The organism is Marinigracilibium pacificum, from assembly GCF_012926615.1.
Taxonomy (GTDB): domain Bacteria; phylum Bacteroidota; class Bacteroidia; order Cytophagales; family Cyclobacteriaceae; genus Mangrovivirga; species Mangrovivirga pacifica.
In genome coordinates, this window is the sequence record NZ_JABBNU010000011.1 from 115,343 (window position 1) to 230,685 (window position 115,343).

General features: G+C 34.9%; 95 protein-coding genes (2 of these 95 running past the window's edge). 57 read left to right on the forward strand and 38 right to left on the reverse strand.

Translation table 11 applies throughout. The features are described 5' to 3' along the window. The 19 genes from HH304_RS17225 to HH304_RS17315 all read left to right on the forward strand — a co-directional run. A protein-coding gene (locus HH304_RS17225; protein ID WP_271711675.1) for a c-type cytochrome crosses the window boundary here: on the forward strand, positions 1 to 589 show its final stretch. It extends 734 nt beyond the left edge of the window; the window shows 589 of its 1,323 coding nt (coding positions 735–1,323); the start codon falls outside the window, past its left edge; its stop codon occupies positions 587 to 589. Between the two features lie 40 nt (positions 590 to 629). Then, the gene (locus HH304_RS17230) at positions 630 to 3,761 is read left to right on the forward strand and encodes a TAT-variant-translocated molybdopterin oxidoreductase (RefSeq protein ID WP_169684462.1); all 3,132 of its coding nucleotides are present in this window, start codon (positions 630 to 632) and stop codon (positions 3,759 to 3,761) included. Positions 3,762 to 3,788: 27 nt separating this feature from the next. Next, positions 3,789 to 5,153 (forward strand): NrfD/PsrC family molybdoenzyme membrane anchor subunit, encoded by a 1,365-nt coding sequence (nrfD, locus tag HH304_RS17235; protein WP_169684466.1) that lies wholly within the window; start codon positions 3,789 to 3,791, stop codon positions 5,151 to 5,153. 5 nt (positions 5,154 to 5,158) lie between these two features. Further along, the gene (locus HH304_RS17240) at positions 5,159 to 5,686 is read left to right on the forward strand and encodes a DUF3341 domain-containing protein (RefSeq protein ID WP_169684468.1); all 528 of its coding nucleotides are present in this window, start codon (positions 5,159 to 5,161) and stop codon (positions 5,684 to 5,686) included. 10 nt (positions 5,687 to 5,696) lie between these two features. Then, positions 5,697 to 6,329, forward strand: coding sequence for a c-type cytochrome (locus HH304_RS17245; protein ID WP_169684471.1), 633 nt, complete (start codon positions 5,697 to 5,699; stop codon positions 6,327 to 6,329). A gap of 9 nt (positions 6,330 to 6,338) precedes the next feature. After that, on the forward strand, positions 6,339 to 7,730 hold the full coding sequence (locus HH304_RS17250; protein ID WP_169684473.1) for a quinol:cytochrome C oxidoreductase: 1,392 nt from the start codon (positions 6,339 to 6,341) through the stop codon (positions 7,728 to 7,730). 22 nt (positions 7,731 to 7,752) lie between these two features. Further along, on the forward strand, positions 7,753 to 8,820 hold the full coding sequence (locus HH304_RS17255; RefSeq protein ID WP_169684475.1) for a cytochrome c oxidase subunit II: 1,068 nt from the start codon (positions 7,753 to 7,755) through the stop codon (positions 8,818 to 8,820). A gap of 17 nt (positions 8,821 to 8,837) precedes the next feature. Next, positions 8,838 to 10,718 (forward strand): cytochrome c oxidase subunit I, encoded by a 1,881-nt coding sequence (locus HH304_RS17260; protein WP_169684477.1) that lies wholly within the window; start codon positions 8,838 to 8,840, stop codon positions 10,716 to 10,718. 34 nt (positions 10,719 to 10,752) lie between these two features. Continuing rightward, positions 10,753 to 11,769, forward strand: a complete 1,017-nt coding sequence (locus HH304_RS17265; protein ID WP_333908766.1) for a COX15/CtaA family protein — start codon at positions 10,753 to 10,755, stop codon at positions 11,767 to 11,769. Beyond that, complete coding sequence (cyoE, locus tag HH304_RS17270; protein ID WP_169684482.1) at positions 11,762 to 12,655, forward strand: heme o synthase; 894 nt, start codon at positions 11,762 to 11,764, stop codon at positions 12,653 to 12,655. Before HH304_RS17265 ends, cyoE begins: the two co-directional genes overlap by 8 nt. 2 nt (positions 12,656 to 12,657) lie before the next feature. Continuing rightward, the gene (locus tag HH304_RS17275) at positions 12,658 to 13,266 is read left to right on the forward strand and encodes a cytochrome c oxidase subunit 3 (RefSeq protein ID WP_271711676.1); all 609 of its coding nucleotides are present in this window, start codon (positions 12,658 to 12,660) and stop codon (positions 13,264 to 13,266) included. Positions 13,267 to 13,282: 16 nt separating this feature from the next. Continuing rightward, on the forward strand, positions 13,283 to 14,038 hold the full coding sequence (locus HH304_RS17280; protein ID WP_169684484.1) for a cytochrome c oxidase subunit 3: 756 nt from the start codon (positions 13,283 to 13,285) through the stop codon (positions 14,036 to 14,038). A 27-nt stretch (positions 14,039 to 14,065) separates the two neighbouring features. Beyond that, complete coding sequence (locus tag HH304_RS17285) at positions 14,066 to 14,437, forward strand: cytochrome C oxidase subunit IV family protein (protein ID WP_169684487.1); 372 nt, start codon at positions 14,066 to 14,068, stop codon at positions 14,435 to 14,437. 11 nt (positions 14,438 to 14,448) lie between these two features. Further along, positions 14,449 to 15,003, forward strand: a complete 555-nt coding sequence (locus HH304_RS17290) for a hypothetical protein (RefSeq protein WP_169684489.1) — start codon at positions 14,449 to 14,451, stop codon at positions 15,001 to 15,003. Beyond that, positions 14,996 to 15,535 (forward strand): DUF420 domain-containing protein, encoded by a 540-nt coding sequence (locus HH304_RS17295; protein ID WP_169684491.1) that lies wholly within the window; start codon positions 14,996 to 14,998, stop codon positions 15,533 to 15,535. Before HH304_RS17290 ends, HH304_RS17295 begins: the two co-directional genes overlap by 8 nt. Before the next feature lie 11 nt (positions 15,536 to 15,546). Continuing rightward, positions 15,547 to 15,795 carry a hypothetical protein gene (locus tag HH304_RS17300; protein WP_169684493.1) on the forward strand — a complete coding sequence of 83 codons (249 nt, stop codon included), beginning with the start codon at positions 15,547 to 15,549 and terminating at the stop codon, positions 15,793 to 15,795. Positions 15,796 to 15,868: 73 nt separating this feature from the next. Then, a complete protein-coding gene (locus HH304_RS17305) occupies positions 15,869 to 16,156 on the forward strand; it encodes a DUF983 domain-containing protein (RefSeq protein WP_169684495.1) in 288 nt (95 codons plus the stop codon). A 19-nt stretch (positions 16,157 to 16,175) separates the two neighbouring features. Further along, positions 16,176 to 19,847: a sensor histidine kinase gene (locus tag HH304_RS17310; RefSeq protein ID WP_169684497.1), complete on the forward strand. Its 3,672-nt coding sequence runs from the start codon at positions 16,176 to 16,178 to the stop codon at positions 19,845 to 19,847. Further along, on the forward strand, positions 19,847 to 23,218 hold the full coding sequence (locus tag HH304_RS17315) for a hypothetical protein (RefSeq protein ID WP_169684499.1): 3,372 nt from the start codon (positions 19,847 to 19,849) through the stop codon (positions 23,216 to 23,218). The genes HH304_RS17310 and HH304_RS17315 overlap by 1 nt, the downstream gene beginning before the upstream one ends. On the opposite strand, the gene HH304_RS17320 is transcribed toward HH304_RS17315, so the two are convergent. The 10 genes from HH304_RS17320 to HH304_RS17365 all read right to left on the reverse strand — a co-directional run bounded on the left by HH304_RS17320 (position 23,215) and on the right by HH304_RS17365 (position 34,693). Beyond that, on the reverse strand, positions 23,215 to 23,967 hold the full coding sequence (locus HH304_RS17320; RefSeq protein ID WP_169684503.1) for an ABC transporter ATP-binding protein: 753 nt from the start codon (positions 23,965 to 23,967) through the stop codon (positions 23,215 to 23,217). The two genes, HH304_RS17315 and HH304_RS17320, sit on opposite strands and share 4 nt — an antisense overlap. Before the next feature lies 1 nt (position 23,968). Next, positions 23,969 to 24,697 (reverse strand): MlaE family ABC transporter permease, encoded by a 729-nt coding sequence (locus tag HH304_RS17325; protein ID WP_169684505.1) that lies wholly within the window; start codon positions 24,695 to 24,697, stop codon positions 23,969 to 23,971. Positions 24,698 to 24,757: 60 nt separating this feature from the next. Beyond that, positions 24,758 to 27,115: a 7TM diverse intracellular signaling domain-containing protein gene (locus HH304_RS17330; protein WP_169684507.1), complete on the reverse strand. Its 2,358-nt coding sequence runs from the start codon at positions 27,113 to 27,115 to the stop codon at positions 24,758 to 24,760. A gap of 35 nt (positions 27,116 to 27,150) precedes the next feature. Then, positions 27,151 to 28,800, reverse strand: coding sequence for a DNA repair protein RecN (recN, locus tag HH304_RS17335; protein WP_169684510.1), 1,650 nt, complete (start codon positions 28,798 to 28,800; stop codon positions 27,151 to 27,153). Between the two features lie 68 nt (positions 28,801 to 28,868). Then, positions 28,869 to 29,780 carry a type IX secretion system protein PorD gene (gene porD / locus HH304_RS17340; RefSeq protein WP_169684513.1) on the reverse strand — a complete coding sequence of 304 codons (912 nt, stop codon included), beginning with the start codon at positions 29,778 to 29,780 and terminating at the stop codon, positions 28,869 to 28,871. Further along, on the reverse strand, positions 29,764 to 30,972 hold the full coding sequence (gene coaBC, locus HH304_RS17345) for a bifunctional phosphopantothenoylcysteine decarboxylase/phosphopantothenate--cysteine ligase CoaBC (RefSeq protein ID WP_169684516.1): 1,209 nt from the start codon (positions 30,970 to 30,972) through the stop codon (positions 29,764 to 29,766). Before coaBC ends, porD begins: the two co-directional genes overlap by 17 nt. Continuing rightward, positions 30,972 to 31,286: a DNA-directed RNA polymerase subunit omega gene (locus HH304_RS17350; RefSeq protein WP_169684519.1), complete on the reverse strand. Its 315-nt coding sequence runs from the start codon at positions 31,284 to 31,286 to the stop codon at positions 30,972 to 30,974. Before HH304_RS17350 ends, coaBC begins: the two co-directional genes overlap by 1 nt. 3 nt (positions 31,287 to 31,289) lie before the next feature. Further along, on the reverse strand, positions 31,290 to 32,105 hold the full coding sequence (locus tag HH304_RS17355; RefSeq protein WP_169684523.1) for an outer membrane protein assembly factor BamD: 816 nt from the start codon (positions 32,103 to 32,105) through the stop codon (positions 31,290 to 31,292). 68 nt (positions 32,106 to 32,173) lie between these two features. Beyond that, positions 32,174 to 32,878 (reverse strand): T9SS type A sorting domain-containing protein, encoded by a 705-nt coding sequence (locus HH304_RS17360; protein WP_169684525.1) that lies wholly within the window; start codon positions 32,876 to 32,878, stop codon positions 32,174 to 32,176. 171 nt (positions 32,879 to 33,049) lie between these two features. Further along, a complete protein-coding gene (locus tag HH304_RS17365; RefSeq protein ID WP_169684527.1) occupies positions 33,050 to 34,693 on the reverse strand; it encodes an OstA-like protein in 1,644 nt (547 codons plus the stop codon). Between the two features lie 51 nt (positions 34,694 to 34,744). Between HH304_RS17365 and tilS the strand changes: the two genes are divergently transcribed. From tilS to HH304_RS17385, 4 genes are all read left to right on the forward strand, one after another. After that, the gene (gene tilS, locus HH304_RS17370; protein ID WP_169684535.1) at positions 34,745 to 36,091 is read left to right on the forward strand and encodes a tRNA lysidine(34) synthetase TilS; all 1,347 of its coding nucleotides are present in this window, start codon (positions 34,745 to 34,747) and stop codon (positions 36,089 to 36,091) included. Beyond that, positions 36,066 to 36,596, forward strand: coding sequence for a cyclic nucleotide-binding domain-containing protein (locus HH304_RS17375; protein ID WP_333908767.1), 531 nt, complete (start codon positions 36,066 to 36,068; stop codon positions 36,594 to 36,596). Before tilS ends, HH304_RS17375 begins: the two co-directional genes overlap by 26 nt. 98 nt (positions 36,597 to 36,694) lie before the next feature. Then, positions 36,695 to 37,627, forward strand: a complete 933-nt coding sequence (mdh, locus tag HH304_RS17380; RefSeq protein ID WP_169684537.1) for a malate dehydrogenase — start codon at positions 36,695 to 36,697, stop codon at positions 37,625 to 37,627. A 222-nt stretch (positions 37,628 to 37,849) separates the two neighbouring features. After that, positions 37,850 to 40,582 carry a hypothetical protein gene (locus tag HH304_RS17385; protein WP_169684540.1) on the forward strand — a complete coding sequence of 911 codons (2,733 nt, stop codon included), beginning with the start codon at positions 37,850 to 37,852 and terminating at the stop codon, positions 40,580 to 40,582. Here HH304_RS17385 and HH304_RS17390 read toward each other — a convergent pair. After that, positions 40,575 to 41,369 (reverse strand): TrmH family RNA methyltransferase, encoded by a 795-nt coding sequence (locus tag HH304_RS17390; protein WP_271711677.1) that lies wholly within the window; start codon positions 41,367 to 41,369, stop codon positions 40,575 to 40,577. The two genes, HH304_RS17385 and HH304_RS17390, sit on opposite strands and share 8 nt — an antisense overlap. Positions 41,370 to 41,607: 238 nt before the next feature. Here HH304_RS17390 and HH304_RS17395 point away from each other — a divergent pair, with 238 nt between their 5' ends. The 4 genes from HH304_RS17395 to HH304_RS17410 are packed head-to-tail and all read left to right on the forward strand — an operon-like array spanning position 41,608 to position 43,837. Next, the gene (locus HH304_RS17395) at positions 41,608 to 42,546 is read left to right on the forward strand and encodes an RluA family pseudouridine synthase (RefSeq protein ID WP_169684543.1); all 939 of its coding nucleotides are present in this window, start codon (positions 41,608 to 41,610) and stop codon (positions 42,544 to 42,546) included. After that, positions 42,530 to 42,784 (forward strand): hypothetical protein, encoded by a 255-nt coding sequence (locus HH304_RS17400; protein ID WP_169684545.1) that lies wholly within the window; start codon positions 42,530 to 42,532, stop codon positions 42,782 to 42,784. The genes HH304_RS17395 and HH304_RS17400 overlap by 17 nt, the downstream gene beginning before the upstream one ends. Beyond that, complete coding sequence (locus tag HH304_RS17405; protein ID WP_169684548.1) at positions 42,778 to 43,278, forward strand: O-acetyl-ADP-ribose deacetylase; 501 nt, start codon at positions 42,778 to 42,780, stop codon at positions 43,276 to 43,278. Before HH304_RS17400 ends, HH304_RS17405 begins: the two co-directional genes overlap by 7 nt. Next, positions 43,271 to 43,837 carry a 2'-5' RNA ligase family protein gene (locus HH304_RS17410; protein WP_169684551.1) on the forward strand — a complete coding sequence of 189 codons (567 nt, stop codon included), beginning with the start codon at positions 43,271 to 43,273 and terminating at the stop codon, positions 43,835 to 43,837. Before HH304_RS17405 ends, HH304_RS17410 begins: the two co-directional genes overlap by 8 nt. On the opposite strand, the gene HH304_RS17415 is transcribed toward HH304_RS17410, so the two are convergent. The 11 genes from HH304_RS17415 to HH304_RS17465 all read right to left on the reverse strand — a co-directional run bounded on the left by HH304_RS17415 (position 43,815) and on the right by HH304_RS17465 (position 58,092). Then, positions 43,815 to 44,228, reverse strand: a complete 414-nt coding sequence (locus tag HH304_RS17415) for an OsmC family protein (RefSeq protein ID WP_169684553.1) — start codon at positions 44,226 to 44,228, stop codon at positions 43,815 to 43,817. The two genes, HH304_RS17410 and HH304_RS17415, sit on opposite strands and share 23 nt — an antisense overlap. A 5-nt stretch (positions 44,229 to 44,233) precedes the next feature. Continuing rightward, the gene (locus HH304_RS17420; RefSeq protein WP_169684554.1) at positions 44,234 to 44,974 is read right to left on the reverse strand and encodes a tRNA threonylcarbamoyladenosine dehydratase; all 741 of its coding nucleotides are present in this window, start codon (positions 44,972 to 44,974) and stop codon (positions 44,234 to 44,236) included. Positions 44,975 to 44,978: 4 nt separating this feature from the next. Then, positions 44,979 to 45,641 carry a TatD family hydrolase gene (locus HH304_RS17425; RefSeq protein WP_169684555.1) on the reverse strand — a complete coding sequence of 221 codons (663 nt, stop codon included), beginning with the start codon at positions 45,639 to 45,641 and terminating at the stop codon, positions 44,979 to 44,981. Between the two features lie 78 nt (positions 45,642 to 45,719). Further along, entirely contained in the window at positions 45,720 to 46,643 is a 924-nt protein-coding gene (locus tag HH304_RS17430; RefSeq protein WP_169684556.1) for a DUF3078 domain-containing protein, read from the reverse strand. Beyond that, positions 46,633 to 47,469, reverse strand: coding sequence for a mechanosensitive ion channel family protein (locus HH304_RS17435; RefSeq protein ID WP_169684557.1), 837 nt, complete (start codon positions 47,467 to 47,469; stop codon positions 46,633 to 46,635). Before HH304_RS17435 ends, HH304_RS17430 begins: the two co-directional genes overlap by 11 nt. 227 nt (positions 47,470 to 47,696) lie before the next feature. Further along, positions 47,697 to 51,086 (reverse strand): methylmalonyl-CoA mutase family protein, encoded by a 3,390-nt coding sequence (locus tag HH304_RS17440; protein WP_271711678.1) that lies wholly within the window; start codon positions 51,084 to 51,086, stop codon positions 47,697 to 47,699. A 100-nt stretch (positions 51,087 to 51,186) separates the two neighbouring features. Next, positions 51,187 to 53,445, reverse strand: a complete 2,259-nt coding sequence (locus tag HH304_RS17445; protein ID WP_169684558.1) for a patatin-like phospholipase domain-containing protein — start codon at positions 53,443 to 53,445, stop codon at positions 51,187 to 51,189. A 35-nt stretch (positions 53,446 to 53,480) separates the two neighbouring features. After that, on the reverse strand, positions 53,481 to 54,632 hold the full coding sequence (locus HH304_RS17450) for a THUMP domain-containing class I SAM-dependent RNA methyltransferase (protein WP_169684559.1): 1,152 nt from the start codon (positions 54,630 to 54,632) through the stop codon (positions 53,481 to 53,483). A gap of 63 nt (positions 54,633 to 54,695) precedes the next feature. Next, positions 54,696 to 55,454, reverse strand: a complete 759-nt coding sequence (locus tag HH304_RS17455; RefSeq protein ID WP_169684560.1) for a succinate dehydrogenase/fumarate reductase iron-sulfur subunit — start codon at positions 55,452 to 55,454, stop codon at positions 54,696 to 54,698. 13 nt (positions 55,455 to 55,467) lie between these two features. Then, complete coding sequence (locus HH304_RS17460; protein ID WP_169684561.1) at positions 55,468 to 57,396, reverse strand: fumarate reductase/succinate dehydrogenase flavoprotein subunit; 1,929 nt, start codon at positions 57,394 to 57,396, stop codon at positions 55,468 to 55,470. Positions 57,397 to 57,414: 18 nt separating this feature from the next. Then, a complete protein-coding gene (locus tag HH304_RS17465) occupies positions 57,415 to 58,092 on the reverse strand; it encodes a succinate dehydrogenase cytochrome b subunit (protein WP_169684562.1) in 678 nt (225 codons plus the stop codon). Between the two features lie 302 nt (positions 58,093 to 58,394). On the opposite strand from HH304_RS17465, the gene HH304_RS17470 reads away from it, so the two are divergent. From HH304_RS17470 to fabD, 3 genes are all read left to right on the forward strand, one after another. Next, positions 58,395 to 61,262, forward strand: coding sequence for a T9SS type B sorting domain-containing protein (locus HH304_RS17470; protein ID WP_169684563.1), 2,868 nt, complete (start codon positions 58,395 to 58,397; stop codon positions 61,260 to 61,262). Beyond that, positions 61,259 to 61,693 (forward strand): thiol-disulfide oxidoreductase DCC family protein, encoded by a 435-nt coding sequence (locus tag HH304_RS17475; protein WP_169684564.1) that lies wholly within the window; start codon positions 61,259 to 61,261, stop codon positions 61,691 to 61,693. The genes HH304_RS17470 and HH304_RS17475 overlap by 4 nt, the downstream gene beginning before the upstream one ends. A 91-nt stretch (positions 61,694 to 61,784) precedes the next feature. Continuing rightward, positions 61,785 to 62,663, forward strand: a complete 879-nt coding sequence (fabD, locus tag HH304_RS17480; RefSeq protein ID WP_169684565.1) for an ACP S-malonyltransferase — start codon at positions 61,785 to 61,787, stop codon at positions 62,661 to 62,663. Between the two features lie 19 nt (positions 62,664 to 62,682). On the opposite strand, the gene folK is transcribed toward fabD, so the two are convergent. Next, positions 62,683 to 63,195 (reverse strand): 2-amino-4-hydroxy-6-hydroxymethyldihydropteridine diphosphokinase, encoded by a 513-nt coding sequence (gene folK / locus HH304_RS17485; protein WP_169684625.1) that lies wholly within the window; start codon positions 63,193 to 63,195, stop codon positions 62,683 to 62,685. A gap of 87 nt (positions 63,196 to 63,282) precedes the next feature. Here folK and sppA point away from each other — a divergent pair, with 87 nt between their 5' ends. The 5 genes from sppA to bioA all read left to right on the forward strand — a co-directional run bounded on the left by sppA (position 63,283) and on the right by bioA (position 69,264). Further along, positions 63,283 to 65,034 (forward strand): signal peptide peptidase SppA, encoded by a 1,752-nt coding sequence (gene sppA / locus HH304_RS17490; protein ID WP_169684566.1) that lies wholly within the window; start codon positions 63,283 to 63,285, stop codon positions 65,032 to 65,034. A 127-nt stretch (positions 65,035 to 65,161) separates the two neighbouring features. Beyond that, the gene (gene bioB / locus HH304_RS17495; RefSeq protein WP_169684567.1) at positions 65,162 to 66,145 is read left to right on the forward strand and encodes a biotin synthase BioB; all 984 of its coding nucleotides are present in this window, start codon (positions 65,162 to 65,164) and stop codon (positions 66,143 to 66,145) included. 68 nt (positions 66,146 to 66,213) lie between these two features. Next, positions 66,214 to 67,365 (forward strand): aminotransferase class I/II-fold pyridoxal phosphate-dependent enzyme, encoded by a 1,152-nt coding sequence (locus HH304_RS17500; protein WP_169684568.1) that lies wholly within the window; start codon positions 66,214 to 66,216, stop codon positions 67,363 to 67,365. 2 nt (positions 67,366 to 67,367) lie between these two features. Beyond that, positions 67,368 to 67,979 carry a dethiobiotin synthase gene (gene bioD / locus HH304_RS17505; protein WP_169684569.1) on the forward strand — a complete coding sequence of 204 codons (612 nt, stop codon included), beginning with the start codon at positions 67,368 to 67,370 and terminating at the stop codon, positions 67,977 to 67,979. A gap of 1 nt (position 67,980) precedes the next feature. After that, entirely contained in the window at positions 67,981 to 69,264 is a 1,284-nt protein-coding gene (gene bioA, locus HH304_RS17510) for an adenosylmethionine--8-amino-7-oxononanoate transaminase (protein ID WP_169684570.1), read from the forward strand. A 2-nt stretch (positions 69,265 to 69,266) separates the two neighbouring features. On the opposite strand, the gene HH304_RS17515 is transcribed toward bioA, so the two are convergent. The 3 genes from HH304_RS17515 to HH304_RS17525 form a co-directional block, all read right to left on the reverse strand. Further along, positions 69,267 to 69,659 (reverse strand): putative signal transducing protein, encoded by a 393-nt coding sequence (locus HH304_RS17515; protein WP_169684571.1) that lies wholly within the window; start codon positions 69,657 to 69,659, stop codon positions 69,267 to 69,269. A gap of 117 nt (positions 69,660 to 69,776) precedes the next feature. Then, a complete protein-coding gene (locus tag HH304_RS17520) occupies positions 69,777 to 70,820 on the reverse strand; it encodes a serine hydrolase domain-containing protein (RefSeq protein WP_169684572.1) in 1,044 nt (347 codons plus the stop codon). 82 nt (positions 70,821 to 70,902) lie between these two features. Next, entirely contained in the window at positions 70,903 to 72,312 is a 1,410-nt protein-coding gene (locus HH304_RS17525) for a tetratricopeptide repeat protein (RefSeq protein ID WP_169684573.1), read from the reverse strand. Between the two features lie 277 nt (positions 72,313 to 72,589). Here HH304_RS17525 and HH304_RS17530 point away from each other — a divergent pair, with 277 nt between their 5' ends. Beyond that, the gene (locus tag HH304_RS17530) at positions 72,590 to 74,242 is read left to right on the forward strand and encodes a GMC family oxidoreductase (protein WP_169684574.1); all 1,653 of its coding nucleotides are present in this window, start codon (positions 72,590 to 72,592) and stop codon (positions 74,240 to 74,242) included. On the opposite strand, the gene HH304_RS17535 is transcribed toward HH304_RS17530, so the two are convergent. After that, positions 74,191 to 75,225 carry a lysophospholipid acyltransferase family protein gene (locus HH304_RS17535; protein WP_169684575.1) on the reverse strand — a complete coding sequence of 345 codons (1,035 nt, stop codon included), beginning with the start codon at positions 75,223 to 75,225 and terminating at the stop codon, positions 74,191 to 74,193. The genes HH304_RS17530 and HH304_RS17535 overlap by 52 nt on opposite strands. Continuing rightward, a complete protein-coding gene (locus HH304_RS17540; RefSeq protein ID WP_169684576.1) occupies positions 75,222 to 76,136 on the reverse strand; it encodes a bile acid:sodium symporter family protein in 915 nt (304 codons plus the stop codon). The genes HH304_RS17535 and HH304_RS17540 overlap by 4 nt, the downstream gene beginning before the upstream one ends. Positions 76,137 to 76,308: 172 nt before the next feature. Between HH304_RS17540 and HH304_RS17545 the strand changes: the two genes are divergently transcribed. After that, positions 76,309 to 76,737, forward strand: coding sequence for a peptidylprolyl isomerase (locus tag HH304_RS17545; protein ID WP_169684577.1), 429 nt, complete (start codon positions 76,309 to 76,311; stop codon positions 76,735 to 76,737). Between the two features lie 22 nt (positions 76,738 to 76,759). Here HH304_RS17545 and HH304_RS17550 read toward each other — a convergent pair whose 3' ends face one another. From HH304_RS17550 to HH304_RS17560, 3 genes are all read right to left on the reverse strand, one after another. After that, positions 76,760 to 77,701 carry a YheT family hydrolase gene (locus HH304_RS17550; RefSeq protein ID WP_169684578.1) on the reverse strand — a complete coding sequence of 314 codons (942 nt, stop codon included), beginning with the start codon at positions 77,699 to 77,701 and terminating at the stop codon, positions 76,760 to 76,762. 120 nt (positions 77,702 to 77,821) lie between these two features. Beyond that, positions 77,822 to 79,126: a dihydrolipoamide acetyltransferase family protein gene (locus HH304_RS17555; RefSeq protein ID WP_169684579.1), complete on the reverse strand. Its 1,305-nt coding sequence runs from the start codon at positions 79,124 to 79,126 to the stop codon at positions 77,822 to 77,824. 163 nt (positions 79,127 to 79,289) lie between these two features. Continuing rightward, positions 79,290 to 80,534, reverse strand: coding sequence for a competence/damage-inducible protein A (locus HH304_RS17560; RefSeq protein WP_169684580.1), 1,245 nt, complete (start codon positions 80,532 to 80,534; stop codon positions 79,290 to 79,292). A gap of 76 nt (positions 80,535 to 80,610) precedes the next feature. Between HH304_RS17560 and HH304_RS17565 the strand changes: the two genes are divergently transcribed. Beyond that, entirely contained in the window at positions 80,611 to 81,336 is a 726-nt protein-coding gene (locus HH304_RS17565; RefSeq protein ID WP_169684581.1) for a DUF4197 domain-containing protein, read from the forward strand. Positions 81,337 to 81,367: 31 nt separating this feature from the next. On the opposite strand, the gene HH304_RS17570 is transcribed toward HH304_RS17565, so the two are convergent. From HH304_RS17570 to fmt, 3 genes are all read right to left on the reverse strand, one after another. Further along, positions 81,368 to 85,546 carry a S8 family serine peptidase gene (locus HH304_RS17570; protein WP_169684582.1) on the reverse strand — a complete coding sequence of 1,393 codons (4,179 nt, stop codon included), beginning with the start codon at positions 85,544 to 85,546 and terminating at the stop codon, positions 81,368 to 81,370. A gap of 76 nt (positions 85,547 to 85,622) precedes the next feature. Then, a complete protein-coding gene (locus HH304_RS17575; protein WP_169684583.1) occupies positions 85,623 to 86,126 on the reverse strand; it encodes a dihydrofolate reductase in 504 nt (167 codons plus the stop codon). Between the two features lie 2 nt (positions 86,127 to 86,128). Beyond that, positions 86,129 to 87,049 (reverse strand): methionyl-tRNA formyltransferase, encoded by a 921-nt coding sequence (fmt, locus tag HH304_RS17580; protein WP_169684584.1) that lies wholly within the window; start codon positions 87,047 to 87,049, stop codon positions 86,129 to 86,131. Between the two features lie 134 nt (positions 87,050 to 87,183). On the opposite strand from fmt, the gene HH304_RS17585 reads away from it, so the two are divergent. Then, entirely contained in the window at positions 87,184 to 92,229 is a 5,046-nt protein-coding gene (locus tag HH304_RS17585; protein WP_169684585.1) for a choice-of-anchor tandem repeat GloVer-containing protein, read from the forward strand. Positions 92,230 to 92,294: 65 nt separating this feature from the next. Beyond that, positions 92,295 to 92,960 carry a pseudouridine synthase gene (locus HH304_RS17590; RefSeq protein ID WP_169684586.1) on the forward strand — a complete coding sequence of 222 codons (666 nt, stop codon included), beginning with the start codon at positions 92,295 to 92,297 and terminating at the stop codon, positions 92,958 to 92,960. Positions 92,961 to 92,965: 5 nt separating this feature from the next. Here the strand turns inward: HH304_RS17590 and HH304_RS17595 are convergent, their stop codons facing one another. Beyond that, the gene (locus HH304_RS17595) at positions 92,966 to 94,150 is read right to left on the reverse strand and encodes an exo-beta-N-acetylmuramidase NamZ family protein (RefSeq protein WP_271711679.1); all 1,185 of its coding nucleotides are present in this window, start codon (positions 94,148 to 94,150) and stop codon (positions 92,966 to 92,968) included. A 40-nt stretch (positions 94,151 to 94,190) separates the two neighbouring features. On the opposite strand from HH304_RS17595, the gene HH304_RS17600 reads away from it, so the two are divergent. Continuing rightward, entirely contained in the window at positions 94,191 to 95,414 is a 1,224-nt protein-coding gene (locus HH304_RS17600; protein WP_169684587.1) for an ABC transporter permease, read from the forward strand. On the opposite strand, the gene HH304_RS17605 is transcribed toward HH304_RS17600, so the two are convergent. Further along, the gene (locus HH304_RS17605; RefSeq protein ID WP_169684588.1) at positions 95,398 to 96,150 is read right to left on the reverse strand and encodes a polyprenol monophosphomannose synthase; all 753 of its coding nucleotides are present in this window, start codon (positions 96,148 to 96,150) and stop codon (positions 95,398 to 95,400) included. The two genes, HH304_RS17600 and HH304_RS17605, sit on opposite strands and share 17 nt — an antisense overlap. Positions 96,151 to 96,243: 93 nt before the next feature. Between HH304_RS17605 and HH304_RS17610 the strand changes: the two genes are divergently transcribed. Together HH304_RS17610 and HH304_RS17615 are read left to right on the forward strand one after the other, a co-directional pair. After that, positions 96,244 to 96,771, forward strand: coding sequence for a D-glycero-alpha-D-manno-heptose-1,7-bisphosphate 7-phosphatase (locus HH304_RS17610; protein WP_169684589.1), 528 nt, complete (start codon positions 96,244 to 96,246; stop codon positions 96,769 to 96,771). An 85-nt stretch (positions 96,772 to 96,856) separates the two neighbouring features. Beyond that, on the forward strand, positions 96,857 to 98,215 hold the full coding sequence (locus HH304_RS17615) for a sensor histidine kinase (protein ID WP_169684590.1): 1,359 nt from the start codon (positions 96,857 to 96,859) through the stop codon (positions 98,213 to 98,215). Positions 98,216 to 98,221: 6 nt separating this feature from the next. Here the strand turns inward: HH304_RS17615 and HH304_RS17620 are convergent, their stop codons facing one another. Further along, a complete protein-coding gene (locus HH304_RS17620; RefSeq protein ID WP_169684591.1) occupies positions 98,222 to 99,613 on the reverse strand; it encodes a type III PLP-dependent enzyme domain-containing protein in 1,392 nt (463 codons plus the stop codon). A gap of 290 nt (positions 99,614 to 99,903) precedes the next feature. On the opposite strand from HH304_RS17620, the gene rocF reads away from it, so the two are divergent. The 12 genes from rocF to HH304_RS17680 all read left to right on the forward strand — a co-directional run bounded on the left by rocF (position 99,904) and on the right by HH304_RS17680 (position 112,569). Next, positions 99,904 to 100,854, forward strand: coding sequence for an arginase (gene rocF, locus HH304_RS17625; RefSeq protein WP_169684592.1), 951 nt, complete (start codon positions 99,904 to 99,906; stop codon positions 100,852 to 100,854). A 22-nt stretch (positions 100,855 to 100,876) separates the two neighbouring features. Further along, entirely contained in the window at positions 100,877 to 102,661 is a 1,785-nt protein-coding gene (argS, locus tag HH304_RS17630) for an arginine--tRNA ligase (protein ID WP_169684593.1), read from the forward strand. A 1-nt stretch (position 102,662) separates the two neighbouring features. After that, positions 102,663 to 103,556, forward strand: a complete 894-nt coding sequence (locus HH304_RS17635; protein WP_169684594.1) for a 1,4-dihydroxy-2-naphthoate polyprenyltransferase — start codon at positions 102,663 to 102,665, stop codon at positions 103,554 to 103,556. A gap of 91 nt (positions 103,557 to 103,647) precedes the next feature. After that, on the forward strand, positions 103,648 to 106,083 hold the full coding sequence (locus tag HH304_RS17640; protein ID WP_169684595.1) for a heavy metal translocating P-type ATPase: 2,436 nt from the start codon (positions 103,648 to 103,650) through the stop codon (positions 106,081 to 106,083). Next, a complete protein-coding gene (gene ccoS, locus HH304_RS17645) occupies positions 106,080 to 106,253 on the forward strand; it encodes a cbb3-type cytochrome oxidase assembly protein CcoS (RefSeq protein WP_169684596.1) in 174 nt (57 codons plus the stop codon). The genes HH304_RS17640 and ccoS overlap by 4 nt, the downstream gene beginning before the upstream one ends. 100 nt (positions 106,254 to 106,353) lie before the next feature. Then, positions 106,354 to 108,495 carry a cytochrome-c oxidase, cbb3-type subunit I gene (gene ccoN / locus HH304_RS17650; RefSeq protein WP_169684597.1) on the forward strand — a complete coding sequence of 714 codons (2,142 nt, stop codon included), beginning with the start codon at positions 106,354 to 106,356 and terminating at the stop codon, positions 108,493 to 108,495. 4 nt (positions 108,496 to 108,499) lie between these two features. Beyond that, positions 108,500 to 108,688, forward strand: coding sequence for a cbb3-type cytochrome c oxidase subunit 3 (locus HH304_RS17655; RefSeq protein WP_169684598.1), 189 nt, complete (start codon positions 108,500 to 108,502; stop codon positions 108,686 to 108,688). Further along, positions 108,685 to 109,566, forward strand: a complete 882-nt coding sequence (locus HH304_RS17660; RefSeq protein ID WP_169684599.1) for a cbb3-type cytochrome c oxidase N-terminal domain-containing protein — start codon at positions 108,685 to 108,687, stop codon at positions 109,564 to 109,566. The genes HH304_RS17655 and HH304_RS17660 overlap by 4 nt, the downstream gene beginning before the upstream one ends. A gap of 9 nt (positions 109,567 to 109,575) precedes the next feature. Then, positions 109,576 to 111,015: a cytochrome c oxidase accessory protein CcoG gene (gene ccoG / locus HH304_RS17665; protein ID WP_169684600.1), complete on the forward strand. Its 1,440-nt coding sequence runs from the start codon at positions 109,576 to 109,578 to the stop codon at positions 111,013 to 111,015. 4 nt (positions 111,016 to 111,019) lie between these two features. After that, a complete protein-coding gene (locus HH304_RS17670; protein WP_169684601.1) occupies positions 111,020 to 111,460 on the forward strand; it encodes a FixH family protein in 441 nt (146 codons plus the stop codon). Further along, complete coding sequence (locus HH304_RS17675) at positions 111,457 to 112,158, forward strand: sulfite exporter TauE/SafE family protein (protein WP_169684602.1); 702 nt, start codon at positions 111,457 to 111,459, stop codon at positions 112,156 to 112,158. Before HH304_RS17670 ends, HH304_RS17675 begins: the two co-directional genes overlap by 4 nt. 57 nt (positions 112,159 to 112,215) lie before the next feature. Continuing rightward, a complete protein-coding gene (locus HH304_RS17680; RefSeq protein ID WP_169684603.1) occupies positions 112,216 to 112,569 on the forward strand; it encodes a translation initiation factor in 354 nt (117 codons plus the stop codon). A gap of 2 nt (positions 112,570 to 112,571) precedes the next feature. On the opposite strand, the gene HH304_RS17685 is transcribed toward HH304_RS17680, so the two are convergent. Then, positions 112,572 to 112,958, reverse strand: coding sequence for a PH domain-containing protein (locus tag HH304_RS17685; RefSeq protein ID WP_169684604.1), 387 nt, complete (start codon positions 112,956 to 112,958; stop codon positions 112,572 to 112,574). 321 nt (positions 112,959 to 113,279) lie between these two features. Between HH304_RS17685 and hisG the strand changes: the two genes are divergently transcribed. Then, positions 113,280 to 114,137, forward strand: coding sequence for an ATP phosphoribosyltransferase (gene hisG / locus HH304_RS17690; protein ID WP_271711680.1), 858 nt, complete (start codon positions 113,280 to 113,282; stop codon positions 114,135 to 114,137). Between the two features lie 21 nt (positions 114,138 to 114,158). Further along, positions 114,159 to 115,343: the 5' portion of a histidinol dehydrogenase gene (gene hisD / locus HH304_RS17695; RefSeq protein ID WP_169684605.1), read on the forward strand. It continues 108 nt past the right edge of the window; the window shows 1,185 of its 1,293 coding nt (coding positions 1–1,185); it begins with the start codon at positions 114,159 to 114,161; the stop codon falls past the right edge of the window.

Genomic DNA, 115,343 nt, shown 5'->3' on the forward strand with positions numbered 1-115,343 from the left:
TGCAATCATTACAGCGGTTTTCGTTGCTGTTGTTGCTAAAACAGGAATCGATGCATTATATACTGTAGGTATTCAGCAGGGATACCAACCAACTCAACCAATTGCATTCTCTCACGCTATCCACGCTGGTCAGTATGAGATTGACTGTAACTACTGCCACACTGGAGTAAGAAAGTCTAAGAATGCTAACATTCCATCTGCAAACATCTGTATGAACTGTCACTCTGTAGTGAAAACTGAATCTCCTGAGATCCAGAAAATCTACAAGGCAGTTGAAGAAAACAGACCAATCGAATGGGTACGTATTCACAACCTTCCTGACCTGGCTTACTTCAATCACCAGCAACACGTAAAAGTGGGTGAGATCGAATGTCAGACTTGCCACGGTCCTATCGAAGAAATGGAAGTTGTTTATCAATATGCTCCATTAACAATGGGATGGTGTATCAATTGCCATAGAGAAACTGCAGTTAACGCAGGTGGTAATGATTACTACAACAAGTTGGTTGAATTACATAATCAAAAGACAGATGAGCCTATGACCGTTGAAGATATCGGTGGTCTTGAGTGTTCAAAATGTCACTATTAATTAAAAGAGAATTTCTTTCCCTATATATAGACAGATAGAAATGAAAAAAGTAAATAAAACATACTGGAAAGGTCTTGAGCAACTGACAAACGATACTGAGTTTGTTGCAAATGCACAGAATGAATTTCCAGAGATCCCTGGTGAAGGTGAGGATGCTCCATCAAGATCACGTCGTGATTTCCTTAAAATGATGGGATTCAGCCTTGCTGCAGCATCACTTGCAGCTTGTGAGGCTCCAATCAGAAAAGCTATTCCTTATTTAAATAAACCGGTAGATGTTGATCCGGGTATTCCTAACTATTATGCATCTACTTATATCAACGGTGGTGATGTATATAGTGTTGTTGTTAAAACTCGTGAAGGTCGCCCTATCAAACTTGATGGTAACAAGCACGGTTTCTCACAAGGAGCAACAACTGGTCAGGTTGAAGCTTCAGTATTAAACCTTTATGATCTTAGCAGATTACAAAATCCTAAGAAAGGTGATGCTGATATCACTTGGGAACAGCTTGATAAAGAAGTAAAAGCTAAGCTTTCTTCTATTCAGGCAAAAGGAGGTAAAATCGCAATAGTTAGCGAAACTGTAAACTCTCCTTCAATCAAAAAGGCAGTAAAACAATTTGCTGATAAATATCAAAAGGTAGAGCATGTGATGTATGACCCAATCTCCGAATATGGAGTTATGGCTGCTCACAAAGCTACTTTCGGAAAGGAAGTTTCTCCTTCTTATGATCTTGAAAAAGCTGATGTTATCGTTTCTGTAGCATCTGATTTCCTTGGATCAAAGAGCAACTCAGCATTATATTCTAAAGCTTACGGTAAAAGAAGAAAAGTAAGCAAGGATAATACTAACATGAACCGTCATTATCAGTTTGAGTCAAACTTATCTCTAACTGGTGCTAACGCTGATTATAGAACTCCAATCAAACCTTCTCAGGAAGGATATGTAGTTGGTCAGCTTTATAATGCAATTGCTAAAAAGGCAGGTGCAGCTCCTCTTTCTGGTATCTCTGGTGCTGAGGTAGCAAACCTTGATAAAGCAGCAAATGACCTTTGGGCTGCAAAAGGAAAAAGCCTTGTATTAGCTGGTTCAAATGATCCTGATGTTCAAACTGTAGTTAATGCAATCAACAATTTGCTTTCTAACTATGGTTCAACAATAAATATTGATAAATCAAGTCAGGCAAGACTTGGTAATGATCAGAAAATGGATGCTTTTGTTAATGGTTTAGCAAAAGGACAGTACAGCGCGGTAATTTTCTACAACGCTAACCCTGTTTATAACCATCCAAAAGGAGCTCAAATTGCTTCTGCAATTGCTAAAGCTGAGCTTTCAGTAGCAACAAACGGAACTGCTGATGAGACTGCTTCTTTAGCTCAATATGTTGCTCCTGATCATCACTTCCTTGAAGCATGGAATGACGCAGAACCAATTAAGGGTCAATTTACTCTTGGCCAGCCGGCGATCAGACCACTATTCAAAACTAGAAATGCTGGTGAATCATTCTTAGTTTGGGCAGGAAACAATACTTCATACTATGATTTCTTAAGAAATAACTGGAAAGAAGGACAGTTTGCAGCTCAGTCTAATACAGGTGATTTCGATCAGTTCTGGAATGAGACACTTTACACTGGTGTATTTGCTGGAAATGTAGCAACTGAAGAAATTGTTGAAGTTGAGTCAACTGATGAAGTTGCTTCAGAAGAAACATCTACTTCTTTCACTGCAGATCTTTCAGCAATTGCTTCAAGAATCAAAAAGAATTACAAAGCAAGTAGCAACGGAGTTGAATTAGCTCTTTATGTAAATGGAACAGGTAATGGTAGCATGGCTAATAACCCATGGTTACAAGAAATGCCAGATCCAATTACTAAAGCTACTTGGGATAACTACCTGACAGTTTCTCAAGCTTATGCTAAAGAAAAAGGTCTGACAATGAAGGAAGGCCAAACTGTTACAGCAAACTTAACAGTTGGAGGTAAGTCTATTGAAGTACCTGTTCTTATCCAGCCAGGACAAGCACAAGGAACTATTGGTTTGGCTCTTGGTTATGGTAGAAAAAATGCTGGTAAAGTAGGAGATGGAGTTGGTGGTGATGCTTATCCTCTAGTTGGATCTGTAAACGGTGCCATTTCATTTAATGTTGTTGATGGTGTTTCTGTAGAGCCAACAGGTAATTCTTACAGAATCGCTCAAACACAAACTCACCAGACTGTAATGGGAAGAGATAGCGTAATTAAAGAAGCTACTCTTAAACAATATAAGAAAGATCCAAATAGTGTAGTTAAGCATCCTGAGTTCCATACTTCAGAAGGTATGAAGAGCCCTGAAGCAATTACATTGTGGAAAGGTCATGAATATACAAACCACCATTGGGGGCTTGCAATTGACCTTAACTCTTGTACTGGATGTTCTGCTTGTCATATTGCCTGCCAGGTTGAAAACAACATTCCTGTAGTAGGTAAAGACGAGGTGTTGAACAGACGTGAAATGCACTGGATCAGAATCGACAGATACTACAGCTCTCCAGAAACAGCATCAAGCTATGGAGAAATGGAAAGTGCTGCAGATAATCCTGAGGTTGTATTCCAACCAATGATGTGTCAGCATTGTAGTAATGCTCCTTGTGAAACTGTATGTCCTGTTGCAGCGACTACTCACAGTTCAGAAGGGCTTAACCAGATGACTTATAACAGATGTATTGGTACTCGTTACTGTGCTAACAACTGTCCTTATAAAGTAAGACGTTTCAACTGGTTCAAGTACCACGATAATAAGCAGTTTGATAAAAACTCTGCTCAGAACAGTGCATTAGGTAAGATGGTTCTTAACCCGGATGTTACAGTTCGTGCAAGAGGTGTGATGGAGAAATGTTCATTGTGTGTACAAAGAATCCAGGCTGGTAAACTTAAGGCAAAAGCTGAAGGTCGCCGTCCAGGTGATGATGATGTAACAACAGCGTGTGCATCAGCATGTCCATCGGAAGCGATTGTATTTGGTGACCTTAAGAACAAGGATTCTAAGATCCACCAGTTATTGAAAATTAGAGAGGCAAATGATGAAGACGGAATGGAAATCGGAGATGAAAGAGCTTATGCAGTTCTAGAAGAACTTCGAGTAGATCCGAATGTATTCTACTTTGCTAAAATTAGAAATAAAGAAGAAGCTTAAGTTTAACCCGGAGATAGTAAATAAATTATGGAGGTTACTTCAACAGTAAGAAAGCCCTTGGTTACGGGTGGTAAGACATACCACGATGTAACGCAGGATATTTGCCAGTATGTGGAAAACAAACCACCGAAAACTTGGTTAGCTGCATTTACTTTTTCTTTCCTTGTATTACTTGTAGGTAGTTATGCCGTGGTAATGACTGTTTGGGAAGGAATCGGAATGTGGGGTCTTAACAAAACAGTAGGTTGGGCATGGGATATCACAAACTTCGTATGGTGGGTTGGTATCGGTCACGCGGGAACTTTGATTTCTGCGATCCTTTTACTCTTCAGACAAAAATGGAGAACATCAATTAACAGAGCTGCAGAAGCAATGACAATTTTTGCCGTTATTTGTGCTGCTATGTTCCCGGTACTTCACATGGGTAGACCATGGTTAGGAGCTTATTGGGCTCTTCCACTACCAAATACGTTTGGTTCTCTTTGGGTTAACTTTAACTCACCACTTCTTTGGGACGTATTTGCGATATCAACGTATTTCTCTGTATCATTAGTTTTCTGGTACATTGGTTTAATTCCTGATTTCGCAACTATTAGAGACAGAGCAACAAATAAAATCAGTAAAGCAATTTACGGTGGTCTTAGCATGGGCTGGGACGGAGGTGCTAAAAACTGGATGCACTATGAAGCAGTTTCATTGATCCTTGCAGGTATTGCAACTCCTCTAGTACTTTCTGTACACACTATCGTATCTTTTGACTTTGCTACTTCAGTAATTCCAGGATGGCACACTACAATTTTCCCTCCTTACTTCGTTGCTGGAGCGATTTTCTCAGGGTTTGCAATGGTATTAACTCTGATGCTCATCACAAGAAAAGTTTACAAACTTGAAGACTATATCACAATCAACCACATTGAGTTGATGAACCTTGTAATTCTAATTACAGGATCTATCGTAGGTATAGCTTATATCACTGAGTTATTCATGGCATGGTACTCTGGAGTTGTATATGAGCAATATGCATTCCTTAACAGAGCAACAGGTCCATACGCATGGGCATACTGGTCAATGATGACTTGTAACGTAATATCACCTCAGTTATTCTGGGTTAAGAAAATAAGAACAAGTTTAGCTGCAACATTCATTTTATCGATTATTGTAAACATCGGTATGTGGTTTGAGCGATTTGTAATTATTGTAACATCTCTGCACAGAGATTACCTTCCTTCAAGTTGGGCAATGTTTACTCCAACTTGGGCTGATATGGGTGTATATCTATTTACTTTCGGATTGTTCTTCACTGCATTCTTCCTATTTGCGAAGTTCTTCCCAGTGATCAACATGGCTGAAGTTAAATCTGTTTTGAAATCTAGTTCTGAACGCAAAGCTTAAGATCTATGAACACTGGAAAAAATTACTTAGTAGGTATTTTCTCTGAAGAGGATGTAGTAATGTCAGGGATACCAAAGATAAGAGAGGCAGGAGTTAAGATTGAAGAGGTTTATACTCCATACCCTGTTCATGGACTTGAGCATGTACTAGGGTACAGTAAATCAAAATTACCTATGATCGCATTCTTCTTCGGTCTGACAGGTACCTGTTTAGCATTAACAATGCAGATTGGTATGATGTATTTTGACTGGCCAATGATCATTGGAGGTAAAGACTTTTTAGCACTACCAGACTTTATACCTGTTACTTTCGAGTTAACAGTATTGCTTACAGCATTTGGTATGGTAGGAACGTTTTTCGTTACCAGAAATCTTAAGCCTTGGGCTGAACCTAAAATATTCGATGTAAGATCAACTGATGATAAGTATGTTATGGCAATCGATCTTGATGTAAATAACAAATCAGCAGATGAGATTCGAACTATTTTAAATGAAGCCGGTGCTTCTGAAGTTAATGAGAAAAGCTTTGAATAAACAATTGAGAATGATGTCATCAATAAAGAAATATTTTTATGCGTTAGTTGCCATTGCTATTCTGGCTTCTTGTGCTGCCGATGGTAATGATCCTGGGGTGGAATATGCTCCTCAGATGTATCACACAATTCCATACGAGCCATTAACGCAGATTCAAGATAAAGAAGCCGGTGCTTGGTTAACAAGTTCCGGTGTTGATTCGGTAGCTGAGTTTTATAACTCTAACCCGTACAATGAGCATAAAATGACTATGCGTCTGCCTGCAGAAAATACGGTAAGATATGCCGGTACTGCACCAATGCCTTATGAAATTCATAAGGATAGCTTTGATCTTGCTGGTCGTACTTTAAAAAATCCGCTTGATTCTACTCAGGCGATTGTTCAGCAAGGAAGAGCTCTTTACGAGCGTTTTTGTCAGCACTGCCACGGACCTGAAGGTAAGGGTGGTGAGACTGGAACTGTCGGTAAAGTTTATCCTGGTATCACTGGTTATTCATCAATTAGTGTAAAAGATAAACCAGCAGGTCATATTTTCCATGTTATTACTCATGGTAAAGGCCGTATGGGCGCTCATGGTTCTCAATTGAACCAGGAAGAGCGTTGGAAAATAGTTCGATACGTACAAATTCTGCAAAAGAAATAATAGATAGAAATGCACGCAGTAAATCACAACCTTGACGAGAAATTCACTTTCACCTCTTCGTTGAAGAGTAAGGTGCTTGCCGTTGGTATTATCGGATTCCTTCTGGTTATCATCGGTATATTCACTACATCTTCCGGAGACCATCATGGTGAAGAATCACACACGGCAGTAGCTGAGGTAGTTGCACAAGATCAGGATCAGCATGGAGACGATCATGCAACTGATGCAGGAGAAGGACATGCAGAAGCTTCTCATGGTGGTGGACACCATGAATTTGGCTGGGCTGACAGACTTAAGACTGATCTTTGGATCAATAATATTTATTTTAGTGGATTAGCGATAATCGGAGTTTTCTTCTTCGCTATTCAATATGTATCACAATCAGGATGGTCAGCAGGTGTGCTTAGAGTACCAATGTCTTTTGGTAACTGGCTTCCAATTGCTTTTGTACTGATGTTGATAGGTTTCTTTTGGGGAGGTAGTACTATCTTCCATTGGACTCATGGATATTTATATGATGAGAACTCTTCAATGTTCGATTCAATAATCAACGGTAAGGCCCCATTTTTCTTCTTCCCGTTTGAGCCAACTGGTGAGCATCCATTCCCTGTTTTCTGGATGATCAGACTTGTAGTATTCTTCGGTGTTTGGTACTGGATGTTTATTACAATGCGTAAAACTGCCTTGAAAGAGGATTTAGATCCGGATACAAAATATTGGCATAAGCTTGTTAAGCAAGGTGCTGTATTCTTAGTATTCTTCGCAGTTTCAAGTTCAGTTTCAGCATGGGACTGGGTACTTTCTATCGATACTCACTGGTTTAGTACTATGTTTGGTTGGTATGTATTTGCCAGCTGGTGGGTAAGTGGCCTTGCAGCTATTACTTTAATAGTATGTCTTCTTAAAGGTGCTGGTTATCTATCAGTAGTTAACAGTAACCACCTACATGACCTTGGAAAATTTGTTTTTGCATTCAGTATTTTCTGGACATATATCTGGTTCTCTCAGTTCTTACTGATCTACTATGCAAACATTCCTGAAGAAACAATTTATTTCATAGAAAGAATGAGCAGTGATCAATACGCACCGTTCTTCTACTTCAATCTTGTAATAAACTTTTTCTTCCCATTCTTGTTCTTAATGACAAGGGAATCAAAACGTCATCTAGCGTTCTTGAAAATTGCTTGTATTGCAGTTTTAGCAGGTCACTGGTTAGACTTTTACATGATGATTACACCAGGTGTGTTAAAAGAAAATGGAACTTTTGGAATCATGGAGATAGGATCCGCAATGTTCTTTGGTGCTGCATTTACTTTCGTAGCATTAACAAACCTTGCTAAATATCCATTGGTTGCAAAGAACCATCCGATGTTGGAGGAAAGTTTACATCATCACATTTAATTAAACTGTAACACTCGAAAAAATGGTAAATACATTAATTATACTCGGTGCTATCCTGATACTTGTAATTTTAGTTACAGTATTCAGAGTGATCACTTTAGTAGATGTTGCGAAGGGTTCGGACAAAAAGAGAGCGTCTGGAAGTAATACGACCAATGCATTATTATGGCCAATTTTCGGAATATTGTTTTTTGGATCAATATTCTACTATTCATTCGCAGCTTATGAGGATTATAAGCTTCCGGTAGCTTCTATTCACGGAGTTGAAACAGATGAACTATTTTGGATTACCATGATAGTAACTGGTATAGTTTTTATTTTAACTCACATTCTTTTATTCTGGTATAGCTGGAAATATAAGTTTGGTGAAAATAAGAAAGCTTTATTCTATCCGGATAACACAAAACTAGAGTTAGCATGGACAGTAGTTCCTGCAATTGCTTTAACAGTTTTGATCTTGAGTGGTCTGTTTGTTTGGAATGATATTACTGATGAAGCTCCTGAAGATGCTATAAACATTGAAGTGATGGGTTATCAATTTGCCTGGGGTGTTAGATACCCTGGCGCTGATGGTGAATTAGGAGACTATAACTATCAATTGATTGATCAGATTAATGCTTTCGGTGTTAATTTTAATGATAAAGCAGCTCTTGATGATTTCACTCCAATCAAGTTAGTAATTCCTAAGGATACTCCTATAAATCTTAATATTAGAGCAAGAGATGTTCTTCATAGTGTTTTTCTTCCTCACTTTAGAGTAAAAATGGACGCTGTTCCTGGTATGCCTACAAACTTTCATTTTGTAGCTACACATACTACTGAAGAAATGAGAAATGAAACTAAAAACCCTGATTTCAAGTATGAGATGGCTTGTACTGAAATTTGTGGAAGAGGTCACTTCTCTATGCGTATGGAAGTTGAAGTACTTACAAAAGAAGAGTACAAGAAGTGGGCAAGTGAGCAAAAGACATGGGTAAATATGAATCAGGATTACTTTACCGAAGGTCAAGGTAAGAAATTCAATTTACCATCACTGGCTGATAAGAGTCAGGAGAAAGAAGAGAAATTATCTGTTAACGCAGCACTTTAAGATTAAAATTAAAGACAATGTCTGAAATTAAAACACAAAACGTGCACATCGATTCTCATGAAGATCATCATGATGATCATGCACATCACGAAACGTTTATTTCAAAGTATATATTCACTACCGACCATAAAATGATCGGTAAGCAATTCCTGATGACAGGTATTTTCTGGGCACTAATAGGTGGTGCACTTTCTCTGATATTCAGGATTCAGCTTGGTTTTCCGGAAGCGGATATCTCATGGTTAAGACCAATGCTTGGTGAATGGATCACTCCTGAAGGAAAGCTTGATCCGGAATTTTATCTTGCATTAGTTACAATGCACGGTACCATCATGGTATTCTTTGTATTGACAGCTGGTTTGAGTGGTACTTTCAGTAACTTCCTGATTCCACTTCAGATTGGTGCAAGAGATATGGCTAGTGGATTTATGAACATGTTATCGTACTGGTTCTTCTTTGCATCTAGTGTGGTAATGTTTTCATCTTTATTTATAGAAACAGGTCCTGCAGCTGGTGGATGGGTAGTATATCCTCCATTAAGTGCACTAGAGCAAGCTATTCCTGGATCTGGTTTAGGTATGACAATGTGGTTGGTTGCAATGGCTTTATTCATTGTTTCAACTCTATTAGGTGGTATCAACTATATTACTACAGTAATCAACCTTAGAACTGAGGGTATGTCTTTCACTAGACTACCATTAACAATCTGGGCATTCTTTATTACTGCTGTAATTGGTTTATTATCATTTCCGGTATTATTTGCTGCTGCATTATTGTTAATTTTTGACAGAAGCTTTGGTACTGCGTTCTATCTTTCAGATATCTATATTGCTGGTGAGGCTCTACCTCAACAAGGTGGATCTCCAGTATTATATCAGCATTTATTCTGGTTCCTAGGTCACCCTGAAGTATATATTGTTATTATGCCTGCATTTGGTATTACTTCTGAAGTAATTTCTACAAATGCCAGAAAGCCAATATTTGGATACAGAGCAATGATTGGATCACTACTTGGTATTGCATTCTTGTCTTTCATTGTATGGGCGCACCACATGTTCGTTTCAGGAATGGATCCTTTCTTAGGAAGTGTATTTATGTTATTGACTCTAGTTATTGCGGTTCCATCAGCAGTAAAAGTTTTCAACTACCTGACTACTCTTTGGAAAGGTAACCTAGTATTTACTCCAGGTATGCTATTCTCAATTGGTTTAGTATCATTGTTTATTTCTGGTGGATTAACAGGTATTTTCCTTGGTAACTCAGCTATTGATATTCAATTGCACGATACATATTTCGTAGTAGCTCACTTCCACCTTGTAATGGGTAGTGCAGCGTTCTTTGGAATGATGGCAGGTGTTTATCACTGGTTCCCTAAGATGTTCGGTAGAATGATAAATGCTAAACTTGGATACTTACATTTCTGGTTAACATTTGCTGGTGTGTATTTAGTATTCTTCCCAATGCACTACATTGGTATTGCCGGATTCCCTAGAAGGTATTACACATGGAGTTCTTTTGAAACTTTCAGTGGAACATTCCAGGATCTGAATGCATTTGTAACTATAGCAGCTATTATTACTTTCGTTGCCCAGTTTATATTCTTATTTAACTTCTTCTACAGCATATATAAAGGTAGAAGAGCACCTCAGAACCCTTGGCATTCTAATACTTTAGAGTGGACTACTCCAGTTGAGCCTGGTCATGGTAACTGGCCTGGAGCAATTCCTAAAGTATATCGTTGGCCTTATGATTACAGTAAGCCAGGTGCTGCTGAAGATTTCATTCCTCAGACAGTTCCTTATTCAGAGACTCCGGAATCTAATACAGATTACGAGAATGAGCTTGCTGCATTAGAGAAAGTTAGTGGAATAGAAGAAGTTGGCGAGTCAAAAGAATAACTCGAGATACATTAATTTATTCAGAAAATGCGGTGTGCTCACCGTATTTTCTGTTTATATACTCATTCTTGTCGGTGGTATCGTAAGATCAACTGGCGCTGGTATGGGATGCCCTGATTGGCCAAAATGCTTTGGCAATTGGGTCCCGCCAACATCAGAATCACAGCTCCCCGAGAATTATGAGCAATATTATACTCAAAAGAGGGTAGAAAAGAATCAAAAGCTTGCTGGTTATTTAAATACTCTTGGATTTACCTCATTAGCTGAGAAAATTACAAATGATCCGCTAGTATTAGAAGAACAACCATTTAATGCAACCAAAACCTGGATTGAATATGTAAACAGGTTGGTAGGTGTAGTGATAGGTCTCTTTATTTTTGCAACTTTGGTGTTTTCAATTCCATTTGCATTTCAAAATAAAATATCCTATTTCATGCTTGCTTTGTTAGCATTTGTTTTGGTTGGGATTGAAGGTTGGATAGGTAGTGTGGTAGTATCTACAAACTTGCTGCCATGGATGATAACCTTGCATATGATTCTTGCTTTATTTATTGTTTTGATCCTTGAAAAATTAATTTTTAAGGTGATAAATCATCAGGAAGTTGATTCTAATGGTACTGTCAAGGTGATATTATGGGTCGGTCTTGTTTTATCTTTATTACAAATTATACTTGGTACACAAGTTAGGGAAAGTATAGATGAGATTGCATTAGCCTTGGGAGGAGATCAAAGAGATCTGTGGATTGGAGAGCTCGGAATGGGCTTTTATATTCACCGCACTTTCTCTTTATTAATCTTTGCTGTTCATGCTTATGTTGCCTGGATATGCTATAAGATGGGTAAGACTTCTGGTGAATTCTGGAAATGGTTAAAGTGGATATTAATCATAATAGCAATTGAAATTGTTTCCGGTGCAATCATGGCTTATTTCGCTATTCCTGCGGTTTTACAGCCAGTACATTTATTTTGTGCTGCTATAATGTTTGGAATACAGTATTGGGTCATTTTATTAATTTCAAATAAGAAAAAAGTTTCAGCTGTTAATGAATAAGTCGGCAGAAATTATAAATACAAATACAACATCCGTGAGGTTAAGGGCTTTCTTTATGCTGCTTAAACCCAGGTTGTCGATGCTAGTTGCTTTCTCCTCTGCATTTGGTTATGTGCTGGCAGTAAATGGAGGGATTGATTGGTTTGTACTTAGTATGTTGTCATTTGGCGGTTTTCTAGTATCCGGTGCTTCAGTAATATTTAATCAGATTATTGAAAAGGATTTAGATGCCAAAATGAATCGTACTAAAAACAGACCATTACCTAGTGGCATACTTTCCAATAATGAAGCGATGATATTTGCTTTACTAGTTGGAGTTGTAGGATTGGTAATATTATTTATCTATACTAATCCTTTAACGGTTCTATTATCTTTCATTTCAATGTTATTGTACAGTTTTGTTTATACTCCATTAAAAAGAGTAGGACCAATTGCTGTATTCGTTGGTGCGATACCAGGTGCTTTACCTCCATTAATTGGCTGGGTAGCATTTTCTGGTGATATAACATTCGAGGCATTGGTAATATTTGGCATTCAGTTTATCTGGCAGTTTCCTCATTTTTGGGCAATTGCATGGGTAGCAGATGATGATTACAGAAGAGCTGGCTTTAAATTATTACCAAACGGAGGTCGGAAAGATTTTAATTCAGCAGTGCAGATAATGACTTATACTCTCTTTTTACTTCCACTGAGTTTATTACCAGCTAAATTTGGAATAACTGGAATAGATTCAGCAATAGTGGCAATAATTTGTGGAGTTTTATTTTTAGCTCAAACATTTAAATTGATGATCGATAACAGTAGAAAATCGGCATTGAAGATTATGTTTGGATCATTTATTTATTTGCCGGTAGTGCAAATTGCATTTATGTTGGACAAAGTTTAGAGATGGAGAAGGAGAGAGAGAACATGGAAAAAGAATTGAAAATAACGAGAGAATCAAAAAGTATACTCAATATGCACCCACAGAAGTTTGCAATGTGGTTGTTCTTATTGACAGTACTAATGATTTTCGCTGCTTACACTAGTGCATATATAGTTCGTAAAGGACAGGGGAACTGGATCCCATTTGAACTACCGGTTACCTTTTTGTATAGCACTGGTATTATAGTATTAAGTAGTGTTTTTATGCAGTTATCATATTTTGCAGCTGCAAAAAACAATGTTAATGGAGTGAGGCTGTATACGCTTTTAACTTTCATAGCAGGAGTTGTATTTTTAATGATGCAATGGACGGGTTATGGCAAGTTAATAGATATGAATCTTTACTTTTCGGATCCAAATAATGTAAGTGGATCATTCATTTATGTAATTACCGGAGTACATGCAGTTCACCTTATAAGTGCACTAATTGTTCTTCTAATTGTCCTGATAACCACTTTCAAAGTTGAAAATATCAAAGATAAACTTGTACGAATGGAAATTTGTACAACTTATTGGCACTTTTTAGGTGGACTTTGGGTTTATTTATATTTATTTTTGCAACTAAATCAATAATCTAAAATAAAGTTAGATGGCTACAACAGCAACAATTAAGTCGCCTTCACAGAGCGTTTGGAACGGTGGAAATGCACCGATGAAGGCTAGTTACGGTAAATTAATGATGTGGTTTTTTCTATTGTCAGATGCATTTACATTCTCGGCATTATTGATCACATATGGAGTAATTCGTTATAGTTACCCTCAATACGACCCGTCGGTACATGGTGAGGTATTTAAATTTTCGACTGAATACTGGCCAATACCTGATTATGTTTTTGATGGTGTTCCTTTTCTTCATGGAGTTCACGCACCATTAATATTTGTGTCGATAATGACTTTCATTTTAATCTTGTCATCTGTGACCATGGTACTTGCTGTTGAAGCCGGTCATAGAAATGATAGAAAGGATGTAGAGAAATGGATGCTTTGGACTATCGTTGGAGGTTTAACTTTCCTTGGATGTCAGGCATGGGAGTGGGCTCACTTTATTACAGGTAAAGAAGAAGGTCTTGCCGGGGTTATTGAAGGAACTAAATTTTTTGGAGCGAACCTGATACAAAACCAATATGGACCACAAGGATTCGCTGATTTGTTCTTCTTTATTACAGGTTTCCACGGAACTCACGTATTTAGTGGTGTTGTTCTTAACTTCATTGTTTTTTATAATGTAGTAGTTGGAACTTATGATAAGAGAGGTCACTACGAAATGGTGGAAAAAGTTGGTCTTTACTGGCACTTTGTAGACCTTGTATGGGTATTCGTATTTACCTTCTTTTACCTTATCTAATTTTACAAAAGCAGAATTTAAAGAATCATGGCTAATATACAGACAGAACACTCAACAACTATACAACCTAGAAGTAAGGAAACTGTTAATAAGATCCTTAAGGTAACATTGATACTTGCCGTTATTACATTAATTGAGGTAGGAGCATCTTATGTGCTAGGTAGAAGTTGGGTACTATATTCATTTTTTATTGGTTTAACATTAGTTAAAGCATTTTATATTGTTTCTGAGTTCATGCACTTGAAGTATGAAGTGAAATCACTAATATGGGCAATTATGTTACCTTTACTATTTGTGATTTGGCTTTTAGTAGCTTTAAGAACCGAAAGTGCTGAGATCTTTAATGTTAAATTCTCTGATGAAACCAAAACCGAGGTTCCGGTAGAAACTCAAGAATAGTTATTCTATATATGAACAAAGCTTTCAAAGTCGGCATACTGCTTGTAATATTAGCTGTGCCGGCTTTTATTTTTGTATTTCTCCATAGTTTTGGAAGAAATTACTTTGATACAGATACATTTTACTCTGAAGGTGTCGATACTTTGCTTGTTGACTGTGAGGTAAAGCACCCAACTAAATACAGGGTAAATGATCCTACTTTTAGTTCTGATTCCATCAATGTTTATTTGTTGAATTCTGATCCTGTAATTAACTCCAGTTTGACCTCATCATGGATTAGCTGGTTCGAAGCATTCGATGAATTACCAGTATCATTTAAGCAGGTTATTGTTGATGAAACTTGTAATCAGAATGAATATTCAATTGATAATATCTTGTGTTTATCTCAATCTCAAATTGATAAACTTTACTGTAATTTAATTGTTAATAAAGAAGCAGTTACTGGTCCTTATGGCGTTCTAATCAACGAAGATAAAGTCATCAAAGGATATTTTAATTTATCTGAAAGTAAGGAGATAGACAGGCTTTTTGCTGAAATTCAAATTTTACTAACTAATTATGAATAGTAGTTCGATAAATAAGCCTACTCAATGGTTTGTTGGAGTTGTATCAGTTGTTGTACCATTATTGGTTGCATATTTATTATTTGCTGACCTTGGATTAGCCTCAGAACAAGGGTGGGTATATTCACTTCCAGGTCTTAACGCAGTTATTAATTCCGCTACAGCAATTTTATTGCTATTAGGGTTATATTTTATTAAAAAGGGTGATATTGTAAAACACAAGACCATGATGCTTGCTGCACTAGCATTAGGGGTTATTTTTCTGGTATCCTATTTAATTTATCATTCTTCTGTTACTAGTACAGTTTTTGGTGGTGAAGGAGCAATCAAATATGTTTATTACTTTCTGTTAATATCACATATCGTATTGTCTGTCGTTGAGGTGCCTTTGGTTTTGTTAGCTTTAATTTTCGCATTTACAAAACGTTATGACAAACATAAACGTATAGTAAGATGGGCATACCCTGTATGGTTATATGTTTCAGTTACAGGAGTCATAGTTTACCTTTTGATTAGCCCTTATTATAGTTTTTAAATTCGATTCAAATGAAGAAGTTATTATTTTCTTTATTGATATTAATCTCAAACATTGCTCTGAATGCACAATGTGCAATGTGCGTAGCTACTCTTGAAACCAATGTTAGTGAGGATGGAGGAAGTTTAGCTTCGAGTTTAAATACTGGAATTTTATATCTGTTTTTAACTCCTTATGTAGCAATTGGGGTTATTGCATTTTTATGGTATCGAACAAGTAAACGAAATGCCCAAAACAAGCTTAACAGCAGCTATTCTTAAAGAAAAATGCCCTCGGTGTAGAAAGGGGCCATTATATTCTTATCCGTTTTATGTATTAACCAGGTTTACCAAAATGCATGATAAATGTTCATGCTGTGGACAATCATTTGAGGTTGAACCAGGTTTTTACTTTGGCGCAATGTATATAAGCTATGCATTTATTGTTGCATTGTTTGTAGCTACTTCATTAATATTAAGGGTGTTGTTTGATCCATCACTAATATACTATCTGATAACTTTGCCTATAGTGTCAGTGATTTTGATGCCACTTATATTCAGATTTTCAAGAACTCTTTATCTTTACCTTGTTGGAGGTATAAAATATGATCCTGATCGTGTAATTCAGCACGAAAATTGCTAAACTGTATTTTAGTTTAGTAATGAAATACTCTAATAAATTTTTAAGCCTTGGTTTAGCGGTCTTTTGTCTGCTGATTTTTACTGTTTTATGGTTTCTATACGATTATCAGAAACAGAATGAATCTTACTATGTAAATAGAATAGAAAACAATGTTAACAGGGAAGTAAAAGAGATTGAAGATCTCTATAGTAAGCTGCCTTCTCCAGGAGATTCCATTGATTTTACTTTTGATAAATTAAATGAGTTAGTTAAACAGCCATTAATAATAATTGATGGAAATGAAGAGGCTATTTATTGGTCTACATCTCATTATTTACCCTTAGATAATGTTAGTTTAAAAACAGGTGTTAATCTAGTATCAAATAAGGATGGAGACTTTCTTACCTATGTTTTTCCGAGAAATGAGTATCAATATATTTTCTATTTACCCCTTTTCGTAAAAAGTGAGATTAATAATGCATACATAAATCCACAGGCGAACACCGGGATATTTGAAAATGATGGGATAAGGATATCTGAACTGATAGAATCTCCGGATCAATTTATCATAAAGGTAAAGGGTGTTCCTGTTTTTAGTGTATCCTTTCAACCTTCTTACCGGATTCACTTTGCCTTTGCAGATTTGTTTATGTTTTTATCAATTCTTGTATTTGCTATATTCTTTACAGTTTTTATAGCAAAGTTAGCAGGCAGTTATCATCGTAGTTATGCAATTCCCGTAGGGATATTGACGGTTCTGATTTTTCGAATACTGGCTTTATTTTTGGAGTTTCCATATGAATTTATAAATCTACGACTTTTTAATCCAAAGTTTTTTTCTGCTTCCTGGCTGGTTCCTACTCTCGGTGACCTGATGTTAAATATTATAGCTTTGTCTGTATTTGCAATCGGAAGCATGTACTATTATCAAAAACCTTCGGTAGTGAAGGCTATACATAAGCTTGGGAGAATTAAAAAGCTTGCTTTATCCACTCTTTTATTTTGTCTTGGGATAAGTTCTTTATCTCTGCAAATGTTTATTTTCAGGACGTTATACCATCACTCATCATGGACTTACGATATAACTTCTAACCTTTCTTTTTCTGGCTTGAAGATGATTTCTGTTTTGATCATATTTTTGAGTCTTGGCATTTTTATTCTATTCGGACATATAGCATATCAGGTTAATATTCATGTCTGGAGAAAGGAACCAAAGGTCTTCTGGATTTTGCTTTCAGCTTCTTCATTGATTTTCGTATTACTGACCTATTTGACAGATAACAACTTTATTCCTATAGTAATCATATATATAGTTTATACGCTTTCCATGTATGGTACACGGGCCGGAAAGCTATTTGTAAGGGTTCGGTATAATACTTTGTTTTATATCATAGGTAGCCTTATTATAACTTCAATAGCTGTAACAATAAGTGTATGGACATTTGAACAGGAAAGAATACGTGAGACTAAAGGAAGGGTTGCGTCAAAGCTTATAGAGAAAAATGATGTTTTGGGAGAATTTTTACTTCATGAAGCTTTAGAACAGATTAAGGAAGATAAGTTTATTCAAGCACGATTATTATCTCCAATAGTTAATAGAAAGTCGGTCGAAGATAAAGTTCAGAAGTATCATTTGGGCTCATATTTTGATAAATATAACATTGATATAACTCTTTTTGGTATAGATAAAGAGCCTGTTGATATTGTAGGTTCTCAGGTGCCATATCAGTTTTTCAAGTTTTATTATGAATCTGAAGAATACAAAACTGAGTATGAGAATATTTATTTTGAGTCAGTCAAAGGGAAACCACTTTTAGGTCATTATATCGCACTCCTTGAAATACCTTATAATGATAAGGTTATTGGTTATATGAAGATTGATCTAAACCTATTAAATAATCAATTGAATACTGTGTTTCCTGAGCTTTTGGTTGATACTGGGGTCAGTTCTGAAGTTGATGAATTTAAGAATGTTAGCTATGCCTTTTATGAAAATCTAAGTTTACTGACATCAGGAGGAGAGTTTAATTATTCATTAAGTTTTCCAAATCTCCGAGATGTATCAGATAGTACAAAGCTATTTACTAAGGGACTTGTAGTAGATAAATACAGACATTATGCTCAACATGGTGAAGAAGATCAAATATTACTTGTGTCGGTTCCCTATTACCCGGTAAGCTTTTTAATTAGTAATTTTTCATTTTACTTCGTATTACCTGTTCTATTCATATTATTATCTTCATTTATATTAACCATATATCATTTTATTAAGTCTACCAGGGTTTCTTTTACTACAAAACTTCAATTATACCTTAACCTGGTTTTTCTAATTCCTTTAATGGCTGTAAGCTATTCGGCCATAAACTTAATATCTACTACATACAGGAATGATATACGTTCAGAATACCTTCAGAAAAGTAAGAATACGAGTGATCAGCTAATAGATGATATTAATAAAGTTTTTACTGGGGACATGACCAGGGAAGAACTTGAAAAAGAATTGAAAGATATTTCAAGGTTTGCTCAGCTTGATATCAATTTGTATGATGTTGATGGGTATTTACTTGCTACTAGTCAACCGAGGATTTTTGAAAAGAAGATATTTTCAAATCAATTGAATCCGGAGGCTTATGCAAAGATTATTGAAAGGGGATATGAAGAAATCATTATCGATGAAAAAGCTGGTGATTTGTCGTTTAAATCTTCTTTTTCAGGTGTTAATGCATTTAATAGTAACCGAAAACTTGGTGTCATTAATATTCCTTATTTTGAATCCGGAGAGGAACTTGAAAACCATATAATTGACGGAATTGTAAATATTCTCAATCTGGCGGCATTTACTTTTCTTATATTTTTGGCTATATCTTATTTTAGTTCATCAATGCTGACTAAACCATTGAGATATATAGCTAATAAAATTGGTAAAACTTCACTTGGGGATAATGAGCCCTTGAACTGGAAGTCAAATGATGAGATAGGATTACTTGTTGAGCAGTATAACCGAATGCTTGGAAAACTTGAAGAGAGCAGGAGGGCTTTATCGGCTTCTGAAAAGGAATCTGCATGGAGAGAAATGGCTAAACAGGTAGCTCATGAGATTAAAAATCCTTTAACCCCTATGAGGTTAAGCCTTCAACACCTACAGAGGTTAAATGATAGTGATGATAAATTAAAGAACCTTTCTGAAAGTTTAATTCGTCAAGTTGATACCCTTAGTGATATTGCAACATCATTTAGTGCTTTTGCCAAGATGCCTATTCCTGAAAGTGCGATTTTTAACCTCACGAAAGTAGTTAGAGATTCAGCAGAGATTTTTAAACGTCAGGAAGGAGCATTTAAAGTTGATATTCCGGATGAAGAAATTATCGTTAAAGGGGATGAAAAGCTGATAGGCAGGATTATTAATAATTTATTGATCAATGCCAAGCAATCTGTAGTAGATGAAGGTACTGCAGAAATCTTTCTTGAATTGTCAGTGCAAGATGACAAGAATGTAATGATCATGGTGAAAGATAACGGAGAGGGGATTCCTGATTCTCTTAGAGAAAAAGTATTTATTCCAAACTTCAGTACTAAATCTACAGGATCAGGTATTGGTCTTGCTATTGCTAAAAGAGGAATTGAGCATGCGCAAGGAAGTATTTGGTTTGAATCTGAGATAGGTAAAGGAACTGTATTTTTTATATCTTTACCTTTGTATAAGGATGCTTGATGAGAATTTTACCACTGATAATATCGTTTCTGTTTGCCTACTCAATTTTAGGGCAAACTAAAGAAGATATATGTTTTCAGGTAAGAATTTTTCAAAATGATACCGTTAAGGTTAGTGCAGATAATCTCATCTCAGGTTCATTATATGTCCTGTCAGCTTCCAAGGATTATTATACTTTTACTTCTGATACTTCCTTTATCTGGCAATCTGAATCATCATTAATTTCTGTCTGTTACCAAAAGGAAAATGCTGCTTATCAAGATCTGTATAAATATTCTGCTGCCACATATGATAGTAATGCGTTATTCAGGCCGGCTCCCTTAATTGTGGAAAATCAAAAATCAAATCTAACATTTGAAAACAGCAGACTTCAGACATCAGGAGTACTTAGCAGGGCGGTAAATACCGGAACAAATAATGATGCAGGTATACAATCAGAGCTTCTATTAAATCTAAATGGTAATCTATCTGATGATATTCGTGTTAATGCCAGAATTTCGGATAGAAATGTTCCTTATCAGCCAGAAGGAAATACTGCTCAGTTACAAGATTTTGACAAGGTCTTTATAAATGTTTTTACTGATAGATATAGCATCGAAGCTGGTGATATTCAGTTTAAGAATTCATCTGATTATTTTTTAAGATATCAAAAGAATGTACAAGGAATAGGTTTGAAAGTAAAACCAAAGGATACTTTAGGAACCTATGTTGAATTAAAAGGGGGAATAAATAAAGGGAAGTTTACAACAGTTTATATAAATCCCATTGAAGGTGTATCCGGCCCTTATAGATTGTCGGAAGGAATAAACGAGTTGTACCCGGTAGTAATTGCCAATAGTGAAAGAGTCTTTTTAGATGGTCGATTGTTACAAAGAGGATTTGATAATGATTATATAATTGATTACAATACTGCCGAGATAACTTTTTCTCCTGATATTTTAATAACAGAATTTAGTCGAATCAGAGTAGATCTGGAATATGCAGTTTTATCTTACCCTCGATCTACATTTAATTCGAAAGTAGAGCATAGATTTAAAAAGGGGAGCATAAGTGTAGAATACTATAACGAGCAAGATAACTACAAGAAGCCATTAAGGTTCAGTAATAGTTCTGAAATTATTGATCAATTGATTGAGGCTGGTGATACATCGCAAGCAGTTATACCAGGTTATTCTATTTTTGAAGGCGATGCTTCACAGACATTAGAAAATCTGTATATCCGAAAAGATTCGTTGATAGATGGCTTGAATTATCAATATTTTGAAATCTACACAAATAGTCAAGATGCCGATACGCTTTACAAAGTCAATTTTGAGTATCTGGGATTAGGTGAAGGTAGTTATTCAAGGAGACAATTGAATGGTCAGGCTATTTATGTTTGGGAAGGTAATGAAAATGCTGGTGAATATGACCCGGTTTCAATTGTTCCTTTGCCTAATAAAAACTCAATGGTATCCTTATCAGGTAAGCTCGATATAACTAAAAATGAGACACTGATTATTAATTCAGCATTAAATATCCATGAATCTAACAGATATTACTCAAAGGCAAATAATCAATCAATAAAAGGATATGCGAATAACATTCAGGTATTGAGTAATCGCAGGGTATCTGGTTTTGAGCTAAAACAACATCTTTCAGTAGATATTATTGGAGAAAATTTTCAGGGAATTGACAGGTTTAGAAATATGGAGTTTGACAGGGATTGGGGACAATTACGAGATACCTTAAGTCAGGAAAATCTTATTTCTTATCGTGTTGGATTTTCTTCTTCAAAATCAAATTATAGTTATCAAATCAAGCATAGAGATAAAGAGAATATATTAAATGGAACTGATCATCAGTTTACAATTTATCAGCAGCTAGGTAAATGGGCTATTAATGGATTATTCAATAGAATGGAGGGTAGTTATTATGGAAATCAAAATAGTTGGGGTAAGGAATATTTTTCAATAGAAAAGAATAAAGGTAGGTGGCAACCTGGATATAAATTTTCATCTGAAAGAAACATTCTTAAAAATGATAATGATGATTTTGTGATCAGATCACTGCAGTATTTTAATAACCATGACCTTTATCTGAATTTTAATGATTCTTCCGGAAGTAATTTTCAAACTGGATTATTTTATCGTGAAGATAAATCTCCTGTTAACGGATCAATGTTGGATTATAGTAAATCAATAAATGGATATCTCAAAGGGAACTTAAGTTTTTTGGGTGATCATAGATTAAGAGGTGCTGTTATTTTGAGATCCATTGATTATGCTTTCGAAAAAGAGGATGAGACTTATGCTCAGGGTAGGATAGGCTTATCCGGGGCAATACAACGTATTGGACTCAACTATAATGTTGACTGGAATCTTCAAAGCAGTAGAGAGTTGAGAAGAAACTTCACATTTATTGAAGTGCCATTAGGGCAAGGTACTCATACATGGATAGATGAAAATAATAATGGAATAAAAGAACTAGGAGAGTTTTTTGAAGCATATAACCCGGATGAAAGGAAATATGCTAAAGTTTTTACTCCTGGAAATGATTATCTGGATGCTTTTTTGAGTAGGCTAAGCTTTAACTACAGATGGTCAATGGCGGGAATCACTAAATCAAGAATATTAAATGGATTTTCATTTAATGGAAATTTGCTATATGAACAAAAAACACAGGCGTCATCATTTTCTGAAAGAGTTAATCCTTTTAAGGAACTTGATAATAGTGTGATTTTTAGCAATGTGATTAATAATTACATTTTTAAATGGCAGTCTATGAATCAAGGATGGTATGTCCAATATGGACATAGAATCAGGTCTAGAAGACAGTTGTTGTTTAGCGGATTTGATACCTATCGAAATACACGTTCAAAAGTATTACTTAACGTACCTATTGGAGATGAATGGCAGTCTGAATTGGGTTTTATTTCAGAATTCAACTATAATGAAGCTGAGAATCTTACTCAAAAAAACTTTAAAATCCAGCAGTATATAGTAAACCCGGCATTAAGTTGGTTACCCTCCAATAAGTTTAAAGCTAAAATAGAATATAGAATAAAATCAAAAGACGATTTGAATTCTGATGTTCAGAGTAATGCTACCTGGCAAGAAGGGGTGATTTCAATAACAGGTAATAGCAATAATAACTTTGTAGCAACTCTAAACTTAGAATATAAAAACATTAATTATGATGGTGAAGTGAATTCAGCATCAGGATATCAAATGCTTGAAGGGTTCAGATCAGGTAATAACTTTTTATGGAGCTCTTCTTTAAGAAAAGAAATTATTAAGGGTCTTGTTCTAAACTTATATTATCAGGGTCGCAAACCTTCAGGAACCAGAGTGTTTCATTTTGCATCCTTACAAGGCAGTATCCTTTTTTAAGATTGTTCTTTCAGCCTTCTCAAAATATGATTTGCAAAAATAAATTCTTGTAACTCCGGAACATCATTATAAAGAATGTTGTCTTTTGTGCCATCCCATAATTTTTGGCCCTGATAGATAAACATGATATAATCTCCAATTTCGATTACAGAGTTCATATCATGAGTAACAACAACAGTTGTAATGTTATATTCAAAAGTGATTTCTTTAATTAGTTCGTCAATAAGTATCGAGGTTTGTGGGTCAAGTCCTGAGTTTGGTTCATCACAGAATAGAAACTTAGAGTTGTTAACTATTGCTCTGGCAATACCTACTCTTTTTTTCATTCCCCCACTGATTTCAGAAGGCATTTTTTTATTGACATTTTCAAGTCCCACTCTTTCAAGACAAAAATTTACCCGGTCAAGTTTTTCAGAGTGCGACATGTTTGTCAATATATTTAATGGAAACATCACATTCTGTTCGACGGTCATCGAATCAAAAAGTGCACCTCCTTGAAAAAGCATACCAATCTCCTGTCTTATTTGCCTTTGAATTTCCTTGTCAGAATTAAAGAAATCCCGACCTTTATAAAAGATATTGCCTTCATTTGGCGTAATAAGTCCCACAATACACTTTAATAGTACACTTTTACCTGTTCCACTTGCACCAATAATCATATTAACCTGTCCTTCCTGAAACTGACCGGAAATTCCTTTTATGACTTCAGTGCCTTTAAATGATTTTCTTATATCTTTTATTTCAATCATTTTATAAAAGTAATTGAGCGAGTAGATAATCTGCTAAAAGAATGGCAATAACACTATTTGTAACCGCACTTGTACTGGCTAACCCAACCTCTAATGCACCACCTTTTGTGAAAAATCCTTTATAAGCAGAAATACTGCTAACTAAAAATGCAAATACAACAGATTTAATAAGTGCAAATGTGACTGTATATTGATTAAAATCAAGTCTTATACCATAAATGTATTCTTGTTCTGTAATTATGTTAGTCATAATACCAGCCAGGTATCCTCCAAATATCGAAAGAAATGCGGCCATAATTACTAATAAAGGATACATAAAAACAGAAGCTAGGATTTTAGGTAATATAAGATAGGAAGCACCATTGATTCCCATTACTTCTAATGCATCTATTTGTTCCGTTATACGCATTGTACCCAGCTCTCCTGCTATGTTTGAGCCAACTTTTCCGGCGAATACAATAGCCATAATAGTTGGAGCTAACTCCAGAACTGTCATATCTCTAACTATTAATCCAATAACATTGTTAGGTATAAGTGGGCTTACAAGGTTATATGCTGTTTGAACAGCGGTAACCGCACCCATAAACGAACTTACAATGACAACGATCACGATGGAATTAAACCCAATTAAAACGCATTCGTTGATGGTGAGTTTTAAATATGTTCTAAAAGACTCCCGATTCTTAAAAAGTGAACCAAGAAGCATGAAATATTTGCCTATACTATTCAAAATATCCTGGCGATTTAGGTGACAAGCCAAAAATAACCAAAATTCTCACAAATAAAACGTTTACTTGAGGTTAGGTAATTCGATCTTGAATTCTGATCCTTCTCCGGGTTTTGATTTGAGAGAAAGGTCACCTCCCAGCTTTTCTGTGGTTTCCTTTACTATAAATAACCCAAGACCTGTTCCATCTGAAGTTTCATGGGCTCTATAAAACATTTCGAAGATTTTATCCTTGTGAATTTCATCAATGCCCAGACCATTATCTTTTACAATTATTGATAAGCTACCATCTTTGGTTTCATTTACACATACTTTCACATAGGGAGCGGACTCTTCTCTATTATGGTATTTTAAACCATTGCTTATTAAGTTTGAAAGTATTATCGATATTCTGTTTACATCGGAGTAAAAGTTATCATATGGTAAGTTGAAATTTGTTTCGATTTTAACTCTCTTGAATTCTTCGTTATACTTAAGGTTTTCAATTATTTCATTTACCAACTTTTCAGGATCTATTTTTTCTATTACTAACTCTGCTCTGCTATTTCTTGAAAAGTTTACCAGATCAGTAATGAAGTTTTCCATACGCTCAACGCTGCCATCCATTCTATCCAGATATTCTTCAATTACTTCTTGCTCACTTTCATTTCTTAATAAGAAAATCAATCCTTTTAAGCTGCCTAATGGAGCTTTTAAATCATGAGAAGCGCCATAAACGAATTTATCCAGCTCACTGTTGAGCTTACTTAATTCATTGTTTGTCCTTTCAAGTACATTTTCTTTATTCTTATGATCTGTAATGTCATTGATAAAAGTAGCTACTCCGGAAACAGAGCCTGCTGTTAAAATCGGGAAGAAGTGTACTTCTAAAAAGCGGATGTTATCCTTGGCTAAATATGAATATTCAAATGTCAATTCTTTACCCTGGAGTGATTCATTATACTTGGGTAACCATGAAGAAAGGTCAGGGATATTATTTAAAACATCTCTCAGGTTACTGTCCTTACCAAAATTCTCGTATTTATTAGAATGAAAGAAGAATTCTTTAGCCTTATGGTTACATTCTATGATTCTTAAATCTTTATCTGTAAGCCATATACCTATATCATTATTTTCAAGAATGGTTCTTAAATTGATCTCTTTAAGTGCTAAATCTTCAGTTCTGATTCTAACTGTATCTTCTAGTTCCAGATTAAATTTTTCGTACATTTTACGCTCATTAAGAGCATTGATAATTTTTTGTTGATCAACTTCCTTTCTGAAATTTCTAACCTTGCTTATTAATACTGTTGATAAAAACAGTAGATGAATTAAATAACCAATGTGCAAAGAATAATAGGTGAATTTATTCGAAGGTATTGCTCTAAATAAGTAAAGAGCTGAAATAAAGATGAAAATCGTGAATATTAAATAAGCAAGTGTGAAAAAGAATAGTGATCGGTCTCCTTTTTTATAGTAATAAATGCTTGTAAATGCAATTAATGGAGTTCCTACAATAGCATTTACGATAACTATATAAAATCCTGCTGTAGGAATAAAGAAGTAAAGAATAAAGCTTAGGATATTTAATCCAATTAAAAATAAGTATAATCTGTAAAAATTATTACTGATCTTATTAATCGCCAGAAAAGAACTGGCAAAAAGTAACGTGAAAATATTTGATACGCCCCCACAGAAAAGGTCATGGTACCCATTAAACAGGTCAACAACTTCGGGGATCAGATAACCAGTAAAACCGTCATAATCTCCGGTGATTATTGAAAAGAAGAAAGTTGAAATGGAAAAATATAAAAACCATTTTAAACCCGAACTTAGGTAAAACAATACCGCATAAATGATTATCGCTAAAACAATTCCATAATAAATTCCGAAAATCAAAAAGTGAACAGTAGACTCTCTTGTATATCTCTTGACAGAGTATAATTCAGAATTTAGAGATGTGAAATTTTTAGTTTCGATTCTGCAAACGAGAGTATATCGATGTCCATGTTTTAGAATGAATTGAAAGGCATTGTCAGTACTCTTAATATTTTTATCAATAATTGATATTCCGGTATGAAATTCCTGTTCACCATTTGTGTTATGGTCGATTAATATACTTTCTACTTCATATATGCTGGGATCGTCAAGATCAAATACAACTTCTTTATCAACATCAGTATCATTACTAAATGAAATTAAAAGATAGGTATATAGATCTGTAGGAGGTGATTGAAATATTGAGTCCACATCCTGCCATGGCTGCTTGATATAGTTTTCCAAATGAAGATCAATCTTTTCTTTACTTTGAAAGTAATCAAGTTTATCGGCAACCATCAGTTTTTCATCAAGAGATGAAATATAAATAGTATCTGTTTGCGCAGCCGATAAAAGCCCGTTAATGAAAAGGATAGTTATAAAAAATAAGACTCTTTTCACCATCAAAATTTTGAACTAATATAATAAAAAAGAAGGTATCAGCCTATTAATTCCCTGGCACTTCTATATGCTGATTCTGAAGGATCTTTACCACCAATCATTTCTGCTATGATAGTAACCCTTTCTTCTTCGTTGACTTCCTTAATTTTGCTCTCCGAAATATCGGAAGAATGATCCTTAAATACAAAGAAGTGTTTATTTCCTTTTGCAGCAATTTGTGGTAAGTGTGATATTGCAATTAATTGATGATGCTCAGACATTTTTTTCATCATATCAACCATTTGCAATGCTATTTCACCAGAAATCCCGGTATCTATTTCATCAAAAATTAGAGTTGGCATGGCTGTTTTGTTTGCCAAAATATATTTTATAGCAAACATAAGTCGTGAAAATTCACCTCCTGAAGCAGCCTTTTTCAATAGTTGAGGAGCTACTCCTTTATTAGCACTGAAGTGTAGAGAAATTTCGTCTATACCCACAGTAGTAAGTTCAGTTTTATTAACTTCTATCTTAAGGTCTGCATTAGGTATACCTAACCTGATAAGTAATTCGTTAACTTTATTTGTGAAGTCAGAATAATGAGAACCTCGAGCTTTAGACAGTTCTTTTGCCTTATTTAGGCAATTTTTATATAGTTCTTCTTTCTTAATTTTAAGATCTTCTATATCAAACTGAACATTTGCAGATCTGGTAATTTTATCTTCCAGATCATTTTTCACAGAAATTAATTCTTCTATTGTTGTTACTCTGTGTTTGGTTAATAATTGATAAATAAGATCAATTCTTGCTCTAACATTTTCAGTTTCGGCAGGGTCATATACTATGTCTTCAGCCTTTTTGTTTAGTTCATCTGAAATATCCTTAATTTCAATCCAGGTGCTTTCAAGACGAGTAGCCAGATTTTCGAGTGATGAAGAGAATTTTGAAGCTTGTTGAATTGAATTTGTTGCATTTTTTAATCCATCTTCAACCGAGAATTCATTTTCTTCCAGAAGATTAATTGCTTCATGGATTTTAATTTTTATTTCTTCCGCATGTTCTAATAACTTCAATCGCTCTTCAAGGTCTTCTTTTTCATCAGGTTTTAACCTCGCGTTTTCAAGCTCCTCAAATTGGAATTGGTTGAATTCTTTTTCTTGTTGTAGATGAGAAGCATCAGATTCTATTTGCTCTAATTGACGGACAGTCTTTTTATATTCATTGAAGATATTTTGATATGCTTTAAGACTGTCATAAGTACCTGAGTAATGATCAATCATTTGTAGTTGATAGGCATTACTAGCAAGCAGGAGTGTGTCATGTTGTGAATGTACATCTACCAGGTATGAGCCTATTTCAGACACAATATCCAATGTGGTAGGTGTATCATTTATAAATGCTCTGCTTTTTCCCGATGGACTAATCTCTCTTCGAATTATACATTCCTTATCGTAGTCTAAATCATTTTCTTCAAAGACAGTCTTAAGGTCATACTGTTGTATATCAAAAATCCCTTCTACAATACATTTAACCTCAGGATCTAATAATGCTTTTGTATCGGCTCGTTTCCCTAATAAAAGCCCCATCGCTCCAAGGATAATGGATTTACCGGCACCTGTTTCACCTGTAATCGTGTTGAACGATTCAGATGGTGAAATTTTGAGTGATTTTATTAGAGCGTAATTCTGTATAAAGAGACTTTTAAGCATAAACTAGAGATACTTTTTTGCAAAATAACTTATTGATCCTGAAATAAAATATCAAAAAACAATATAGTTTAATTTCTTATGATCTCAGTGTAATCTGAACTCTTACTAGGCTCAAGTCTAAGCATAATATTATAGACTTGTCTTCTTTGTTCCATGCTTCCTTCAGAAAAAATATTTATTATCTCATCTCTTTTCGAGTCCAGAAATGAAGTAATGAGTACAGAATTAGGGCTAACATTATTTACATCTCTTATTTTTTCTAGAGCTTCAATAATATTTCTTCTTGCTTCATCAGGATTTTCCGCAAATACATCCAGTCCGAGCCTATGATATTGATAAGTGGCTTCACGATAAGGCAAAAACTGAGGGCTAATCATATTATTAACAAGCCAGTACCTATTTCTGTTGTCAGAAAATTGATCCCATCCACCTCCTTGTTGAGAGGCGTTGTTAACTATTCTATTTGCAATTTCAAAATATTGAGACCCTCCTGATGGACTATAAGAGTCATAATCTAAGCCTATTACCATGTATGCATAATATGCCAGTAGTGAACTTAGATTATCGGTAAACGAGTTCTGATTAAAAATAATAGGCTGAGAAATAGTGTATGCAAAATTCCAGTCCCTGTCACCAAAGTTTAATAATCTTGTTTCATAAGATGCATTAAATACAGGCCTGAATGATTGGATCTGAACAGTCGCATTATAATTACCTATGGAAGGACTGTTTGTAATAGTAATTAAAAATGTACAAAAGATTCTTTCATATTGTTCATATGAATCGTTTGTCCATTTAGTTTCATTAAGAAATCTTGAAAGAGATTGTTCCAGGTCATTGAATACCGATTTGTCAGTCAGTTCAATTTGCTGGTCATCAACTACAACTCTGCAGTTCAGTTCTTGCCCAAAAACAGATTGAATTTGAATGGTGAATAGTAAAACAAAAAAACTTTTTAATAAACTATTTGTAAAAGTCATCGATGACATAATTAACTATATCTATTGCAAGGTGTTTCTTATCCTTTAACGGAAACTCTGATCGTTTCTTATTTTTTCCAATAATAGTAATCTTATTGGTATTATGACCAAAACCAGCACCTTGATCATTCAACGAATTTAAAACAATAGCATTAAAATTCTTCTTTTCAAGTTTTTTTTCTGCATTAATCAATTCATTTTCTGTTTCAAGGGCGAAACCTAATGAATATTGACTTTCTTTTTTGTTAGCACCAGCTGATAAAGCGATATCAGGGTTTTGTATTAACTCAATTTTGGGAGGATCCGAATCTTCTTTTTTGATTTTCTGATTAGCAGGAGAGGAGGGGCGGTAATCAGCCACTGCAGCAGCAAATATTAATATTTCTGAATTGTCTGCATTTTTTGTGACAGCATCCATCATTTCAACTGCTGTCATAATACTGGTAACTGTTATGTTTTTATGCTCTACCTTTATGTTAACAGGTCCTGAAACCAGAGTAACTTGAGCACCTCTATTTGCAAATTCTTCTGCTATGGCATACCCCATTTTGCCACTACTGTGATTGCCAATAAATCTAACCGGATCTATTTTTTCGTAGGTGGGACCAGCTGTAATTAATATCTTTTTACCCTTTAATAATAGATTGTCGTTAAAAAAGGTTTTTACCTCTTCTACAATTTCTTCTGGTTCAGCCATACGGCCTTCTCCTTCAAGACCACTTGCTAATTCGCCAGTTCCTGCAGGGATAATGATATTTCCAAAAGATTTTAAGGTCTCTAAATTTTTTGTAGTGCTAGGATGTTTATACATGTCAAGATCCATTGCCGGAGAAAACATTACCGGACATCTGGAGCTTAGATAAGTTGCTATAAGGAGGTTGTCGCAAATTCCATTAGCACACTTTGAAAGTGTATTAGCACTTGCCGGAGCAATAATGAATAGATCGCCCCATAATCCAAGTTCTACATGGTTATTCCATTCGCCTGCATCATTTTTTTCAAAATTGATAAGCACAGGGTTTTTAGAAAGGGTAGCCAGTGTTAATGGGGTAATAAATGAAGAAGCAGAGGGAGTCATAACTATCTTCACCTCTGCACCTTCTTTAATAAGTAACCTGGTTAGCAATGCACTTTTATATGCTGCAATGCTTCCGGTAACTCCTAAAATGATTTTTTTCCCTTTTAGAGACATTAAATATCTAATTGAGGATCTTCAGGATCTCTCCAGTAAACGTTATCTTCTAAAAACTCTTCTAATGCTATTTTAGAAGGCTTTGGCTGTCTTTCATAAAACTTTGAAATCTCAATCTGCTCTCTGTTTTCAAAGATTTCTTCAAGATTGTCAACACTACTAGCGAACTCTACAAGTTTAGAATTTAATTCTTCTTTAATCTCAGTAGAGATCTGACGAGCTCTTTTTGCGATAACATTTATCGACTTATATACATTACCAGTTGGTTCTGCAATTTTATCTAGGTCTCTGGTTATAATTTCAGCTCTGGACATATATCAGGAATTTTGTGTTTTCAATTTATTAATTTCTTGTAAGGCATCCTCTTGTATTTTTTCAGCCTCTTTTAAATAGCTACTGCTAGGGAATTTACTCACGAATTTTTCGTAAGCTTCAACAGTTTCTTTGTAACGTTCAACCTGCTTTGATCTTATACTCAATTTAGCATGATTATAAGTAGCTTGCAATTTTAAGAACTCAGTTTCTTCAAGATGTTTCGAATCAGGATATTCTTGTCTGAAATTATCAAGAGCTGTCATCGCTGATTTGTAATATCTTAATTGATAATATGTTTTGGCGTTTTCATACGCTTTCTTTTCAAGCTTAACTCTTAACTCCTGGATTATTTCTTCTGCTCTTGGAGCATATTCACTTTCAGGATATTTGTTAAGGAAATTTTGCATTAGGTCGATTGCCTCAATTGTATATGTCTGATCAAGATTATATTGAGGGCTTTGTTTATACAAACAATATGCCTGCATAAATCTTGCTTCAGTAGCTTTTTCAGATCGTGCATAAGTTGTATAAAAAGATTCAAATAATGAGGCTGCATAAATATACTGATCCTTATAGTGATAGTATGAGTACGCATATTTGAAAAGTAGATCTTCACCTTCTTTTCGAACTTTTACAAATGGTTGTACCTCTTCGAATAAGAAGATTGCTTTATAATAATCACCTTTTTCATAATATTTTAAGGCTGTCTGGTATTTATATTCCCAGTCATCAGATTTCTGAGCCTTGCGAAATTCTGAACAAGATGATAATGTAATAGTAATTGCCAAGAAGGCTATAATTATTGAAGATTTCCTCATAAGGGTGCAAATATACATGGTAATTAATAAATAACCAATGTGTTAAAACGACTAAAAGATGTTAAAAGTTATTGGATGATGAACTTTTTGGTTGCGATATTTTGATCGTCAATTACTAAAGTGTAAAAGTAAACTCCTGGATTCAAGCCCTCTGTGGCAAGTTTTAGGGTGTTTTCATAAGGGCTTAGAGGTATTTCTTCTATAGTACTACCTAAGACATTTTGTAGTAATACTTTAGCCTTAATGTTTTGAGCTTTAAGGTTGTATTTCAGATAACCAAAGTTTACAACGGGGTTAGGATAGATATTGCCAACAGATAATTTACTGTCTGCATATAATACATCAGGATTATTACTGTTATTAAAAGTCATTGTTTTTTCAACGTAAACATTTGGGCTATTAACATTGAAAAAACGTAATGTGATATCACTTAATCCCTTTTCGCCATTACCAGGGATATACTTACCAGTAACTTTTAATAAGTCCGATGGATTTTTTATTTCAAGAAAAGAAGCAGGTATTTTTTCAAATACGCTGATGCATCTACCATTGTAGCAAATTTTCAGGTCTTCATCAAAATCCATACTGTGAGATTCAATCTCTACACCAATTTGAATAGGTTTATTAAATTTTGATGCGGTAATTGTAATTGGGAATGATTTTTCAGAATCAGAGGCAGTAAAAGCTATTTTTTCTTCAGTATTGATTTCCAATTGCTGAGCATTACACAACAATGTGAAAAAGATAAATGTCGAAAGAAAAAATATACGCATCCTAAACCTACTTTTTAATGATACATTTACTGAACCTTAATATAATATATTGAACGCTCTAAAACATTTTTATGGATAACTTTTTTTTATAAAAATGCAATTTTTTTAAAAATTTAACGTTCACAATAGTTGGACTCAAAAATCTTGCCGAATTAGGCTTAATTGAAATTTTTAATTTCCTCTGGATCTTCTTTCCTGAATCCGATCCTTTAGTTCTCTGGAGTTTATAGTATTAGAATTTTCATCATCATTTTTAATTGGAGCCTTTTCTTTAATAAATTCTCTGTTTGGGGTTGAGGAATAAATGTCCATTTTGGCCGGTCTTTCCCCACTTCTCCACGAAAAGCCTTCCAATGAAGTTTGAGAATTGTTTACATCTTTTGATGGTATAAAATTCCCTTCTGGTTTGCCGAGAAAAGATAGTTTTCTTAATTTTTGATCAATAAAGGTCATGTTGATATCTGACGAAACAATCTTGTTTAGTCCTTCGAATTGAAGTTCTTCATTTACTCTGAAATAGATGCTTTGACCATTTCCTCTAACTTTTACGTCATTGAGCTTACCTTCTTTAAAATCTACAGTTATATCTTTGCCTTTTATTTGATTATAATTCATTAATGTATCTTCTTGTATTACAAATGAATTATTTGATAGATACATTTTGTCAAGTGTCTTATTAGTGATTCTGGCTGTAATAGTATCTGCAGTCATTTGATTATCACCAGTCCACAAAATGGGGTCTTTATAGAAGGTCAGGAGGCTGTCAAATGTGTAATAAACAAGTGAGTCAGCAAGTCCTTGTAGATCTGATTTATAGAGTCTAATGTTGTTGAAAGCAAGTATTCTGCGATCTTTTTGTAATCCACCCTCAAGGGAAATTAGTGTATCCGACCTCATTAATAAAGTGTCTTGGTCTACAGGTTTTTTCATCACTACCGAACCATAGATCAAAGTTTTTTTAATTTCATCCCAGTATCGTGCATGTTTACCAGTTATAATCAAATCATTTTCTTTGCTCACCATCACTACATTTTGATCGGCTTCAGCAGTACTTTGTTTTTCGTTAAACCTTAAAATGTCACCTGTTAAAATGTAATCAGGAGTGCTAATTGTTCCTCTTTCAAGTACGGTTTGACCTGTCACTGTGCTATACTCTCCTTTGTATGCGTTTACTGTATCGCCTTTGTTTCCTACGAGAGTCATAAAGCTTTCTGAACGGGCTACTTTAGATACAGTACTGTAAATTAATGTATCGGTATAAAGTGTGTAATCAGGGTTTTTAAGAACTACATCATTTTTAAAACTCATTACCTTTGAAAGTGTATTGTAATACCCTTTATCAGATGTTAGTATGTTGGTAGTGTCTATTAACTTTCCTTCATTGAAATAGTATGCCAAATTATCCGGTCTGACATAATCCAGATAGTCTGTATAGAGTTTTCTTGTTCCATCTTCAAATTTGACATCCCCTCTAAGTTCAGCTCTTTTTTCATTACCATAATACGTTGCCTTCTTTGAAAATATTCGAATGGTGTCTCCATCAAAGATTTTTACATGACCAAAAACAATGATTTTGTTATCATTTTTGAATTGATAAACACTGTCTCCAAAGATTCTGGTATCTTTTTGGTGGAACTGAACCTGATTTCGAGGTGAGCCAACGAACTTTCCAATACGGGCTGAATCAGTCTCAATATATTCAAAATAATCACCTCCGTTTTTCAGCAAGACCCTTTCTTTGGATTCCTCCTGAGAAAAAGACGGCAATGCAATTATAGATATCAATAAGAAAAATAGGCTTATACGAAGCATCATTAAGTATTTTTTGCAATATTACAACGAATATAAGAGAATCTCTTTATTTCAATGGAATCGGATAGTATATCTGTTAATTTTATAAAGATCTTATCTTACGATCTGCCCCTCAAAAATAATGCCGTGTGCTATGTTGCTTGCAGCGGTGGGTTAGATTCTACTGTTCTAGCTCATTTAACAGCTCATGCCGGTATAAAATCTGTATTGTTACATTGTAATTTTAATTTGCGAGGAAAAGAATCTGATGAAGATGAGAAGTTTGTTCTTCAATTAGCAGATGAATTAGGTGTTAAATGTTTGGTTAAATCATTTGACACGAAACGAATTGCAGAAGAAAATGGAGAAAGCACTCAAATTACTGCCAGAAAGTTAAGGTATGAGTGGTTTGAAGAGATTATGGGAAATGATGACCACCTTTTAACTGCCCACCATCATAATGATAATGTCGAAACATCATTATTTAATTTGATTAAAGGGACTGGTGTAAAAGGGCTCCGTGGTATTCCCGAAAGAAGAGGGCGAATTTTAAGACCTTTATTGAAATTTACAAGGCAGGATTTAAAAGAATACGCTTTAAAGAATAATCTGTTGTGGCGTGAAGATAGCAGTAACTTTACAAATAAGTATAGCCGTAATTACCTGAGAAACAAAGTTATTCCTTCATTTAAAGAGATTAACCCTTCTTTTATTGATACGATGAAGGGGCAAATGGAATATTTTAGAAGGTTAGAATCCTTTTATGAAAGGGGATACCAAGAGTTCATGAGGAAATCTCTGGGAGAATATAAAGGATTTAAGGCTATTGAAATTTCCAGAGTAACATATCAGCCTGATTATAAGTTGTTTCTGTCAGATTTTTTTAAGCGAAACGGATTTAATGATAGCCAGATTCACGATATTTTTTATTCAATAAACGGAGAGTCGGGAAGAATATTTGAATCAAACGAAGTCAGAATAATCCACGATAGAAATCATTGGCTACTTGATTATTCCTTTGAGGATTCAAAAGTTGAGAACGCTAGATTGATTGTTCCTGGAGAAACTTTAGTGCGTGATCTTGTTTTTACAACTAAAATACATCTATCGGAAAATTATAAGATTGACCCGAATCCCAATATTGCAGCAATTGATATGAATAAGTTAAAAGGAGATGTTGTAATCAGGTCCTGGCATGAAGGAGATTGGTTTAATCCTTTAGGAATGAAAGGCAAAAAAAAATTAAGCGATTTTATGATTGATGCCAAAATTCCGCTATCATTGAAGGAGAAGATTCTGGTGGTTGAATCAGGCGATGAGATAGTGTGGGTGGTAGGAATGCGTATAGACGATCGTTTCAAAATAACTTCAAAAACTAAAAATATACTTCACATAAGTGTTAAAGATCAAAAATCCATTTAAAAGGAAATATTCAGAAAAGGAACTCGAAATGTATGAGTTTCTAAATAAGCTTACCTTATTTGAAGGGTTAAGCCTTGAAGAACTTTCGAATTTTGTTCCTTATATGTTTTTGAGAAGATACAAGCACAACGAAGCGGTGTTTTTTAAAGACGATCCCAGTCATGCATTATATATTTTAAGGTCAGGAAAGGTGAGTCTTAACCTTGATTTAAAAGGTAAATTTGAGAGGCTGGCAGTTATTCATGCCTCAGATACATTTGGCGAAAACTCTATTTTAATTAATAAGAAAAGGTTATATCATGCCCTGGTAATGACTGATAACGCAGAGATTTTTGCTATTCCACAAATTAATATCCATGAGATATTTAATAATCAGCCATTAATTAAAGCTAAGATGATGGAGAATCTTTCAGGTATGAATAACAAATTCATGGAAGATTTATTCTTTGCCTACCAGTCATCTTTTGGATTCTTCTCAATGTCGCTTGCATACAAAAACAAGTAAAATTTTTGTTTCATTCGATTTAGACTGTATTTCTGAGACTTTCTTTATAAATTTGTCAGCGATAAAATTTGACAAGTTATCTTAAACCGAACACAAATATGAAAGTTACTGTAGTAGGAGCCGGAAACGTAGGTGCAACTTGTGCCGATGTATTGGCTTACAGAGAAATTGCTAACGAAGTAGTGTTGTTGGATATTAAAGAAGGTGTTGCTGAAGGTAAGGCCCTTGATATCTGGCAAAAATCTCCAATAAACCTATACGATACCAGAACAGTAGGTTCTACTAATGATTATGCTAAAACTGCTGGAAGTGATGTTGTAGTTATTACGTCTGGTCTTCCAAGAAAACCAGGTATGAGTCGTGATGACTTGATAGAAACTAATGCTGGAATTGTTAAGCAGGTTACTGAAAATGTTGTTAAGCATTCACCTGATGCTATCATCATTGTGGTTTCTAACCCTCTTGATGTAATGACTTATCAGGCGCATATCACATCAAAATTCCCAAGAACTAAGGTTATGGGTATGGCTGGTATCCTTGATACAGCAAGATACAGAGCTTTCCTTGCAGAGGAATTAAATGTTTCTCCTAAAGATATCCAGGCAGTATTAATGGGTGGTCATGGTGATACAATGGTTCCACTTCCTAGATATACAACAGTTGGAGGTATTCCTGTAACAGAATTAATTGAAGAGGATAAACTAAACGCAATCATCGAGCGTACAAAAGTTGGTGGTGGTGAGTTAGTTAAACTTATGGGTACTTCAGCTTGGTATGCTCCGGGTTCTGCTGCTGCTCAAATGGTTGAGGCTATAGTTAGAGATCAGAAAAGAGTATTCCCTGTTTGTATCAAACTTGAAGGTGAGTATGGTATAGATGGTGTTTACCTTGGCGTTCCTGTAATTTTAGGTAAAAATGGTGTTGAGAAAGTTATCGAGCTTGATCTTAACGAAGAAGAAATGAAGCTTCTTGAAACTTCAAGAGATCACGTTAAAGAAGTGATGGAAGTTTTAGATAGCAAAGTGAAATAATTACATTAATGTAATAATAAAAACCGCCCCAACAGGCGGTTTTTTTTTGCTCAAATTTTTATTCGAGAATTAAATTTATTTGAATTCTTTATATCAATAATGAAATATTGGCAGTTATCATTATAATTTTTTCGTATTCGAATAAGTTTTTGTGCCTGATTTGTTTTCGGTCTTTAATAAGTATTATTTTGCGAAAGATTTAAAAAATTAAAATACCACACTGTGTTTAAAAGACTGCTACTTATTTTGCTTGCACTGATCATTGTTTCAGGTGTTTTGTATTTTTTCTTTTATGAAAAGGAGGCTGTTCATAAATGGGATGTCATACCAGGTAATACAATGGCTATAGTTGAGGAGCCGGATATTAGTGATTATAGGGATTCTATTTATTCAAGAAATGATTTTTATGCATTCTTCTTTGGAGATAATCCAATTCTGGATTTAAAAGATTCGTTAGTTGCCTCATTAAATTTCCAACCTGATGCAGATTTGTTTAACAAGGGAGTTTCATACAGTGTTCATTTAACCGGAAAGAATGAAGTCAGCACAATGTTTCTTTTTGATAAGAAAGTATCTGGTATAAATAAGGTTTTGAACAAAGTCCATGGTTCTCTTTTGGAAAGATATTCATTAGGAAAGGAACCCTATGATGTAGAGGGTGTTGAAATTAAGACTTTTTCATCTAAAGGTAAACCAAAGATATACTATGTTGAATTAGGGCAGTTTGGATTGTTTTCTGTTAATAATTTACTAATTGAAGATGCTATAAGGAGTTATTCCGGGATTTCACCATCATTTTATCAAAAGTTTTCTGAAGCAGAGAAAATTAGAGGAGCGGTTAATGACGAAGGTAATTTAATTATTAATGGAGATCAGTTCCAACAATTTCTGGAACAGACAGTTGATTTGAAATTTAAAGATGAATTTTTAGGTTATAAATCATTCTTTAAAGCGGCAGTACTTGATGTTCAAACTAAAGGTAATACAATAGACTTGAATGGTTTTGCTTTGAAATCGACAGATCCTGATAGTTACCTCAATATTTACGGAAAGCAAGAAGGGAAGAAATTCAGAAGTCCTCAATATATTCCAATTCAAGCAATTGAAGCAACTTTTTTTTCAATATCAGATCATGTAGTATGGCAAAATGAGTTAAGGAATTATCTCCGGGAAATTCAGGGTGATGAATTAAGAAAGCAATCTGTAATTAATAATAAGTATAATGTTGATGTAACTCAATGGTATAAATCTGTTGGTTCTGAATTAACACTGGTTAAGCTTCCGACCGGTGATTACCAGAATACTACAACAGCCTTGATTCAGGAGTTATCTGATATTGGAGAAGGTCTCAACATATTGAATAAAATGGCGGAGGCTTCAATAGAGTCTGATTCGGTTTATGTTGAAGAGTATGCAGGAATAGAAATAAGGGAAATTACTATTAAAGAAGTTCCTGAAGCAGTTTTCGGACCGTATTTTAGAGGATTCTCATCACTTTATTATTCAGTTTTAGATAACTATCTGATAATTACTGAAAGTGTGCCGGTATTAAAAAATATGATTAGGAGTGTGCAGGAAGAAAGTACATGGGGTAAAAACCTGAAAGTAGCGTCGAGAATTGGCAAGTATATTGAAGATGCTACTGTAGCAAAATTGATTAATCTTAATCGTGCATGGGAGTTTTATCCGCAGGTAGCTTCTGAAAAATATAAAAAGCTTCTGGGTGAAACGCCATCTCCTCTGAGATCATTTGAATGGATGTCAATGCATTTTAGTGAGCTTGACAATAAATGGTATATCGCAGCCAACATTGAAAAAGCACGACAAATTCAACTAGCAAAGAGAGAAACCTATGAAGGTTTAATGAGAACGGAGTTTAAAAATCCGATTAGAACTAAACCATTTGTTGTAAGAAATCATAATACATTTGAGAATGAAGTTTTACTTCAGGATACTTCAAATATTTTATACCTGGTGAATGGTGATGGTCAAATATTATGGCAAGATTCACTGGGTGAAAAATTAAAAGGAGAGATAAGTCAAGTCGATTTTTACCAGAATAATAAACTTCAATATTTTTTATATACTGATTCCAGAATTCATATTATAGACAGGTTAGGCAATGAAGTTGACGATTTTCCATTATTTGCAGAGCCTACAACAAATATAAAAGCGGCTAATATTATAGATTATGATAATTCGAAACGCTATCGGATTACTTATTCAGATTATTCCGGAAATGTATACCTGTATAATAATGAAAAACAATTATTAAAAGGTTGGGATCCGAAATCGTTTAATCATCGGTTGATAGACCCTATGAAACATTTAAGGGTAAGGAAGAAAGATGTAATGGTAAATCTTACTGAGAATGGGCTGGTTCAAATTACAAACAGGAGGGGTGAGTATTATGATAATTTCCCGCTTCAATTGAGTGACCAAATTAATAATAGCCTTTTTATCAGACAAGGAGCTTCCTTTAGAGAGACTTTAATGGCAACTATATCTGCCGGAGGAAAACTTTATGAGTTTAACCTGGAAGGGAAAATCACAAGAGAAAAACAACTAGTAAAAATAGGCCCAAATACTAAATTTGAACTTATACCTGATGCACTTGATAAGACCTACCTGATTGCAGCAATTGATGGAACAAGAGTTAGGATTATGTCTAAAGACCTTGAAATATTATTTGAAAAGGATTTTTTACAAACTGATAAATTAAACTTCCAATACTATCAATTTTCAGCAACAGAGCAGATTATCATAATTACTGATGCAGTGCAGGAAATGTCTTATCTATATAGCAGAAAAGGTGATCTTATAAACGGTAGGCCGTTTCAAAGCTCCCATGATATTGCTTTACTTTATTTTGAGAATGACAAAAAGTATAAGGCATATTGTGTTTTCGGTGATGCCCTACAGGTTTATGAGTTTGATGCATTACCACCTATTTAAATCCTCGTTGCCTCTTTGCTTCAAATGTGATTATTGCAGCAGATACAGAAATATTTAGTGAATCGATCATCCCTTGCATTGGTATGATAATGTTTTGAGTTGAAATATTTAACCATGAGTCAGTTAGTCCGGTGCTTTCTGTACCAAAGACAATAGCCGAAGGTTTTTGATAATCAATTTTATCATATCGTTCACTAGCAGTCAGGGCAGCACAATATACATTTGTTTCCGATTTTTTGAAGTATTCTTGTGCTTCATCAGATGTACATGAAATGATTCTGGTTGTAAATACGCATCCCAGACTACTTCTTATAACATTAGGATTGAAAAAATCAGTTTTAGGATCACAGATGATTAATGCATCAACTTTTGCAGCATCTGCTGTCCTTAATAAGGCTCCAATATTACCTGGCTTTTCGATAGATTCTGCAACTAGGTATAGTGGGTTAGAAATATTATCCAGATCTTGTAAACTATACTCTTTTGAATAGGCTGTAGAGACAATGCCGCCGGTTGTATTTCGATAGGCAATTTTCTCAAATACAGCTTTGGTTACTTCAAAAATGCTATTTGAATCAAAATTTGCTTTAACAAAGTTAACAGTTTCATTATCAATTATATCATTACAAATATAAGCTTCATGAAGTTGGTAGTCTGATTTAAAGAGTAGTTCATGCTCTTTTATGCCCTCAATAACAAATAGCCCTTGTTCCTTTCTGGCTTTGCTTTTTGTTTGAAGTAAATTAAGATTCTTAACTCGTGGATTTTTTGTTGAACTGATTTCCAAAATAGTATTGTTTTAAATTGGATGTAAATTCTTAAAATTTGAGCATTTTTGCATTACAAAATACTAGGGTATTTCAATTTTCATCTATAAAGGTAGTTTTAAATATAAAATAGATGAAAACTTAGGTGCGTCATTACTATAAGTCCGGATAAATTTCCGGTGATTCCCCCGAGAAATTTGTTATTTTAACATTAGAGTCTAAAACAGACAGATTTTATGTCTGGAAAAATAATTATAAATGGAACAATCAAAATTAACATTTGAAGCTGCTGCCGATGGTAAGATTGCAGATCTTTTGAAGCAAGAATATCCTCACATGGCTGTTAGTCAGAGAAAAAAATGGCTTAGCGGCGATATATATATTAATCAAAAACAAGTCAGATCAGCAGGTCAAGTAGTCAAAAAGGGTGATTTGATTGAGTTTGGGCAAAAGAAAATTGTTAAGAGTGATGTCGTTAAGCAAATGAAGTTGCCATTTAAAGTGCATTATCACGATGATACTTTAATGATTATTCATAAGCCTGCAGGATTGTTAACGGCAATGCAAAAGGCGAAGGAAGGAATTAGTTGTGAGGAGGTAATCAATCAAGCTTTTGCGAAGAATAATATCAAAAAGAGGGTTAATGTTATTCATAGACTAGATAGAGAGGTTGAAGGTCTTGTAGCTTTCGCTTTTAATAGAAAGGACCGTGAAGCAGTGATGGAATATTGGCCTTCATCTGATAAGAGATATTTAGCCTTAGTTGAAGGGCATATTAAAAATGAATCTGGTGAAATTGTTACCGAACTTGTTGAGGGGCAACGAGGAACTATGAAGGTTTCGAAGAATAAGAAGGAGGAGGGTAAAACTGCCATAACCAGTTACAGGTTGTTAGAAAGATTTGAAAGTCATGATCTTGTTGAACTTTCTTTGGTTACAGGAAGGAAAAATCAGCTACGGGTTCATATGCAATATTTAGGTACTCCGATTGTTGGTGATTATAAATATGGTGCCGATGATACTTATGAAAGACAGATCAGGCTTCTTGCTTATCAATTAAAAATTTGGCATCCTAAAAAAAGCGGGTGGGTTTCAGTAAATATTGAACCTCCAAAATGGTTTACTCGTTTAAATCCAGAAGACGAAAAGTACAAAAAGAACTGGACCAAATTCTTCAAAAGTGGAAAAGCCATATAAACCCATTTCTTGTTCATTTTATGATTATCTGGAGGCTTATATAATAAAAGGAAAGCCTGTTGATTTGAAATTCTATGAAGATAATGGAGCTCTAACAGACATAAATGTGAAGCTTAAAAATCTTAAGACAGTATCCGGTGAGGAGTTTTTGATTTTCGAAGGAGGAAAAGAAATAAGACTGGATCAACTAATTTCGATTGAAAATATTCAACTAGACCAATTTGGTAGGACATGTTGAAAATAACCTTAATAAAGGATGATATAACAACTCTTGATGTTGATGCAATCGTCAATGCTGCTAACAATTCTCTTTTGGGAGGTGGGGGCGTTGACGGTGCGATTCATCGTGCGGCTGGACCTGAATTACTCAAAGCTACCAAGAGATTAAAGGGATGTGAGACTGGGCATTCTAAGGCTACTCCGGGGTTTCAGTTACCTGCTGAATTTATAATTCATACTGTAGGACCTGTTTGGCAAGGAGGTAATCATAATGAAGAAAATCTCCTAAGAAGCGCTTATTTAAGTAGTCTTGAAATTGCAGATAAAAATAATTGCAGTGTAATCGCTTTCCCTAATATATCAACAGGAGTCTATGGCTTTCCTAAACAAAGAGCTGCCGAAATAGCCTTGACATCGGTAGGAGAGTTTGATCCGGTTAATCTCAAAGAGGTAATCTTTTGCTGCTTTGATGATGAAAATCTCAAAATTTATTCAGAACTCTTGAATGTCTGACTCTAAGTCACTTTCTCTTTATTATGTTGCTTGTTTGGTTTCTTCACCAGTAAAAGAGGAAATAATGGCATTCATGAAAGAAATTGAACGAATGACTGGAGCCAAACATGCACAAAAGTCTCCACCACATATTACCTTGTTTCCTCCATTTAAAATGAAATCTGATAACGAGAATCAGGTAATAAAACATCTTAAAGAAATTTGTAAAGATATTTCTCCATTTGAAGTTAGGGTAAACGGGGTTTCAGGTTTTGCACCCAGAGTGGTTTATGTTAATCCGGTTAAAAATATGGAGTTATCGGATCTTAGAGACAGTATTTTAACCGGATTAGAAGAATCTTTAGGTATTATAGCTGACCGCAATACCAAAAAGCCATTTAATCCACACATTACAATTGCTAATAGAGATCTTAAGAAAGAAGATTACAGTTTTGTAATTGATTATTTTAAGAAAATTCAATTTGAAAGAACATATTCCCAGAATAATTTATCATTACTGAAGCATAATGGGAAATTCTGGGATGTTTATGATACAATCAGTTTTGGACCTCACTTGTAAAGGTCACTTCAGCTCTACCTTTTAAAGAATCAGTTACAGAACAGTATTTTTCCACCGCTAGTTTTACAAGCTTTGAAAATTCTTCTTCGGTACAATCCGGAGATTTAAGTATGAAATGCAAGTTTATAGATTCATAGCTTTTTGGAATACTATCTCTCCTTTTTCCTGTAGATTCAATTTTCAGGTCGTTGATTGTTTTTCTTCTTTTCTTAACCATTTCAACTAAATCTACTGCTGCACAAGCACCAGCTGCACCTAATAAAAGTTCCATAGGGGCTAACGCTTTCTTCTCATCAGCCGGATACATATCAATTGAAACTTTATTACCTGATTCATTTACGATTTCGTATTCCTTATCGGCCAAATAGTGTGTGGTGACTTTTTTAATCATGAATCTTATTTTTTAATGCTATAAACTCCAGTTAATCCTCTGATAACTTCTGCTGCACAATGTAATCCAAATAACGCAGGCATATATGAAATGGTTCCATAAAAAGATTTTTTGTATCTGGTTCCGTCAGTCATTTTAAGAGAGTCACGCTTAAGTTCTTCGTACGAATATACAACTCTGACATTTTTCCAGATATCATCTCTTTTGAGACGTTTTTTAATTTGACGGGCAAAGTTACACTGCCTTGTTTTCCAGATGCTTGCGGCTATTACTTTTGAAGGGTCAAGTTTACCACCTGCTCCCATTGAACTTACAATTTTAGTCTTGCTAAATATTGCAGCTTTGATAAGATTAATTTTGGGACTTATTGAATCTATACAATCAACGATATAATCAAATCGTTCATTTCTGACTATTGCATTTGTTTCTTCAGGTTCAAGGAATTTTTCAATTACATTCAATTTCAAATCCTTGTTAATATCTAATAATCTTTGTCCTAAGACTTGAGCTTTAGATTTGTCAATGGTGCTATCAAGGGCTGGAAGTTGTCTGTTTTTATTTGTAGGATCAAACTTATCCCCATCAACTATGGTGATATCTCCAATTCCTGCTCTGACAAGAAATTCTGCAGCAAATGAGCCAACACCACCCAGGCCAACGACAAGGACTCTTGAATTTTTTAGTTTTTCAATGCTCTCTTCACCTATTAGTAATTCTGTTCTTTCTAGCCAATTATTGTATTCCATTTCGCTAAATATCAAAAATTTCTTCGCAAAGATATTTTATTTCCAGTGTTAATTGATCGATATTTTTATTCAATATTCTAGAAGCTGTAGAATAAATCTCATTTATAGTTTCATTTTTAGAGTCGTCAGTTTCAAATAAATAGCTTCCGGGTCCTAGTTCTCTGATTATTTTTCTGGCATTAGACTTTTCTATTAACATAGCTTGGCCAAAAGATAGTATAATATCTCTTTCAATTAGAGGGATTAATGAGTTTAGCTTTTGATTGACTCCATGAATTATCCATTGTTGTTTAGCCTTTGTTTTTTTGCGAATTCTGATAAGTTCATTATGAGCTTTTACACAATGGATAATCAATGGTTTTTTTAATTTCTCACTTAACTCAATATGTTTAATGAAAATTTCTTCCTGTACTGTCTTATCTGTTTCAATATTGTAGTCGAGGCCTGATTCTCCAATTGCCTTTACAGTGGGAGAGTTAGCCCATTCTTCTACTTTTAACCATTGTTTTTCTACATCTTGTTCATTTATGTACCAGGGATGAATTCCTACACTTACCAATGGTAGATCAGGTAAAGAGTCATATTCATGGGCCATAACCTGATAGATAACTTTATTTTGATACTCCTGGTCAGGATAATCATGTGAATGAATATTAAATGAATTCATATTGCAGCCTTTTATAAACAAAACGCATGTTACTTATAAAAAGCAACATGCGCATTAAACCAAAAACAAAATTTTTAATTATTCCTTTTTACGATAATTCTGGAATTTATATGTGACACCCAGGTTAAATGCCTGAGCGATTTGTAGTCCGTCTATTTGATCAACATCATAAAGCATGTTAGTACTAAGCGAAGTTGCTAACCAATTATTCACTTTCGCAGAAAGTATGATATCCAGCCTGTGATCTGTTTCTCTTAGTGGATTTTTCATGTTCCAGTAAGCTGCGTATCTCCATTGAAGATTTACATTTTCAAATATGTCTTTTTTGAAATCAGCTATTAATTGCGCAGCTACCCATTCTGTTCTAACTGTCTCCCCAATAGGAACTCCATAATTTGTGCCTGCTGTAAGGTATAAATCTTTGTCAGAAACAACTGTCCATCTTGGAGAAATCGGGGAAAAGCGAATGAAGAAATAGTCTGTAGGAGTATATTCTATACCAAACGAGGTAGTGATATATCCCGGAGCCATAAATTTAGATATCAAGGTTTCAGTTTCATCTCCTGTATTAGGATCCTCACCATACTCAAATCCTTTTGCGAATTGAGTTTGAAAGTTTACAGCAGTAAATAAGCTCCATTTTTCAGTTAAATTGTGTCCATACTTTGAGTCAATGAATAATCTATCATTAGCTTTTCTAAAACCAATTCCTTCAGTGTCAGTGAAACCATATAAAAATTCAATATTGGTATCCCAGGTATTTTTTCCCTTTTTATACTTGGCAGTGTAATAGAAGAATGTACCTAACCCCAAAGAATTCACTCCACCACCTGTCCATCGTGAATTAAATGATGCCTGATTAAAAAGAAAGCCTGTATTCATTTTGACTCTCCATTGAATAGAATCAAAATGAGGTTTTAATGAATCTGGCTTCTGAGCAAATGCGTCAAAAGAAATGATAAAAAAGCATGCAAAGAAAATTGCTGGTATTTTAATTTTCATTATTCTTAGTTTCAGTTTGATAAACATGTATGTCTCGTTGAGGGTAAGGAATATTAATTCCCTTTTCATCAAATTTGACTTTTATTTTTTCCATAATACTCCAGTAAACATCCCAGTAATCAGCTGTTTTTACCCATGCTCTGGCAGCAAAGTTTACGCTGCTATCTCCAAGTTCATGAAGTTGAATTACGGATGCAGGGGTGTTTAGGATTCTATCTTCGCTTTTGAAAACCTCACTGATTGTATCTTTTACAAGTTTAATATCATCATCATAACCTACTCCAAACATAAAATCAACTCTACGTGTATTTTCAGCAGAATAGTTGATCATGGAGTTATTTGATAGGTTTCCATTTGGAATTACTACTCTTTTGTTATCAGGAGTATTTAATACTGTGTATAAAATTGATATTTCTTTAACAACACCTGAGTGACCTTGACCTTCGATGAAATCTCCTACCTTAAATGGTTTAAATAATAGGATTAGAACACCTCCGGCAAAATTGGACAGACTTCCTTGTAGTGCAAGACCAATGGCAAGACCTGCAGCACCGAGAACAGCAATAAATGAAGTGGTTTCTACACCGAGCATTCCTGCAACTGCAATGAAAAGCATGATCTTTAGAATGGCACCGACCAATCCGGTAAGAAATGGTATTACAGTTGGCTCAACATTACGTTTATTTAGGGTGTTTCTCGTTAAGTTAACTACAGGGCTTATAAGCATAAGTCCTACTATCAAAACAATAATCGCTAGGATTATTTTAGGACCATATACCATTACGACCTCTATAGCTTGATCGCTATAATTTTCAATACTATCCATGTTAAAGAATTGGTTTTGTGACTGATTAAAATATTAGTTTATAAACTGTATTATCAAAAGTTTGTTTATATATCAATCGGTTATTATCGAATAAAAATATTCAACTATAAATAAAATATGGTGTTCGGGATAAAATCTTACTTTATATAAAAATATTCATAATTACGAAAATAAAAAATAAAAGTCCGGTTAATTGACCGGACTTTCAGATTTGGCAATAGTTATTTTTACATATTTCTTCTGTACTGACCACCAACCTCAAATAATGCATGTGTGATCTGTCCTAGTGTACAGTATTTAGTTACTTCCATTAGTTTTTCGAAAAGATTATCATTTGTAATCGCTGCTTGTTGAAGATCTTTCAATATTGCGTGTCCGGTTTCATCATATTTTGACTTAATCGCTTCACAGGCTTTGATTTGACTTTCCTTTTCTTCTTTTGTTGCCCGAATAACCTCTTTAGGGATTATTGTAGGTGAACCTTTACTAGATAAGAATGTGTTTACTCCGATTATAGGAAACTCTCCTGTATGTTTTAATGTCTCATAATAAAGACTTTCCTCCTGGATTTTACCACGTTGGTACATTGTTTCCATGGCACCAAGAACTCCGCCTCGTTCTGTAATTCTGTCAAATTCAGTGAGTACTGCTTCCTCTACCAGGTCAGTTAACTCTTCAATTATAAATGATCCTTGAATTGGATTTTGGTTTTTAGCTAGTCCTAATTCTTTGTTAATGATCAATTGAATAGCTACCGCACGACGGACTGATTCTTCAGTTGGAGTTGTAATTGCTTCATCATAAGCATTAGTATGCAATGAATTACAATTGTCATATATAGCATATAAAGCCTGAAGTGTAGTTCTGATGTCGTTGAAATCAATCTCCTGAGCATGTAAAGAACGTCCGGAAGTTTGAATATGATATTTCAGTTTTTGAGCTCTCTCATTTGCACCATACTTAATCTTTAAAGCTTTAGCCCAAATTCTTCTGGCAACACGACCAATTACACTATACTCCGGATCAACTCCGTTAGAGAAGAAGAATGAGAAGTTTGGCGCAAATTGGTTGATATCCATACCTCTTGCTAAATAGTACTCTACAAATGTAAACCCATTTGCCAGAGTAAATGCCAGCTGAGAAATTGGATTAGCTCCCGCTTCTGCGATATGGTATCCGGAAATTGATACTGAGTAGAAGTTCTGTACAACATTATCAATAAAATATTGCTGTACATCACCCATTAGTCTCAAACTAAACTCGGTACTGAAAATACAAGTGTTCTGTGCCTGATCCTCTTTTAAAATATCAGCTTGCACTGTACCTCTAACTCTGGAAATAGTTTCAGCCTTGATTTTGTTATAAACATCAGCAGGAAGTACTTGGTCACCGGTAACACCTAAAAGCATCAATCCAAGACCATTATTTCCTTCAGGTAACTCACCTTCGTATCGAGGTCTTTCTACACCAAGATCTTTGTATATCTTGTTTATTTTATTTTCAACTTCTTTTTCAAGACCATTTTCTTTTATGTATTTCTCACAAGACTGATCAATAGCAGCATTCATGAAAAATGCAGTCATTGTAGATGCAGGGCCATTGATTGTCATCGAAACTGATGTCATCGGATCAGATAAATCAAATCCTGAATATAGTTTCTTGGCATCATCAAGTGAGCAAATACTAACTCCACTATTACCTATTTTTCCATAAATATCGGGACGGTAATCAGGGTCTTCACCATAAAGTGTTACCGAATCAAAGGCAGTACTTAACCTTTTTGCCGGCATATCCTTAGAAAGATAATGGAATCGCTTATTAGTTCTTTCAGGACCACCTTCACCCGCAAACATTCTTGTTGGATCTTCGCCTTCACGCTTGAAAGGGAAAACTCCAGCCGTGTAAGGGAAATCTCCAGGTACATTTTCCTTAAGTAACCACTTTAATAGATCTCCCCATGCTTCATATTTTGGTAATGAGACCTTAGGTATTTTTGAGTGAGATAAAGATTCGGTATAGGTCTGAACCTTAATTTCTTTACCTCTAACTTTATATACATACTCATCATTCTGGTAGTTGTTTTTTACTTCCGGCCAGCTTTCGATAAGTATTTTGTTTCTCGGATCAAGGTCTAGAGAAACATTGTGATAAGTTTCTTCAAGCTGTTTTATAAGCCTGTCCTTGTCTTCTATATCTGAATTTTTAAGGAGCTCAATACTGTTTTGCAGACTATAAAGATTTTGAGCTACAGTCTTTTGCTCTTCGGTCCAGCTGTCATACTGACGGCAGGTTTCAGAGATTTCAGACAGATATCTTACCCTGTTTGGCGGGATAATATGAATCTTCTCAGATGGAACATTGTCAATATTGAATGTAGAATTCAGGTTGTCAACACCTGTTTTCTCAATAATGACATCCATTAATTTTCTATATAGGCGATTAGTTCCCGGATCATTAAACTGAGAAGCAATTGTGCCAAAGACAGGGATTTCTGAATCATCAGTATGCCATAATCCATGGTTTCTCTGGTATTGTTTTTTCACATCCCTGAGTGCATCAAGAGCCCCTTTCTTATCGAATTTATTTAATGCGATAACATCAGCAAAATCCAGCATGTCAATTTTTTCAAGCTGGGTAGCAGCACCGTATTCCGGTGTCATTACATACAATGAAAGGTCAGAATGTTCTATAATCTCTGTGTCAGACTGTCCAATACCTGAAGTTTCAAGTATGATAAAGTCAAACCCTGCAGCTTTTACAATATGAATTGCCTCTTTTACATATTTAGAAAGAGCTAGGTTACTCTGACGGGTAGCCAGGGATCTCATATAAACCCTGTCACTATTTATAGCATTCATTCTGATTCTATCTCCAAGAAGGGCACCGCCTGTTTTTCTTTTTGATGGATCGACAGAAATAATTGCTATTTTTTTATCTTCAAAATCAATTAAAAATCTTCTGACAAGCTCATCAACAAGGGAAGATTTACCTGCTCCTCCAGTTCCGGTTATTCCAAGAACAGGAACAGATCTCTCATCGGAGATTTCATGAATTTTATTAATAATTTTTGCACTTTCATCCGGGAAATTTTCAGCAGCAGAAATCAATCTGGCTATACTTTTTTCATTTTCGGGACTCAAGCTTGCCAGTTCCCCATTAAGGTTTCCTCCAACAGGGAAATCACATTTTTCAACCAGGTCATTAATCATACCCTGTAGACCCATGTGACGACCGTCGTCAGGAGAATATATACGTGTTATGCCATAGTCATGAAGTTCTTCTATCTCCTCAGGAAGTATTGTTCCACCACCACCACCGAAGATTTTGATATGTGAGCATCCTTTCTCTTTGAGAAGGTCAAACATGTATTTGAAAAACTCTACGTGACCACCTTGATATGAAGTGATTGCAATAGCCTGAGCATCTTCTTGAATAGCAGTATTGACTATTTCTTGAACTGATCTGTTGTGACCCAGGTGAATAACCTCACAGCCGGTAGACTGGATTATTCTTCTCATAATATTGATTGCAGCATCGTGACCATCAAATAATGATGCAGCCGTTACAATACGAATATGATTTTTGGGTTTATATGGAGCAGTAATTTGTGCTGACATAATAATTGATTTATTTTAATTGGGTTAATGTCATTAGCCCATAAAATTACTATTATTCAGCCGAAAATCGATGAAAATTACTAACAAGTGTAAGGATCCTCTATTTATCCTTGCAATTAACTAATTCCTTTATTTTCTGGATTGCCAGAATATTATGAACCTCTTTTATATTAGAAATAATATTTTCTTTTTCTCTATTGGTAAGTCTCCAATTTAATGTTGCTCTTTTTGATTCAAATTCTCCTTTATTTCGTTCAGGAATATATTCAATCGGAACAAGATTTACAGGAACTGTCATCAATGCTTTCAATAATTCCATTTCCTTATCATTACTGTAATCTTGTAGGTTGGGTAAATTGTTATAAACACCAGTTATAGGAATTGTGAATTTTTGAAGAAGAGTCTGGCTAATTTCAGAATCAGGTGGAGAATGAACTGCTGAATCACGAACTGTAACAATAACAATTCCTGAAGTATTCTTTGAAATCCAATTTCTGAAGCTTAAAAGAAATCTAATAGCATCACTTATTCCAAAATTATCTACCAATCCCGCATCTAAAATCTCAATTTCCGGATTTGATGGGAGTACCAGGTTAGGTAGAATATATGGGTAAGTAGCATTCATTCTAAGGGCAGTAAGAATAGATAAATCTTTTGCGTCATGATCTTTGAATGCTCTCATGAATTCAAAGCCCTTCACTTTTTGTTCTCCTGTAAATGGAACTGCAATTGTAGCTCGTGACATATAGCTAATGTCTTGAGCACTAATGAATAGTTTTCGTCCATCATTAAGAATTGTTGGCGAAATAATCAATTGAGGTATCAACCCTTGTTGTTCTGCTTCCCTGTATTCGGAAACCGGAATATTTAAGATGTCATTTGTGTTAGAGAGAATTTGTCTTTCAAAAGCAACACCCCGATCTGCCATATATTCTTTACCCTTATAGTCATATTTTTGTAATCTAACTAAGAGGTCATTTACCAACATCGTGAATATTACATGATTCAATGCATCTTTGCTGATATTAGTTCTGTATATGGAATCATTTGGATTTTCAATGTTACCTAGAGTCTTTTGGCGATAAAGCTCCCTGTAATATGATGCACCGATTAAGCCTCCCGAGGCACCGGTGATAAGAGCAGTCTGGTTCATTAGTTTACCATTAAGTGCACTATCCAAAGATTGCATCGCCGTTAAACTCCAAAGAGAAGCTCTCTGTCCACCACCACTATGGGTAATTACCATTAATACAGGTTTTTCTTCACCAGTATTCTTTTTCCAGTTTTCAAGAATCTGAATTCCGTTAAGTATGTCGTTTTTAACAGTGTCAGTGTGAGTTAATTCCCTGAGTTTAGTAAGGGAATAGTCTACTTTTTCAGTATCATATTTTAATCCTGGCACTTGATATTCGGTTTTGAAAAAATCAAATGTCGGAAGGAAGTTTAAAAAAGTAAGAAGGAGAAGTATTGCCAATACTGACCACCTTTTAAACCAATAGGAAAATGCACCTGCAAACATCATCAGAATGGTTAACAGGAGAATACAACTTGCTGCTGCCGGAATTTGAAAATAAGGATTTTCTCTAAATATACCGATTAAAATAATTGCTCCAAACGCAGTAAATTCTAATGAAACTGCATTAAAGCTATTTTGTCCAAATACTTTAAGAATAGCAAATTTAGTCACATAAGAAGGAGGTTCCTGTACCTCATGAAAGGTAAAATCTGTACCTAGAAATGTTCGAACTTCTATATCAGGTTTGTTATACTCACTTTTATACCGGTTTAACATATTTTTCCTGGCAAGTGGTACCTTCTTGATTTTCTTTTCTACATTTTCACGAATTATCTGAAATACATCCTGATTAGTAAATATAAAGTAGGTATACATACTTGCCTGCATAGTTACATAACCAAGAATTAAGCCACTTAACCGAATAAATATGTCAGCATTTGAAGCAAGCTCATAGTTTCTTTGGAAGCCAATGATTTTCAGTATGTAAAATGCCAGAAATATCATCGGGATAATACTATTGTTTATAGCATAATGAGTAAAGGGTCTTCTTAATTGGCCAAGAAACGGGTATCTGTGCCCATCCATTAGGTAGCAGGTAATGTGAAAAGTCATTGCAAAACCACCTAAAATAATTCCAACAACAGCAAAGCTGGAAAAGGAAACCTCATTTAGATATTCCGGAGAAAGAAATAAGTAGGGAATACCAAATGTATTACCAAATAGTTCTCCAGCGGCTGCAAAAAGCCATACCCATGCTAATAATAATAATATTTTACCCTGAAGATGATGTAAAATCAACTTTATAGGAAAAGAATAATAAAGCTTGTCAAAGAATTTCTTCATACTTAAAAAAAATGCTATCTAAAGGCAAGATGCAGTTAGTTCTTTTTACTACCCTTATAAAGTGGGTATTCAGCAAGTCTGCATTCTAATTTACCATTAAAATAAGTCTTTCTTGATGAAGTTCGTAATCCTACGCGTTTTAATAATGATAAATTTCCTGTGAAAACATAACCGGTATATCCAGTTGCCTCATTTTTGAAGAAATCACCAATATTTTGATATAATAATTCAAGATTTTCTGTTTCACCTTCACTTAATCTGATGCCATAATCCGGGTTTAATACGATCACTCCCGAACTATCCCGTAGGGGAGTGGTTTTAAAATCTCCTGTATGAAAATCTATCAGATGATCTACCCCGGCAGCATTAGCATTCTTTTTGGCAATTGATACAGCTTTCGGGTCAATATCCCCGGCAACTATACGGACATCGTCTCCTGGCAATATAGCATTTTTAAGGTTGTGCATTTCCTCCTTATAATATTCAGGATCAAATAAATGTGTATGCATAAATCCATAGTTTGATCGTATCAAACCTGGTCTTTTATTAATTGCCATTAATGCTGCTTCAATTGCAAGAGTACCACTACCACACATAGGGTTAACAAAAAGCTGATCAGGAGTCCATTCGGTACCCATAATTATTGAGGTAGCGAGTGCTTCCATCAGAGGTGCTTTCCATGGATGAAGTCTGTATCCATGTTTTGCTATAGTCTGGCCGCTAGTATCCAGGTATATAACTGCTTTGTTTTCACTCCAATGAAGATAAACTGCAGCATCATCTCTTTCAGGACCTGTATCAGGACGGACATTTTTCTCCTTGCGTATTCTATCAACAATTGCATCTTTTAATTTTACCTGAGCAAATCTTTTGTCATTGATAGAATCATTTTTAACATAAGAGTCAACAGTAAAATATCCATCTTCAATTAATACTTCGTGCCAAGGATAATTGTAAACCTCACGGTATAATTTTTCAGCATTGGGAGCATGAAATGATTTCAACTCAAATAGAACTTTGTTGGCTGTTCTTAACCATAAATTGAGTTTGACGCAGTCATTAAATGACCCTCGAATATTTATTCCGAAAAATGATTTTTTAGTGACATCATATCCTAAATCGATTATCTCTTTCTCAAGATAATCTGCTTGTCCCGGAAGTGAACTAACGAAAATGTTGTGATTCATGTGGCAAAGGTATAAAAAAAAAGGAGCTCGAAAGCTCCTTTTGATATTATGATTAGCAAGAAATTACAAATCAGTATTCTCAGAAGTAAGTTTAGCTGAGAAAAACTCTCTGTTCATTCGAGCTATATTTTCAAGGCTAATTCCTTTAGGACATTCTGCAGAACAAGCACCAGTATTTGTACATGCACCAAAACCTTCAGCATCCATTTGAGCTATCATTTTTTCAGCTCTGGTTTTTGCTTCGGTTTGTCCTTGAGGAAGCATTGCTAATTGAGAAATTTTAGCAGACGTGAAAAGCATCGCAGATGCATTTTTACATGCAGCTACACAAGCCCCACAACCAATACAAGTTGCTGAGTTAAATGCTTCATCAGCGATTGATTTAGGAATTGGGATTTCGTTAGCATCTGGCACACCACCAGTGTTTACACTAACATATCCTCCGGATTGAATAATTCTATCAAACGATGATCTGTCAACTACAAGGTCTTTAACCACTGGGAAAGCAGCTGCTCTCCAAGGTTCAATTGTGATAGTATCACCATCTTTAAAAGATCTCATATGAAGCTGGCAGGTAGTGATACCTTGCTGAGGTCCGTGAGGTCTTCCGTTGATGTGCATACTACACATACCACAAATACCTTCACGGCAGTCATGGTCGAAGTGAACAGGCTCAATGTCCTCCTTTATCAATTGCTCATTAAGCACGTCCATCATTTCAAGGAAGGACATGTCAGGGGAAATATCCGAAACCTGGTAGGTTTCCATTTTTCCCTTATCGTTTTGATTTTTTTGTCTCCAAACTTTAAGTGTAAGGTTCATAAAATGGTCCTCCTTATTTATAACTTCTTTGTGTCAGTTTAACATTTTCAAATTTAAGCTCTTCTTTGTGAAGCTTTTCATCCTTGTTGTCACCGGTGTATTCCCATGCAGCAACATAAGAAAATGCATCATCATTTCTTAATGCTTCACCTTCCTCAGTTTGGTATTCTTCACGGAAGTGACCACCACAAGACTCTTCACGGTTAAATGCATCATCGACCATTAACTCACCAAGTTCTAAGAAGTCAGCTACTCTGTTAGCTTTCTCAAGTGACTGGTTAAGCTCATCGTTAGTACCAAATACCTTAACATTTTTCCAGAATTCAGCACGTAGTTCCTTAATCATGCCTTTAGCTTTCTTAAGACCTTCGGCAGTACGAGACATACCGCAGTAATCCCACATGATCTTTCCTAATTCTCTATGGAACTCATCAACAGTTTTGCTTCCTTTAATGCTAAGAAGATTGTTGATTTTATCTTTTACAGCTTTTTCTGCTTCATCAAATGCAGGATGATCAGCGCTTACCTTTTGCATAGGCTGTGTAGCCAGGTAATCTCCAATTACATATGGTAAAACAAAGTAACCATCTGCTAATCCTTGCATCAGTGCAGAAGCTCCAAGTCTGTTTGCTCCGTGATCTGAGAAGTTAGATTCGCCAGTAGCGTAAAGTCCAGGAATAGAAGTTTGAAGGTTGTAGTCAACCCAAAGACCACCCATAGTGTAGTGTACAGCAGGGTAGATCATCATCGGCATTTCATATGGATTGTCACCTGTGATCTGCATATACATATCAAAAAGGTTACCATATTTAGCTTCAATAACATCTTTACCATCACGCTTGATTGCATCGGCAAAGTCTAGGAATACTGCAAGTCCGGTTTTTCCAACGCCACGACCTTCATCGCAAACATATTTAGCGTTTCTAGACGCCACATCTCTAGGGACCAGGTTTCCGAAACTAGGGTATTTTCTTTCTAAGTAGTAATCTCTTTCTTCTTCAGGGATATTTACAGCATCTTTTGCGGAAAGTCCTTTTGCTTTTTCCTGAGTTTTAGGTACCCAAACTCGACCATCGTTTCTTAGAGACTCAGACATCAAAGTAAGTTTTGACTGATGATCTCCTGAAACAGGAATACAAGTAGGGTGGATTTGAGTAAAGCAAGGGTTAGCAAATAAAGCACCTTTTTTATGTGCTCTCCATGCTGCTGTTGCATTTGAACCCATTGCATTTGTAGAAAGGTAGAATACGTTGCCATATCCTCCTGACGCAAGAACAACAGCATTTGCAGCATGTTTTTCAATTTTACCAGTGATAAGATCTCTGGTAATGATACCTTTCGCTTCTCCATCTACAAGAACAAGGTCAAGCATTTCAGTTCTAGCATAAAGTTTAACTTTACCTGTAGATACCTGTCTGCTTAATGCCTGATAAGCACCTAAAAGAAGCTGCTGTCCAGTTTGACCTCTTGCATAGAAAGTACGGGATACCTGAGCACCTCCGAATGATCTGTTATCAAGTAGTCCACCATATTCACGTGCAAACGGAACACCTTGAGCAACGCATTGATCAATAATATTTACAGAAACCTCCGCAAGACGGTAAACATTACCTTCTCTTGAACGGTAGTCTCCACCTTTAATAGTATCATAGAATAGTCGGTAAACGCTATCACCATCATTTTGATAGTTTTTGGCAGCGTTAATACCTCCTTGAGCAGCAATTGAGTGTGCTCTGCGAGGGCTATCCTGAAAACAGAATGCCTTAACATTATATCCGAGCTCGGCAAGAGTTGCAGCCGCAGATGCACCTGCTAGTCCTGTACCAACTACGATTATTTCAAATTTTCTTTTATTGGCAGGATTAACCAGTTTCACATTGAACTTATGTCTGGTCCATTTTTCTGCTAATGGTCCTTCCGGTATTTTAGAATCTAATTTCATAATGTCTCCTTACCTAGATTAATTAAAGTACATGTAGATTGGAATAATGGCAAATCCTAATGGAATCAGGATAGCAAACCATTTTCCGATTGCTTTAATAGCCGGGGTGTATTTTTTATGGTTTAAGCCTAAAGTCTGAAAAGCACTTTGGAAACCGTGAGTTAGGTGAAAAGCAAGAAAGATCATGCTTATTACATAAAGACCTACGATCCAAATCTGACTGAAGCCTTCGTTAACAACTGTATAATAGTTGTTCATTGTTGCTCCATCGATAGTTATCGTCGGGACTTCACCATACTTGAATACCCACCAGAAATTACTCAAGTGAACTGCAATAAAAATAAAAATAACAGTTCCTAATATTCCCATGTTACGTGAAGACCAGGCACTATTGGCATTACCATCAAAATTCTGGTACCCAACAGGTCTTGCTTTTTTGTTATGAGAGGTAAGAATGATTGCAACAATGATATGCGTCAGGATCAAAATGAAATTGACTTTTGATACTACCTGGATAAACATATTGTTACCCATAGTCTCAGCATAAATGTTGAAAGACTCACCTCCATCGGATATTAGTAACTGCAGGTTCCCGATCAAGTGAACGACCAGAAACAAGATTAAGAATATACCTGTCAGGGCCATTAATAGCTTCCTTCCCAGGGTACTTCCAAAAGTTCTTACAAACCAGCTCATGTGTTAAGTTTTATTATTCAACCGTTTTAAATGCGACAAATTTACATCTGAGCAATTTAGTATCCAATTACTTGTGTTATTTTGAAACTTTCTAAATAACAGCTTGTTTATTTTTATGATTTTATTGTCATAACAATGTCAAAAGATTATTGTTTGGACTAATTTTATTTGGAATATGCCTATATTATGGTAATATTAGGTAAGGCTAATATTCGGCTTAATTTTTGCTTTAATCATAACTAATCAGGTTATCAAAAATCGATTTGATTCGTATATTAATTAAATGTGATTCTCAAAACATAATGAATTTTAATAGCGATAAATTTTTCAGTATAGCATCAGTGTTGACCATATTGGTCTTGAGTTTAACTATTAGCTTCTCAACTTATGCTACTCATATCCGTGCCGGCCAAATTACTGTTCAACGGATTTCCCCGTCTTCATTGACATATAGAATTGTATTTGTGGGATTTCGTGATTCAGAATCAGGTGTGGAATTTGGTAATGGATTTTTAAATTTTGGAGATGGTAATGTTATCGAAACTTCACCAAGTCAATTTACCATAGAGGAATTACCTCAAATTCGTTTTCTTCAAAGAGTAACATTCACAATAGAGCATACTTATCAGGCTCCGGGCTATTATAAAATTTCCTATACAGAACAAAATAGAAATAATTTTATTCTAAATATTAACAATGGGAATTCAGTTGATATTCCTTTTCATGTAGAAACGCAAATATTAATCGACCCATTTTTAGGAGTTAATAGCACCCCGCAATTATTAATTGATCCGCTTGATTTTGCAATTGGAGATAGGTTTTATATCCATAATCCTGGAGCTTTTGATGCAGAAGGAGATAGTATAGCATACAAATTTGTTACTCCAAAGCAGGGTGTAGGGGCAGAAGTGCCAAACTTTGTTCCTTTAGATGATCCTGATTTATATTTTGGTCAACCTGTAGATAAAGAAGATGGCACTACTCCACCTGATTTTTCACTAGATCCAATTACTGGAGATTTAATTTGGGATGCGCCACCAAATTTAGATGAAGTTGAGTTTAATGTCGCATTTATAATTGAAGAATGGAGAAAGGTTAATGGTCAATATATCCGAATAGGTTTTGTGACGAGGGATATGCAAATAATTGTGATTGAATCTGATAATGAGCGTCCAGAACTGATTATTCCTGAGGACACTTGTATCACAGCGGGTACAACCTTATCATTAAATCCTGCAGCTACAGCAACAGATCCGGATGGTGATGAAGTGAAAATTGAAGCCTTTGGAGGACCATTTGTAATTACTAATTCACCTGCAACTTATTCTCCAAAGCCAGCTACCTGGCAATTTCCTGAAGCGGAACTTGATTTTGATTGGAATACTAATTGTTTCCACATCAGACAATCCCCATGGGAAATTGTATTTAAGGTATCAGATAGGCATACAATAAATGGAGATACTTCAAATGTTGTTTCTTTAGTTGATTTTAAAACATGGCAGATAACAGTAGTGGGTCCTCCTCCAAATATTACTGATGTATTTCCTATGTCAGCTAGGAGTATCCAGTTAAACTGGGATGAATATGAATGCGATAGTAGAATTGTTTCCGGTTTTCAAATATGGCGTAGAGTAGATAGTAATCCGTTTGAACCTGGCAATTGCGATGTTGGGATGCCTGAAGGTACGGGTTATGAACTTGTTGATATAGTAGGAAATGAACAAACAGGATACCTTGATGATGATAATGGGTTTGGTTTAAGCCCCGGAGCTCAGTATTGCTATCGAATAGTTGCCGTATTCAGAGATCCTCAAGGAGGTGAAAGCTATGTATCGAATGAAGTATGTGCTACTGTTGTAGCCGAAGCACCGGTAATAACAAAAGTTTCTGTATTAGAAACTGATCAATCAAATGGAGAAATTGAAGTGGAATGGTTACCTCCGTTTGATTTAACTGATCCTTCTTTTCCACCTCCTTACAATTATAAAGTTTACCGCTTTACAGGATTTAATGGAGGTGCAAATAAAACTTTGGTCTATGAAGGAAGCCAGACTTCTTTTGTAGATGCGGGATTTGATACTGAAAATCAACCATATCATTATCAGATTGAGTTATTTGATTCAAATAATAATTTTGTTGATACATCAGCTTTTGCCAGTTCCGTTTATCTCGATATAGCTTCAGGCTTAGAAAGTCAAACGTTATCTTGGAGTGCCGATGTTCCATGGACAAATGTTTCAGATGAGTATCCTTATCATAGAATTTATAGAAATAACGTAAATCAAAATGATCCTGATCAATTGGTTTTGATTGATTCTGTAAATGTTATTCAATCTGGCTTAAACTATATAGATGATGGAAGTTTCAATAATACTCCATTGGTCGATTCTATAGAATATTGTTACGTTGTTAGAACATCAGGTACCTATGGAAATCCTGATATTCCTGAACCGTTATTTAACTTTTCACAACGCGCTTGTGCATTTCTTTCAGATTCGATACCTCCATGTCCACCTTTGGATTTAACTATCAATAATCTGGATGTTGGTTCTTGTGAAGACTTCCTTTTCAACCAGCCATGTGATTTTGACGATTATTTTAATGAATTGTCATGGGACATTAATTTGGATGATGAGTGTGAAGAAGACGTTAGATTGTATAATATTTATTATAGTTCAACCGGTGAAGATGGAACCTTTTCTTTAGTTGGTACAACCAGGGAACCTAGGTTTAATCATGTTGACCTTAATGAATATGCAGGTTGTTACTATATAACAGCTATTGATAGGTCAGGTAATGAAAGTGAACCATCAAATATAGTTTGTAGAGATAATTGTCCTTATTATGAATTACCGAATGTCTTTACTCCAAATGGTGATGGCTTTAATGATACATTTGAAGCCTATAGTAATCAGCAAAGTGATTTTACTAAGTGTCCGAGATTTGTAGAAAGTGTGGAGTTTAAGGTGTTCAATAGTCATGGAAAAGAAGTGTATTCATATACTTCCGGAAATGAAAAATCAATTCTAATAAACTGGAATGGAGAGGGTAGTAACGGACAGGTTTTGAATCCTGGTGTTTATTATTATATCGCAAAGGTTAGATTCAGAGTTTTAGATCCAAGTAAAAAAGAAAGAGAATATAAGGGTTGGGTTCATCTGTTAGAATGATGGAAAGAGATGTGATATTATTTGATGGTGTCTGTAATTTATGCAATAGCTGGGTTCAATTTGTTGTCAAAAGAGATAATAACAAAAGGTTTGCTTTTGCTTCCTTGCAAAGTGAATTAGGGCAAAAAGTTTTAAGTCAGGTTGGAATGCCAACCGATCAATTTATTTCAGTGTTATTAGTAAGGAATGGTAAGGTGTATTCAAAAAGTAGGGCTGCTCTAGAGATTTTCAGATATTTAGATGGAGGCTGGTCATATTTATATTCATTTAGAATTATCCCTTCTTTTATTCGTGATTTCATCTATGATATAATTGCTAAAAAAAGATATTCCTGGTTTGGTAAGAGTGATATTTGTGAACTGCCATTATCTAAAGATGATATACCTGTTTTTAAGTCTGATATGGAGACCTCTAATTTGAAGCCTGCCTAATGTAGAATAAAAATCATATCTTTGCATTCGAATATCATGATAACATAAGTCATGATGGTAATTAATCCAGTTAGAAAATAAAGAATAAACCATGAAAAAAGCATATGTTTTTCCCGGACAGGGGGCACAGTTTCCGGGGATGGGTAAAAGTTTATTTGATTCATACGAACTTGCGAAAAAAAGATTTCAGGAAGCCAATGATATTCTTGGTTTTGATATCTCTAAAATTATGTTTGAAGGATCTGCAGAGGAGCTTCAGCAAACTAAAGTAACTCAGCCTGCGGTATTTTTACATTCTGTTATCGCTGCAGAGGTAGCCGAAAACTTTTCTCCGGATATGGTTGCAGGGCATTCGCTGGGAGAATTTTCTGCTTTGGTTGCAAATAAAACATTAAGCTTTGCAGATGGATTGTCACTAGTTTCTAAAAGAGCTCTGGCAATGCAAAAAGCTTGTGAAAAAAATCCATCAACAATGGCAGCAATATTAGGATTGGAAGATGCTGTGGTCGAACAGATTTGTGGGGAAATTGATGATGTCGTAGTAGCGGCAAATTACAATTGTCCTGGTCAGTTGGTAATTTCCGGCTCAAATTCAGGGATAGAGATTGCCTGTGAAAAAATGAAAGAGGCAGGTGCAAAAAGAGCGTTACCGTTAAAGGTAGGAGGTGCTTTTCATAGTCCGTTGATGTCGCCTGCACAAGAAGAATTAGAAGAAGCAATTAAAAATACAGAGTTCAAACAACCTATCTGTCCTGTTTATCAGAATTATGATGCAAGCCCTAGTTCTGATATTATGGTAATAAAAGATAAGCTAATCAAGCAATTAACCTCTCCGGTAAGGTGGACTCAGACTGTACAAAATATGGTAGCCGATGGTGCTTCTGAATTTGTAGAATTTGGGCCTGGTAAAGTGCTTCAGGGACTAGTAAAGAAAATTCATCGTGAAGCGGAAGTTTCCGGTATGGAATAAATATCTTTTAAAGAATTGATCAAGCCCGAAGGTTGCCTTCGGGCTTTTTTTTATCGATTTTTTTAACTTCCAGAGTATCGCTACATTCTGAAAGCAGACTTTTCTGAGATTTTAATAATACTGGATGAATAAATTCAGATGCAATTTCAGTTAATGGAAAAAGTGTAAAAGCCCTGTCTTGAATCCTAGGGTGAGGAATTGTAAGACTGTCATATTTTACTATCCAGTCATCCATATAAAGAATATCAATGTCAATTAAGCGTTCTGCCCATTTTTCTATTCTTATTCTGCCCATTTCTTTTTCTATTTCTAAACACTTATTTATAAGGTCCATTGGAGAAATATCAGCTTCAATTTCTAAAACTGTATTGTAAAAGTCAGGTTGGTCGGTTTTTCCCCATGCTGCAGTTTCATATATAGATGAATAGTTTAAGATTTTACCAATTTGATCTTCTATCTTTTCAGCCGCAGTTTTAAGGTTTGACTGTCTGTCACCCATATTGGTTCCCAGTAATAAGTATATTCCTTTCATCATTTAAAATTACCAACATTAAAAAACCTATTGTATTAAATAAAAATAATTTTAATTTTTGGGGTTGAACTTAATAATAAAAAGTATATGAATTTCTTAAAAGGAGTATTAGCAACACTAGTTGGATTAATAATATTCTGTGCTTTGATTTTTTTTATTACCGTTGGTATAGGATCAGCAATTGCATCAGGAGACAAAATTGTTGTTAAAGATAACTCAGTATTACACATCAGATTGGATAAACCAATTACTGAAAGAGAAATAACAGATCCATTTTTAATTCTAACTGGTCAGGGAGAGGGGTCATATTCACTGCACAAGTTAAAAAGTGCGATAAGAAAGGCTGCCAAAGACCCTAGCATAAAAGGTATATTATTAGAGCCTGCTTCATCTGCAGGGGGTTATGCATCGCTTAGGGAACTAAGAAAAACCTTATTAGAATTTAAGGAGACTGATAAGTTTATTATTGCATACGATGAAATATTAACTGAGAGAGGTTATTATCTGGCTTCGGTTGCTGATGAGATCTATTTAAGTCCTGAAGGAATGATGGAGTTAGATGGGTTTAGTGCTACTGTTACATTTTTCCAAGGTACACTTGAGAAACTTAATGTTAAGCCATATGTATTTAAAGTAGGGGAGTTTAAAAGCGCTGTTGAGCCATATTTGAGAAAAGATATGAGCCCGGCAAGCAGACTTCAAACAGAGATTTTCCTGAATGGAATGTTTGATACTTATGTGAGCGATGTAAGTGAATCAAGAGGGATCGAAAAGGAAAAGATTTATAATATCGCTGATTCAATGATGGTAAGAAATGGTGCAGATGCCGTTGAATTTGGATTGATAAGTTCTATTAAGTATCATGATGAAGTGATGGCTGAATTACGTTCAAGATTGGGAGAGGATGAAGATGATGATATTAATTCCATAGGAATAAGTGATTATCAGAAATTATCGTCTGATTTTAAAATGTCAGATAATAAAGTAGCTGTTCTTATTGCAAATGGTGCTATTATGTCTGGTAATGACGATAACCCGGAGATTATTACTAGTGGTGCATTAGTGAAAGAGATAAAGAAATTGAGAGAAGATGATAATGTTAAAGCAGTAGTATTAAGAGTAAATTCTCCTGGTGGAAGCGCTTTGGCTTCGGATGTGATTTGGCGTGAAATTGAGATGTTAAAGAAAAAGAAGCCTGTTATTGCTTCAATGGGGGATGTTGCTGCATCAGGAGGTTATTATATATCAACCGGATGTGATACTATAGTTGCAGAACCAAATACAATCACCGGAAGTATAGGTATTTTCGGGTTATGGTTGTATGCCGGAGAAGGTCTTGAGAAGCACTTAGGTATTACAACAGACAATGTTACAACTGGTAAATTCTCTGATCTATTTTCAAGAAATAAGGAACTTACTCCGTATGAGGAAAGTATTTTTCAGGATATGGTAGAAGAAGGGTATGATACTTTTACATCAAAAGTAGCTGAGGGCAGAGGATTAAGCCAGGATTCAGTTAAAGCAATTGGAAGTGGAAGAGTGTGGATTGGTACCGATGCAAAAGAAATCGGGCTTGTTGATGTATTAGGTGGTGTTGATACTGCTATTGAAATTGCAGCTGAAAAAGCTGGTATTTCAGATGACTACAAAGTGAGCATCTATCCATATAAAAAGAAAAAGTTTATTGAGGAGTTAATGACAGGGTTAGCTGATGAGGCTTCTGTTAAAGCCAGGAAGGAAGAACTTGGGGTGTTAGCACCGTTTATGGATGCGATAGAACAACTGCAAACTAGAAGTGGTATCCAGGCAAGAGCACCTTTTGATATAGAGATTAATTAATCAATAACCATGATTATAAACTAAAAGCAGTCAATTGACTGCTTTTTTTATTTTGTATTTCCTTAATGTGCTGTAGGAAATTTAAGCTGATAACTTTAGTTTTGTTATACTGACAAAACAATTTGCTATGAGTGAAATCAGAAATGACTGGACGCGACAAGAAATAGAAGAAATATACAATTCACCCATCCTTGATTTAATTTACAGAGCAGCAACTGTTCACAGAGAGAACAATGATGCTCAGGAAGTACAGGTTTGTACTTTATTATCAGTTAAAACCGGAGGATGTCCTGAGGATTGCTCTTATTGTCCACAAGCTGCAAGGTACCATACAGATGTCAAAGTCCATAAGCTTCTTGAAGTTGATGAAGTGTTGGAGAAAGCATCTAATGCCAAGCAAAATGGTAGTACAAGATTTTGTATGGGGGCTGCCTGGAGAGAGGTAAGAGATAATAAAGATTTTGATAAAGTTCTTGAAATGGTAAAAGGTGTTAACAGCATGGGAATGGAAGTATGCTGTACCCTAGGGATGTTGACAGAAGAACAAGCAAAAAAACTTCATGAAGCTGGTTTATATGCTTACAATCATAATCTTGATACCAGTGAAGAGCATTATGGCGATATAATCACCACAAGAAACTATAGTGATCGTCTTGATACATTAGAAAATGTAAGAAAGGCAAAGATATCTGTTTGCTCTGGAGGGATAATCGGATTAGGTGAAACTGAAAATGACAGGGTAGCAATGTTACATACATTGTCTAATCTTCCTGAACATCCTGAATCTGTTCCTGTTAATGCTCTTGTCCCTGTAGAAGGTACACCTCTTGAAGATCAACCAAAGGTACCTGTTTGGGACATGATTAGAATGATTGCTACAGCCAGGATAATTATGCCTAAGGCTATGGTTAGACTTTCTGCCGGAAGGGTACGAATGACTCAGGAAGAACAAGCATTGTGTTTTATGGCTGGAGCAAATTCAATATTTGCGGGTGATAAGCTGTTAACTACTCCAAATCCTGAAGTTAATGAGGATGAAGAACTGTTTCAGGTTCTGAATTTAAAACCTCGTAAAGCGTTTAAGAATCAAGAACAAAGTGAGGCAGTTTAACTCCTACTTAAATGATATTTTGAAAGCTGCCTGAATAGGCAGCTTTTTTTATCTTGATCAACCTTACCATGAAATCAATTCAATCGTATTTTGAATCTCAGTTGAGATTAAGAAAAACTAATGGAACTTTTAGGCAACCGATTGGCTCAGGGTCTGGTATAGACTTCTTGTCAAATGATTATCTTGGTATAAGTCGTAGTCATGAGTTAAAGGAAATTGTCGAAGAAGAATTGAGCTCTTTACCATTTAGAGGAGGCACTGCCGGCAGTAGACTTCTTGGAGGTGATAATGAATATATCAGAGTAACAGAAGATTATCTGGCAAAGTTTTATAATGGTGATGCTGCATTGGTATTTTCTTCGGGATATCAGGCGAATATGGCTGTACTATCATCTGTGCCTCAAAGAGGAGATACAGTTTTTTATGATGAACTGAGTCATGCATGTATGAAAGATGGTATTCGTTTAAGTTTTGCGAAATCATACTCCTTTAAGCATAATGATTTAGATGATCTGGAAAAGAAAGTAGAGAGGTTTGGGAAGGGGAGAATCTTCTTTGTTGTAGAGTCAGTTTATAGCATGGATGGTGATTTTGTTGATCTAAACTCTCTTGTTAAGCTATCAGAAAAATATGACGCAGGAATTATTTTAGATGAAGCACATACTACTGCTTGGTATGGAGATCATGGTAAAGGTTTAGCGGTTGACGAAAGTGTAGACAATAAAATATTGGCCAGAATATATACCTATGGCAAAGGACCAGGGGTTCACGGTGCTGTTGTTGTTGGTACAGAACTTTTGAAATCATTTATTATTAATAATTCAAGACCATTTATTTATACAACAGCACCACCTGATCATCATGTAGTATTAATGAAATCTTCTACAAAGCTTTTTAGTGGCGATTTTGGTGATAATCAAAGGTTGATATTGAAAAATAATATCAAATGCTTTGGTGAGGTCTCCAGCCAGTTACCTAGTAAAAATGATTTATTTAACGTATCGGCTACAAATACACCGATTCAGTCAATTATTATTCCGGGAAATGAGGAGGTGAGCAAAGTTGCCGGATACCTTAGGCAGGAAGGGTTTGAGGTAAGACCGGTTAGATCACCAACAGTAAAAGTCGGACAGGAGCGTATAAGAGTATGTTTACACTCATCAAATACATCTGCAGAGATAACTGAATTGTTTAATATTTTTAAAACATTAATTGATTAAAGATGGCTTTAAGATTTTTTGTAACTGCAATAGGAACTGATAGCGGTAAAACAATATTCTCATCAATATTATGTGAGGCATTGGGTGCAGATTACTGGAAACCAGTACAAGCCGGATTGCCTGGCGATACAGATACTGTCAGGTCTTTGGTTTCAAATAAAAAAACCTTTTTTCATGAAGAGGGTATAAAATTAAAAACCCCGGCTTCACCACATGCTGCGGGAAAAAAGGAGGAAGTGGAAGTGTCAACTCAAAGAATAGAAATTCCACAATCGACAAATCATATGGTTATTGAAGGGGCAGGAGGAGTTTTAGTACCTTTGAATGATAATGAGAATGTCATTGATCTTGCAGTAAAATATAATGCAGAGGTTATCGTTGTTTCAAATTTATACCTGGGTTCAATTAATCATACACTATTGACATTAGATTGGTTGAATAAAAACAATATTCCGGTGAGAGGGATAGTTTTTAACGGTGACCCTAACCCTGAGAGTCAGGAAATAATATTAAAAAGAAGTGGTCTGGAAGAATTGCTTCACATTTATAAGGAAGAAGAAATTACAAAAAAAGTAATAAAAAAATACGCTGAGAGGTTAAGAGAGAAATTATAATATGGCTGAGAATCTGGTATCAAGAGATAAGGACGTAATATGGCATCCGTTTACAAGTTTAGGAAGTAAAGAGGAACCATTACCTGCTTTAAAAGGTGATGGAGTTTATATTGAACTTGAAGATGGAAGAAGAATTATTGATGGAGTATCAAGTTGGTGGGTAAATCTTCATGGTCATGGTAATAAGCATATTGCCAAAGCAGTTGCTGAGCAAGCGGCATCTCTAGAGCATGTTATTTTTGCCGGTTTCACCCATGAACCAGCAGTGAAATTGGCAGAGGAGGTTTTATCAATCTTACCTAAAAATCAAAAGAAGGTATTTTATTCGGACAATGGAAGTACAGCGGTTGAAGTAGCCTTAAAAATGGCATTTCAATATTGGCATAATCAACGCATTGAAAAAAAGAAGGTGATAGCCATTAATGGAAGTTATCATGGTGATACTTTTGGAGCCATGTCAGTTGGTGATAGGGATGTTTTTGTAAAGCCTTTTGTACCTTATTTATTTGATGTTGAGTTTATTGATTTTCCTGGGGGAGATAATCAACAAGCTGTATTAGGTCAGTTAGCTGATATTATTGATACTGATGATGTTGCCGCATTTATATATGAGCCTCTGGTGCAAGGGTCTGCAGGAATGAGAATGTATGATAGTGAAGTCCTTGATACAATGTTGAGTATGGCTAAAGGAGCAGGTGTTGTATGTATTGCTGATGAAGTATTTACAGGGTTCGGTCGAACCGGGAAAATGTTTGCAAGTGATCATATGCGACATAAGCCAGATATTATGTGCTTGTCAAAAGGGCTTACTGGTGGAACAATGGCTCTTGGAGCGACGACTTGCACTTTGGAAATACAGAAACCATTTATGACAAGTGATTTAATTAAGACATTTTTTCATGGTCATAGTTATACCGGAAATCCTATAGCTTGTGCAGCTGGTGTTGCAAGTATGGAATTATTAAAGACTCCTGAGTGTCAAGAGCAAATTTCGCAAATCGGTAAATGGCATAAATCCTCTGCTGTCAGGCTGGGGGGAAGCAGAGCTATAAAAAATGTAAGGCATTTAGGGACAATTCTGGCTTTTGAAATCAAAACATTAAAAGATACTGGTTATTTTAATGAAGTTAGACATAAGTTGTATCCAACATTTTTGAAGTATGATGTCTTGTTGCGACCTCTAGGAAATGTTGTGTATTTCCTGCCTCCTTATTGCATTACTAAAGAAGAATATGATAAAGTGATTGAAGTGATTGAAAAGGTTCTTGTTGAAATAAATAGCTAAGGTTAATTGTTAAATGTATTTCCACAATTATGACATAAATATTTGTCTTTTTTTGAAGTTGCAATGTTTTCAGGAGAGAAAATATTTATAATTCGATTTAATACCTGATGAAATGATTTTTCTTCAACAGGAAAGGCATTAATTGAATTACAGTGAGGGCATGCAATTATAGGCGTTGGTTCTTTATGTTCTAAGCCTAAAATATTTCTAGCCATTTCGTAATCGTCTTCTAATACCATTAATCCTATTCCACCAATTAAAGTTTTTAGATGTGGTAAGGTAACTGAAGTTTCTTCATCAATTAGAATTACAGGAACTCCATGTCTTTGAAGTTTACTTCTCATTATATGAGCATTGCTATAATCGTATTCTCTTAATAAAAGTACTAACCCCATTTAGTTGTGTTATACTATAAATAACGATTTTTTGATCTTCAGGATTTAATATACAAAAAAATGCGATTTGTTATAGCAATTTATTTTTATTCCGGAACGTGATGAAATTTTGAAGGTCTAATTTAATTCCAATAAGTTTAGAATTTCTGGCAACTGGCTATTTATACTGCTAAATCCATAATTACATAAAATGATCAAGGAGATTTCTGAATCTGGAATATAATAGACGATAGAATTATAGCCTTCACTATTACCTTCAAAACCAAAACAGGTTGTGGTTTGACCTATAACTTTATCGAAAATGAAGGGAGTTTGATCATTATTGAATAGTCTTTCATAGGTTCCTTTAGAAATGTATTCACTATTGAATAGAAAATCAATCATTTTCAGTATGTCATTTCCACTAGAGAATAATGCCCCTTCGGGATAGTGATAGCTTTCTTTTTCGGGTAGTAATTCTATGATTTCTTCCCCTTTAGTTTTTACATAAGCATGAGCATACTTACTATCATTTTTATCATACTTTAGTATTTGATCAAGGACTGTAAACTCAGATCTAGGAAGATCTATTTTTTGACCAACACTTTTGTAAAAATAATCTGGAAATTTCTCATTGCTTATACTTTCAATAATTGCACCTATCAAAATGCTATTTGTATAGCTATAACTTATTTTACCTTGGACTACTGAGTCTGATTTTTCAGCTATTTCTTTTACTAATGATCTGTAGTCAACATATTCTGTTACATCATTATTGAATTTAATATCTGTTAGTCCGGAAGTATGCGTTAGTAAGTGATATACTTTTAATTCGGGGAATTTATTCAGTTCAGGTAAATAATTTGCTACTTGATTATCGGGGTCAATTTTTTTCTCTTCAAGAAGCAGTGCTATTGATAATAATTTGGCAATATCTGATCCACTATTTAAGTTAAATTCGGTATCACTTGTTAATAATTCCTCATCTTGAAATTCAGCATAACCAAAAGCTTTATCATATTTAACTTTGCCTTTTTGGCTAATTAATGCAATGCCTGAAAAATCACCTATCCGGTAACTTTCTTCTAAAAATGAATTGAAATTTTTAATGCTGGATTTACTCTGACCAAAGAATGTTAAAGTTGAGGCCTGAATTAATAATAAAAATAATACTAATCTCATTTTTTAAAAAATCTTATACCTGACTCTTAATATGAATAATCAGTAATATAATAGTATTATTTTTATTTTCTAAAGGTGAGGTTTATTTTTCTAAGGTTATCGTAATTTGTTTGATAACCTTATCAAGTTCTTTTAAAGCCTTCTTTAATCTGCAGTTATACTCTTTCTCTTCAAAGGCATTAATCATGTTATTTTCAAGTAGCTGAATCAAGCCAAGGATAGTAGCAACTGGAGCTCTTAATTTATGAGAATTAATGAATGCATATTCTTTAAGCTGTTCATTCTTTAACTCTAGTTCCTGAGTTCTTTCTGATACACGATTTTCAAGGTTTTGATTTAAAGAATTAAGCTCTTTTGCCTGCTTCTGAATCAGGTTATTTTTCTTTTTAAGTTGATTTATATATTTGACTTTAGTGTCATATCTCTTTTTTGCTGTATAAAAAAGGTATCCTGTCAAGATAAGAATTATTAACCCTAGGATAATAATGAAAGACTGAAGTCTTACTTGTTTTTTGCTATAATTAAGTGCTTTGTTATTCAATTCATTTTGCTTTTCAAGCAGTTTAATTTCATTTCTTTTTTGTTTAAGTTCATAGTCCTTTTGAAGTACTTCTATTCCTGTTGCAAGTTCACTTTGTTTTATACTATGTCTTAATTCATCTGCTTGTTTATAAAAATCAAGAGATTTTTGGAAATCACCTAAAACATAGTAACATTCATGAAGAATGAAAAGTGCATCAATTTCTTCTTTATAACTATTCCCTTTTTTTGCATTTTCTTTTGTCTTAAGTGCCCATTCAATTGCATTATTTATTTGACCATCTTTTAAATAGTAATCAGCATATATTCTGTAATTATTAGACCGTAGCCTCAGATTATTTAATTGCTTATTAATATTCATTGACTGTTTTATGAAGTTTCCAGCCTCTTCATAATTACCGGATTTTAAATTTACTTCTCCAAGATTGGATAGGTTAAAAGCGACACCGGTTAAATTGTTTATTTTTCGATTTACATCTAATGCATTATTTAAATGATAAGAAGCTGAATCAAATTTTTCAATCTGGATATAATTGTTTGCCAGGTTATTATATGCTCTACTAACTTTTGTTAAACTATTTGATTTTAATGCTACCTCTAAACTCTTTGTATAATATTCTGTAGCTGCATTATGATCCTTGGTGTTGTTATAGATCATTCCTATTAGGTTGTAGCAATCAGATTGATCTGCTTCACTATCTGTCCTTGATAAACTGTAGTTTAATGCCTGAAAAGCTTTTTCAAGAGCTGTATAGTGAATTCCCAGGTTCATGTAATACAACCCAATTACTACAGCATTTTTTTCAAGGCAATATGGATTTTGAATCTTTTCGGCAATTGTATAACCTATATTACCGTAGTAATACCCACTATCAGGATTTAAATCAAAGAATAAATAACCGATTTTGGCATAGATAGCTGACCTGGAACTGTCGTTTGTGACATTTTCCAATTGATGTTGTAGATGTTTGATTTCATCCGATTTTTTATTGACTTGACTTATGGAATTGTACAATGAAAAAACCGAAAATATAATAAAAAAAATAATTGACCTCATACCATCAGCTACACAATAAAAACTTTGCTTCCTTACAGGAGAAGCAGTATATTTTCTATATTGGATCAAGGAATATAAAATATTTCCTTGTTAATAGTTTTATTTTTTCTGTAAAGATTGACAGTTAGTGTCAATTTATTTGATATGTTAAATTTAATCAAAAAATAATTCAATGAGTTTCGATTATATCATTATAGGTGCCGGATCTTCAGGGAGTGTTTTGGCTAATAGGCTAAGTGCAATTGAGCAAGTTAAAGTATTACTTCTAGAAGCTGGAAGCAGAGATTCAAAACCTGAAATACATATTCCCGGAGCATATACGAAACTCAATAATTCTGAAGTAGATTGGGCATTTTGGACTGAGGAACAACCTAACGTATTGAATAGAAAAATTTTTGTGCCCAGGGGCAAAACGCTCGGAGGATGCAGCAGTACAAATGCAATGGCATATGTAAGAGGGAGTAAATACGATTTCGATGAATGGAATCAATTGGGTAATAATGGTTGGGGATATCAATCGGTCTTGCCTTATTTTAAAAAGTCTGAACACAATGAAAATTTGAATGATGAATATCATGGTCAGAATGGTGAACTGAACGTAACTTTTTCAAAACAACCGACAGAATTGGGAAGTGCTTTTATAGATGGATGTGAGGAAATGGGAATTCCATATAATCCAGACTATAATGGTGAAGAGCAAATTGGAGCTAGTATGCTTCAGTTTAATATAAAAAACAATCAACGACATAGTGCGGCTAAAGCCTTTTTAAAGCCTATTTTGAATAGAAAGAATCTAACTATTATTACGAAAGCTTTTGTTCAGAAGGTAATAATTGAGAATGGTACTGCCATTGGTGTTGAAGTTGATGTCAAGGGTGAACGAAAATATTTTTCTTGTAATAAAGAGATTATTTTATCTGCCGGAGCTATCCAGTCTCCTCAATTACTTATGATTTCAGGAATTGGACCGGCTAAAAAATTAAATGAGTTTGGAATTAAATTACATGCAGATCTACCAGGTGTTGGTCAGAATTTAATTGACCATATCTGGAGTGGTATTTCAGGGAAAGTTGTAATTCCGACAGGGAATTCATTAATTAAACCTTTTAATATGTTCAAAGCTCTTTTTGAACATATCATATTTAAAAAAGGTCCATTAGGGAACAGTCCCTTAGAGGCAAATGCTTTTTTTAAGTCATCTTCTGATTTGTTAAGGCCAGACTTACAGTTTCATATGGCACCAATTGGGATTGCAAATGATTATTCGACTGACATATATAATTTGAATACATTTCCTAAAGAAAATGGTTTTGGATTAATGGTAATATTAATTAGGCCAGAAAGCAGGGGATATGTATCAATCAGGAGTAATTCTGCTTATGATGCTCCGGTAATCCAGCCAAAATTTCTAAGTGTTGAAAAAGATCTTGATGTATTAATTCATGGAATTAAGAAGGCAATTGATGTTGTTGAAAGTGATGCAATGAAAAAGTACTGTCCAAATGGAGTAGATTTTCCTGTCGATATATCAAATGATGACGTACTTAAAGAGCATATATTGAAATCCTTAGAAACTTTATATCACCCGGTAGGAACCTGTAAAATGGGTATTGATGAAATGGCTGTTACTGATGATAGACTAAAAGTAAGAGGTGTTAAGGGGTTAAGGGTAGTAGATGCATCTATAATGCCAACTATTATTTCAGGAAATACCAATGCTGCTGCAATAATGATCGCCGAAAAAGCTTCGGATATGATTCTTGAAGATAGTTCTCAGAGTATTTTTACTAGTGCAAGTGCAATGCCAACTAATAGTGATGCGTAGATAGGGTAAATGAAAATCTTACTTGTGAATGCAGCAGTAGCATAAAAGTGAGGGTCTTTTACTTTACTCAGAATTTGCTTTTTAATGATTGTTCTTGGAAGAAAGAATAATAAACCAGATAATTTATAAAGTACATTTTTTAATTGTGTAATTAAGATCAGTTTTTCATCTTTATGAATAGCGGTGCTCTTTTGAGTATTTAAATTTATTTGTCCAAGGTTTGAAATGTCATTATCCAATTGAGCTTGAATATCTTTTTTAACAACTCTTATATTATCCAGCTGTTCTTTAAGATCCTCATATTTCTCTTCAGGACTAATATGAAGGACTAATTTTTTTAGTGCTTTACTCAATTTATTAAGTAACGAATCATAAGCATTTCTCTCGTTTTCCTTATATTCTGTAAGGTGGTCTTGAACACTAATAGGATCTCCTATGATTATTAGCACTCTACTACGACTATTGAAATGGTCTTCATAATGGATTCCTATAGGAACGATTTTAATATTTTTTTGATATTGATTTCTTTCTTCAGTTTGAAAAACAATTCTTGCTATACCTTTTTGAAGAGGTCTTATCCTATACTTTAAATCATGATTTCCTTCAGGGAAAATTCCTAATACATTATTTTTTTCAAGAACAGAATAGGCTTCTTCAAAACTATCATTGTTTTTTCTGACATTACCAATTCCATCTCGAAATCTATAGATGGGAATCATCTTTAATGATCTTAAAACATTGTTTATGATTCCTTTTTTAAAAACACTGGCTCGGGTCAAAAAATGTGGGCTTCGCTTAGAAATAACACTTAGGATCAATGCATCAAGCAATGCGTTTTGATGGTTTGCAGCAAAAATAATTGGGCCTTTTGATGGTATTTTATCAAGTCCATTGACTTTAAATTCGCTGAAGTATAAACTACATGCGATTCTTACCCATAATTTTAATGGGTAGTATAATAAGTTGCCCAGGAATAATTTCATGCAGATGCAATGTTTTTATTTACACGTGCTTTATATGCAAAGATTTGAGAGATCAACAGACCCGAAATAATGTGCCAGATTCCCCACCAGGCAGCTATTAAGGCCATTCCTCCTTGACCACTGAAATAATTAAAAATAATTACCAGCCCCAGTCCGGAGTTTTGGATTCCTGTTTCAATCATGATAGCGGTGGCATCCGCATTTGAATTTCCTGTAATTTTACCCATTACATATCCTAACAAAAGAGCAGATAGATTATGGATTAAAACAAGGAAGAATACGTAATGCCAATATTGAAGGAACAGGTCGAAATTCTTTGAGAAGGCAACTACAATTATTGCTATAAGTACTAGTAAAGAAAGTGATTTAATTATCTTTTTAGCTTTTTCGCTAAAAACCGGAAATAATTTTCTCGTTAACATTCCAGACACCAATGGAATACCGATAATGATACTTATGGTTTTCATCATTTTCCAGAAATCAACTTCTACATCAATATTCTTTTTATTCCCCAATAATTCTCCCCAAATTTCGAGGTTTAATGGGGTAAAAATGATTGCCAGAAATGAAGCGGCAATTGTAAGTGTTACTGAGAGCGCAACGTTTCCTTTACTTAATGAAGTGAAAAAGTTAGATACGTTTCCACCGGGACAGGCAGCTACTAAAATCATACCCATTGCAAGACCTGGTAAAGGATTCATTAAAAGCACTAACACAAATGTTAGAGCTGGTAATAAAATGAATTGTGAAACAATACCGCCAATGGCTGGTTTTGGGTTCTTTATTATGTCTTTGAAAGAGTTTAAGTTAAGATCTAACGAAACCCCATACATAATAAATGCGATACTAAGATTTAATAAAAACAGACTTTCTTCGTTAAAGTCAATTTGTACATTTTCAAGTTCTGACATCCTGGAAAATATTTTCAACCCGCAAAATTATCCAAAATATCATTAAATGACTTTAAAAAAAAGACCTTAGGTAGATTAATTCTTACACGTGATAAGTTACATTAATGAAAATTAGTCCTATGAGAAAAAATGAGCTAATTTTGTAAAGAATTAAATTTCAATTTTAACATATATGAAAGCAGAAATAATAACCGAAAAAGGGACTATGAAAGTGGAGTTCTATGAAAAAGATGCTCCAAATACAGTTAAGAATTTTGTGGATCTTTCAAAGAAAGGCTTTTATAATGGATTGACTTTTCACAGAGTTATTCCTGATTTTGTAATTCAGGGTGGATGTCCGGATGGTACCGGTGCAGGTGGTCCTGGTTATTCTATTGATTGTGAGTTAGATGGAGAAAACCAATATCACGACAGAGGAGTGCTTTCAATGGCTCATGCTGGTCGAAATACTGGTGGCTCTCAATTTTTCATTTGTCATAGCAGAGAGAATACTGCTCACCTGGATAGAAATCATACTTGCTTTGGCAAAGTGGTAGAAGGGTTAGATGTTATAGATGATATTCGTCAGGGAGATAAAATTCTTGAGATTAATATTTTCTAAATTCGAATAAGGGCATTGGATTTTATTCCTTTATAAATTTCAATGCCCGTTTTTCAGACCAGTATATTCTTTCTTTATTGAATTCTGTGAATCCTACATGTCCGCCTTTCTCAGGAAATTCAAAAACTATATTTTCATTTCTTTCTAATAATTCTTTAGGGTAGCATTCCTCTGGTAAAAATGGATCGTTTTTAGCGTTAACTATTAATGCAGGAATGTTGATCGAGGATACATAATTTATTGAACTGCACTTTTGATAGTAGTCTTTTGCATTTTTAAACCCGTGAATCGGTGCAGTATAGTGATCATCAAAATCATATAATGTCTTTATTTTCTGAAAGTGATCAGTAGTTAATTTATCTGGCATAAGCCTTGACTTTTCTGCAACCTTCAATTCCAGATTATTTAAAAATCGTCTTTCATATATGAAATTTGATGATTCTGAGATTTTTTTTGATCCGGCAGCAAGGTCTAGCGGTACGGAAAAAGCAATAACTTTTTTAACTTTTGAGTTAATTTCACTTCCATTTTCTCCACAATATTTCAATACAAGGTTTCCTCCAAGACTAAAACCTATCAAAATAACCGATTCATAACCAAGTTTAAGTCCATGATTTATTACTAAATCCAGATCGTCAGTTGCTCCGCTATGATAAAATCGCAGGTTTCTATTCATTTCACCACTACAACCACGGTAATTCCAGGCTAGAATATCCAGGCCATTCATGTGGAGTGCACGTGCCATTCCTTTTACGTAAGGTCTGTCGGAGCTTCCTTCAAGTCCATGACATATTACAACAAGATTGTTATTTTCTGCTCTTAACCAATCTAAATCAAGGAAATCATTATCCGGAGTTTCGATTCTTTCCCTTTGATAATTTACGTCCTTAACCTTTCTTAATAAGGATGGAAGAATGGTTTCTATGTGTGATGAAAAATAGATTTTTGGAGCTTTATATTGCATTGCCGTTTAATTATATCCGGAAAAGATTATCAATGATTAAACTGAATTTTGAATGTTCAGGTTTTGTAAAAATAAAAAAGTCCGGAGTTACCGGACTTTTTTAATGATGAATATTTTTTATTACAAATCCTGATTAATGTCAAATTTCTCAAGATAATCTGCTACTCTTCTTACAAACATACCTCCTAAAGCACCATCAACAACTCTGTGGTCATAGCTATGAGAAAGGAACATTTTATATCTGATTGCAATAGCATCTCCAGTTGGGGTTTCTATTACAGCAGGTTTTTTCTGTATCGCTCCAAGAGCAAGAATTCCAACTTGTGGTTGCATGATAATAGGAGTTCCCATTACATTTCCAAAGCTTCCAACGTTAGAAACAGTATAAGTTCCACCTTGAAGATCATCAGGTTTTAACTTATTGTCTCTGGCTCGTTTAGCTAAGTCATTTACTTTAAGAGTAATACCTGTAATGTTTAGTTGATCAGCATTGTGAATAACCGGAACAATCAGATTTCCTGTCGGTAAAGCTACAGCCATACCAATATTGATATCTTTTTTCTTAACGATCTTTGTGCCATCAACCTGGATGTTGATCATTGGATAATCTTTGATTGCTTTAACAACAGCTTCAATCATAATAGGAGTGAAGGTTAAGCTTCCACCATATCTGTTTTTGAAGTCGTTCTTATGTTTGTTTCTCCAGGTAACAAGATTAGTTACGTCAGCCTCAACAAAAGAAGTTACGTGAGGTGAAATTCGCTTAGAATCAACCATTCTTTCAGCGATCATTTTCCTCATTCGGTCCATCTCAATGATTTCATCTTCACCACCAATTGATACTGGTACTGATGGTTTAGGCTGAGGAGATGCAACACCATTATTTGAAACAACAGGAGCAGGGGTAGATGTTTTCCTTGTTTCAAGATAATTTAAAATATCTTTTTTAGTAACTCGGTTATCCTTACCTGTTCCAGGTATTCTTTCTAATTCTTCATTAGAAACATTTTCTTCTTTGGCAATATTTTTTACCAATGGAGAGTAAAAACGATCACTTTCAAATCGTGATTTATCGTCAGCTGCCATAGGGGTAGCAGCAACTACTTGTTTTTCTTCTTTTATTACCGGAGCAGCTTCTTCTTTTGATTCTGTGCCAGATGTATCAGTACTGCCTGATCCTTCACCTTCAGTTTCTATAACACATATCGGACTTCCAACTTGTACAACGTCACCTTCCTGAACCAATATTTCTTTTAAAACTCCGGCGTGCGTGGCAGGAACCTCTGTATCAACTTTGTCTGTCGCTACTTCTAAGACAGATTCGTCTTGTTCAATAGTGTCTCCTACCTGTTTTAGCCAAGTGAGAATAGTGCCTTCCATAACACTTTCTCCCATCTTGGGCATTACCATTTTTTCTAATGCCATGATTCGAGTGTTTTCAATGTTGTTTATTGAGTTCTTCAAAAGTAACAACAATTTTATAGATATTCAATAATGTTTACTTGAAATAATCATCTGCAAATCATTATTAATGATAGCTATTTTAGTATATTATTTCGTTTATAAACCTAACTGTAGAATATAATTCTTAAACTAAATGTCTTTTTAGTAAGTTTAGGGCTGCAATTGTACTATATTCGATATTAAGCAACCTGTTTTTGCCGAGGTTAATTTTCTTTGCAACGACCTGGTTTTCATCAGCATAACCTATCCATACAGTGCCGACTGGCTTTTCTGGGGTCCCACCGCCAGGACCTGCAATACCACTGGTAGATATTGCAATATCAGCATTTAGTAATTTCTTGGCTCCAATGGCCATCTGTTTAACAGTTTCTTCACTAACCGCACCTACCGAATCTAGGGTTTCTTCTTTAACACCTAAGACTTTCTTTTTTACATCATTACTATAACTGACAACAGACCCTAAAAAATACTCTGAACTACCAGGTACTTTGGTAATTGTTCTCGCTACATTACCACCGGTACAACTTTCTGCCGTGACTATTGTCTTACCTTTGGCTTTAAGCATTCTACCTATAGCTTCTTCTAGAGTTTCATCATCGTAACCAAAAATATAATCATTAATTAGTGGTTTGAATTCTTCAATTGTCTTTTCTAAATCAACAGTTAATTGTTCTTTATTACTTCCTTTCGCTGTAAATCTAAGCTTAACGATTCCAGGAGAAGGTAAATAAGCAAGTGCTATGTGTTTGGGAAGTTGCTTTTCTTTTTCACCAATTAGCTCGCTTAACCACGATTCTCCAATTCCAATTGTATTAATACGTTTATGTACAATTGCCGAAGGTTTGAATTTTGTTAGTATTTGAGGTAAAACTCTTTCTTTCATTAGAAATTTCATCTCATAAGGTACACCTGGCATTGATACAAAAACAGTATTATTTCTTTCCATCCACATTCCCGGAGCAGTGCCCATATCATTTTTCAGATACAGTGCTTTGGTGGGTAACTCAGCCTGTTTCTTGTTAATAGGAGTTAATTCTCTGTCAATTTTTTTAAATAAGTCAGAAAGGTCCTCTAAAGCTTCCTTTCTCATTTCTAATTTATCATTGAAGTATTCTGTGATACACGGTTTTGTAAGATCATCAGGAGTAGGGCCTAAACCACCAGTGATTAATACTATGTCGGCGCTTTTTTCAGCTTCAGCAAAAGCACTTAAAATATCTTCTTTATTATCACCAATTGTTAGTCTTTTGATAGTATTGATACCGGCTTCATCTAAAAAGGCGCTCATCCACTGAGCGTTTGTATCTACGATCTGACCATATAATATTTCATCACCTATTGTGATGATAAATGCGCTAATTTCTTGCATGGTATGGTTGTTGATATGTTTTATAAGTATTTTCGAATTTAATTACTTCTAACGAATTGAGTTTAATTTTTTTTATATGAAAAAGAACCAGATTTTTATTCTACTTGTTTTTTTATTTGCTGCCTGTACGACATCTCAGATTCAACAATCCATGGATATAGTAAATGGGGCTATTGGAGGAACTACCGGCACAGCTTTATCATCTGCTGATGTAGCAAATGCACTTAAGCAAGCTCTTGAGCAGGGAACTATTAAAGGAACAGAAAATGCCTCAAAGGTGGATGGTTATTTTGGAAACCCTCTTTTAAAAATTCCATTCCCGGAGGAAATTAGCAAAGCAGAAACCAGACTTAGAAGCGTTGGCTTAAATAAACCTGTTGATGATTTTATCTTATCAATGAACAGAGCTGCTGAAAAAGCTGCAATTGAGGCAAAGCCCATTTTTATAAGCGCTATTAAATCTATGACTATCCAGGATGCCTGGAATATATTGAAAGGTAACGATGATGCTGCGACTCAATATTTGAGAAAAACTACTTATAGCCAACTGGTTAATAAATTTCAGCCACCAATTCATAATTCATTAAAAGCTGTAAATGCAACTAAATATTATGGTGATGTAGCTTCTACTTATAACAAGATTCCTTTAGTAGAACCTATTGAGGTGAATTTGGATAAGTATGTTACTGAAAAAGCTGTTGATGGACTGTTTGAGTTAATCAAAAAGGAAGAAGCTAACATAAGAGAAAATCCGGTAGCAAGAACTACTGATTTGATGAAAAGAGTTTTCTCTCAGCAATAAAATACTTTTAAAAAAATATTTTCGGGCATTGCTATTCTTTGATGAATGGCAATGCTTTTTTATTGCCTGAATTATCAAAATAAACAAAGTAATAAACCCCCGGTGTAAGCAACCTAAGGTCTGCCTGTCCTTCATTTCCTGAAGAAAATAATCTTCCGTTAGCATTGTAAATAGACCATTTACTTATTTTATGGTAGTTACGAATCAGTAAATTATCCTGAGCTGGACTAGGGTAAACAGAAATTTGAGCTAAATCATTACCTTCTATTCCGGTTATAATTGGTTCGTTCATAGCTACAATGGTTTTGAAATTTTGGTGAGTACAACCAAATTGATCCGTAGCTATTAGTGAAAATGTATAATTTCCCGTATTGTTAATGTAAAAGTCTACAGAATCACCTTCATAAGAGGCCCCTCCAGGTAATGTCCAATTATATGTTTCATAAAATTGATTTTCCGCCCACAGTTGGATATTATTTTCGATTTCCAGATTAAGAGAATCTGTGCTTGATAAAATAACTGGTTCTTCATTTGGAATTATATCTATTTTAACTGCTTTGGAATTGCCAAAATAGTAACCAGTATAGTTTACGATATACAATGAATCTAATAACTCCGGATTATTTATTGTGAACTGATCTCCTTTGTATATAAGGTTGGAAAGCTCTTTATCAGAATAGAAAAGATATATATAATCTTCAGGGGAATCAATTGTTATTTGAGAGTTAGTACATGAGTAAATGGTATTCGGAATAGTTACTGGAAAAGGTTTAGGGGTGATGATTTGTGTTTCACTATTAGAGCAACCCAATGAATCGGTAACTGATAGAGTGACTGTATTAGTCTCATTATTTGTAAGCTCATAATAGGTAATTGATTCATTTGAAAGTAAATCTCCCTGAAAGTACCACGTATAATTTTTATGCTCGTCAAAATTTGGTTTGAAAATCAAAGATCTTTCAGAATCAAGATCATGAAAAATAGAAAATGTTGCGTCAGGTTTTATAATCGAAATTATGATTTCGGTAGGCTCAGTAAAAATTTCATTTTCTTTTCCAGAAACAAATATTGAAGTATCTGAACTGATTTTATTTAAGGTAAAATTGTAGCCGGAATCAAGAAGGTTATTCATATAACCATCTGAAAAGAAGTATAAAGTTTCATTTGATTCAAAGGTGATATGAAGGCTATCTCCTTTACATACTTCGAAAAAGTCTTGTTGTATAATTGGTTTCCGAGGCCTGTTGATAACATTCAGATTTTTAGAAATTGAACTAAAACAGCCAAATTTACTAACTATTGAAAGTTCAATGTTAAAGGTTCCTTCCTCAGTAAACTTTATCCTTGGAATATTATTTGAAGACATAATCCCATTTCCAAAGTCCCATGAATATGAAATAGAGTTTAAGTTAACAGGTGTAAATACTGCTGCACTATCTGAGCTTTCGCTTAAAAATAATGGGCTTTCGGATATGTTGAATTCAGCATTGGTCTCATCAATATTTATACTGATGCCTTTTAAAATTCCTAAGTCTGCTTCTGAATATCCTCGATAATATATTACTGTATCCTGATTCACATTAATCAATGATAAGGTCTCACCAGAGTAAATTATACTGTTACCTCTTGGATCACTATAAAATTGGAATGTACCGTTTCCCGGAGAGATATTAATATCCTCACCTTTACAGATGGTGTAATTCTGTTCAATTACCGGATTATCAATTATTTTTTGATATGCTGATTTAGCTTTATCAATATTATTTTTTAGATCATTAATTGTATTGCCCGCTGTAATTACAAAAACAACCTTTTTTAAGGAATCAGGATCAATTTTATCTATTAATAATCCAGTGAAACCACCAACGTCGTTGCCATTGCCTTCCTGTCCGGCAACTTTTTTGTCTGAGTTTATTAAAAGATCAGCTTTTTGCGATATCGATATGGGATTTGGAATATCTGTTTGATTTGAATTGAAATTATTAAGGTCCAGTCCGACACTTATAAATTTTTCATTTGTATTTATTATTCCAATTCCACTTATCATTTCTGAATCCTGAGAAGTAGAATATCCTAAAAAGGATGAGTCATCTGTGAAGAATCTATTTAATGAATCATTTCCTATGGCATAATCTGCCAGGAGACTAAAATATAATTGTTCAATAGCTGAATTAGAGCGATTGTATATATTGTATTCAATTATTATAAAATCTCCATCCGAATTATCTGCAATCAAATGTTCTTCAACCAAAATTTTACTACCTGGTTTTTCAAATCTTCCTATTAACTCTGGATATTGAACTCCATTTCTCTTTGTAAACTTTATGGGCTTTAATGATATAAAGTCTTTATTGTGTTCAGGAGTTAAATGATTTATAAAACTATTATCGGCAGTATCTGATTGAGAAAAATAAAATACTCCCAGGCTCCTGGCCAACAATTGTTCATTATACTTCAGTCCGATACCTCGTTGTAGTGAATCTGCATCAAATGCAAGATTCCCACTAGACCCAACTGTCATTTGAAGGTTTTTACCACTTATTTCCAGGTATGAATTTTCTGTGAAGATGTCAAAAGTTTGATCAGCAGAATAGTCTAAATCAGTAAAATGGATACTAAACCTCAGTTGTTGATTAGCTGGTGTGTTTTCATCAATGTAAATTTTAAATGGTGAAGCATTGTTAGATTTCCATTGGTTTATATTAAGATTTCCAATTTCAAAAACTGAATCTACAATAGTAACAAATGGACTTTCGCTACGAAGAATAGCTTTTGCATTAGATGAAGCACTTAATAAATTTGAAACAGAAATTTCTATTGAAAGAGAATCCCCGAAAAAAGCAAATTTCCCCAGCTTTGAATAATAGTTAAAATCAATCATTCTCAAAGAGGGAGTAGTATAATCTAAAAGAGCTCTTCCGATATTTAGTCTACCTGAACCTAATTTACCATTATAGTCATTATTTTTCCCGATGTTTTCGATATTATCAGCAGTTACCCGGATTCTTTCCATTACTTGAAGTGCGCTCAGGTCAGGGTATCTTGCTCTGATAAGAGCAGCAGTAGCAGAAACCATTGGAGTTGAAAGGCTTGATCCTTGAGAGTAAAACTTCCTTTCATTATTAGAAGTGATATATATTGATTTGCCAGGTGCCATTATATCTATGAATGGACTATATGATGCGAAATCTGCTTTTTCGTCATTGTAATTTGTTGATCCTACTGATAAAACATTGTTATATGAAGCAGGATAAAAATCAAATTCACCGTGGGTATTTCCTGCTGCAGCAACTACCACAACATCTAATTCTAAAACAATGTAGTCAATGAGCTCCTCAACATATTTACTTCTGGCATTTGGAGCGCCCCAGCTCAGATTTAACACCTTACACCCATTTTCAGCGGCAAAAACCATTGCTTCGTACCCTCGGTAAAAAAAGTTACCCTCGGAAGTGAATATTTTATAGGGAACAAATTTTGTATTAAAACCAACGCCAGCAAAACCAACACCATTATCAGTATCTGAAAACCCAACGGCAGTTACCGAAGTACCATGACCACTTTTGTCTGCAGTGGGATCATTATCATCATTTGCAAAATCATATCCTTTATAATTATCAACCAGACCATCTCCATCATCATCTATTCCATTTACAGGGTCGTTATAGTTAATGTAAATGTTCTTTTGAAGATCGGAATGTTCAGGATCGTATCCAGTATCTAATACTCCTACATACACATTATTATTTCCTTGTTCATGGCTCCATGCTTGATAGGCATTGATCGTTTTCAGATATGTTAATTTACCAGTTCCAGGAGCAGCATCAGGATCATCCGGAGTATATAGTGGCTTCATCAAATAGAATGGCTCGGCATATTCAATGTTTTCCATTGAATTTAGTTTATTAATGAGCTTTCTAATATCATGATTGCCGTCTGTACGAAGATAGATAAACCTGGATAGAAAAGGGTTTTCTACAATTCTGGCATTACCATTCTTGTTTCGGTTGAAGGGCTTTTCAAAGCCTTTGATACCATCAATTTGAAGAAATTCTTCAGGTGAAAATGCTGTTGTTCTAGATTTATTTGAAGTAGAATTAGTTTCTTTTATTTTAACAACTATTAAATCCTGAGCAATTTCCGGACTTAAGCTTTGCCCAAAAACAAAACCAGGCAAGAATATAAACAATATGACTAATACCTTCTGCAAATTATTATAGTTAACCTCAAAAATAGCAAATTTGGCAAAAAGCTGATAATAAGAATATTATGAAAGTTTTCAAAAATTAATTTTCCTTCTCTAAAACCGTGAAGTGATAATCATACGGATTTTTGCTATCTCTGGCCATTTTTATCCTGGAAACCTCTTTAAAATTTAAATTACTTATCTCCGGGAAAAAGGCATCTCCTTCGAAAGTTTCTTTTATTTCTGTTAGGTAAATTTTATCTGCATTAGGTAAAAAGAGCTCATAAATATGCTCTCCTCCAATAACAAAAACTTCTGACTCATTAGTGTTTGCAGCCGCCTCTAATGCAGCTTCAGCAGAATTTACAACAATACATCCCGGAGCTTCATAATTTTCATTTCTTGTCATTACTATATTTGTCCTTCCGGGAAGTGGCCTGAAATTTTCGGGTAAAGACTCATAATTCTTTCGCCCCATTATAACTGCTCTTTTTCGAGTAACGACCTTAAAGTAATTCATATCAGAAGGCATATGCCAGATCAGATCATTATCTTTTCCAATAACTCTGTTATCAGACATTGCAGCAATCATACTTATTCTCATAATCAGAAATTAAATCCTCTTAATAATTCTTCAGTAGTCATTCTTTTCTTTCCTGCAGCTTGTAATTCGTCTATTTGTAAAAGTTCATCACCACAGTTAATATATAGAAAGCTTTTATTGTCAGTTTCTATATCACCTGGAACACCAGAAGCTTTTTTTCCGGTTTTGGACGTTTTAAATAATTTGAAATTCTTATCATTTATAGTTGTCCATGCTGCCGGATAAGGAGATAATCCTCTAATAAAATTATATATATCTTCAGCTTTATTTCCCCAATTAACCTCACAAGTTTCTTTAAAGATTTTAGGAGCATGCTTTATTTCTGTACCTGACGTATCTTGAGGAACTGGTTTCTCGTTTTCATTTTGAATTTCTTCCGTAGTTTTAACTACCAGTTTAGCCCCTTTGTTCATAAGTCGGGCATAAAGGTCTCCAACGGTGTCTTCATCAGATATAGATTCCTTCTCTTGAAATAAAATGTTTCCGGTATCTATTTCATGCTTTAATAAGAAGGTTGTTACGCCAGTTTCTTTTTCTCCATTAATTATTGCCCAGTTTATAGGTGCGGCTCCTCTATATTGTGGTAATAAAGAAGCATGAAGATTGAATGTTCCATACTCTGGCATCGACCATACTGATTCGGGAAGCATCCTGAAAGCAACGACAATTTGAAGATTCGCATTATAAGATTTTAGTGTTTCCAGAAATTCAGGATCTTTCAAGTTTGTAGGCTGAAGTATATCCAGACCATGTTTTTGAGCACATTCCTTTACTGGTGAAGGAGCAGGCTTTCTTCCACGTCCTTGAGGTTTGTCCGGAGCAGTGATTACAGCAACTATGTTAAAGTTATTTTTAACTAATTCTTCAAGAGAGGCCACCGCAAATTCAGGTGTACCCATAAACACAATTCTAAGGTCTCTCATATTTTCGTTCAGTTATTATATGCAATATTAGTGAAGCTAAGTTTATACCTGAAATTTTTACATTATTCTGTTTACCTTTTTTAAATAAAAAGAATAAACGTATAACCAATGGAATCTTTTTAACCTATTTTTTCATGATGAGGAAATTATCGATTAGTTTTTTACTTGCAATACTGACAATTTTTATAACGTCGGCACAGAATATTAAGTTGGTTGGAACCACCTCTACCTCTGGTAGTAAAGGGGGAGGTACTGTAATCAGATACTCTAGTGCGGATAGTAAATTGGTGTCAATCAAAAATTTTCAATCTACTCCAAGAGGGCTAAAGCATGGTCTTGCTTTTGGAAAGGATGGTTATTACTACGGGGTAACAACCGAAGGTGGTAATAATGACAAAGGTATAGTCTTTAAAGTTTCTACAGACTGGACTCAATACGAAATTCTTCATCATTTTAATGTAGGGAATGGACCTTCGGGAAAATTAGTCCTCAATGACGCCGGTGACAGACTATATGGATTAACAACCAATGGAGGCGATAATAATTCAGGAACTTTGTTTTCTTTGGATACCGATGGTACAGATTTCTCTGTTTTACATAACTTTTCAAATTCTAATGGTAGTAATCCTACTGGTGAACTGCTACTATCTGGAGGGGTATTGTATGGAGTATCAAAGTCAGGAGGTACGAATGGTGATGGTGTGATTTTTAAAATAAATACTGATGGGACATCCTATTTGGTAATACATAATTTTAATCAAAGCTTAACTGGTGCAGTTCCTTCCGCGGGCCTTATCGAAGTTTCGGGGGTATTATATGGAACTACTTACAATGGTGGGGCCAATGGATCCGGAACTATATTTAAAATAGAAAAAGACGGCAGCATGATGTCGGTTATTGCTGACCTGCCTTCAGATGCTAAAAATCCTTCAACTTCTTTGACATATACCAGTGACGGATACCTTTTTGGAACCACTGACAACGGAGGATCAAATGATGCAGGTAGCTTCTTCAAGGTGCAACCTAATGGTGCGAACTTTGAAGTATTTAAAATATTTAGCGAAACTAATGGAGCAGATCCTTCTTCTGCAATTATTGAGTTAAACTCAACAGAGATACTTGGTACGACTTTGACAGGAGGTGCAAATGATGCCGGGGTACTTTATAAAGTAAAGAAGGATGGAACTGGATATACTAAATTATTAGAGTTTGATCCTTCTTCAGGTTACGCTTCTCCTAATGGTAATATCTATAAGACCAGTTTAAATACACTGGTTATATCTCTATCACAAAATTCTTCATCACTAATCCAGAACCCATATGGTGGTGTACTTCAAGTGAATTTGTCTGGATTAATTAGTACTGAATATTATTTACCTTCAACTGGAGGTTTTGATTTGCAATCAGGGATAATAAAAGCTGCTAACGGAAAATACTATGGAGTAACAACCCGAGGAGGTGAATATGATCTGGGAGTTATTTTTAGTATGGATACTGATGGAAGTAATTATCAGGAAATTATTGAATTAAATACTACTACCGGAGGAAATGCATTAACTGGAATACTTGAGCATTCAAATGGTAAGATGTATGTAGTTACCTCTGAAAGTAATGATGGTTTATCCAGATTACTCTCATTTTCAAATGATGGCTCGGGATTAACAGTCGAAAAAGTATTCTCTTCGTCAGAAGGTGGTGAAATGACTGGTGATCTTTTTGAAGACAAAGATGGTTTTATCATTGGTGTGAATCGGCTAGGTGGAGCAAACAGTGTTGGTACAGCATGGTCATTTTATCCTGCAACATCGGGGTTTCAATTGATGTTTAGTTTTGATTCTTCCCTTGGTTCTAATCCGGTTGGTGGAGTTGTTCAATCGTCTGATGGATCTTTGTATGTTGCTACTAAAAATGGTGGACAAAATGGCAATGGTGCAATAATTAAGTTTGCGTCACCGGCAGCAAGTAGTGCTGCAAATCCTCAGAGAGTTTATAGTTTTTCATCTTCAGATGGAAGTAGCCCTACAGGTTTGATGATTGACACCGATGTATTGTATGGTACATGTGAGAGTGGTGGTAATATTGAACAAGGTTCAATATTTAAATATGAAATTTCAAGTGGGACATTTTCAACGATTAAAAAGTTTAATGGAACTGATGGTAAGAACCCTAAAGGAAGGTTAACATTAACTCAGCAAGGGTTTCTTTATGGTACTACCTCAGCAGGAGGAAGTAATGAATATGGAGTTATTTTCAAATTAAACACAGATGGTACTAGCTATAATGTTGAAAGTGAATTTTCTGATGCGTCAGGAGGAGTACCTGGTAATATAAAGCTACTGGAAGATGATTTTGATGGGGCGCCTATTTCTGAACAGGAACTGTCTGTGACTGTAGAAGAGGATCAGGATCTTGTGATTTCATTATATGATTACTTTGTTGATGAAGATGCTGATGCTAACCTTATTTATACCAGAGTTGGAGGTTTTGACGCTAATTTATTTGATAACCTTGCCATACTAAATGGTCAAATGACAATTAATACTCGAGCAAATGCATATGGTGTTGGGATTGTTAATATTCAGGTTGAAGATACCAAAGGGCAAAAAAATACATTTGAGTTCACAGTAAACATTTCTCCTGTAGCTGACACACCATTTTTGTCTAACAGTGAAACTACCTATGGACAGGTTACAACTGACGGATTAATAGCTGATCGTTCTTCAGTTGATGGTGATGAAATCAAATATTTTAAAGTGACATCTATAAATGGAGGTGTCTTATACCTTAACGATGGTACAACCCAAGTTACTGAAGGTACTTTTATTTCTTCCACAGAAGCAAATAAAGGGTTTAAATTTGATCCGTCTGCAGCAGGTACTGGTTCAGTAAGTATCATGGCTTCCTTAGCCGATAATGATTCAGGTATTGGAGGAAATGAGGTTACGGCTGAGATAAATATTATGAAGGCGGACGTATCAATCACAGCAAAAAATGTTACTCGAGCATACGGAGATGAAAATCCAGCTATTTCAAGGTCTGAATCTTATGTGATTACTGGTTTTGTGAACGGAGATGATTATACGGATATTGATGCCTATCCAAACTTAAACTATGGAGCAACAAAATTTTCAAATGTAGGAACATACCCTATTTTGTTATCCGGGGGTAGTGATAATAACTATAATATCAAAACTACGGATGGAATTTTAACCATAACCAAAGCTGATTTAATTGTTACTGCAACGGATAAACAAAAAGTTTATGGTGAAGTAAATCCTGCTTTTACTTATTCATTTGAAGGTTTTAAAGTGTCAGATAATGAATCTGAACTAAATGGATCGGTATCATTACTAACTACAGCAGGTCAATATAGTGATGTAGGTACCTACGAAATTATAATTAGTGGTTTTTCATCTCAAAATTATAATTTGATTTACCAGAATGGAACTCTTTCCATAACCAAAAGGGATTTAATTATTTCTGTTAATAATGCAGTGAAGACATATGGCCAGCCAAACCCATCGTTTTTGTTATCATACAATGGTTTTGTAGGAAATGACTCTGGTGCTGATATTGACGAAAAGCCTGTTGCTTCGACAACTGCCCTACAAACATCTGATGCCGGTGTATATCCTATAACTTTAACTGGAGGGAATGATAATAACTACACTTTTACGCTAAGTGGTAGTGCTGAGCTTACAATTAATAAGGCATTACTTACTGCTTCAGTTCTTGATGCATCAAGAGAATATGGTGAGCCGGATCCAGCTTTTTCGGCAGTTTATTCTGGTTTTGTATTAAATCAAAACTCTTCAGTTATAGATCAATTGGCTGAAATTACATCTAATGCTGATATCACTTCTGATGTTGGTGAATATGTGATTAGTGGCGCTAATGCTTCTGATAATAATTATGAATTCGAATATGTTGAAGGGAAACTAACAATTACTAAAGCTCCATTGTCAGTTTCTGTACAGAATGCTTCTAAAGAATATGGAGATGCTAACCCTGCATGGGTGATTGATTACCAGGGATTTAAAAATTCTGATGATAGAACTGTTATTGATAATGCTCCTCAGGTTACTGTTGAACAAGCAGGTTCGAATGGTTATATCCCGGGAACCTACAGATTATTGGTTTATGGTGGTAGTGATAATAACTATTATTTTAATCAATATCAGTCTGGGGAATTAACTATTGTTAAGGCAACTCTTAATGTTTCCGCACCTACAATTACGAAAGTTTATGGCGCAACAGTACCTTCACTTGCATTGGTTTATGATGGGTTTAAAAATAATGACAGTCCTTCAATTCTAGACTTAAAACCATCACTTAGCACCTCAATAAGTACCAATTCAGATGCAGGTGTTTATGATGTGACTATAGTTCCTGGTAATGATAGAAGGTATAACCTGGTTTACACAAATGGTCAGGTTACAGTTGAAAAGGCTGAGTTAACTTTCAAAGCTGATAATAAGTCGAGGGGATACAATCAGGTAAATCCAACTTTAACGTATACAGTTAGTGGATTTGTGTTGGGACAAGATAAATCGGTAATAGACCAGTTGCCTCAGATTTCGACTTCAGCAACTCAGTCATCAAATTCAGGAACCTATCCAATAACTTTTACTGGTGGAAGCGATAACAACTATACGTTTAAATTTATAAATGGAACCTTAACTATCGCTGGCCAGACTGCTTCAATTCAATTCGCAGACCTTGTTCAAGATTATGATGGAACAGCTAAAACAGTGAGAGTATTTACAAATCCTTCAGGGCTGTCATATGATTTGAAATATAGCTTTAAAGGAGATGTGGTGGCTGAAGCAGTTTACCCTGGAACATATACTGTTTCTGTAACTATTACAGAGCCTAATTATCAAGGGTTTGCTACTGCTCAGCTAGTAATTAATGATGTCCTTAGTGTTGAAGATGATCTTTTTGTAAATAATGTGGTATGGCCAAATCCAACTACGGGACAATTAAATATCGGATTAACGGATGTTTCCTTAGATGCTATACAAGTTTTTGGAATCGATGGTAGAGAATATTCTATTGGATCATATTCAGTTTTCAATGATAAAGTGATGATGGATCTTTCAGGACTTCAAAAAGGAACTTATCTGGTTAGAATTATTAGTGACGATAAAACGTTAGATTTTAAAGTTGTCAAGCAGTAAGAAAGCAAAGATTATAAAATCAATAGGCCGGCAAATTGTCGGCCTATTTTTTTTAGATTTGTACCATGAAAGGTGGACGACAAAAAGGTTATAGACCTAAAAGGTATAAAAGTTTAAAGCCCAAGCCAGAAAAATTATATTATTTTCTAGCCTGGAAACCATTTGGTATGCTAAGCCAATTTTCAAAAGAAGGTAACCGTCAAACGCTTGCAGATTTAGGTCCACTTCCTTCTGATGATATCTATTCAATCGGACGTCTTGATGGTGATAGCGAGGGTCTATTGATACTAACAAATGACGGGACTTTTAAAGCTGAGCTTCAAGATCCTAAAAAGGAACATTGGAAAGAGTATTGGGTTCAGGTTGAAGGAGATATAACTGAAGAAGATCTTTATAAACTTTCGTTAGGGGTAGAAATAAGCATCAAAGGAGAGAAGTATAATACTTTACCCGGAGAGGCCTCTTTCCTTACAGAAACGGAAGTTGCATTGATTCCTGAACGACATCCTCCTGTCAGACAACATCATTCTACACCATGGATTAAATTAAGAATCCAGGAAGGTAAAAACAGGCAGGTTAGAAGGATGACTGCCGCAATTGGATTTCCTACACTTAGATTACTAAGATACAGGATTGAAGAAGTCTCGTTAGAAGGACTAACCCCGGGTGACCTTAGAGAAGTATCTAAAGAGTGGATTTTTAAAAATACGCATGTAAAGATTAAATCATAGTGGCTTTAATCTTTGTATAGAAGGTATCTTGATCTCATGATTTTATAAGAGTCCAGATCATTTTTCCATGATTCCTTTATTTGTTCTGCTGATTGGCCAGTCTTAATTTGATTTAGAAGTAAGTCAGTACCAGAAAGCTTAATGAAAAAATCCTCACTAGTAAAGAATGAATTTTTATCAGGATACTTATTATAGGCATTAATTATCAATGAAATATTTATTTCTGTAGGCAATGCTTCACTTCTAAGGTCATATCCATAGCATTCGGCATTTTCATGTTTTGGATATTTAGACATTCCATCAATAGAAACAGGAGTAAAAGTAAAAGGACCAAAGTCCTTAACGGGAGCACCATAGATCTGAAAAGGCTCATAAGTTCCTCTTCCAATACTTATCATAGTTGGCTCAAACAGGCACAAAGTAGGGTACCATGCAATTGAAATACTATTTGGTAAGTTAGGGCTTGGTTTTACAGGTAAACTGTATTTCATTTTATGATTATATCCACTCATCTGGATGATCTGAAGAGCACATTGATCACTATTATTTAGCCAGCCTTCTCCATTAATCATTCTTGCTAATTCAGCTACAGTTAATCCATGAACAACTGGTATGGGATGCATTCCAACAAATGATTTGAATTTGGGGTCAAGCACAGGTCCATCAACATAATGACCATTAGGGTTTGGTCTGTCGAGAATCATCAAAGGAATATTAGCTTCCGCACAGGCTTCCATAATGTAGTGCATGGTGCTGATATAAGTATAAAATCGTACACCAACATCCTGGATATCAAAAATAATTACATCAAGGTCTTTGAGTAGGTCTTGAGAAGGTTTTTTGTTCTTTCCGTAAAGAGAAAATACAGGAAGCCCGGATTTCAGGTCCTTACCATCTTTTACAATTTCCCCAGCATCAGCTGTGCCTCTGAGGCCATGTTCGGGAGCAAAAATCTTTTTAACTTTTATTCCTGAAGCTAGTAATGTATCAATCAAATGGGTGCTGCCAATCAAGGATGATGCATTGACAACCAGTCCCACAGACTTGTTTTTAAGAAGAGGAAAGTATTCGGTAGTTCTTTCAGCTCCTGTTTGAAATTTTTCCTGTGAATTAACTGTACAGGAAAAAACGCAAAAAAGTATTGCGCTAAAAATAATATTCCTTAATAAAAACATTAGTTTTGAATTCATTATTTTCAAATTATTCAAAGCAAAGCAATTAATTGCAAATATGCCCTTTAATGTTGCCTATTTTATAGCACAAAAGACAAGCCAAACTGAAAATGGCACTTTTTCATCCACTGCAACTAAGGTGGCTTCAATAAGTGTAGCTATTGGTATAGCCATTTTAATCATTTCATTTGCAATTTTAGGAGGCTTTCAAAAAACTATTAAAAACAAAGCCTATAGTCTTAGTGGCCATGTTGTTGTATCACGATTTAGTTTGAATAATTCTGTGGAATTACCTCCAATTCCCGGTGAAAATGAATTTATTAAAAATTATAAGTCTTACGATGGGATTGATCATTTGCAAAAGTTCGCTTTAAAAGGCGGTATTCTGAAGACTGAAGAAGAAGTGCAGGGGATTGTTCTTAAAGGTGTGGATGATAATTATGACTGGAATCGCTTTAAAGTTAATATGATTGCTGGTGAAGCACCAGATTATTCAGGGGAGGAGGATAGTAAGGAAGTTGTAATATCCAAAAGATTACTGGATCTCATGAAGCTGTCGCTGAATGATACTGTCATGGTATTTTTTATTCAGGATCCGGTACGATTTCGAAAGCTAATTATCAAAGGTGTTTATGAGACCGGACTGGAAGACTTTGATGATAAGGTTGTATTAGGAGATCTGGCTTTGGTGCAAAATTTAAATAACTGGACTGCAGGTCAGATTGGTGGATACGAAATATTTTTAAATGATCTTGAAAATATAGACCAGATTCAGGCTACTATTAATGATAATACACCTGCAGGTCAATATGCTGATAAAACAAGTGATAAATACAGACAAATTTTTGATTGGATGGGTCTAATCGATATGAATGTCTGGATATTATTGGTGATAACATTATTTGTTGCAGGAGTAAATATGATTGCTCCTTCACTTTTACTTATGATGGAAAGAACTCAGATGATCGGCATGTTGAAAGCTCTGGGAGCAAGGCAGCGCCTGATAATCCGGATATTTACAATACGATTGTTGAAAATAGTAGTAAAAGGGCTGGTAATAGGTAATCTTATTGCATTAGGCCTTTGCTATTTACAGTATGAATTTAAGCTTATTCCTCTTGATCCTGTAAATTATTATATGAGTTATGTTCCTATTGATTGGAACTGGAAAGCATTTATTCTAGTAAACCTGCTTACCTTTGTTCTCATTGGAATTATTATTTTATTACCGGCATATATAATTAGTAGAGTTAAGCCAGTAAATGCTATTCGCTTTGACTGACATGTTTTGGAGGGTATTTTTTAAATAAGCTATTTACTTTCATACTAATAACTCCAAAAATTGCTTCTTTAAAAATGTTAACCGACATTTTAGATTGACCTTTCGCACGATCAGTGAAAATTATAGGAATTTCCTTAATCTTAAAGCCATACTTCCAGGTTTTGAATTTCATTTCAATTTGGAAGGCATATCCAATGAATTTTATGTTATCTATATTAATCCATTCAAGAACTTTACGATTATAACATTTAAATCCGGCTGTAGCATCAAAAATCGGCATGCCAGTAATGAATTGAACGTATTTTGAAGCAAAGTATGACATCAGTACCCTGCCCATTGGCCAGTTAACCACATTTACCCCTGTAATATATCTTGAGCCTACTGCGAGGTCAGCCCCATCGTCTTTACAGGCATGATACAGTTTTACGAGGTCTTTCGGGTTATGAGAAAAGTCAGCATCCATTTCGAAAATGTATTCATAATCATTTTCAAGAGCGAACTTAAATCCAGTAATATATGCAGTGCCAAGACCTAGCTTACCTTTTCGTTCAATAAGGTGAAGTCTGTTATCAAATTCTTCCTGAAGGTTTTTAATGATTTGTGCTGTGCCATCAGGAGAACCATCATCAACAATAAGTAAATCAAATGGTACCGGAAGAGAAAAAACTTCCCACACCATTTCTTCAATGTTTTCCTTCTCGTTGTAGGTTGGTATTATTACAAGGGCTTTACTCATAATATTAATTCGAAGAGACAAATATATAATCTTTATTGAGAGATATACAGCTAAAAGTGATGCAATTTTTTTAAAAACTTGTTAATTAGTGTTATGAAAAAGGGATTTGGTTCATATCAAAATAAGGCTGTTTTTCTGGATAGAGATGGGGTAATTAACAGAGAAAGAGGAGAGTATACTTTTAAAATAGAGGATTTTGAAATTATGCCAGGAGTAATTGAAGGATTAAAAAAGTTAAAGGGCTTCAACTATAAACTTATCATAATAACAAATCAGGCAGGAATTTCCAGGGGGTTATACACAAGAGAAGAAATGAATTCTTGTCATCAATTTTTTAATGATCAAGCACAAGGTATAATTGATGCAATTTATTATTGTCCATGGCACCCTACCAAATCAAGGTCAATAGCTCGAAAGCCTGAAAAACTAATGTTTGAAAGAGCAATCCATCAATATGAAATTGATCCTTCTAAATCATATATGATTGGAGATAAGGATAGAGATCTATTGCCAGCTAAAAAACTTGGAATTACCACTTGTGGAATTACCAATGAATTTGATTATGCTGATATTGTAGTAGGCAATTTTGAACAGTTCGTTGAAAAAATTCTAAAGTCATAGTAGTTAATGATTTACTTTTTAAAATTTTATTTTGTATAATGGCATTTAGTTAATTGAGCCAGATATTTTTATTGTTAACCCCTGAATGTTTCCAGAGAGAAAAATATTTTTAAGGGTACTTTTACTAAGTATTATTGCCTCCGTGCTATTGATGATTAATAATTTATTTATTGTCGTTGATCACTACCTGGTAGCATTTGAATTAGGAACCCTTATTGTATCTTCAGTTTTTTATTTTTTATCAGTCAAGTCTGATAAGACGCTTAGGTATGCAAGATTATATGGAGCTCTAATTTTACTTATTTTGAATGTTTCCTGGTTTCAATCTGGTGGGTTTAAAGGAAATAATTCTGTTGTTATCATATTACTTCTATTGTTTTTTTTGGTGATCTATGATAATTCGAAAAGACATGTCATTCTCTTTTTCTTCATTACCAATGTTATAATTCTTTTCATAATTGAATATTCGTTTAACGAAGAAGTAAGGAAGTTCGAATATCCAAATCATTTGATCAGTCATGCCTTAATGCTAGTTATCGTTCTGGTATTGACATCCTTCATTTTGTTTAAATATAAAAAGCATTATCTCAGAATACATGATGAAAACCAAGATATGATATCTCTTCTGAAGGAAAAAAATAATAAAATTGAAGGCCAGAATAAGATCATATCCAATCAGAATATACAACTTCAACAACACTCAATCGGATTAGAAATTGATTTGGTTAAGCAAAATCAAAAGTTAAAAGAGAAGAATGCTGAGCTAAAAAGAAAGAATAAGAATCTTGAGAAATTTGCTTCAATTATTGCCCATGATTTAAAACTACCTATTGCTCAGATTTCAGGTCTTCTTCAAATTATTCCAGTTGATTTTACCGATGATTTTAACGTGCAAGAAATAATTTATAGACTAAGGGCGTCAACTAGTGATCTGAAGGAAATTGCAGATGATTTGTCTCAAGTAGTCAATGTAGAGATCAGTGATGATATAAGTTTAGTACCGGTTGATTTGTCTGAAATTCTTGATGTTCAATTAGTTAAGCTTAATTCTTATATAAAACAGGTAAATGCTAAAGTTGATGTAACGAAAGAAAAAGAGTTATATATTAATGCTCTTGAGGGTTACTTTGATAACATATTTTTTAATATTATCCATAATGCTATTAAATTTTCATCTCAAGAAGAGTCTCCTTTTATAGATATTAGACTTAAAAAGGAAGGAGATAATGTGTTGTTTGAAGTAAAAGATAACGGTATAGGATTTGAAATAGGTAGTAAGAAGCTAGAAATTGGGATGTATAATAAAAATGAACATTCCTTTGAGGGAAAAGGATATGGATTATATCTGGTTAAAGCTCAATTAGATAAAGTAGGAGGGGAAATTGATATTGTTGGAGAAAATAAAAAAGGGACAGAAGTTAAAGTTTCTATCCCTATAAATTAATTTATCTTAATCGTATCCTAGAATTTTAAGCATTCCTTCACTTTTTTGTTCCTCTCTAAATAAATACGATGTTATTTCTCCATTTTCGTCTCTGTCAATCACTACATGTTTAGGTGCTGGAATTAAACAATGTTGAATTCCTCCGTAACCACCTAATGTTTCCTGATATGCCCCAGTATGGAAGAATCCGATATAAAGTGGGTTTTTATCTTCAATTTTTGGTAAGAATACTTCCGAACTATGCATTTCAGAATTGTAGTAATCCATACTATCGCATGTTAACCCACCCAGGTTGACCTTATGAAAATTATCATCCCATTTATTGATAGATAATAGAATCCACTTTTGATTTAGTCCCCAGCTGTCAGGTAAGTTGGTAATGAAAGATGAATCAATCATATACCATAACTCCTTATCGTTTTGTAGCTTCTGATCAAGAATGTTGTAGATGAATGCTCCGGCTTCACCAACAGTAAAGCTTCCAAATTCTGTGAAAATATTAGGTACAGGAACATGGTTCTTGTTGCAAATCCATTTAATATTTTCAATTATTTGGTCAACTATTGCCTCATAATCATATTCAAAACCCAATGAGGTTTTAATTGGAAAGCCACCTCCGATATCAATAGTATCTAGTTCAGGACAGATCTTTTTTAATTCACAGTATTTATAAATGAATCGGCTTAGCTCACTCCAGTAATAGGCAGTATCTCTGATGCCAGTATTAATAAAGAAGTGAAGCATTTTAAGCTTTCCTTTTGATTTTCCTTTGATTTTATCCTTATAGAAATCTACAATTTCATTATATCTGATTCCCAATCTGGAGGTATAAAACTCAAACTTAGGTTCTTCATCAGCAGCTACTCTAATTCCTAATTTATATTCTCCTTTTACATGGGTTTCATAATAATCGAGTTCCTTCATATTATCCAAAATCGGAACACAATTATGAAATCCATCATTAAGTAGATTAGAAATATATTCTGTATAAGTTGGTCTTTTGAAACCATTACATACTATATAATGGTCTTTCGTTATTTTGCCATTTTTGAATAAAGACTCAACAATCTTTATGTCAAAAGCTGAAGACGTTTCGATGTGGACATTGTTTTTTAATGCTTCATCGATGACAAATTTAAAATGAGAAGATTTTGTACAATAGCAATATGTATAAGAACCATCATAATTATGTTTCTTGATTGCCTTATTAAACCATTCTCTGGCAGCATTAATGTTTTGCCCAATCTTTGGCAGGTAAGTAAGCCTTAATGGGGTGCCATATTGTTTAATGATATCCATAAGAGGAATATCATTGAATAAGAGTTCATTGTTTTGGACTTTAAATTCATCTTGCGGAAAATAAAAAGTCTGTTCAATAAGATCGAAATAACTTTTCATTAAATAAAGGTTATTTTGTAAACCAATTAACTACATGCAATTATCAATTATTTTATTTGAATTCCTATCATAAAACTGTGTGAAAAAATCCAAATATTTATCCGTTCTTGCGATAGTAATATGAATACCTGGATTTTAAATTACTGAAAATATTGTAATAAAGCTTTATTGAGAAAAAGTTTGAACGAACTAAACTACAATTCAAAGTGGTTTTATATTTCAATCGTCTTATTTTTGCGATTTCTGTTTAGTATTTTTGAATATTAAAAAATCATTAACCAATAGCCCAAATGAATAAGGTAAAATTAATCGAAGTGCGTTCGGAGATAGCTGCCGGTACCAGAGGAGCGAGTCTGGGAATCGAAGCTCTGAAGGTTGCCAGCCTGGATATGAATTCCGAGTATTTCGGTACTTTTGAATCTGTTAACGTAGATGACGAAAATAACCTGCTTTTTGTAAAAAATGCTTATCCACATGCCAAGCATATTGATGGAGTGCATACAATGGTAAGAAGAGTATGTTCTACCGTTAACGAAGTAATGAACGAAAAACGTTTCCCGATTGTATTGGCCGGTGATCATTCAACTGCTGCGGGCACAATCTGTGGAATAAAGAAAAATAGACCTAAGCAGCGTCTTGGAGTAATTTGGATAGACGCCCACGCTGATTTGCATTCACCTTACACTACTCCTTCCGGAAATATGCATGGTATGCCACTTGCTATGGTTACCGGAGAAGATAATCTAGACATGCAGATCAACAACATTACTGAAGGAACCAGGGAAATCTGGGAAGATATAAAGAATGTTGGAATAAAGGGGCCAAAGATTGACCCTAAAGATATTGTTTTCATTTCAGTAAGGGACACAGAAGCACCTGAAAAGCATCTGATGGATAAATACGGAATTAAGAATTTTACTCCAGAAGAAATAAGCCGGAAAGGTATTATGCAGGTAGCTAAAGAAGCCACTGAATTGCTGAGCCATTGTGAGAATATTTATGTTTCGTTTGATGTAGATAGCATTGATTCTCGCGTATCCAAAGGTACCGGTACCCCGGTTCCTGGTGGTTTGTCTGCTGAGGAAGCTAAAATCCTTAACCAGGAAATAATAAAAGATAAAAAAGTCTGTTGCTGGGAAATTGTTGAAGTTAACCCAACTCTTGATACAGAGAATCTAATGGCAGAAATTGCATTCGATATTCTTGAAAATACTACAAAATCATTAATAGAAAATTTCTAATTAATTCACACACACGAAGAAAATGAGTTTAGAAGGAAAGATCATTGATCATATTAAAGATGCCTTTAAAAAAGAGTTTGATCATGAAATTACTGAAGATATATCACTTCAGCCAACCAGGAAGGAGTTTGAAGGTACTTATACATTTGTTGTATTCCCATTTCTTCGTGTAACCAAAAAAGGCCCGGAGCAATCCGGAGCAGTTATTGGAGAATATTTAAAAGAAAACTGTGATGTAGTTAAAGATTTTAATACTGTCAAGGGGTTTTTGAATATTTCATTGACTGATAGTGCCTTTCTTGAAAATATAAATTCTATTATTTCAGATGAGAGTTTCGGAACGTTGCCTCAAAAAGACCAGCGTTATTGTATAGAGTATTCATCACCAAATACAAATAAGCCTCTACACCTTGGACACCTGAGAAACAATTTCTTAGGGTATTCTACAGCTAACATCCTGAAAGCAAATGGATACTCTGTCGATAAGGTACAGATCATCAATGACAGAGGGATACACATTTGTAAGTCAATGGTAGCCTATGTCAAATTTGGAAATGGTGAGACGCCTGAATCTTCTGGAATTAAAGGCGATCATCTTGCCGGGAAATACTATGTTGCTTTCGATAAGGCATATAAACAGGAAATAGCTGATCTGGTATCAACCGGAATGGATGAAGAGCAAGCAAAAAAAGAAGCTCCAATTCTTTTAGAAGCACAAAGTATGCTCAAAAAATGGGAAGAAGGGGATGAAGAAACAGTTGCTCTTTGGAAAAAGATGAATGGCTGGGTGTATGAAGGGTTTGAACAGACTTACCACCGAATGGGGGTTGACTTTGATAAGTATTATTACGAGTCTGACACTTATCTTTTAGGGAAAGATCTTGTAAATGAGGGTCTTGAAAAGGAAGTTTTTTATAAAAAGGATGACGGCTCTGTCTGGGCTGACCTCACAGCTGAGAAACTGGATGAGAAATTACTTCTCCGTAAGGATGGTACTGCAGTTTATATGACTCAGGATCTTGGTACTGCCGATCAACGATATAAAGATTTAAAATTTGATAAATCAATTTATGTTGTTGGTAATGAGCAGGATTACCATTTTACTGTACTTTTTACCTTGCTTAAGAAATTAGGTAAACCATATTCAAATGGATTATACCACCTTTCATATGGGATGGTTGACCTTCCTTCAGGGAAAATGAAATCGCGAGAAGGTACAGTTGTTGATGCTGATGATCTGATGAGCGAAATGATTGATACAGCAAGAGAACATACTGAAGAACTTGGTAAGATTGATGGGTTTACTCCTGAGCAGGCTGCAGAACTTTATGAAATTCTAGGATTAGGTGCCTTAAAATACTTTTTGCTAAAAGTTGATCCAAAGAAGAGAATGTTGTTCGATCCAAAGGAATCAATTGAATTTCAAGGTAACACAGGTCCGTTTATTCAATATACCCATGCAAGGATTTCTGCAATTTTAAGAAAGGCAGACCAACTGGAAATTCCTTATAAAGAGGAGTTGAAAGGGAATATAACACTTTCGAATACCGAAAAAGACTTGATATATCACATTGCTGATTATCACAATAAATTAGCTTTAGCCGCTGATGAGCTAAGCCCTGCTGTTATTGCAAATTATATCTATGACCTTGCTAAAGAATATAACAGGTTTTATGCCGAGTTGATGATTTTAGGAGAGGAGGATAAAGGGTTAAGAACTTTCAGAGTTGCATTAAGTGCACAGGTAGCTCGAGTAATCAAACTCGCTATGGGACTTCTTGGTATCAACGTACCTGAAAGAATGTAATATGAAGGCATGGATTGAAGCTTTCAGGTTAAGAACCCTTCCATTGGCTATTGCCTGCGTTGGAATGGGTGCTGTTTTGGCGAGAGATAACGGGCATTGGTCTTTAACGATATTTGTACTTACAATCGCTACTACCATACTTCTCCAAATATTGTCAAATCTGGCAAATGATTATGGTGATAGTATCCATGGAGCCGATTCTGTTGACAGGCAAGGTCCATCCAGAGCTGTCCAGTCTGGTGTAATTTCAAAAGAACATATGAAAAAGGCAATGTATATCTGCGGTGTACTTGCCTTTACTAGTGGAGTAGGATTACTGTTGGCCTCTTTTGGCGATAACCTGAAACTACTATTTATTTTTCTTGGACTTGGGGTTGCTGCAATATTTGCAGCTGTAAATTATACTGCTGGAAGCAATCCTTATGGATATAAAGGTTTTGGAGATGTATTCGTTTTACTCTTTTTTGGATACGTTGGTGTAGCCGGAACTTACTTTTTATTTGCAGAGAATATTCCATTTGATATTTTATTACCAGCAACAAGTTGTGGTTTATTAGCTACCGGTGTATTAAATGTAAATAACATCAGAGATATAGACTCTGACCTTAAAGCTGGTAAGTATAGTATCCCTGTTCGAATCGGAAGAAAGAAAAGTATCATTTACCATTCCTTTTTGTTGTTTGGAGCTATTATTTGTGCAGCATTGTATACTTTTTTGAATTATCAGGGGCCTTGGCAATGGCTATTTGTCCTTGTTATACCTCTGTTAGGAAGGAATTTATATGCCGTTTCTACAATAACTGACCCGAAGCATTTAGATCCTTATTTAAAGCAATTAGCTGCCTCTACACTGGTTTTTGTGATTCTTTTTGGAGTCGGTTTACTCTATTCTTGATATATATCATTAGCACTCGTGATAATTAGCATGCGACTGTCTGCTTTGTCCTTATATTTTTACTTCGTAAATTATATAAGGATAGATAAAAATGCAGTCGGAAGTTTTTCAAGATATACCTTCTAATGTAAGTCGTCACACAAAGTGCAGACACTGTGATGATTACCTGCCAGACCATGAGGATGATGTTATTCATTTTGATGGTGAGTCTTTTTGTTGTACAGGGTGCAAAACTGCTTATGAAATTTTATCTGCAAATGGATTAACTGATTATTATAACATTGAAGATAAACCAGGTGTAAAGGTTACCGATAGTGATGAGATATTTGATTTTCTTGAAAATGAAGAAGTACAATCCTCACTCATCAAGTATTCATCAGAGAATTTTAATAAAGTAATTTTTCATATTCCTGCAATTCATTGTAGTTCATGTCTCTGGTTACTCGAAAATCTTTACCGGTTAAATAATGGTGTTCTTCGATCGACTGTTGATTTTGGCAAGAAGAAGGTTACTATTGATTATGATCCTGAGGTATTATCATTAAAACATCTTGCCACTCTACTCAAAAACATTGGTTATCCTCCCCATATTTCTCTTGAAAATGAAGAATCTGAAAGACTCGAGAAAAACTCCCGAAGCCTGATGATTAGAATAGGTGTTGCCGGATTTTCATTTGGTAACATCATGCTAATGAGTTTTCCGGAGTATCTGGGGTTGGAAGGAGATCTGAGTTTTTTTGCTCCTTATTTTGGTCTGGTAAATTTTGTGCTGGCCCTGCCTGTCTTCTTTTATTGCAGTACCATCTATTTTAAATCTGCATGGAGCGGAATCAAACAAAAGTATTTGAATATCGATGTACCTGTTTCAATAGGTATTATCACTTTGTTTTTTTATAGTTCATATGAGGTGTTTACCGGTACCGGACCCGGATATTTTGATTCACTTTCCGGATTGCTATTCTTTTTATTAACAGGTAGATGGTTTCAAAATCGAACTTATCAAAACCTCTCATTTGATAGAAGTTTTACTTCGTATTTCCCTCTTGCTGTGCATCGATTAAAAGGAGATATGGCTAAAGAGGTGGTGACAGTAAGAGAGCTAAAGGAAGGAGATACAATACTTATCAGAAATAATGAGGTTATTCCTGTTGATTCCATTCTTACGCAAGAATCAGTTTTAATAGATTATAGTTTTGTAACTGGAGAATCAAGACCTGTACGAAAAGAGCGTGGGGATCTTGTCTATGCCGGAGGAAAGTTAATAGGTCAGTCGGCTACTTTTAATGTAAAGAAAGTATTATCACAAAGCTATCTGACTTCACTGTGGAATAACGAAATCTTCAGTAAAAATGATCAATTCATTTCCGACAGGATTATGAATAAGGTAGCTCGATATTTTACAGCAGTGATACTTGTTCTGGCTTTTGGATTCGGGATTTACTGGTATTTCACAGAACCTTCAATGACAGTGAGAGTGTTCACAGCAATTTTAATTGTGGCATGTCCTTGTGCATTATCACTCACTGTTCCTTATACATTTGGTACAGCTCAAAGTGTATTAGGACAATTTGGTTTTTATTTGAGAAATGCAGATGTAATTGAAAAACTTCTCAAAATTAGAAAAGTTGTATTTGATAAAACCGGAACCCTCACTACAAAAGATAATTCCAAAGTTAATTATAAAGGCAAGCCATTAACCAAAGCTCAAAAAAGCAATATAGCATTGATTACAAGTCAGTCAATTCACCCATTAAGTGTTGCGATTTCAGAAGCTTTAATAGGAAATAATACCGGAAGACATGTTGATGTCCTGGATTATAAAGAGTCTGTTGGGAAAGGTATTTCAGGAGTAATCGGAATGAGTGAGTACAAGCTGGGTTCAAGAGAATTTATTGGAACAGATGATACCATTCCCAAATCATCTGTTTGTATATCAATAGATGGTGAATACTATGGTTTTTTTGAGGTTCACCCTGAATATAGAAATGGTATTGATAGGTTATTTGATCAACTGAATGAAGCAGGTTATGAATTATCAATTCTAAGTGGTGATAATAATTCCGAAGAGGAGAACTTGAAATCAATTTCAGGTCAAAAAACTACCATGCTTTTTAACAAAAAGCCTGATGAAAAGCTGGAGTACATTGAAGAGCTTAAGTCCTTAAATCACAAAGTATTAATGGTAGGTGATGGTCTGAATGATTCTGGTGCTTTAAAAGCAGCAGATTTTGGGCTGGCAGTTACTGACAGGACAACTTCATTTACACCTTCGAGTGATGCTATTGTTGTTGGTCAGACTTTGATTAAGCTTCCTGCTATTCTAAGGTTTTCCCGATCAGCTGGTAAAATCTTGTGGGCTGGAATATGCATTTCGCTGCTATATAATGTGGTAGGATTGACTTTTGCAGCATTGGGTTTACTCACACCTGTATTTGCAGCGATACTTATGCCTTTGAGCTCTATAACAGTAGTAGCTTTTTCTACCTTGATGATTCGATATGTTGGTAATAAAATTTTAGGAACATGAAAATAATTTTAATACTCATCGGGACCAGCCTTGTGGTCGCATTAGTTTTTTTAGTCTTGTTTATCAGGGCTGTCAGATCTGGTCAATACGATGATATTGAGTCACCTGCAAGGCGAATGCTGTTTGATTCAAATACCAGAAAAAGTAAAGAATCCGGCAATATGACATAAATCAGTAGCCAGACTGAAACCTGTCAGCTGAGTCATGTCAGCTGGCAAATACCTTAGTAACCAAATTTGAGAAAATTGAATTCAGAAACCTAATAAGATTATGACACTAGAAAAGTTTGAGTATGATAACCGGATAGTCAGGGCTTTCATAATAGCCACTGTGGTATTTGGGTTGGTGGGGATGCTCGTGGGGCTGACCATCGCTATTCAGTTATTTTATCCGGATTTGAATCTGGGTATCCCTTACACAAGTTTTGGAAGGCTTAGACCGCTCCATACAAACGCAATTATTTTTGCCTTCGTTGGAAACAGTGTTTTTGCCGGAGTTTATTATTCACTGCAAAGGCTTTTAAAGGCCAGGATGTTTAGCGACATGCTGTCGTGGATAAACTTCTGGGGCTGGCAGCTTATTATTGTTGCAGCAGCAATTACACTACCTTTGGGAATCACGACAAGTAAAGAATATGCTGAGCTTGAGTGGCCTATTGATATCGCAATTACATTGATATGGGTAGTTTTTGGTATCAACATGATCGGAACCATCCTGAAAAGAAGGGAAAGACACATGTATGTAGCAATCTGGTTTTACATCGCTACATTTATTACCGTTGCTGTTTTACATGTTGTGAACTCATTTGAAATGCCAGTTACTTTCCTGAAAAGTTATTCATGGTATGCAGGTGTTCAGGATGCTTTGGTTCAGTGGTGGTATGGACATAATGCAGTTGCATTCTTCCTTACTACTCCAGTTTTAGGTTTGATGTATTACTTCCTGCCTAAAGCTGCTAACAGACCGGTTTACTCTTACCGACTTTCGATTATTCACTTCTGGTCTTTAATATTCATTTATATCTGGGCCGGACCTCACCACTTGCTTTATACTTCTTTACCAGACTGGGCTCAGTCTTTGGGGACAGTTTTCTCAATAATGCTTATTGCACCAAGTTGGGGAGGTATGCTTAATGGTTTACTAACACTTAGAGGTGCCTGGGACAAAGTACGTGAAGAACCAGTACTTAAGTTTATGGTAGTTGCTGTTACCGCTTATGGTATGGCTACTCTCGAAGGCCCTTTGTTATCATTGAAAAATATTAATGCCATAGCCCACTTTAGTGACTGGATTATTGCTCACGTACACATTGGTGGACTAGGATGGAATGGATTCATGGCTTTCGGTATCATGTATTACCTGATTCCTAAAATGTATCAAACAAAGCTTTACTCTACTAAACTTGCTAATACACACTTCTGGATTGGCACTTTGGGTATCGTGATCTATGCATTGCCAATGTATGTGGCTGGTGTAGTTCAAAGTTTGATGTGGAAGCAGTTTACTCCTGACGGGCTTCTTGTTTATGGTAACTTCCTTGAAACTGTAAATGCTATTAAGCCAATGTATGTAATGCGTGCCATTGGAGGTGCATTATATCTTACTGGTGCGATAATGATGTCTTACAACCTTGTTAAGACTGCCAAGCAAGGAAGCTTCCTTGGGAATGAAGCTGATGAAGCTCCGACACTTGAAAAGAAAAAGATTGTTGGTGGTCACTGGCACAGTGTGTTGGAAAGAAAGCCTGTAGTATTTACCACTTTAGCATTTGTGGCCATCCTTATCGGTGGTGTAATTGAAATGGTTCCAACATTCCTAATTGAATCAAATGTACCTACGATCAGTAGTGTGAAACCTTATACACCGCTTGAATTGCAAGGTCGTGATATTTATATCAGAGAAGGCTGTAATTCATGCCATTCACAGATGATCAGACCTTTCAGAAGTGAAACTGTAAGGTATGGTGAATATTCAAAAGCTGGTGAGTTTGTTTATGATCACCCATTCCTTTGGGGATCAAAAAGAACTGGTCCGGACTTACACAGGGTAGGAGATAAACTTACAGAAAGCTGGCACTATAGTCACATGTATGAGCCGACGAGTACATCTCCGGGCTCAATAATGCCTCCTTATCCGTGGCTATTTGAAAATATTATTGATCCGAACGAGGTGTTACCTAAAATATCGGCTATGAGATCACTGGGAGTGCCTTATGAGGAAGGTTATGAAGAAATAGCAGTTCAAGACTATATGGCTCAGGCTAATAAAGTGGTGAATGAAATTAAGTCACAAAATGCCGAGCTTAAAGATCAGGTCATTGTTCCTGAATCTGAAATTGTTGCACTGATCGCTTATTTGGAGCGACTAGGTAAAGACATTAAAGGAAATTCTGAAGAAACCGCAAATAAATAAAGTCATGTTTAAACACTATTTCGAACAGATAGATAATGTGGCCGTCTGGCCGATAATTAGCCTGATCATATTTGTGGTGTTCTTCGTGGGATTAACCATTTATGTGATGACTCAGGATAAAGCTGAGATTGAGGAAATTGCTTCAATACCTCTTAATGATAATGTTTCACCTCAAGCTGAAAGTAAATCATGAAATACATTAACCATATATCATTGAAAGGCATATTGGCACCTGCTTTAGCCTTTATTTCTGCAGGTAATATAAGTGCTCAGGACAAAGGACTCTACGAAACGATAAATAGTCTTTCTGAGACTGAAATTATTATCGGATTGCTTACTCTTGGTCTGCTTATGGTTGCTCTGTTAGTGTTAGTTGCTGCAGTTTATACCTTGAGTGTGATCAGAATGATCGTAAGAGAAAAGAAAATTAAAGAGGGAGCAACCGCTGAAGAGCTTTCAGAAACAACTTGGAGTAGCTGGTTAACGGATATAAATAATGCTGTTCCAATTGAGCAGGAAGAATCGATCGAGCTTGATCATGATTATGATGGTATAAAAGAGCTTGATAACCACCTGCCACCGTGGTGGAAGGCACTATTCTACATATGTATCGTCTGGGGTGTCATCTATATGATGGTTTACCATGTATTTGATGCAGCTCCTTTACAAGCTGAGGAATATGAAATTGCAATGGCTGAGGCTAAAGAGGAAGCAGCGAAGTTTGCCAATGTTGTAGATGAATCTAATTTGGCATTCTCAGAAGATCCAGCTCAACTTGAAAGCGGTAAGCTGGTCTTTGAAGCAAACTGTGCTGTGTGTCATAGAAATGATATGGGTGGCCAGGTTGGTCCTAACCTTACTGATAAATATTGGTTGCATGGAGGATCGCCAACTGATATTTACATGACCATTAAAAATGGTGTTCCGGAGAAAGGGATGATCTCCTGGGAGGCACAGTTAACTAAAGTTCAAATCAGAAATGTAACATCTTATATTCATAGTATGTATGGTTCCGAACCGGCAAACCCAAAAGAACCACAAGGAGAAGAGTTTACATACGAAGAAAACTAGATAGAGATAATGAGTGGAGGCAAAAGTAATCTTCAGGAAGATTTATATTCTTATGATGAGGAATTTCGAGATTCTATTTCAACAGTTGATAGTGAAGGAAAAAGGGTATGGGTATATCCTAAAAAGCCTAAAGGAAATTATTATTACTTAAGAAATGTTGTATCGATCTTTTTGCTGATCCTGTTTTTCGCAACACCTTTTATTAAGATTAACGGGAATCCATTCTTGCTGATGAATTTCTTTGAAAGAAAGTTTTATGTTCTGGGGCAGGCGTTCTGGCCCCAGGACTTCTTTCTTCTGGCATTGATCCTGATCATTTTCTTTGTTTCTGTTATTCTCTTTACAACTGCTTTTGGACGACTATGGTGTGGATGGGCTTGTCCACAGACCATTTTTATGGAAATGGTTTTCCGAAAGATTGAATACTGGATCGATGGTGACGCAAATCAGCAAAGAAAGCTGGCTAAAGAATCTTGGACATCAAAAAAGATATTTAAGAGGGGATTAAAGTATACTATTTTCTTGATTATTTCAATCATTATCGGCCATACAGCAATGGCTTACCTGGTAGGGATTGAAACTGTTAAGGATCTGGTTACCTCTCCACCAACTGAAAACTGGAGTGGCTTTTTAGGTCTTGTTTTCTTTACAGGAATATTTTTTTGGGTGTTCTCGTATTTCAGGGAGCAAGCCTGTACCGTGGTTTGTCCTTATGGCAGACTGCAGGGTGTTCTTCTGGATAAAGACAGTATTGTTGTTGCCTACGATTGGGTTAGAGGTGAACCAAGAGGAAAACTTAGAAAAGGAGAAGTACAGTCAGATAAAGGAGATTGTATAGATTGTAAATTATGTGTCCACGTTTGTCCTACGGGAATTGATATCAGAAACGGAACACAACTTGAGTGCGTAAATTGTACTGCTTGTATTGATGCATGTGATGATGTGATGACTAAAATTGGAAAGCCTAAAGGGCTGATTCGATATGCGTCATATAACAGTATCAAAGATGGTATTAAAAAACTGGTAACTACAAGAAGAGTTGCTTATTCAGGGGTTCTTGTGGTATTAATGACTCTTTTCGGGTTCTTATTATTTACAAGAAGTGATATAAGTCTGACAATACAGAAAAAACCAGGCTTTACTTATCAGAAGGAAGAAAGCACCGGATTATATATTAACCTATATGACGTTCAGCTAACAAATAAAACAGAAAAGGAACAGAATATCCATCTTAAAGTAATCGATAATCAAGCTGCAATTCTTACTGTTGGAAGTTCCAATTCTTTAACGTTGAAAGCCTCTGAGCGTTTTGAAGGAAGCTTACTTCTTAAGTTTGCAAATGAAGACCTGGAAAGTACTAAAACGACAGTAAAGATAGGTATTTATGATAGTAATGATAAATTGATTGATAGACAAAAGATCAATTTTCTGGGGCCAATAAAATATTAATAATATGAACTGGGGACATAAAATAATATTAGCATTTGTGTTTTTCATTCTCATCATGGGGACACTTGTGACTGTAGCGATGAAACAGGATTTTCATCTTGTTGAAGAGGAATACTATAAAGAAGAACTTGCTTATCAGGGTGTGATTGATAAAGTAGAAAACTACAATTCATTATCGGTTAAGCCTGAAATAAGTGTCAATGATGAGGAAGGAGTTCTGGTGGTAGAGTTTGATGAAAATAATATTCCCGAGGAAGGATTGGTACATTTCTTCAGAGCCGATAATCCTGCTCATGACAGAAAAATCAACCTTGTTAAAAATGAACGGGGGTCGTCATATGTTTTCGATATCAGCCTAATGGAAAAGGGAAAATATTTATTAAAGCTGAATTGGAAAGATAGTTCGAAGGAATATTATACTGAAAAACCAATCTATTTACAATGATACTTCCGGCGTTACTTTTGGGATTAACAGGGAGTTGGCACTGTGTGCTGATGTGTGGGCCGCTGGATATGCTGGTGACTTCTAAAAGTTCCGGGTTTGGTCTGATTGCCAGGAAGTTAACCTATCATTCAGGTAGGTTGCTGACATACATACTATTAGGGATGACTATAGGCTTAGCTGGCTTTGGACTTAAACTAACCGGGTTCCAGCATTATTTTGCTCTTATCATTGGAGTCATGCTAATGGTATTAGCTATGTTTAATGGTATCAGAAAATTTGAAAAAGTAGTTTCAAAACCTGTCACAGCACTCATAAATAAATACAAAGCATTAATTTTGAGAAAGTATAATACCCAAAGTCTTCCTGGTATTTTTATGTTGGGTATGTTTAATGGTTTCCTGCCATGTGGTTTAGTTTATGTTGCATTAGCAACAGCATTGGTCCAACCTGATATTACTGATTCTATTATATTTATGTTGATTTTTGGGCTTGGCACCTGGCCCGCTTTATTATTCATTTCTATTTTCCCTATAGTTAGATCAGGTTTACTTCGGTTACTTAGTTCCGGAAGGGCAGCAATCTTTGTATTTATTATCGGACTACTTGTGGTTGCTCGATCATTCTATGTTATTAGCCCAAATTTTCAGGAGATTGTAAAAAAAGGAGGAGATGCAGCCATTACCATCTGTGGCGGTTGATTTAAAAAATCTTTTGTCAACATAAATATCTTGTCTAATTTTACCAAAAACATAGCTATGGCACGGCAAAAGAAAAATAAGTTTAAAGACAGGGATGGAATTGTATTTTCAACCAGTGATGACTTTGAATATTCTTACAATGATGATTCAGAGGAAGAAACACTTGATCCCCAAGACCAGGATTTAAGAATTTGGCTAGATCGCAAAGGAGGAGGGAAAATCGCAACTGTGATTAAAGGGTTTATTGGTTCTGATGACGATTTAAAAACTTTAGGTAAAGAATTGAAGTCTAAATGTGGAGTTGGTGGAACTGCTAAATCCGGTGAGATAATTATTCAGGGAGATAACAGGGACAAAGTTTTAGATTACCTGACAAGTAAAGGGTATAGAGCCAAAAAGGCAGGAGGGTGATATTATCCTTGCGATGCCTTTTTTAATTCATCAATAAATGTTCCTTCGAGTTCTTCATTCATTGAAAGATCAATTGTATTACCATTGATGAAAAAAAGCCTGATTCTATCATTAGATAGTGCTGGTGCCAGTCCATAAGAATTAACTTTTTCTACTTTTGAGAGCTCTTTTAAATCAACTTTTTTGTTGTATAACATTCCACACATGATATAAAGAAATCCATTGTGAATGCGGTAATATGTTTTGATAAAAGTTAATATTAACAAGAATACTGAGCCACTCACCGCAGCAAATGCCCACCATTTACTTACTACACCATAAGTGGTGATAATTAATAATATCAATAATATTGAAATATAGAGTCCTCCGGGTTTGCTTTTTACTACCATAACCATAATTTACTAATATTATTTGAAGCTTTTTAGTGGAAGTCAGATACATACTGCCATTTTTTATGAGCTTCTCTTTCATAATTAGAAATAGAGTTATACATTTGCCATAGATGTATAATTCAGAACAACATATCAACAATATGGTAAAGGCTGTTGCCCAGACAGTTCCTTGTGTTCATGTACATCATCATTTCCATCATTCCTCTTAACGAGGAATAATTACACTATATCGCCCATATTAGGGGTATGCACCCCGTTTAAAAATTCTGAAAACAATTTTCAGTATTTCTATTTTATTCAATCAGAAGAAAATTTATCATGACCAAACTAAAAATAGCAGTTCAGAAGTCAGGAAGACTTAGTGAAGAGTCGTTAAGACTTATCAAAGAATGCGGAATAAAATTTAATAATGGGAAAGGAACTCTGAAGGCAGAGGCATCAAATTTTCCAATTGAATTTCTTTTTTTAAGAGATGATGATATTCCGGGGTATGTAGAAGATGGAGTGGCAGATTTGGGAATAGTTGGTGAAAACGTTTTAGTCGAAAAATCCAAAGGACTTGAAATCAACAAAAGATTAGGATTTTCAAAATGCAGATTATCTCTAGCAATTCCAAAAGGAGAAAAATATGAAGGTATTTCATACTTTGAGGGTAAAAACATTGCTACTTCATATCCGAAATTATTGGGTGACTACCTCTCAAAACAAGGGATTAATGCAGATATACATGAGATTTCAGGTTCTGTTGAAATAGCTCCTGGTATTGGTCTTGCTGAAGGTATTTGTGATATCGTAAGTTCGGGTAGTACCTTATTTATGAATGGGCTAAAGGAGGTAGATGTTATTTTTAATTCAGAAGCAGTTCTTGTTTCTTCTCCTGATATGGATCCGGCTAAAAAGGATATTTTAAATAAGCTAATTTTTAGAATTGATGCTGTTTTAAACAGTAAAAACAATAAATATATTTTACTTAACGCTCCAAATGACAAAGTAGAAGAAATAATTGGTATTCTTCCTGGAATGAGGAGCCCTACTGTTTTACCATTAGCACAAGAGGGTTGGAGTAGTCTTCACTCTGTAATAAATGAAGATGAATTCTGGGAGAGAATAGAAAAGCTTAAAGAAGCAGGAGCAGAAGGCATACTTGTGGTTCCGATTGAAAAAATGATTAAGTAAAAAATTCAGCCAGAGACGATTATGAAAATAATTAAAAATCCTTCAAAGAGTATTTGGAAAGATATTCTTGTTCGCCCCACAGCTGATATATCTGAAATGGCGAAAGTTGTTGGTCCTATACTTAATGATATAAAGAATTCAGGTGATGAAGCTTTAAATACTTATTGCCAGAAATTTGACGACATCAGTATTCCCGAAGTGAAAATCTCTTCTGAGGAAATAAATAATTGCGATAACCTTGTTGCAGAAGATTTGAGGAAAGCTATTGATCAAGCTGCAGAAAATATAAAAGCATTTCACTCGGCACAGCTTATTCAGGAAGAGGTTATTGAGACTATGCCAGGGGTAACATGTTACCGAAAGTCAGTGGCTATTGAGAAAGTAGGGTTGTACATCCCGGGAGGAACAGCACCACTATTTTCAACGATATTGATGCTAGCTTTGCCAGCAAAAATTGCCGGATGTAAAGAAATTGTTCTTTGTACTCCACCAGATAAACAGCAACAGGTAAATCCAGCTATGTTATATGCTGCAAAAGTAGCTGGTGTATCATCGATTTATAAAATTGGTGGCGCTCAGGCTATTGCTGCAATGGCTTATGGTACGGAAACTGTACCTAAGGTTTTTAAAATTTTCGGGCCTGGAAATCAATATGTTACAGCTGCAAAGCAATTACTTAATAGTGAAGGGATTGCAATCGATATGCCTGCCGGCCCGTCTGAAGTATTAGTTTATGCCGGTGAAGGTGCAAATCCTGCATTTATAGCATCTGACCTTCTATCTCAGGCTGAACATGGTGTTGATAGTCAGGTTGTTTTTGTAACTACTGAGGAAGATTTAATACAAAAGGTTCAAAATGAACTTACAATTCAGATTGAATATCTACCTAGAAAAGATTTTGCCGCAAAAGCATTAGAAAATTCGTTGTCAATTTTGATTGAAAATGAAAGTAAGGCTATTGATTTGATCAATGAATATGCTCCTGAACACCTTATTTTATGTGGTAGAAGTGCAGATTCGATGGCAGATGGAGTAGTGAATGCTGGTTCTGTATTTATTGGAGACCTGACTCCTGAGTCGGCTGGTGATTATGCCAGTGGTACCAATCACACTTTACCCACAAATGGGTTTGCTAAAGCTTATAGTGGGGTCTCTGTAGATAGTTTCTTAAAGAAAATTACCTTCCAGAAAATTACTGAAACCGGA

Coding starts and splice junctions, on each gene's coding strand:
- HH304_RS17560 (WP_169684580.1), bottom strand. CDS start 80,534: ATGCAAGAAATTAGCGCATTTATCATCACAATAGGTGATGAAATATTA.
- HH304_RS17575 (WP_169684583.1), bottom strand. CDS start 86,126: ATGAGAATAAGTATGATTGCTGCAATGTCTGATAACAGAGTTATTGGA.
- HH304_RS17680 (WP_169684603.1), top strand. CDS start 112,216: ATGGCACGGCAAAAGAAAAATAAGTTTAAAGACAGGGATGGAATTGTA.
- HH304_RS17350 (WP_169684519.1), bottom strand. CDS start 31,286: ATGTCCAGAGCTGAAATTATAACCAGAGACCTAGATAAAATTGCAGAA.
- hisG (WP_271711680.1), top strand. CDS start 113,280: ATGACCAAACTAAAAATAGCAGTTCAGAAGTCAGGAAGACTTAGTGAA.
- HH304_RS17430 (WP_169684556.1), bottom strand. CDS start 46,643: ATGAAAATTAAAATACCAGCAATTTTCTTTGCATGCTTTTTTATCATT.
- fmt (WP_169684584.1), bottom strand. CDS start 87,049: ATGAGAGACCTTAGAATTGTGTTTATGGGTACACCTGAATTTGCGGTG.
- HH304_RS17450 (WP_169684559.1), bottom strand. CDS start 54,632: ATGAATCACAACATTTTCGTTAGTTCACTTCCGGGACAAGCAGATTAT.
- recN (WP_169684510.1), bottom strand. CDS start 28,800: ATGCTTAAAAGTCTCTTTATACAGAATTACGCTCTAATAAAATCACTC.
- HH304_RS17360 (WP_169684525.1), bottom strand. CDS start 32,878: ATGCGTATATTTTTTCTTTCGACATTTATCTTTTTCACATTGTTGTGT.
- ccoS (WP_169684596.1), top strand. CDS start 106,080: ATGAAAATAATTTTAATACTCATCGGGACCAGCCTTGTGGTCGCATTA.
- HH304_RS17520 (WP_169684572.1), bottom strand. CDS start 70,820: ATGAGATTAGTATTATTTTTATTATTAATTCAGGCCTCAACTTTAACA.
- HH304_RS17640 (WP_169684595.1), top strand. CDS start 103,648: ATGCAGTCGGAAGTTTTTCAAGATATACCTTCTAATGTAAGTCGTCAC.
- rocF (WP_169684592.1), top strand. CDS start 99,904: ATGAATAAGGTAAAATTAATCGAAGTGCGTTCGGAGATAGCTGCCGGT.
- HH304_RS17590 (WP_169684586.1), top strand. CDS start 92,295: ATGAAAGGTGGACGACAAAAAGGTTATAGACCTAAAAGGTATAAAAGT.
- bioA (WP_169684570.1), top strand. CDS start 67,981: ATGGCTGAGAATCTGGTATCAAGAGATAAGGACGTAATATGGCATCCG.
- mdh (WP_169684537.1), top strand. CDS start 36,695: ATGAAAGTTACTGTAGTAGGAGCCGGAAACGTAGGTGCAACTTGTGCC.
- HH304_RS17475 (WP_169684564.1), top strand. CDS start 61,259: ATGATGGAAAGAGATGTGATATTATTTGATGGTGTCTGTAATTTATGC.
- HH304_RS17310 (WP_169684497.1), top strand. CDS start 16,176: ATGAAATACTCTAATAAATTTTTAAGCCTTGGTTTAGCGGTCTTTTGT.
- HH304_RS17330 (WP_169684507.1), bottom strand. CDS start 27,115: ATGGTGAAAAGAGTCTTATTTTTTATAACTATCCTTTTCATTAACGGG.
- nrfD (WP_169684466.1), top strand. CDS start 3,789: ATGGAGGTTACTTCAACAGTAAGAAAGCCCTTGGTTACGGGTGGTAAG.
- HH304_RS17245 (WP_169684471.1), top strand. CDS start 5,697: ATGATGTCATCAATAAAGAAATATTTTTATGCGTTAGTTGCCATTGCT.
- HH304_RS17285 (WP_169684487.1), top strand. CDS start 14,066: ATGGCTAATATACAGACAGAACACTCAACAACTATACAACCTAGAAGT.
- HH304_RS17500 (WP_169684568.1), top strand. CDS start 66,214: ATGAAATCAATTCAATCGTATTTTGAATCTCAGTTGAGATTAAGAAAA.
- coaBC (WP_169684516.1), bottom strand. CDS start 30,972: ATGTCTCTAAAAGGGAAAAAAATCATTTTAGGAGTTACCGGAAGCATT.
- HH304_RS17670 (WP_169684601.1), top strand. CDS start 111,020: ATGAACTGGGGACATAAAATAATATTAGCATTTGTGTTTTTCATTCTC.
- bioD (WP_169684569.1), top strand. CDS start 67,368: ATGGCTTTAAGATTTTTTGTAACTGCAATAGGAACTGATAGCGGTAAA.
- HH304_RS17275 (WP_271711676.1), top strand. CDS start 12,658: ATGGAGAAGGAGAGAGAGAACATGGAAAAAGAATTGAAAATAACGAGA.
- HH304_RS17530 (WP_169684574.1), top strand. CDS start 72,590: ATGAGTTTCGATTATATCATTATAGGTGCCGGATCTTCAGGGAGTGTT.
- HH304_RS17255 (WP_169684475.1), top strand. CDS start 7,753: ATGGTAAATACATTAATTATACTCGGTGCTATCCTGATACTTGTAATT.
- HH304_RS17355 (WP_169684523.1), bottom strand. CDS start 32,105: ATGAGGAAATCTTCAATAATTATAGCCTTCTTGGCAATTACTATTACA.
- HH304_RS17395 (WP_169684543.1), top strand. CDS start 41,608: ATGGAACAATCAAAATTAACATTTGAAGCTGCTGCCGATGGTAAGATT.
- ccoG (WP_169684600.1), top strand. CDS start 109,576: ATGAGTGGAGGCAAAAGTAATCTTCAGGAAGATTTATATTCTTATGAT.
- HH304_RS17320 (WP_169684503.1), bottom strand. CDS start 23,967: ATGATTGAAATAAAAGATATAAGAAAATCATTTAAAGGCACTGAAGTC.
- HH304_RS17545 (WP_169684577.1), top strand. CDS start 76,309: ATGAAAGCAGAAATAATAACCGAAAAAGGGACTATGAAAGTGGAGTTC.
- sppA (WP_169684566.1), top strand. CDS start 63,283: ATGAATTTCTTAAAAGGAGTATTAGCAACACTAGTTGGATTAATAATA.
- bioB (WP_169684567.1), top strand. CDS start 65,162: ATGAGTGAAATCAGAAATGACTGGACGCGACAAGAAATAGAAGAAATA.
- HH304_RS17515 (WP_169684571.1), bottom strand. CDS start 69,659: ATGGGGTTAGTACTTTTATTAAGAGAATACGATTATAGCAATGCTCAT.
- HH304_RS17240 (WP_169684468.1), top strand. CDS start 5,159: ATGAACACTGGAAAAAATTACTTAGTAGGTATTTTCTCTGAAGAGGAT.
- HH304_RS17605 (WP_169684588.1), bottom strand. CDS start 96,150: ATGAGTAAAGCCCTTGTAATAATACCAACCTACAACGAGAAGGAAAAC.
- HH304_RS17615 (WP_169684590.1), top strand. CDS start 96,857: ATGTTTCCAGAGAGAAAAATATTTTTAAGGGTACTTTTACTAAGTATT.
- HH304_RS17435 (WP_169684557.1), bottom strand. CDS start 47,469: ATGGATAGTATTGAAAATTATAGCGATCAAGCTATAGAGGTCGTAATG.
- HH304_RS17420 (WP_169684554.1), bottom strand. CDS start 44,974: ATGGAATACAATAATTGGCTAGAAAGAACAGAATTACTAATAGGTGAA.
- folK (WP_169684625.1), bottom strand. CDS start 63,195: ATGAAAGGAATATACTTATTACTGGGAACCAATATGGGTGACAGACAG.
- HH304_RS17620 (WP_169684591.1), bottom strand. CDS start 99,613: ATGAAAAGTTATTTCGATCTTATTGAACAGACTTTTTATTTTCCGCAA.
- HH304_RS17600 (WP_169684587.1), top strand. CDS start 94,191: ATGCCCTTTAATGTTGCCTATTTTATAGCACAAAAGACAAGCCAAACT.
- cyoE (WP_169684482.1), top strand. CDS start 11,762: ATGAATAAGTCGGCAGAAATTATAAATACAAATACAACATCCGTGAGG.
- ccoN (WP_169684597.1), top strand. CDS start 106,354: ATGACACTAGAAAAGTTTGAGTATGATAACCGGATAGTCAGGGCTTTC.
- HH304_RS17415 (WP_169684553.1), bottom strand. CDS start 44,228: ATGATTAAAAAAGTCACCACACACTATTTGGCCGATAAGGAATACGAA.
- argS (WP_169684593.1), top strand. CDS start 100,877: ATGAGTTTAGAAGGAAAGATCATTGATCATATTAAAGATGCCTTTAAA.
- HH304_RS17535 (WP_169684575.1), bottom strand. CDS start 75,225: ATGAAATTATTCCTGGGCAACTTATTATACTACCCATTAAAATTATGG.
- tilS (WP_169684535.1), top strand. CDS start 34,745: ATGGAATCGGATAGTATATCTGTTAATTTTATAAAGATCTTATCTTAC.
- HH304_RS17300 (WP_169684493.1), top strand. CDS start 15,547: ATGAAGAAGTTATTATTTTCTTTATTGATATTAATCTCAAACATTGCT.
- HH304_RS17260 (WP_169684477.1), top strand. CDS start 8,838: ATGTCTGAAATTAAAACACAAAACGTGCACATCGATTCTCATGAAGAT.
- HH304_RS17280 (WP_169684484.1), top strand. CDS start 13,283: ATGGCTACAACAGCAACAATTAAGTCGCCTTCACAGAGCGTTTGGAAC.
- HH304_RS17660 (WP_169684599.1), top strand. CDS start 108,685: ATGAAATACATTAACCATATATCATTGAAAGGCATATTGGCACCTGCT.
- fabD (WP_169684565.1), top strand. CDS start 61,785: ATGAAAAAAGCATATGTTTTTCCCGGACAGGGGGCACAGTTTCCGGGG.
- HH304_RS17365 (WP_169684527.1), bottom strand. CDS start 34,693: ATGATGCTTCGTATAAGCCTATTTTTCTTATTGATATCTATAATTGCA.
- HH304_RS17410 (WP_169684551.1), top strand. CDS start 43,271: ATGTCTGACTCTAAGTCACTTTCTCTTTATTATGTTGCTTGTTTGGTT.
- HH304_RS17685 (WP_169684604.1), bottom strand. CDS start 112,958: ATGGTAGTAAAAAGCAAACCCGGAGGACTCTATATTTCAATATTATTG.
- HH304_RS17470 (WP_169684563.1), top strand. CDS start 58,395: ATGAATTTTAATAGCGATAAATTTTTCAGTATAGCATCAGTGTTGACC.
- HH304_RS17540 (WP_169684576.1), bottom strand. CDS start 76,136: ATGTCAGAACTTGAAAATGTACAAATTGACTTTAACGAAGAAAGTCTG.
- HH304_RS17555 (WP_169684579.1), bottom strand. CDS start 79,126: ATGGCATTAGAAAAAATGGTAATGCCCAAGATGGGAGAAAGTGTTATG.
- HH304_RS17295 (WP_169684491.1), top strand. CDS start 14,996: ATGAATAGTAGTTCGATAAATAAGCCTACTCAATGGTTTGTTGGAGTT.
- HH304_RS17440 (WP_271711678.1), bottom strand. CDS start 51,086: ATGTCAGCACAAATTACTGCTCCATATAAACCCAAAAATCATATTCGT.
- HH304_RS17305 (WP_169684495.1), top strand. CDS start 15,869: ATGCATGATAAATGTTCATGCTGTGGACAATCATTTGAGGTTGAACCA.
- porD (WP_169684513.1), bottom strand. CDS start 29,780: ATGACTTTTACAAATAGTTTATTAAAAAGTTTTTTTGTTTTACTATTC.
- HH304_RS17585 (WP_169684585.1), top strand. CDS start 87,184: ATGATGAGGAAATTATCGATTAGTTTTTTACTTGCAATACTGACAATT.
- HH304_RS17550 (WP_169684578.1), bottom strand. CDS start 77,701: ATGCAATATAAAGCTCCAAAAATCTATTTTTCATCACACATAGAAACC.
- HH304_RS17610 (WP_169684589.1), top strand. CDS start 96,244: ATGAAAAAGGGATTTGGTTCATATCAAAATAAGGCTGTTTTTCTGGAT.
- HH304_RS17425 (WP_169684555.1), bottom strand. CDS start 45,641: ATGAATTCATTTAATATTCATTCACATGATTATCCTGACCAGGAGTAT.
- HH304_RS17460 (WP_169684561.1), bottom strand. CDS start 57,396: ATGAAATTAGATTCTAAAATACCGGAAGGACCATTAGCAGAAAAATGG.
- HH304_RS17290 (WP_169684489.1), top strand. CDS start 14,449: ATGAACAAAGCTTTCAAAGTCGGCATACTGCTTGTAATATTAGCTGTG.
- HH304_RS17455 (WP_169684560.1), bottom strand. CDS start 55,454: ATGAACCTTACACTTAAAGTTTGGAGACAAAAAAATCAAAACGATAAG.
- HH304_RS17315 (WP_169684499.1), top strand. CDS start 19,847: ATGAGAATTTTACCACTGATAATATCGTTTCTGTTTGCCTACTCAATT.
- HH304_RS17445 (WP_169684558.1), bottom strand. CDS start 53,445: ATGAAGAAATTCTTTGACAAGCTTTATTATTCTTTTCCTATAAAGTTG.
- HH304_RS17405 (WP_169684548.1), top strand. CDS start 42,778: ATGTTGAAAATAACCTTAATAAAGGATGATATAACAACTCTTGATGTT.
- HH304_RS17675 (WP_169684602.1), top strand. CDS start 111,457: ATGATACTTCCGGCGTTACTTTTGGGATTAACAGGGAGTTGGCACTGT.
- HH304_RS17250 (WP_169684473.1), top strand. CDS start 6,339: ATGCACGCAGTAAATCACAACCTTGACGAGAAATTCACTTTCACCTCT.
- HH304_RS17565 (WP_169684581.1), top strand. CDS start 80,611: ATGAAAAAGAACCAGATTTTTATTCTACTTGTTTTTTTATTTGCTGCC.
- HH304_RS17595 (WP_271711679.1), bottom strand. CDS start 94,150: ATGAATTCAAAACTAATGTTTTTATTAAGGAATATTATTTTTAGCGCA.
- HH304_RS17230 (WP_169684462.1), top strand. CDS start 630: ATGAAAAAAGTAAATAAAACATACTGGAAAGGTCTTGAGCAACTGACA.
- HH304_RS17655 (WP_169684598.1), top strand. CDS start 108,500: ATGTTTAAACACTATTTCGAACAGATAGATAATGTGGCCGTCTGGCCG.
- HH304_RS17465 (WP_169684562.1), bottom strand. CDS start 58,092: ATGAGCTGGTTTGTAAGAACTTTTGGAAGTACCCTGGGAAGGAAGCTA.
- HH304_RS17635 (WP_169684594.1), top strand. CDS start 102,663: ATGAAGGCATGGATTGAAGCTTTCAGGTTAAGAACCCTTCCATTGGCT.